The sequence below is a fragment of the Pseudomonas sp. OE 28.3 genome, assembly GCF_014268205.2.
In the GTDB taxonomy this organism is placed as follows: Bacteria; Pseudomonadota; Gammaproteobacteria; order Pseudomonadales; family Pseudomonadaceae; genus Aquipseudomonas; species Aquipseudomonas edaphica.
Genome location: NZ_CP077082.1, coordinates 2,341,519 through 2,456,861 on the forward strand (window position 1 = coordinate 2,341,519; position 115,343 = coordinate 2,456,861).

A 115,343-nucleotide genomic window follows, 5' to 3' on the forward strand; every position below is an offset into this window, starting at 1 on the left:
GGCGATTACCCAGGAATCTTCACACGAGCGCCCGGTAGGAATCAGCACGCCGAAGTAACCGAGGCTGTCAGCCGCTTGCGCCACCTGCTTCAGATAATTGAGGGTGACCGGGCGCGCACCTTGGGTGGAGCCGAGGAAATGGCCGTCGCCATGTGTGGGCAGAAACCAGAAAACATCCATGACAAATCCTTAAGCGATTTTCAGCAGCGAAGGGGAGTGCGCGGCAAACAGCGGCGCTGCGCGTTCTGCGGCCAGTTGAATGCGGGCTTTTAATAACTCGCTGGTTATTTGGTAGTCGGTGAAGTCAGCTTCGGTGGCGTACACACCGATCGGCAGGGTCAAGGCCTGGAAGAAGCTGAACAGCGGACGTAACTGGTGATCGAGGACCAGTGCATGGCGCTCGCTGCCGCCGGTGGCCGCGAGCAACACCGGAGTGTTGATCAAGGCGTTGAGGCCTACCAGGTCAAACAGGTGCTTGAGCAGGCCAGGATAGGAGCCGCGATACACCGGCGCGGCGACGATCAGCAGGTCGGCCTGTTCGATGGCCAACAGTTGCGTTTCGACCTCGGTCGGCAGTTCATCGCGTGAGAGTGCGCCGCCCAAGGGTCGGGCAATGTCACCCAACTCGATCAGGGTGGTCTGGATCGGCAGCAACGTGGCCAGTTCGGCCAGCACGGCCTGGGTCAATACCAAGGTGCGCGATGGGCGCCAGGTTCCGCCAGAGAGGGCAACGACATTCAGGGGACGGGACATAGAACAGTTCCTTTTTCAACAGGGGTGGGTAGCAGGTGAAGTGGAGCGTGTTGAGCAAGAGCTGTACCAATGGCTGCAAGCCTTGATTGGCGAGGGCTGCAGACGAACTGTTGAAAAAGGAGCTGTTGCCTGGTTGCGGTTTTGTTGAATGACTGTTGCCTGGGCAACAGTTGCGTGGCGAACAGTGTCGGTTGCGCGCAGGGCCATTTATAGAAGGTTATGGTTATGCCGTAAACGAACGTATTTCCATATTTATAGATCTTAAATGAATATAAGTGGGCCGCTATCAAGCATGCCGGAACGGTTGATAGCGACTATCACGGCGGATGATTTTTCACTGTGCGAGGGCGGGAGTAGCCTGTGTTCATTGACTACAAACCTCCTTCGCAGGGCCTTCACCATGAACCACTTTCTGGCTGTTTCCTTAATAGTTGTCAGCGCTGTCCTTGCCGGATGTGCGACCCATCCTTCGCCTGAGTCGCGTCCTTACACCGCCGAAGAAACCAGGCAATTGGCCCTTGAAGCCTTGAGCCGTCGCGGCCTGTCGTTTGATGAATATCAACAGCAGCGGGCCGCGTTGACCGGGCAGCCACAGAAGCCGTTCGGCTTCGACCACCAGGGCGAAATGAACGCCGAACGCAGTGTGGTGATGCACGGTCGCCCCAGTTGAGCCGGCGCCAAGTGGCAAAAAGCCCGAGGATTCCCTTAAGGAACCTCGGGCTTTTTGTTTGCCATTGGGATACTTCAGCCTGTTAAGCTGAATTTCAGGAGCGTTCCTACGCACATTTACATAAAGTGGTCCTTCTTTTATGGCATCCGACGGGTTAAACCTGACGACCTCTGTCCCGGTCGATGCCCCCCCGAGGCGCTGTCCTGGGGAATACGCTCTGCGAGTCTTAACGTCATGAATAAACGTCCGTTGTATTTCGACTACGCCGCCACCACGCCGGTGGATGAGCGGGTCATTCAAGTGATGGTCGAGTGTCTGGGCTTCAATGCCAACTTCGGCAACCCCGCGTCCAGCTCCCATGCGTTCGGCCAGGCGGCCCGGCACACGGTCGAGCAGGCACGGCGCCAAGTGGCCGAGCTGGTCGGTGCCCAGCCTGAGCAAATCGTCTGGACCTCCGGTGCCACCGAATCCAACAACCTGGCCATCAAAGGCGTGGCCCAGGCGCGAGGTGTGGCAGGTGGACATATCATCACCAGCCAGATCGAACACAAGGCCACATTGGATACCGCGCGGCAGTTGCAGGACGCCGGCGTGGCCGTGACCTACCTGGTGCCGGACGCTGAAGGCTTGATCAGCGCCGAGGCAGTCAGTGAAGCCTTGCGCGAAGACACCTTCCTGGTGTCGCTGATGCTGGTAAACAACGAGTTGGGCACCCTCAATGACATCCCCGCCATTGGTGCGCGCGTACGTGAGCACGGCGCGCTGCTGCATGTGGATGCGGCGCAAGGCGCGGGCAAGGTCGCGATCGACCTGGCTGAATGGCCGGTGGACCTGATGTCGTTTTCTGCGCACAAGCTGTACGGCCCCAAGGGCATTGGCGCGCTGTATGTTGGCCCGCGCGCGCAGCAGAAGGTACTGGCGCAGATTCACGGTGGCGGCCACGAAGGCGGATTGCGCTCCGGTACCCTGGCGACTCACCAGATTGCCGGTATGGGAACTGCCTTCGCCTTGGCGGCGCAGTCCTTTGCTGAAGAAAAAGCCGCTATCGTCGCGTTGCGTCAGCGCCTGCTCAATCAGTTGGACACGATTGCCGGCGTGCGCCTCAATGGCAGCGCCACCCAGCGCATTCCCCATACACTGAGCCTCACGTTCACCGAGGGTGAATTTAATTCCCAGGCCCTGAGCGCAGGTATCGCGTTTTCGGCCACCTCGGCGTGCAATTCGGCGAGTAATGCGCCGTCACACGTGCTTCTGGCTTTGGGCCATGACGCACGCAGCGCCGGTCGAACTATTCGCTTGAGCCTGGGCCGGTTTACCACCGAGCAGGATATCGACGCGGCCGTGCAGTTGATCAAGGCCGCACTGGTCAATGCGCCGGCGTTCTGGGCGGTCTGATTTTTCAGTCACAACACATAACAATTATGAGTGGTTAGCAGGAGACATGATGAGCACGCAGCCTTTGACCCATGGAACGGTTCCCCAGCGCCTGGCGCATACCCGCGAACTGATGCGCCGCGAGGGCATCCATGCCCTGCTGGTGCCGTCGGCCGACCCGCATCTGTCCGAGTACTTGCCGGGTTACTGGCAGGGGCGGCAATGGCTGTCGGGGTTTTATGGCTCGGTAGGCACGTTGATTGTCACCGCGGATTTTGCCGGCGTGTGGGCCGACAGCCGTTACTGGGAACAGGCGACCAAGGAGCTCAAGGGCAGCGGCATCGAATTGGTGAAGCTGCAACCGGGCCAACCCGGCCCGCTGGAATGGCTGGCCGAGCAAACCCCGGAAGGCGGCGTGGTCGCAGTGGACGGCGCGGTGATGGCCGTGGCCTCGGCACGTACCTTGGGCGACAAGCTGGCCGAGCGCGGCGCTCGCCTGCGTACCGATATCGACCTGTTGAATGAAGTCTGGCAAGACCGCCCGGCCTTGCCGAACCAGCCGATCTACCCACACCTGCCGCCGCAGGCGACGGTCAGCCGTGGCGACAAACTCGCCGCCCTGCGTGCCAGCTTGAAAGAGAAGGGCGCCGATTGGCACTTCATCGCGACCCTGGATGACATCGCCTGGCTGTTCAACCTGCGCGGCGGTGATGTGTCGTTCAACCCGGTGTTTGTGTCCTTTGCCTTGATCAATCAACAGCAGGCCACGCTGTTTGTGGCGCTGAGCAAGGTCGATGCCGAGCTGCGCGCGGTACTGGAGCGGGACGGCGTGACCTTGCGCGACTACAGCGAAGTGACGGATGCGCTGCGTGCAGTTCCGGCGGGTGTCAGCCTGCAAGTTGATCCGGCACGCGTCACCACCGGTTTGCTGGAAAACCTCGATGCCGGCGTGAAGCTGGTCGAGGGCTTGAACCCGACCACGCTGGCCAAGTCGCGCAAAAGCCTGGCGGACGCCGAACATATCCGCCAAGCCATGGAGCAAGACGGCGCGGCGCTGTGTGAATTCTTCGCCTGGCTGGACAGTGCGTTGGGCCGTGAGCGCATCACCGAGCTGACCATCGACGAGCACTTGACCGCCGCGCGTACCCGTCGCCCCGATTATGTGTCGCTGAGTTTCAACACCATCGCAGCGTTCAACGCCAACGGTGCGATGCCGCATTACCACGCCACCGAAGAAGAGCATGCGTTGATCGAAGGCGATGGCCTGTTGCTGATCGACTCCGGCGGCCAGTACCTGGGCGGCACCACGGATATTACGCGCATGGTGCCCATCGGCACGCCAAGCGACGAGCAGAAACGCGACTGCACGCGCGTGCTCAAGGGCGTGATTGCTTTGTCGCGTGCGCATTTCCCCAAGGGCATTCTCTCGCCATTGCTGGATGCCATCGCCCGTGCGCCGATCTGGGCCGAAGGCGTGGACTACGGCCACGGTACAGGTCATGGCGTAGGCTATTTCCTGAATGTGCACGAAGGTCCGCAGGTGATCGCCTACCAGGCCGCCACCGCACCGCAAACCGCAATGCAGCCGGGGATGATTACTTCGATTGAACCAGGTACCTATCGCCCGGGTCGTTGGGGCGTGCGCATCGAGAACCTGGTGTTGAACCGCGAAGCAGGCAAGACCGAGTTCGGTGATTTCCTCAGGTTTGAAACCCTGACCCTGTGCCCGATCGACACCCGTTGCCTGCAGCCGTCGTTGCTGACGGCGGATGAGCGCGAATGGTTCAACGCTTACCACGCCGAGGTGCGTGAACGCCTGAGCCCGCTGCTCAGTGGTGCAGCCTTGGAATGGCTGCAGGTGCGTACCGCCGCTATCTGATCGGTTGCCGTTCAGGGGCCTTGCCCCTGGCCGGCTGGCGTCGATTGGGGGCCGACACCACCTAATTCGCCGATACGCAACGTGACATGGATCCGCACCGCTTCGACCGGCATACGGTAAACGCCGCTTGCGATTTGCTCGCAAGCGGCGCTCAGGGGCGCCTGGCGATCGAGTTTTAGCGGAGCGCTTCGCGCACAAATTCCAGACGGTCCTGACCGAAGAACAGGTCATTGCCTACAAACATACTGGGTGCACCGAATACCCCGCGCTGAACAGCCTGTTCGGTTTTGTCCTTGAGGGCGGCTTTTACCTTTTCATCGTTGGCCAGGTTCAGGACTTCCTCTGGGTCGAAACCGGCCTCACTCAGCACGGCGGCCACGACGGCGGGGTCGCCCAGATGTCGACCTTCGACCCAAATGGCGCGAAACAGGCAGTCGATGAAGGCCTGGAAGCGCTCGGGCTGGCGCATCTGGATACCCATGACGGCACGCATCAGCACCAGGGTATTGATCGGGAAGTGCGGGTTGAACTTGAGCGCCACGTTGTAGCGTTTGGCGTATCGCGCCAAGTCATCAAACATGTAACGACCTTTGGCCTGCACGCTGATGGGGGAGGCGTTGCCGGTGGCTTTGAACACGCCACCCAGCAGCATGGGTTGATACACCAGTTGCGCACCGGTCTCGGCGCAAAGCGCAGGCAATTGCGTATAGGCCAGGTAAGTGGCCGGGCTGCCGAGGTCGAAAAAAAATTCCAGGGTTTTACTCATCGTCGATTCTCGCTGCTTATTGTTGTTCTTGACCGGGGGCGGCGTGCCTACCAGGGTTCACTCCAGGGGCGCAGGTCCAGTTCGAAGGTCCAGGCGTCGCGTGGTTGGCTATGCAGGTACCAATAGTTGTCGGCGATGTGTTCGGGGTTGAGGATGCCGTCCTGATCTTTCTGCGCGTATTTTTGCGGGAAATTGTCGCGAATAAAATCTGTGTCGATAGCGCCGTCGACCACCACGTGGGCCACATGGATGTTCCTGGGCCCCAATTCCCGCGCCATGCTTTGCGCGAGCGCACGGATACCGTGTTTGGCGCCGGCGAATGCGGCAAACCCTGCACCGCCACGCAGCCCGGCAGTGGCGCCGGTGAACACAATAGTGCCGCGTTCGCGGGTGACCATGCGTTTAGCGACTTCGCGGGCATTCAGGAACCCGGAGAAGCAGGCCATCTCCCAGATTTTGAAATATTTGCGCGCGGTTTCTTCGAGGATGCTGCACGGCACGTTAGCGCCGATATTGAAGACGAAAGCTTCGATGGGGCCAAGCTCGGTTTCTATCTGCTCAACCAGCGCGATCACCTCATCTTCTTTGCGCGCATCACAGGCAAAACCGTGGGCTTCTCCGCCCGCCGCCTGAATGCTCTCGACCAAGGGCTGTAGTTTATCGGCACTGCGACGGGTGACGCAGGCTACATAGCCTTCACGGGCAAAGCGTCGGGCAATGGCGCCACCGGTTGCATCACCGGCACCAACCACCAATACGATTTTTTTGTTGGGTGTCATGGGAACTCCGTTGCTCGAGTGTCGGGCAGGAGTGTAGCCGCAGCAGAGCGAAGGGCGTGTAAAGAGAAAGGAGCAGCCGGAAGAGGACTGCTCGGGCGGTCATTTACAGATGACGATCATACTGCGGCTGGTGTAGCCGGCAGGGTTGATACCGAAAGGATAGTCGCCTGGCTCTTCGGAATTGTCACCGGACTTGGCGATAACCCGGTAGCCCTTGGCGCCGCAGGAGTTGGCTGCACTGGTGTAGCACTGGTCCCAGGAGGAGGACAGGCCGGAACAGTTGATGTGCATGCCTTTTTTGCCCCGTTTCACTTCTGTCTTGGTGGTCGCAGCACAGCCAGCAATGCCCACGACCAGTAACAGTATCAAAATTCGTTTCATTACTATCCTTATAGCCGCGTCGCAAAAAGGCTCGATGCAGGCTTAACTCGCTCTCGATTGTAGCGTTCAGCTGTCCCTGTCGAAATTCTCCATGAAAGACATTCGTTTACGGCTTAAACATGGCCTAAATGAGCGGCAAATGCCAGAGCTGCCTGCGATGAGAATCAATCGGCTGGCACCAACGGTTTGGATTCGTTGCGCATCGTCAGTGTGGCACCGACGGAGGCGAAGATAATGCAGGTGATTGCCAGCCATTGCGCGAGGGACAAGTGCTCCTGCAGGAAGAACAGACCGGAGAGCGCGCCGAATGCGGGCTCAATGCTCATCAAGGTGCCGAAGGTGCGAGCGGGCAGGCGAGTAAGCGCGACCATTTCCAGGGTATAGGGCAAAGCGGTGGACAGGATGGCTACACCGATAGCAACGGGAATCAGCGAGGGCGTCAGCAGTGCGGCGCCGGCATGGACGATGCCGATCGGCGCCACGAACAAAGCGGCGATCATCACGCCGAGGGCGGCGGTTTGCACGCCGTTGTCGTTGCCGGCTTTTTGCCCAAACAGGATATAGAGTGCCCAGCAAACGCCAGCGCCCAGTGCATAAGCGGCGCCGATCAAGTCGATGCCGGTGCTGGTTTCTCCGGTGGGGATCAACAACAGCAGGCCCGCGACCGCGAGACCGATCCATACAAAGTCCACCGCCCTGCGCGAGGCATAGATAGCCACGGCAAGCGGGCCGGTGAATTCCAGCGCTACTGCGATGCCCAGGGGGACTGTACGCAAGGACATATAGAAGAGGAAGTTCATGCCGCCCAATGCCATGCCGTAGACGATGACAGTGCGCAGGGACTTGGCCGTGAGCTTGGCGCGCCATGGACGTAAGAGCAGCAGCATGATCACACTGGCGAAAATCAGCCGCAGAGTAGTAGTGCCCTGTGCGCCGACTATGGGGAACATGCTCTTGGCCAGCGAGGCACCCGACTGGATGGAGGCCATGGCGATCAACAGCAGGCCGACCGGGAACAATGCCGAGGCCAGGCTGCGAGGTGGAGTGGTCATTGGGGCGGGTGTCCGAAGTCGTGGTAAAGAAGCAGAGCGGCTATGATGCTTAACTGGCGGCTTTTGAGCAATATATTGCTCAGCTTTGGTTGCTGTCCTCTTTATATAGAAAGGGATAGGGCTTTTTGGGGTTTTTGATAGAGAATCTAAATTAAGTGTTGACGGCGTTTTATATCTGTCTATAATTCGCCCCACTTCCGGCGCAGTCGAAACGGAAAACTCCTTGGTAAACAATGAGTTACGAAGTTTTCGGCAGCAAGTTGCTTCAGTTCATCGAAGCCAAAAGGAAGTTGAAAAAGAGGTGTTGACAGCAGCGTGTAACGCTGTAGAATTCGCCTCCCGCTAACGAGAGATCGTAAGCGCAAGTGGTTGAAGTTGTTGAAGAATTCTTCGAAAGCTTCTGAAAATAATCACTTGACAGTAAATGAGGCTGCTGTAGAATGCGCGCCTCGGTTGAGACGAAAGATCTTAACCAACCGCTCTTTAACAACTGAATCAAGCAATTCGTGTGGGTGCTTGTGGAGTCAGACTGATAGTCAACAAGATTATCAGCATCACAAGTTACTCCGCGAGAAATCAAAGATGTAACCAACGATTGCTGAGCCAAGTTTAGGGTTTCTTAAAAACCCAAAGATGTTTGAACTGAAGAGTTTGATCATGGCTCAGATTGAACGCTGGCGGCAGGCCTAACACATGCAAGTCGAGCGGTAGAGAGAAGCTTGCTTCTCTTGAGAGCGGCGGACGGGTGAGTAATGCCTAGGAATCTGCCTGGTAGTGGGGGATAACGTTCGGAAACGGACGCTAATACCGCATACGTCCTACGGGAGAAAGCAGGGGACCTTCGGGCCTTGCGCTATCAGATGAGCCTAGGTCGGATTAGCTAGTTGGTGAGGTAATGGCTCACCAAGGCGACGATCCGTAACTGGTCTGAGAGGATGATCAGTCACACTGGAACTGAGACACGGTCCAGACTCCTACGGGAGGCAGCAGTGGGGAATATTGGACAATGGGCGAAAGCCTGATCCAGCCATGCCGCGTGTGTGAAGAAGGTCTTCGGATTGTAAAGCACTTTAAGTTGGGAGGAAGGGCAGTAAATTAATACTTTGCTGTTTTGACGTTACCGACAGAATAAGCACCGGCTAACTCTGTGCCAGCAGCCGCGGTAATACAGAGGGTGCAAGCGTTAATCGGAATTACTGGGCGTAAAGCGCGCGTAGGTGGTTTGTTAAGTTGGATGTGAAATCCCCGGGCTCAACCTGGGAACTGCATTCAAAACTGACTGACTAGAGTATGGTAGAGGGTGGTGGAATTTCCTGTGTAGCGGTGAAATGCGTAGATATAGGAAGGAACACCAGTGGCGAAGGCGACCACCTGGACTAATACTGACACTGAGGTGCGAAAGCGTGGGGAGCAAACAGGATTAGATACCCTGGTAGTCCACGCCGTAAACGATGTCAACTAGCCGTTGGAAGCCTTGAGCTTTTAGTGGCGCAGCTAACGCATTAAGTTGACCGCCTGGGGAGTACGGCCGCAAGGTTAAAACTCAAATGAATTGACGGGGGCCCGCACAAGCGGTGGAGCATGTGGTTTAATTCGAAGCAACGCGAAGAACCTTACCAGGCCTTGACATCCAATGAACTTTCTAGAGATAGATTGGTGCCTTCGGGAACATTGAGACAGGTGCTGCATGGCTGTCGTCAGCTCGTGTCGTGAGATGTTGGGTTAAGTCCCGTAACGAGCGCAACCCTTGTCCTTAGTTACCAGCACGTCATGGTGGGCACTCTAAGGAGACTGCCGGTGACAAACCGGAGGAAGGTGGGGATGACGTCAAGTCATCATGGCCCTTACGGCCTGGGCTACACACGTGCTACAATGGTCGGTACAGAGGGTTGCCAAGCCGCGAGGTGGAGCTAATCCCACAAAACCGATCGTAGTCCGGATCGCAGTCTGCAACTCGACTGCGTGAAGTCGGAATCGCTAGTAATCGCGAATCAGAATGTCGCGGTGAATACGTTCCCGGGCCTTGTACACACCGCCCGTCACACCATGGGAGTGGGTTGCACCAGAAGTAGCTAGTCTAACCTTCGGGAGGACGGTTACCACGGTGTGATTCATGACTGGGGTGAAGTCGTAACAAGGTAGCCGTAGGGGAACCTGCGGCTGGATCACCTCCTTAATCGACGACATCAGCTGCTCCATAAGTTCCCACACGAATTGCTTGATTCATTGAAGAAGACGATAAGAAGCAGCCCGAAATTGGGTCTGTAGCTCAGTTGGTTAGAGCGCACCCCTGATAAGGGTGAGGTCGGCAGTTCGAATCTGCCCAGACCCACCAATTTTGTGTGGGAAACGCCTGTAGAAATACGGGGCCATAGCTCAGCTGGGAGAGCGCCTGCCTTGCACGCAGGAGGTCAACGGTTCGATCCCGTTTGGCTCCACCACTACTGCTTCTACGTTAAGAAAGCTTAGAAATGAGCATTCCATCAGGTTGATGATGAATGTTGATTTCTAGTCTTTGATTAGATCGTTCTTTAAAAATTTGGGTATGTGATAGAAAGATAGACTGAACGTTACTTTCACTGGTAACGGATCAGGCTAAGGTAAAATTTGTGAGTTCTCTTAGTTGAGAAATTCGAATTTTCGGCGAATGTTGTCTTCACAGTATAACCAGATTGCTTGGGGTTATATGGTCAAGTGAAGAAGCGCATACGGTGGATGCCTTGGCAGTCAGAGGCGATGAAAGACGTGGTAGCCTGCGAAAAGCTTCGGGGAGTCGGCAAACAGACTTTGATCCGGAGATGTCTGAATGGGGGAACCCAGCCATCATAAGATGGTTATCTTACGCTGAATACATAGGCGTAAGAGGCGAACCAGGGGAACTGAAACATCTAAGTACCCTGAGGAAAAGAAATCAACCGAGATTCCCTTAGTAGTGGCGAGCGAACGGGGACTAGCCCTTAAGTGGCTTTGAGATTAGCGGAACGCTCTGGAAAGTGCGGCCATAGTGGGTGATAGCCCTGTACGCGAAAATCTCTTAGTCATGAAATCGAGTAGGACGGAGCACGAGAAACTTTGTCTGAATATGGGGGGACCATCCTCCAAGGCTAAATACTACTGACTGACCGATAGTGAACTAGTACCGTGAGGGAAAGGCGAAAAGAACCCCGGAGAGGGGAGTGAAATAGATCCTGAAACCGTATGCGTACAAGCAGTGGGAGCAGACTTTGTTCTGTGACTGCGTACCTTTTGTATAATGGGTCAGCGACTTATTTTCAGTGGCGAGCTTAACCGAATAGGGGAGGCGTAGCGAAAGCGAGTCTTAATAGGGCGTCTAGTCGCTGGGAATAGACCCGAAACCGGGCGATCTATCCATGGGCAGGTTGAAGGTTGGGTAACACTAACTGGAGGACCGAACCGACTACCGTTGAAAAGTTAGCGGATGACCTGTGGATCGGAGTGAAAGGCTAATCAAGCTCGGAGATAGCTGGTTCTCCTCGAAAGCTATTTAGGTAGCGCCTCATGTATCACTGTAGGGGGTAGAGCACTGTTTCGGCTAGGGGGTCATCCCGACTTACCAAACCGATGCAAACTCCGAATACCTACAAGTGCCGAGCATGGGAGACACACGGCGGGTGCTAACGTCCGTCGTGAAAAGGGAAACAACCCAGACCGTCAGCTAAGGTCCCAAAGTTATGGTTAAGTGGGAAACGATGTGGGAAGGCTTAGACAGCTAGGAGGTTGGCTTAGAAGCAGCCACCCTTTAAAGAAAGCGTAATAGCTCACTAGTCGAGTCGGCCTGCGCGGAAGATGTAACGGGGCTCAAACCATACACCGAAGCTACGGGTATCACGTAAGTGATGCGGTAGAGGAGCGTTCTGTAAGCCTGTGAAGGTGAGTTGAGAAGCTTGCTGGAGGTATCAGAAGTGCGAATGCTGACATGAGTAACGACAATGGGTGTGAAAAACACCCACGCCGAAAGACCAAGGTTTCCTGCGCAACGTTAATCGACGCAGGGTTAGTCGGTCCCTAAGGCGAGGCTGAAAAGCGTAGTCGATGGAAAACAGGTTAATATTCCTGTACTTCTGGTTATTGCGATGGAGGGACGGAGAAGGCTAGGCCAGCTTGGCGTTGGTTGTCCAAGTTTAAGGTGGTAGGCTGGAATCTTAGGTAAATCCGGGATTCTAAGGCCGAGAGCTGATGACGAGTTAACTTTTAGTTAACGAAGTGGTTGATGCCATGCTTCCAAGAAAAGCTTCTAAGCTTCAGGTAACCAGGAACCGTACCCCAAACCGACACAGGTGGTTGGGTAGAGAATACCAAGGCGCTTGAGAGAACTCGGGTGAAGGAACTAGGCAAAATGGCACCGTAACTTCGGGAGAAGGTGCGCCGGTGAGGGTGAAGGACTTGCTCCGTAAGCTCATGCCGGTCGAAGATACCAGGCCGCTGCGACTGTTTATTAAAAACACAGCACTCTGCAAACACGAAAGTGGACGTATAGGGTGTGACGCCTGCCCGGTGCCGGAAGGTTAATTGATGGGGTTAGCTAACGCGAAGCTCTTGATCGAAGCCCCGGTAAACGGCGGCCGTAACTATAACGGTCCTAAGGTAGCGAAATTCCTTGTCGGGTAAGTTCCGACCTGCACGAATGGCGTAACGATGGCGGCGCTGTCTCCACCCGAGACTCAGTGAAATTGAAATCGCTGTGAAGATGCAGTGTATCCGCGGCTAGACGGAAAGACCCCGTGAACCTTTACTATAGCTTTGCACTGGACTTTGAATTTGCTTGTGTAGGATAGGTGGGAGGCTTTGAAGCGTGGACGCCAGTCTGCGTGGAGCCAACCTTGAAATACCACCCTGGCAACTTTGAGGTTCTAACTCAGGTCCGTTATCCGGATCGAGGACAGTGTATGGTGGGTAGTTTGACTGGGGCGGTCTCCTCCTAAAGAGTAACGGAGGAGTACGAAGGTGCGCTCAGACCGGTCGGAAATCGGTCGTAGAGTATAAAGGCAAAAGCGCGCTTGACTGCGAGACAGACACGTCGAGCAGGTACGAAAGTAGGTCTTAGTGATCCGGTGGTTCTGTATGGAAGGGCCATCGCTCAACGGATAAAAGGTACTCCGGGGATAACAGGCTGATACCGCCCAAGAGTTCATATCGACGGCGGTGTTTGGCACCTCGATGTCGGCTCATCACATCCTGGGGCTGAAGCCGGTCCCAAGGGTATGGCTGTTCGCCATTTAAAGTGGTACGCGAGCTGGGTTTAGAACGTCGTGAGACAGTTCGGTCCCTATCTGCCGTGGACGTTTGAGATTTGAGAGGGGCTGCTCCTAGTACGAGAGGACCGGAGTGGACGAACCTCTGGTGTTCCGGTTGTCACGCCAGTGGCATTGCCGGGTAGCTATGTTCGGAATAGATAACCGCTGAAAGCATCTAAGCGGGAAACTAGCCTCAAGATGAGATCTCACTGGGACCTTGAGTCCCCTGAAGGGCCGTCGAAGACTACGACGTTGATAGGTTGGGTGTGTAAGCGCTGTGAGGCGTTGAGCTAACCAATACTAATTGCCCGTGAGGCTTGACCATATAACACCCAAGCAATTTGACTACTCGAAAGAGCATCAGATTGCGGTGTGTGAAGACGAGATGAACCGAAAGTTCGACGCTCACAAAACACCGAAAGCTGTCACATACCCAATTTGCTGAAGCGAAGCCATCTGGCTACGACTCAGTACCCGAATTTCTTGACGACCATAGAGCATTGGAACCACCTGATCCCATCCCGAACTCAGTAGTGAAACGATGCATCGCCGATGGTAGTGTGGGGTTTCCCCATGTGAGAGTAGGTCATCGTCAAGATTAAATTCCAAAACCCCTGATTGCTAACGCAATCAGGGGTTTTGTTTTGGGCGCTCGAAAAGCGCCAACTTCAAAACCTCTACGCCTTGATCAGCTCAATCGGCATCATCCCGATCGCCATTCTCACACGCGCCCTGCACAAAGCTGGAAGGTCATGTGATTGATCGCACTTGCGTGATTAAGGCCTTTTGCAGCCCAAATCGGTCCGTGTCTGACAAAACAGCATGCCGTTGGGGAAATCGATGCAAAGTGTTTCTGCATTTTTGGTATGGTGCAGCACATTTTCACAAGGATTGATCTTTCAACCGCAGGACGCGGCGTCGAACTTCTTCAACGAGATGCTGTAGAAATGCCTGAACCGATACCGATCAAGGATCACGAAAAAGAAAACCGCCTGGTCAACAAGCGCTTGCTCGCCTGCGCACTCTTGGTGATTGGTATTACCTGCGCCCTGGTCGGGCGCATGTATTTCCTGCAGGTGGTGCAGTACGACTATCACTCGACGATTTCCGAGAACAACCGGGTCCACGTACTGCCGATCACGCCGACGCGCGGGCTGATTTATGACCGCAACGGCGTGGTGCTGGCCGACAACCGTCCCAGCTACAACCTGACCATCACTCGCGAGCGCACCACCGACCTCAAGGGCGAGCTGGACGCTATCGTCAGCCTGTTGCACTTACCCGCGGAAGACCGAGCGGTATTCGACAAGGCATTGAAACAAGCCCGCCATCCTTTTGTGCCGGTAACGCTGTTCTACGAATTGACCGAAGAGCAGATTGCCTTGCTGGCCGTTAACGAGTTCCGCTTGCCGGGCGTCGATGTTGAACCTCAGTTTGTGCGGCATTACCCGTTGGGCGCGCATTTTGCCCACTCGATTGGCTACGTTGGCCGAATCAACGAGAAAGAATCCAAGGCCCTCGACTCGGTGGAATACCGCGGTACCCAGTCCATCGGCAAGACCGGTATCGAGCGTTTCTACGAGTCCGAGCTGCACGGCCATGTCGGCTATGAAGAGGTCGAGACCAATGCCCAGGGCCGCGTGTTGCGCGTGCTCAAGCATACCGACCCGATCCCCGGCAAAAACATCGTGCTGAGCCTCGACGTCAAGCTCCAGGAAGCCGCGGAAGAGGCCTTGGGCGATCGCCGTGGTTCGGTGGTGGCCCTCGACCCGCAGACCGGCGAAGTGCTGGCCATGGTGAGTAAGCCGAGCTTTGACCCGAATCTGTTCGTCACCGGCATCAGTTTCAAGGAATATGCCGCGCTGCACGACTCTATCGACCGACCGCTGTTTAACCGCGTGCTACGCGGGCTTTACGCGCCTGGCTCGACCATCAAGCCGGAAGTGGCCATCGCCGGTCTCGACAGTGGTGTGGTGACCGCGCAAACCCGGGTGTTCGACCCAGGCTACTACCAACTGCCCGATTTTGACCACAAATACCGCAACTGGAACCACAGCGGTGACGGCTGGGTGGACATGGATGCGGCGATCATGCGCTCCAACGACACCTACTTTTACGACTTGGCCCACAAGCTGGGTATTGATCGCCTGCACGACTACCTGGCCGAGTTCGGCCTCGGGCAGAAAGTCTCTCTCGACATGTTCGAAGAATCAGCTGGCCTGATGCCTTCCCAGGCCTGGAAGCGTGCAACCCGTCGCCAGCCCTGGTTCCCGGGCGAAACCGTGATCCTCGGCATTGGCCAGGGCTATATGCAGGTCACGCCATTGCAGTTGGCCCAGGCCACCGCGTTGATCGCCAACAAAGGTGTGTGGAACCGTCCGCACTTGGCCAAGACTATCAATGGCGTGCCGCCGGTGGACGAGAACCCAATGCCTAACGTAGTGCTCAAGGATCCGCGTGATTGGGAGCAGGTCAACCACGGCATGCAGCTGGTGATGCATGACCCTCGCGGTATCGCCCGTGCAGCAGCGGCCGGTGCTCAGTACCGGATCGCCGGCAAGAGTGGTACTGCGCAGGTGGTGGCGATCAAGCAGGGTGAGCGCTATGACCGCAACAAGACGCTGGAACGGCATCGCGACAACGCCTTGTTCGTCGGTTTTGCGCCGGCCGAACATCCGAAAATCGTGATCTCGGTGATGATCGAAAACGGCGAGGCCGGTGGCCGCGTGGCGGGCCCGGTGGTGCGGCAGATCATGGACGCCTGGCTGCTTGACCAGGAAGGCCATCTCAAGCCGCAATATGCGACGCCGGCCAAGGCGCCCGGTGACCCGCACGTCTAGTCAAACCTTCCACTCATCCCAGTGCTCTACGCCTGCGTAAGCAAGCCAGGGCACATCATGGGCCGTCCAGATGTGCGAGGTGGGCCGCACGCCAGGGTCATCATCCAGTGTCGCCACCCGCACAATCACATGGGGCTGATGCCCACGCTCAGCCATCAGGTGTGACCCGCAGCGCGAACAGAAATGCCTGAGCTTGCCCGGTGAAGATTCAAACGACGACAGCAGCGCCTCACCCTGCATCCAGCGAAAGTGCTCGCGCATCACTCCGGCGGTGGCCACGAATGCGGCTGCGTGCACCTTGCGGCAACTGTCGCAATGGCAGTGGCTGATGGGCATGTCCAAGCTGTCGATTTGATAGCGCACGGCTTTGCAGAAGCAACTTCCATTCAGCGGGTCAGTCATACACGTATTGCCTGATTAAGGACGGGGACAATCATCATTGCTTACAACCTGAGGTTGCGCATTGTTTGTTGTCGCCTACTTTCAATGGAGGAGGTGACTTATGCACGTGTTAGATCGCATCGAACGAAAAGTCCTGCTCAACGTACCGCGCAAGCAGATCTGGGAAGCGCTCACCAAAGCCGAGCAATTTGGCGAGTGGTTTGGCATCGCCCTCAAGGGTAAAACCTTTACCGCTGGAAAAAACATCGAGGCGCCGATCACCTACCCAGGCTATGAACATGTGGTGTGGAAGGCCGAAATCGTGCGCATCCTGCCCCAAACCCTGTTCTCATTCAGATGGCACCCTTACGCTGTCGAGAAGGGCGTCGACTACGACCACGAAACTCCGACCCTGGTAGAGTTCACCCTCGAAGACCGCGCGCCGGGCATCCTGCTGCGGGTGGTCGAATCCGGTTTTGACGCAGTGCCCGAACCCCGTCGCCAAAAAGCCTTCAGGATGAATTCCCGAGGCTGGGACGAGCAAATGGGTAACATCGAAAATTATCTGAACCAGGCCCACCGCGCCTGAGCCAGCGATGCGCAAATCCGCTGACTCATGTGGTTACAACGCGTTTAGAAATCCACCGTCGCCGAGAACTTGGCGACCCGCGGATCACCTTGGGTCAGATAACCGCCCAGCGCCGATTCCCAGTACTTGGTATTCGCCACGTTCTCCACCGTGGCACCCAGGCTCACATCGCGCTGGGCCACCTTGAAGTTGTAGCGGGCGCCCACATCGAAGCGATTCCATGCCGGCAGGCTGAGGTTGTTCGCCGCATCGGCGTACTGGCCGCCGGTACGCAGCATACGGCCGTTGACGCTCACGCCTTGCAGACCCGGCACATCCCAATCCACGCCGGCATTAAGTTGGAAGGACGGCACGCCAATGGCGCGGTTGCCGTCGTTGGCGCCGTTTGCCGTGCCGTTGACTTCGGTGTGGATGATGGTCGCGCCGCCCAGCAGGCGCAAGCCGCTGACGGGTTCGCCGAAGACGTTCAGCTCTACACCTTTGTTGACTTGCTCGCCTTCGAAGACAAAGGTCGCGGTGCCGTCCGCATTCAGTTGGGAAAAACCCTGGGTCGGCTGTTCGATTCGGTACACACCCAGCGTTGCGCCGTAGGTGCCCATGTCGAGCTTGACGCCAGCCTCGGTCTGTTTCGAACGCGCGGGTGCAAAGGTCTGGTTGGCGTTGGTTACGATGGCGCTGCTGAAGGTGGAGGGAGCCGTCGGCCCTGACGCCAGGCCTTCGATGTGGTTGGCGTAGAGAGACACATGCTCCCATGGCTTGAACACCAGGCCATACACCGGCGTGGTGATGCCCTTGGCGTAGTTGGCGGTGCGTGTGCCGGTACCGTAGGCGTAGCCCTGAACCACCAGCTCCTGGCGGCGCAGTCCGGCGGTGAACAGCAAACGGTCATCCATAAAGCCGAAGGTGTCCGACACCGCCGCGCTGCGGGCGAAGGTCTTGGCGGTGATGCCGGGGTCGTTCAGGTCGCTGCCGGAGGTGAAGCCGCCTTTGGCTGGAGCGGTCACATCGGCCGGGCTGTAAATATTGGTCGGCTGGCTGCCGGAGGCAAAGTCAAAGGCGTTGCGGGTCTGAGTCCAGATGCCGGTCAAGCCGAGGTTCAATTTGTGGCTGACAGCACCGGTCTGGAACTTGCCGTTCAGGCCGGCCATCAGGCTGGTGTTGTCTTCCTGATGCGCAATGTTCGAGCCGCTGACTGTGGCATTGCCTAGTGTGTCCCTCAGGGTCACCGACGAATAGCGGCCCAGCTCGTTGGTGTGCTTGGCGCCCCCGGCGATGTAGGCGGTCCAGTTATCGTTGAGGTCATACTCGCCGCGCAACATGCCGAAGGTGTCTTCCAGGCTGGTGGTGCCCCAGTTCGGCGCGTAGTTGGTGTCGGCCGACGGCGCATTCGGGATATGGGTCAGCCCGCTGCCAAGCAACACCGTGTTGCGTCCGCCATTGACCTGCTGCTTCTGATAAACAAAGTCGCCTGACACCCGCAGGGCATCGCCGCGATAGTCCAGGCTGACCGAAAACAGCTTCGAACGCTGGCTTTCGTCGTCGATGGCGGTGTCGCCTTCGCGCTGGGAAATATTCACCCGCGCGCCAAAACGGTTGTCTTCGCCGAAGCGCTGGCCGATGTCCAGGTGTTCACCCACCCGGCCGTCACTGCTGATGTCGGTGCTCAAACGGCGCAAAGGCACATCATCAGCGCGCTTGGGTTGCAGGTTAACGCCGCCGCCGATGCCGGAGCCGCTGGGTGTGACGCCGTTGATAAAGGCGTTGGGGCCTTTGAACACTTCAACCCGTTCCAGGGCGTCGGTGGACATGATCTGGCGCGGCAGGATGCCGTACAAACCGTTGAACGAAATATCGTCGCCGTTGAGCGGCAGGCCACGAATCACAAAGGCTTGAGCCTGGTTCGCATAGCCCGATGCCTGGCGCACGGACGAGTCATTGAGCAACACATCGCCGACGGTTTGCGCATGCTGCTCGCGGATCAACTTCTCGGTGTAGGAGGACATGCTGAACGGCGCGTCCATGATGTCCTGGTTGCCCAGCACGCCTAGCTGACCGCCGCGCGCGACCTGGCCGCCAGCGTAAACCGGCGGCAATGCATTCGGTGCAGGTGCGTCGGCGCTGATGTTGGTTGCACCCAATTCCAGTGTGTTGCCGTCTGGACGGTTGTTAGTTTCTGGGGCTGCCGCGTGAGCGGCAAGGCTCAGTGAGCAGCAAAGGGCAAGCAGGGCAGGGCGAAACGGTACAGAAATTTGGTTGCAGGTGGGCATGGTCGATCCGGACGGCGAACCGTCAATGTGAGGAAAAGGGCAACAACGTTGCGCTTCCTCACTGCGCGGATACGACTCCGGCGCGAATGATAGTAATTGTCATTAATATTTCGCAACCAGTTTGTGAAATCGTTGTCCGCGCAGGCGCGAGCTGCCGACCAGCGGCGGCAAAGGTGTGGGCGGCAGGCGCGTCTTCGGGCGCCTGGGCAAGGGCGATGGACCAGGCGCTGAGTACAAACGCAAAGGTAAATGCCATCGCCCATCGCGTTTGCCCGGATGCCGAGTAGAATCACGCCCTGAAAGCGATTCCTGAGGTGCGGTACGGTGGATTTACAGCAGGGTTTTGTCCTGACCCGGCATTGGCGCGACACGGCGGCGGGCACGGAGGTGAGTTTCTGGCTGGCCACCGACCAAGGCCCACGGTGCGTGCGCCTACCCGTGCAAACCTCGGTGATGTTTATTCCGCAAGCCCATCGCAAGCCGCTCGACTGGTTGCTCAAGGGCGAGCGCGAGATTGAACTGCGCCCGTTGCAATTGTGCGACTTCCATCATCGCCCTGTCCTTGGTCTCTACACCCGCCAGCACCGCCAGTTGATGGACCTGGAAAAGCGCCTGCGCGCCGCCGGTGTCGACGTCTACGAAGCCGACGTGCGCCCGCCCGAGCGTTACATGATGGAACGCTTCATCACCGCGCCCGTGTGGTTCGGCGGCACACCGGATGCCAGCGGCACCTTGCTTGAGGCGCAGATGAAACCCGCGCCGGACTATCGCCCGCCGCTCAAACTGGTGTCCCTGGACATCGAGACCACCGCCCAAGGCGACCTGTATTCCATTGCCCTGGAAGGCTGCGGCGAGCGCCAGGTGTACATGCTCGGCCCGCCAAACAAAGCCGATGCGGTGGACTTCAAACTCGACTACTGCGATACCCGCGCCCAACTGCTCGAGTGCCTCAACCAATGGCTGGCTACCCACGACCCCGATGCCATCATCGGCTGGAACCTGGTGCAGTTCGACCTGCGCGTGCTCCACGAACACGCCCAGCGCCTCAACGTGCCGCTGTTGCTCGGGCGTGGCGGCGAGGCGATGGCCTGGCGTGAACATGGCAGCCGCAACCACTACTTCGCCGCTGCCGCCGGGCGGCTGATCATCGATGGCATCGAAGCCTTGCGTTCGGCCACCTGGAGTTTCGAATCCTTCAGCCTGGAAAACGTCGCGCAAACCCTGCTCGGCGAAGGCAAGGACATCTCCACGCCGTACCAGCGCATGGACGAAATCAACCGCATGTTCGCCGAGGACAAGCCCGCATTGGCGCGCTACAACCTCAAGGACTGCGAGCTGGTCACGCGGATTTTCGCCAAGACCGAACTGCTCAAGTTCCTGCTCGAACGCGCCAGCGTCACCGGGCTGCCGGCCGACCGTAATGGCGGCTCCGTGGCGGCGTTCACGCACCTGTATATGCCGCTGATGCACCGCCAGGGCTTCGTCGCGCCGAACCTGGGCGACAAACCGCCCCAGGCCAGCCCCGGCGGGTTCGTGATGGACTCGCGTCCGGGCCTCTACGAGTCGGTGCTGGTGCTCGATTACAAAAGCCTTTACCCGTCGATCATCCGCAGTTTTCTCATCGACCCGGTAGGCCTGATCGAAGGCCTCAAATATCCCGAGGACAGCGAATCGGTAGAGGGCTTTCGCGGTGCGCGTTTTTCCCGCACCCGGCATTGCCTGCCCTCGATTGTCGCGCGGGTTTCCGAAGGCCGCGAAGTGGCCAAGCGTGAACACAACGCGCCGTTGTCCCAAGCCCTTAAAATCATCATGAACGCGTTTTACGGCGTGCTTGGCTCCAGCGGTTGCCGCTTCTTCGACACGCGGCTGGCGTCCTCGATCACGATGCGTGGGCACCAGATCATGCGCCAGACCCGCGAGCTGGTCGAAGCCAAGGGTTATGATGTGATCTACGGCGACACCGACTCCACCTTCGTCTGGCTCGGCAGCGCGCATGCTGCGGAGGACGCCAGCCGCATCGGTCGGGAACTGGTGCAGCACGTCAACGAGTGGTGGCGCGCGCATCTGCACAACGAATTCGGCCTGCAAAGCGCCCTGGAACTGCAATACGAAACCCACTTCAGCCGCTTCCTCATGCCGACCATCCGCGGCGCCGAGGAGGGCAGCAAAAAGCGCTACGCCGGCTTGGTTGTACGCGCCGACGGCAGCGAAGAAATGGTCTACAAAGGCCTGGAAACCGTGCGCAGCGACTGGTCGCCGCTGGCCCGGCAATTCCAGCAGGAACTCTATCAGCGCATCTTCCATCGCCAGCCCCATCAGGACTATGTGCGCGACTATGTGCGGCGTACCTTGAGCGGCGAACTCGACGACCTGCTGATCTACCGCAAACGCCTGCGCCGCCCACTCGACGATTACGAGCGCAACGTGCCGCCGCATGTGCGCGCCGCACGCCTGGCGGATGAATATAACGACCGTCTGGGGCGCCCGCGCCAGTATCAGCGCGGCGGCTGGATCAGCTATGTGATCACGGTCAACGGCCCGCAGCCGCTGGAAGTACGCCAGGCGCCGATCGACTACGACCACTACGTCACCCGGCAATTGCAGCCGGTGGCCGATGCGATCCTGCCGTTCGTAAATGATGATTTCGGCACGCTGGTCGGCGGGCAAATGGGCTTGTTTTAAAACGCTTGCCTGTACGTGGGGCGAGCCTGCACTCTTGGCCGCTGACGACCACTCTCAGACGGCGCAGCTTCCATGACTCAGATCACGTTGACCGGCAGCACGGTCGAACTCCAGCCCCTGCAACGCGAACACAAAACCGCCTTGCTTGAAGCGGCCGCCGACGGCCAATTGTGGAACCTCAAGGTCACCAACGTGCCAGGTCCGGACACCATCGACACCTACATCGACACGGCCTTGGCCGGCCGCGACGCGGGCAGCGTGATCCCCTTCACCCTGGTGCGCGCCGGCACTGGCCAGGTGGTGGGCAGCACGCGGTTCTGGAAGGTCGATCGGGCCAATCGCAAGCTGGAAATCGGTCACACCTGGCTGGCCGAGTCCACGCAAAAAACCGGCATCAACACCGAAGCCAAGCTCTTGCTGCTGACCTACGCTTTTGAAGTGCTCGACTGTGTGCGGGTGCAGTTCACTACCGATGAACTCAACGAAAAATCCCGTGCCGCGATCCTGCGCCTTGGCGCCGTGCAAGAGGGCATTGTGCGCCACGAGCGCATCATGCCCGATGGGCGCAAGCGCAATTCGGTGCGGTTCAGCATCATCGATTCGGAATGGCTGCAGGTGAAGGCCAGCTTGCAGGCCAAACTGCAGCGATAAGGAGACAACCCCCATGTACACGCTCTACGGCATCGACGAATCCGGCTCCTGCATGATCGAAATCGCCCTGCAGCGTTGCGCGGTGGCATGGCGGCGCATCGACGCCCTGGCCCGCATCAACCCACTCAAACAAATTCCCACGTTGGTGACGCCCGAGGGCCAGGTGCTGACCGAAAGCGCCGCGATCCTGATCCACCTGGGCCTGGAGTTTCCCGCCTCCGAGCTGCTCGCCGGCAACCGTGCGCAGATCCTGCGCGGGCTGGTATACATCGCCGCCAATTGCTATTCGGCGGTCGGCATCATCGACTACCCGCAACGCTGGCTCGGTAATGTGGATGACGCCGCACAGGCGCAATTGATCAGCGGCACGCGCCGTTACCTGCACCAGGCCTGGGTGGTGTTTGCCGAGCAGTTTGCCGACCAGTTGTTCGCCCCCGGCAATGTGCCGAACGCGCTGGGCATTATGGCGGCCGCGGTGTCGCGTTGGGACGCGGCGCGGGAGGTGTTGAACAACCTCGCGCCAGGCTTTGCCCAAACGCTGGCGCGAGTGGATGCCGACCCGGTGGTGGCGCCGGTATTTGCGCGGCATTGGCCGCAATAGAACGCCTCGTAATGGTTCCGCAATCTGAAGAAACAATGACGGATAACCCCATTCGAGCCCTTGCGTGGCAGGCTTACTGACCTACGCTTCTTAACGAGGTGTAGGAATCATCCTTGAAATTGACTGTCGCAGACATGAAACTCAAGAACCCTGCATGGAATTCAAAGGAGGTGCGCATGCTCATCCGGTCGCTGACCCTGGCTACCTTGATGGCTTTTACGGGGCCGCTGTTGGCCGCTGATGATATCAACCCGCTCAAGCAGGACTTGGGCAAGGCTCGGCCGCTGGTGGTGGTGGAGCTCGATTCCGGCAACGACACCCTGGCGACCCTCAAGAAACAATTGGATGAGCCTGCTACCAAGCAGTCCTTTGAAGAGCGCAGCATGGTGTTCTACACCGTGAAGTTCGGCAGCATCGGTGCTGAAGGCGAAAAATTCGCCAAGGACCCCAAGGACAACAAGAAGCTCACGCCACCTGAAACCAACGCGCTGATCCGTGCCCTCAAGCTCGGCGCCGGCAGCGGTACAAAGGTGATCCTGATCGGCAAGGATGGCGAGAAGAAACTGGAGAAGACCGTACCGCCGGATCCCCTCGACCTGAAGGTGTTCTTCAGCACCATCGACCAGATGCCGATGGCCGAGAAAGAAGCGGCTGCTCCGGTTGTGCCAGAACCTGCGCCTGCGCCTGGCAAGAACGCTACCAAAGCGGGTAAGGCAGCCAAGCCGGCTGCGCCTCAACAGCTGGATGACTGAGTCCGTGCAGGAGCTGGCTTACCAGCTCCTGCGCAGGCCGTTGCGGTGGTGGTTCCAGTTTACTGTTTCCACGGCTTGAACCACCCAGCCAACCCTCCCAATACCAGGGCTGCCGTCACGGTACTCAAGCCCAGTTGCCAGCCATCGTTTTGCAGTGGATGCAAGATGACGGCTGCAAAACCCAGTAATACCGCACTCAGCCCCCATTGCAGCGGCCAGCCCAGTTGGCCAAGCAATTGTTGGCGTTGCATCAGCAGCAGGTTGGTGACGATAACCCCGCCCAATGCCGCCAAGGCGATACCCGGTAAACCCAGAAAGTACGGCAGCAGCACCAACAGCAAAGCGTTGACCCCGCTGCCCAGCAATTCGCAGCGCAAGGGCAGGCGCGTGTCGCCGCTGGCATAGGCATAGCGGGCGAGCATGGCGTTCCAGGCGCCGAACACCAGTGGCGTCGCGAACCAGGCCAGCAGCGCCGGCAGTGGGCCGTCGGCGCTTTGGGTGGGCATCAGCAGATGAATCAGCACCGGGCTGGCGCCGATCAGTCCGAGGGCGGCCGGCAGGCTGAGCAGGGTCGCAGCATCCAGGCCGCGACGCAGCAGGGCCAGGCGCTGTTGGCCTTGTTCGCCGCTCATCATGCCCAGCAGCACCTGGTTGAGGCTCATCAGGGCGATCAATGGCAGGTTGATCAACTTGCGGGCAAGGTTGACCCACGTAACGGCACCTTCTCCCAGGTAACTGGCGATCAAGCGTTCGAGCAGCGCCAGCCCCTGGCTGGCGACATTGCTGGCCAACAATGGCCCGATGCGCCCCAACAGTTCGCGGCCCGCCAGCTTGTCGCCAGTGACTTGCCACGGTCGCCAGCCGAAAGACCAGACCGGCGCCAGCAGCGGCAGGCACATCAACACACTGCCGGCAAAAAAGCTCATGGCCAGTTCGCCGCTGTCGCTTGCGCTGCCACGGATAAACAGGTACAGCACCGGTGGCAGATTGAACAGTAAAGAGCCCAGGCCCGGCAGCACAAAACGTTGGCGTGCCTGCAAGGGAATACTGAACAACCCATGCATCACCAGGCCCGGCGCACAGGCCGCCAGCCAACGCAAGTTAGCGGCGGCTTCGGCATGGGCCTCGGCGTCCAGGCCGGGGCCGATCAGGCGCACCCACAGCGGCGCGCCCAGCGCCAGTACGGCAAACAGGGCCAGGCCCACGCCCAGCAGGCGTGGGGAAAGACTGGCCAGCCAGGCTTGCTGGCGTTGTGGGTCGCGTTGTTGATAAAGGGGCAGGGCAGCCGCCGCAAGCAAGCCGGCGGCCAGGGTCATGCGCAACGCTTCGGGCAAAAACACCGCCACCAGAAACCCGTCGCTGCGACTGCCCGCGCCCCAGGCCGCCACCAGCAGCCATTCGCGGGCAAAACCGGCGACCAGCCCGGCGAGGGTCGCGACGGTCAGCCAGAGCGTGCTGCCGAACATCAGTGGAACAGGGTGAACAGGCCCTTGCCACCCACCTTATAGTTCAGATCATGGCAGCGTTCGCCCATGATTTTGGCCCCGGAACCGCCAATGATTTTGTAGGGGGCCACAGCCTTGGCCACCACGGTATTGGCGCTGATCACCGAGCCATGCCCCAGGTGCGTGCCGTAGCCGATCAACGCCCGGCTGCCGATCCACACATAGTCGTCGATGTAGATCGGCCCGGAAATCGACCAGAACTCCGGAGCCTGCAAGTCATGACTGCCGGCGATGATCAGCACGTGGGAAGCGATCGCCACGTGGTTGCCGATCACCAGCCCGGCGCGGGCGTCCACCTGGCAATGCCAGGCGATCACCGTATCGTCACCGACTCTCAAGTTGTGGATGCCCAATACTTCGGTGTTACGCCACAAGCTTGTGCCCTTGCCGATCTTCGCGCCGCCCAGGCGCAGCCAGGCAATGCGCACATGGTGGCTGGGGATCTTGTTGATCAAAATGTTGTAGGCCATGTCCCAGGCGTTGCGCCAGCGATCCTTGATAGTTGCCCAGTTTTTGCCATAGCGCGGAAGTAGCTTGCCCGGCAGGTCCTGTTTCATACGACGGAACAAAAGGCGGGCCACCGGGTGCTCAAGGGCGGGTTCCAGGTCGATGGAGTTTATCCAGAAGCGCTTGTTGTCGCCTTCGCCCTCTTCAAACACCACGTCGTTGGCCAGGCACCAGTCCAGCGCCTCTTCCAGGTCCGGCAGGCTCACGCCTATTTCAGCGGCCAGTGTGGGGAGGCGGTCGCGCAAATCGGTGGAGTGAATCATCCGGTGCTTCATGGTTGGTTATCCTTTGGCGCAATAGCAGCAACAGGGGCGGTAATGGAGGGGCGCAGACGCACCTGTTGCAGGCTCATGCCCATCAACAGCCAGAACAGCGCGATCAGTACAAAGGTGAAGCTGAAATAGTGGTCGAAAATCCCCGTCAACAGCGCTGCCATCACGCCGCAGATACACCCCAGCCACAGGGCGTTGTCGGCGGTGACCTTGCGCACCTGGCCCAGGGGCCGCACTTCCCGCCACCACAACACAGTGACGGTGATAAACAACAGCATCCCCGGAATGCCGACCTTGTAGATGAAGTTCAGCCACAGGTTGGAGATGCCCAGCAGGTTGGTGCCGGGTACGGGTGGGTCTATCTTGAAGCCGATCCCCAGGGGATATGTCGACATGGCCTCGGGGAATCTTGCGTACTCGTCGAAGCGGATTTCGGTACTGGCATTGGTGGACGAGAAGATGGTCAGCAAGCGCTCCTGCAACGGCGGATAGAACATCACCAGCGCAACCCCAAACGCCACGCCGATACCGATGATGCGCCCGCTGTTAGGCACGCGCTTATAGGTCAGCCAGATCAGCACCAGCGCCAGGGCCACGATGGCGCCACGGGAAATACTCAGCAGCAGGCCGGCGCAACCCAGCACCGCCACCGCCAGGCCCAGCGCCCGGCGCCAGCCGCTGCGGGTCCAGCCGTAGAACAGCGCCAGGGGGATAAACAGCACCAGCACGCCACCCGTCAGGTTAGGGTGCACCCAGGGCGAGGCCATGCGCGTGTAGTTGGCGGAAAAAATATCCTTCACCGCTTCCGGGTGGGCGTACTTGAGGTCGGTGAGCACCTCGATCATCGACATGGCGTTGCGCGTCTTCAGAAACATGAAAATCGACAGCAACAGCATCGCCAGGTTGCCCAGCAGCAGGGCGACCACCACCTTGTCGCGGTCGGCGTCGGTGCGCAGCAGCAACGGCACGATAAACAGCAACGACAGGTTCATCAGCCAGCGTACCCAGTTCACCGGCCCGTTGCCTTCGGCATGGATGATGACCATGCCCCAGATAAACGGAATAGTGCTGAACAGCATCAGCCACATCAGCGCGCGCTCGGTCGGACGCCACAGGATCAAGCCGCGGGTCTTGCCGATAAACGATTGCCAGAACACCCCGACCCAGGTCAGCCCCAACACCGCTTCGCTGATGGTGGTGCGGATCCCCAGTTCCAACGTGGTGTAGGGAATGCTGGTGGCCAACACCGCGAAAATCAGCAAACCCCACAGGGGAAAGCGGATCAGGGTCAAGGCCACACCCGCGCCGGCCACGACCAGCAAGGTCTTGATCGGCGACAGGGCCAACAGCAAAATGCCGAAGACCAGGCCCAGGAGCAGGCTGATGAATTTTCCTGGCAGCATTAGCGGTCCAATTCCTTGAGCAAAGTATCCAGGCGCGAGCGATAGGCCGGTTCGGCAAATTGCCGGGCCCAGGCGCGCTGCGTTTCGGCGTCTGCCGTGTTGCCTGCGGTTGCCATTTGCTGCATGACGTTCTGCAATTGCCTGGCATCGTGTGGGTCGAAGCGCGGGGCGCCGGGCGGCGCGACTTCATCCAGGGCGGAACCGCGTGCCACCGCCACCGGCGTGCCCACACTCAAGGCTTCCACCACCGGCAGGCCAAAGCCCTCGGCATAAGACGGCTGCCATAGGCAGTCGGTATGACGGTAAAGGGCTTGCAGTTGGCCGTCGGATAAACCGCTGCACCAGTGCAGGCCCGGCAGTTCGCCAAGGGCGGACGGTACATCGCTGGCGTGGCCCACCAGTACCAGGTCCGGCACCTCAGGGTTCGCCGTACGGCAGGCCTGCCATTGGCGCAGGAAAAATGCCATGTTCTTGCGCGGCTCCCGTGTGCCCACCACCAACCAGTAACGCGCCGGCAGGTTGTCTGGCTGCGGTTCTGGCGCTGCATTCAATTCGGGCACCAGGTTGTTCAACACCCGGAACTTGGCCCGGGCCCAGGGGAATACGCGGGCGGCTTCGTTGCAGGAAAACTGCGAAGGGCACCACACCCGGTCAGCCTGCCACACCGACCAGGCAATCGAGGCACCGTCGATCAAGCGATAGGCCAGGGCCTTGAGCCTGGAGCGATGGAAGTTACGCTGAGTCAGCTGAAACAGGTCATGCAGCACCAGGACATAACGGGTGCCGGCGGGTTTGCGGCACAGCGGCAAGCCCATATTGGCCGTGGCGATGTGCAGGTCGATCTGTTGCTCATGCAAGGATCTGGGCAAAAATTTTCGCTCAAACCGCAAGCGTACCTGCGGCCGTTGCAGGCCATCCAGCGGGCTGGCCCACGGTGGGCATATGGCGGTCTGGCGTTGCGGGTGGTCCAGGGGCGCCTCAGTGAACAGCAGCACCTCAGTGTTGTCCCGCGCGCGCAGGGCATCTTCCAGCGCCAGGACCTGGCGGGCGATGCCCGACGAGGGCGCAACCGTGGCGGGGCGATAGTCCAGGGCTACGCGCATGGCTGAAATTCCTTAGAGTCGATCAAGGTGTTGTAGATGTGCTCCAGTTCGTCACCGGCCACCGCCCAGTCGTGGTACTGCCGCGCATACTCGCGTGCCGCATCGGCCAGTTGCCGGGCCAGCAGCGGCTGATCGAGCAGGCGCACGATGGCGTCGGCCAGAGCCTCGGCGCTTTCGCCCGCCAGGTAATGCGCCTGTGGTTGCACCGCCAACCCGGAAACACCCTGGGCCGTGCTGACCAGCGGCAAGCCGGCGGCCATTGCCTCCAACACCTTGAGCTTGGAGCCGCCGCCATGGCGCAACGCGGCGACAAAACCGGCGCAGCGCCGTTGCAGAGCGCACAGATCAGGAACAAACCCCAGCCACTCGACACGTTCATCCGGCCAACGGTCGCGCCAGTGTTCGGGCAAGCCGTAACCGGCCACCGCCAGGCGCGCGTTCGGACACTGCAGCCAGACCCGGGGGAATATCTCCTCAAGCAACCACTGCACAGCGTCCAGGTTCGGTGCGTATTCGTAATTGCCGACAAACAACAAACGCTGGCTCTGCGCATCGGCACTGACCTGGGCGAAGGCACGGCTGTCGACGCCATTGACCACCACGCTTACCGGCGTTGCAGTCAACGGCCGCATGGCCTGGGCGTCCGCCTCGGTCACCGCAATCACATGGGCGGCGGCATCGAAGGCCTTGCGCTCCCATTGTCGGCAGCGCCATTGGTCGTACTGCACGAACGGCGCGGCCCACTTGGGGAAACGGTCATAAGTGGCGCCGCCCAGGCTTGATTCCAGGTTGTGCTCGGTCAGCACAAACTCGCGCTTGCGCTGCTGCAAGGTGCGCAGAAACGGTTGCAGGCTGTAGCTGTGTTCCACTTGAATCACGTCCCAGCGCTCGTTCAACAGTTGCGCAAATTGGGCTTGCAACGGTGCCGACAGGCCATTGACCGTGGTCAGCAGCGGCCACGGTGCGAATACGCCCGCGAGCAGGGTCATCGGGTGTTTCAGTGGCCGGCGCGGCACCACGATCAGTCGCTCGAGCAATGGTTCAAGGGCTGCGTGCGCCGCGTCATCGGCCGGTGTCTTCGATTGCGCCAGCAGCGTGATGCGATGCCCGCGCTCACTCAAGGTGCGCAGCAAATGATACTGCCGGGTCTTGCCGCCGCTGGTGGTCGGCCACGGCAGGTAGGGCACAATCCATAGGATTCTCATGTACAGCTCTCCATGCCCTGGGCTACCACACCAGTATCTGCAAACTCGGCTTCACCACTGGGCGAATACCGTTGTCGTCGCTCAGGGTTTGCCGGGCTCCGGTCAGCGGGTCCAGCAGTTCTGCGCGTTTAATATCCGGCAGGCTGATGCTGCTGCCTTCGGCACTCCAGTACATCAACAGGTGTTTTCCGTCAGGCCGTGTCCAGGCCACGCTGTAGAAACTGCCCGGCACGTCCTTGAGTTGTGGCGTGGTGCCGGGTTTAAGAGAGGGACCGGTGATCTCAAGGAAGCGGGCGAGGGCGGTGTACACCGGCTTGGGTTCGCCGTCCAGGTTCAGCAGGCCGTAATGCTGGTCGCGTGGCGAGGCGCGTTGGTCGAGGTCGGACAGCGCGAACAGGAAAATCTTCTGATAGTCCTGGGACGCCATCAACGCCAGACGGCGCAAGGTGTAGTCGGCCTGCCCGTCGATACCGATCAGGTCCTGCATCTCTTTGGGGCCGGCATAGCTGGACCAGCCCCACTCGGTAGCCCATACGTTCTTGATCCCGGCGCCGTGCAGCATGGTATTGAGTTGATCACCGCGCAGCAGCACTTCGTTCTTGCCCGGTTCATCGGTTTCCGGGGTCATCGAATAAGGGTGATAGGCCGCGACCATGCCCAGGTTTTGCACGCCCAGCGCGCCGAGCGCTTCGAACATCAGGGTTTTGCCACGCGGCGGCATTTGGCTGTAGTACGCCATGCCGCCCATGACCTGCAGTTTGCCGGGCGCGGCAATATTCAACGCCTGGTGACTGGCCAATAACAATTGCCCGTACTCCTTGGCGTTGACTTCGGGGCGCCAGTTGTTCGGCAGGTTCTGCTCGTTCCATACCTGCCAGGCATCAATATTGGGGTAGCGCTTGGCCAGGAGTGCCAGGCGCAGCGCATAGATTTCGGGGTCCCGCGGGCGATACTGGTCCTGGAACTTTGCGCCCTTGGGGGCGGTGGTGATAAAGGGCGCCGAGCCCACCAGGTAAAACACCGAGCGGATTTTTTCAGCGCTCAGGGTGCGTTCCAGTTCATCGAAGGTGCTGAGTTGATAACCGTCTTCTGTGGGCTCCAGGCGATCCCAGTGCAGGTCGACCCGCACCCATTGCAATCCAAGTTTCTTGTATTGCGTGATCTGCTGGCGGTACTGCTCGGGCGTGAACCACAGAAAGTGCGCGTTCACGCCGAGGAAGTCCTTCCATACCACACTGCGCTCCGGGGCCAGGTTCACCGGCTGCGCATCGACTTTTTCACTCGACAGCAGGGCGCCACCCACGGCGATTGCCAGCACCAGCGGCAGATAGCGCCACATCGGGCGAACAGATGAAATATTCATCGCAACGGCTCCTCACAAGCATCCCGAAATAGTTCGGCAAAACGTCGGGCCGTGGTGGCCCACTGGCGTTGGTGGCCGATTTCCGCTGCCCGGGTAGCCCATTGCCGGGCCTGCTGCGGGTCGAGGATCAAGCGGTTTAAGGCGTTGCTCAAGGAATCGATATCGCCCTGCTGATAGGTGATGCCATTGCCGCCGGCCACCTCTTCAGCAAAGGCACGCGCATTGGAGGTGATCACCCCGCGCCCGCAGGCATTGGCCCATGACAGCGCGCCACTGGTGCCACGCATCTGTCCCAGGAAACCGAGTTTTTTCGATTCGCGGTAGGGCAGCACCATCACATGGTGCGCCTGGATCGTAGCGGCGATCTGCGCTGATGGCAGGTCCAACTGCCAGTCCACCACATCCTCCAGGTGCAGCGCGATGATCTGTTGGCGCAGGCCGTCGAGGTAGTTGCCGGCCGGGTCGAAGGTCATTTCCGGGGCGGTGCCGCCGGCCAGGGTCAGGCGCACCTGGCCTCGGCATTGCGGGTGGGTGGCCAGTGACTGGGCCAGGGCCTGGAGCAGGTCCTCAATGCCCTTGCCGCGATAGATAAAGCCGAAATACAACAGACGCAACGGCGCAAGTGGCGGCAAGTCCTGGGCCGCGATGGGTAGGTTGCCGTGAGCAATCACCGCCACTTGCTGCGGACGCAGGCCCATGCGTTGGCGCAGGCAGTCGCCTCCCAGGTGGGTGAGGGTGATCAGCCGGCGCATCCCTTTGGCCAGGCGTCGTTCTTCGTGCAAGGTCAGCGGGTCGGCCAGCAGTGCCGCCGCCTGGGGCAACGGGTGGGGCAGGCGTTCGAGCAGGGTCAAGGGGAAAAACAGCTTGGCCCGGCGCCAGATCAAGCGCTCCGGGTCATGCACCGTAGCGGTCAACGGCAGTTGTGGTTGTGCCCGACGCAGGTAGTCAAGCGCCTGGAACTCACCGAAGCGCCCACCTCCCAGTTCGGCATGGACCAGATCCACACCGTGCCAGTCAAAGGCTTGCAAGCGCCGCAACTGTTCAGCCAGGTCCTGGCAACCCGCGAGGGGGGTCACCACTTCAAGGCCCAGTTCGATCAACGCGTTGCGCAAATGCGCGGCGTAATCGGCGATCCCGGTCTGCTCCGGCGGCAGAGGTGCCAGCAATGCAATACGCATCAGGCCGCACCGCGCCAGCTGTTGATCCGCGCCAGGACCTTGGCCGGTACTTCGAAGCGGCGGCGGTTGAGGATCATGCCGTCGACTTTGCCGAACGCGGTGGTCAGCAGCGACACCGCGTTTTCGATGGTCGGTACGGTACTGGTGCGGGCTTCGATCACCAGCACGATCTGGTCGGCACGGCGCAGCGTCAGGAAGGCCTGCGGGTTGGATGACAAGGCCGAGGCATCCAGCAACAGCACTTCACCCGCCGTGGGCGCGTTCGCCCCGTCGACCGAGACGCGATGGCCACGTTCTTCCAGCAGGCGCTTGAGCTGCTCGATGATAAACGTCACACCCTCGCCATGCCGCGCCGAGGTCAGGCCCAGGGCAAAGCCTTCACTGGCGATGCGCTCCAGGGGCAGCAGGCTGTACAAGCGATAGAGGCTGGCGGTGACGGCGGCCGGCGTGGCGTCTTGCACGTCGGGGATGCTGCTCCACAACGGCACCTGGAACATCTCCTGCAAGCGTGTGCCATCGTGGATGCGTTGGTCCAGCAGGTACAGCACATAAATGGTCAAGAAGCCCACGGCCACGCCGGCGGGAATGGCGAACAACAGAATCAGCAGGCTTTTGGGAAACACACGTGACGGGTTCAGGGTGGCGTGTTCGATCAGGGCGATGTTGCTGATCTGGCTGTTGTCCAGTTCATGATCGATTCGCGCCTGTTCAAGGTTGTCCGAGTACAACGCGTAGCTTTTTTCGGCGGCGCGCAGTTGTTGGCTCAGCTTGTTGAGTTCCGGCTCATCGGTCATCGCCTTGTCACGCTGATCGCGCAGCTCGGCAAGGGTTTTGTCGTAGTTCTCGATTTCGCCGGCCAGTTTGCGCTCTTGTAATTGGGCGTCGATCACTTGCTGCTTGATGTTGATCACCAGGCTGTTGGGCGCGGTGTTTTGCGAGCGTTCCAGGCGCGTGGCTTCCTGAGCGCTGAGGGCTTCGATGTCGCGGATATTCTGCTCGATCTGATTGACCTGCGGCGTGCCCGGCAGGTAGGTGCGCAACAGGCGTGCGCGTTCCACTTGCAGCGCATTGAGCTGGCGCTTGAGGTCCAGTTGGGTGGGGTTGAGGCTGGTTTCGCGCATCGTCACCACGTCTGCCGGCTGGCTCTTGATCTGCTGGCTGGCGTTGGCCAGGAGGCTGCGAATGCCCGAGATCTGGTTTTGTGCGCTGACCTTGGCGTCGGTGACACGGTCGATCTGGCTGGTGAGGTTCTTCAGGCGCGCATCGACACTGATCGAATCGATCTGCTTCAAACGGACTTGCAGTTGGTCCTTCAGGCTCTGGATATTTTCCGCCACCTTGGCGCGTTCGGTTTCATAGAAGGTATGCAGGCTCTTGCGCCCGAGAATCCGCGCACGTTCCTCAAGGTAGGCGTTGACCCATTCTTCGACGACTTTTTGCGCCACCGCCGGGTCGTCCCAGGTGAAGGAAATCTCGATCACCGAAGAGCCTGGCTCGTGAGCGGCTTTGAAGTTCTTCTCCAGCGAGGTCGCCAGGCGCTCCAGCGGGCTTTGTTTCTCGGCAAGGCCTACGAACTGCAGCACGCTGCGCACGCCGTTGACGACTTCGCCAACGCCCTTCTTGACGTAGAACTTGGTGACCTTCCAGAAGCCCTGCGGCGGCTCGGAGGTCATCGCCATATAGCGCTCGGCAACGATATGCACGATGGGCCGGCCCGTGAGCATTTTTTCTTCGTCGACAATCGGGTCGTGCTGGGTGCTCGGGGCAATCAGCGTCTGGCGGTTGGCGGCTTCGATCGGCAAGGTGGTGTTGTCCCGCCCCGGCTTGACCAGCAAGCGCGCGTCGGACTCGTAGCGAGCCGGCAGCAGGAAGGCACCCAGCACCGCGACGACGATCGTGGTGATCACTGCCAGTTTGAATTCGCGGCGGTAGATGAAAAACAGCCGCAGCAGGTCGCGAAGAGAGCGGATTTCGATCACAGGATCACTCCATTGGACAGATGTTGTTCGCCGAATGAAATCGGCGTGCTCAAGTGATACAAAGCCTGCGTCTTAATCATTTTGGAAAGGTGACAAAGGTATCGCCGGACTTGTTGTTGAGCTGATAATTCAAGCCCAGTCCAACCCCTTTGCTAACCGGAAACAGCTTGGTGAAGTACATATCCACGGCCTCCACCGTCGCGCCGATGCCCGACTGCGGCACGAAGATCAAGTCGCCGCGCTGCAACGCCACCCGCGGGTGATTGGGGTTGGTCAACATGCTTTCCAGGCTGATGAAGTACGTCCTGTACTTGCCATCGGGCCCGGTGCGCAGCAAGGCCACGTTGGAGGCATCCGCCGAGGGCAATACACCACCGGAACTGAGCAGCGCCTGCTCGACGCTGACGTTGCCGGCCAAGTCGAAAAACGCCGGGTTGGACACCGCACCGCCGATAAACACCTTGTTGCTCGGCGCGCTGGCGATGTTCACCGTCACCGCCGGTTCGCGGTAGATGCGCTTGTACTTCTCGGTGATTTCCTTGCCCAGGTCTTCGGGCGTGCGCAAGGCGGCCTTGACCCGGCCAATATTGGGCACCGAGATCACGCCGTCGGGGCGCACGACGAATACGGTCATGTCATCGGCCGCCGCCGGCTCCTGGGCATCGCGCACGATCCGCAGCGAGTCGCCGGTCTGGATCAGCACCTGCGGCGGTGGCAGGTCGGCCAGGGTCAGCGCCGCTTGATGGCCGGCCTTGAGCGTATTGTTGTCAGGAAGCGGCACCCGCGCGGGGGTCGAACAGCCCGCCAGCCAGATTGAGGCACTCAAGAGGCTGAGCAGGGTAAGACGGGAACGTCGGTTGGTAGTCTTCATGACGGCTCAAGTCCAGTAGGTGGAAAACATGCCCAGGCGCCGTTTAAGCGCGTTGGGCAAGTGGCGTTCAAGGTGGCCGAGGCGATAACCCAGCAATTTAAAGGCGCTGCGCACCACCACTTCCGGCGCGCGGTGCAGCGCGTTGGCCTCGCGCAATGCGCGCAGTTCGGCCAGCACATAACGTTTACCTTCGCCGCCGGCGTCGCCGAACGCCTGGCGAATCCACGCCTCGCGGCCGTAGAACACACCGATATCGAAGTAGCGCTTGAACTCGTCCAGCAAGCGGTAATCATGGGAGTGATACACCTGCGCGCTGGCGGCGTAGCGCACCTGGTAGCCGGCCAGCAACATGCGTGCGGCGACGTAGGCGTCTTCGCTGCCAATCACATCCTGGGGAAAACCACCCACCGCCTGCAGGGCGCTGCGCCGGTACACCGAAAACGAGTCGGAGCTGAAGCAGGTCTTGATCCCTAGCTGCGGTGCATCGGCCAGGCTTTTGCTGCGGCTGGCCGCCGGGTAATTGAAGTGCCGCGACTGTGCCCCCAGCACCCCTGCACCGGGGTGCGGCAGTTGCCGGCCGTAGGCCACGCCATTGAGCGGCTCCCGTTGCAATTCGGCGATCAGGTTGGTGAAGGTCTCGGCCGTGGCGGGGATCGCGTCCTGGGTCATGACGATCAAAGCGTCGCCGCCCACCTGTTCACTGGCCCAGCGCCGTGTGCCGCCGTGGTTGAAGTCGCGGGCATCAATCACCTCCACACGCGCGCCAAACTCGCGAAAGCGCGCCACGGTGTCATCGCTCGATGCGCTGTCGACCACCAGCATCTCGTCCGGTTGCAAGGTCTGCATGCGCAGCGCTGGCAGCAGGCGGTCCAGATGGCTGGCCGCGTTGCGGGTGGGGATGATCAGGGACGTGCGCATCAGGGTTTCACTTCCACCGGAGCGCGGCCGTAGATGTCGTCATAACGCACGATGTCGTCTTCGCCCAGGTACTCACCGCTCTGTACCTCGATCATCACCAGGTCAATGATGCCGGGGTTGGTCAGGCGGTGTTTGTGGCCGGCGGGAATGTAGGTGGACTCGTTCATGTTGAGCAGGATCTCGCGCTCGCCATTGGTGATCATCGCTGCGCCGCTGACCACTACCCAATGCTCGCTGCGGTGATGGTGCATTTGCAGGGACAGCGAGCCTTTGGGCTTGACCACAATGCGCTTGATTTTGAAGCGCGTGCTTTCTTCCAGCACCGTGTAGGTGCCCCACGGGCGGGTGACCGTGCGATGCAGGCTGAACGCCGGGTGATTCTGGCGCTTGAGTTCGGCGACGATATAGCGCACGTCCTGGCTGCGGTGGGCGTCGGCGATCAACAGTGCGTCCGGGGTGTCGACGATGATCAGGTCGCGCACGCCCACTGCACCGAGTACCCGCTTGGGCGAGTCGATGTAGCAGTTATGCACGTCGTGCAGGATCGCCTCGCCATTGATCTGGTTGCCATTGTCATCACTGGGGGTGAGTTGGCGCAGCGCTTCCCAGGAGCCGATATCGCTCCAGCCAATGTTGCAGGGCACGACCGCGACCTTTGCGGATTTTTCCATCAGGGCCACGTCGATGGAGATGTCCGGCGCGGTACTGAAACCTTCCGGGCTCAGTTCACGCTGGCGACTGCTGCTGTTCTGCAGGCTCTGGCTGTGCTCGAGTGCGGCCTTGGCAGCCTCCAGGACTGCCGGGGCGTGGCTGGCCAATTCTTCCAACAGGCTGGCAGCCTTGAAGCAGAACATGCCGGCATTCCACAGGTGCTTGCCGCCGTCCAAATAGCCTTGGGCGGTGGCCAGGTCGGGCTTCTCGACAAAGCGCCGGACCTGAAACCCGGCCCCTAACGCTGCGCCTTGTTCGATATAGCCAAAGCCGGTTTCGGCACGGTCAGGCTGAATGCCGAAGGTCACCAGGTAACCGGCCTCGGCCAGTGCGCGGGCTTTTTCTACCGCTTGGGCGAAGGCCGCTTCATCAAGGATCAGGTGGTCGGCGGGCATCACCAGCAACTGCGCTTCAGCGCCGAAATGCTCCTGCACATGCAAGGCGGCCACGGCGATGGCGGCGGCGGTGTTACGTCCAAACGGCTCCAGCAGCAGCTCGAGGGCCAATCGCTGGGTGTTCACCGCGCGGTAGTCGTCGAGGGTGCGAAACAGCAGGTCGCGGTTGGTTACCGTCAGGATGCTCTCCACCCCTGGCAAGTGGCTGGCGCGCAGGAAGGTCTTTTGCAGCAGGCTCTGGTCGTCGCGCATGCGCATGAAGGGTTTGGGCATGTTCTGCCGCGAAACCGGCCACAGCCGCGTGCCCGAACCACCGGAGATGATGCACGGGATCAATCCGTTAAGAGGGTTCATCAATAGACTTCCTTGGTGGAAAGGACGGCCGGAACCGTCATGAAAACGATGTACAGATCCAGCCACACCGACCATTTAGCGATGTATTCCAGGTCGTATTCGACTCGCTTCTGGATTTTGAACAGGGTGTCGGTCTCGCCACGGTAGCCATTGATCTGTGCCCAGCCGGTGATGCCTGGCTTGACCCGGTGGCGTGAGCTGTATTCGCTGACCGCTTGCTCGAACGGAACCCCGGCGGCCTTGGTGGCCGTGGCGTGAGGGCGCGGGCCGACCATCGACATATTGCCCAGCAGCACGTTGAACAGTTGTGGCAGCTCATCGATGCTGGTCTTGCGAATGATCCTGCCTACCCGGGTGATGCGCGGGTCCTGGCGTGTGGTCTGGTTCTCGGCGTTCAGGTCGGTCTGTTCGACGTACATCGAGCGGAACTTGAACACCCGGATCAGGTTGTCGTTGTAGCCAAAGCGCTTCTGGCGGAACAGCACCGGGCCCTTGGAATCGAGCTTGATCGCGATGGCCGTCGCCAGCATCACCGGTGACAGCAACAACAGGCCGATGCTGGCCAGCAGCAGGTCTTCGCAACGCTTGATAAAGGGCGACCAGCCGCGCAGCGGCAACTGCGAGGTATTGAACATCAGGATGCCGCCCACATCGGTGATGCGGTTATGCCCATAACGCAAGGCAGCCATGTCGGGCACCAGCATGACGTTCACCGACATCTGCCGCAGGCGCTTGACCAGCCCGTTGATACGCTGCTCGGCGGCCCAGGGCAGGGTGATCATGACCTGGCTGACCTGTTCGGAGCGGATCAGCTTTTCCAGGTCGCGGGTATTGCCCAGCAAGGGCAGGCGGCTCAATTCCTTGGGAATGCGCTCGGTACGGTCGTCGATAAAGCCGATCAGGCCGGAACGGATATCGCTGTTGCGCGACAGGTGTTCAGCCACATGCACCGCCGTCTCGGTAAAGCCCAGGATCACCGTACGTTGCAAGAACTTGCCGTTCTTCATCAAATGGCGATACAGGCGCAGCATCAATATCCGCTCCACGCCAAAAAGCACCAGGCTCATGGAGAACCAGGCCGTCAGGTTGCGTGGGCTCAACTGTGGGAACAGCAGCAGGATCTGGTACATGAACAGCAAGATGCAAAACGCCGAGACCCAGGCCACCAGCATCACGCGAAAACGCAGGCGATTGCTGAACAGATCCTCGGAGTACACCCCCAGGGCCTGGAACAGAATGATGGTCAAGAGCGCAAAGAATACCAGCAGGCCCAGGTAGTGGTTGCGCATGTGCTCGGCGACAGGTTCCGGGTAGAACAACAGGATAATTGCCGGCACCACAGCAGTGAGGCCGTGGATCAGTTTGACGAAGACGACAAAAAACTCAACGAAACCGGGACGAGTCAAAAACAGGCTATCGACCGACGATTTACCGCGCATAGATCAGATCCTCAATACACCACCAGAACGTTCCTGTTCGTTTTGCTCATCCATAAGGCAGGTTTGCTTTACAAGTGGTGCAAATCGAACAACTGCAGTTGCTGGGTAATACGTAATGCCTGTTCAGACGCAGGAATTTACGGAATGATGGCTAAATAGTGGCTTCCTTGAGGTTCCGTGTCAATGTTTTGGCTTTTTTCCGCCGTCGCCCTCAATGGCTCTCATGAGACCCATGGTATGACGATTTATTGACATTAGAGGCCGTGTTTTCAGAAAAATCGAGAATCGATGATGGCTTTTTGGAGTGTAGGAACAAACGTGGGGATTTGCCTGCCAGCGAAAAAAGCTTTTTTTGACATAAGCAGGGCGGGGGAAGGGGGGTTGTCGAACCAGAGCCGGCTTGCCGGCTCTGGTGCAAGGACTGGTGATGTTTAGAAGTTGCCTTTGAGGCTCAGCGTGAGGTTGCGCGGCTCTCCATAAAGATTACCCCAGCCTGAGGTACCCACGGTCTGGTAGTAGTTTTTATCGAACAGGTTGTTGCCGTTGAGCGCCACAGTCCAGGTGTCGTCCACCTGATACGCAATGCGCGCATTCCACAACGCATACCCGGCCTGCTCCAGTTTGATGGTTTGCAGGCGGTAGTTACTGCTCTGGGCGTTGACCCCTGCGCCAACTGTCCATTTTGACAGGGCACCGTCCAACTGGTAGTCGCCCCATAAACGCAGCATATGCCGGGGTACGTAGGTGTTGGACACCGCGCCTTCGGCTGCGCTGTCGATGTTCTTCAGGTTTTTGGTTTGCGTGTAGGTGTAGCCGCCAAACACTTGCAGACGTTCAAGCAATTCGCCGCTCAGCTCGGCCTCGACCCCTTGGGCGCGAACTTTGCCAGTGTCGGTGTAGCAGTAGCCGTCGGAGGAACTGCCGCAGCGGGTGATGAAATCGGTTTGGGCGGCGTTTTTTTCGATGGCGCGAAACAGCGCCAGGGAACTGTTAAGGCGCCCGTCAAACCATTCGCCCTTGATACCCAGCTCATAATTCTCACCCATTTTCGGCTTGAGGGCCGAACCGCTGACCGTGGCGTAGGAGCTTTGTGGCTGGAAGATATCGGCGTAGCTGGCGTACACCGAAAGGTTGTCATTGAGGTCGTAGATCAGCGCGGCAAACGGCGTGACCACCCCGGTTTCCTTGGTGCGCGCATCCTGGTCGGCCCACTCGCCCCAAGCCAGGTTCAAGGACTCACGGCGGTTTTCATACCAACTGACGCGACTGCCGAGAACCAGCATCAACGGTTCGGCCAGGCGCAGGCGCAGGGTGCCGTAGGCGCCGTATTGGGTGGCGGTTTCCTTGACCGTACCGCCCCGGTACATATTCGGCCAGAAGGTGTCGTTGGCCGGCTCCGGGAAGTGGTGGTCGGGTTGATAGATGCTCTGGCGAGTCGGCAGATTCCGGATCGCGTAGACGTCGTCCTGAGTGCCACGGCTGCCGTTGGCGCCGATGATCAGTTCATGCGCCAGGCCGAAGGCTTCGAACTTGCCGTCCAGGTAGGCGTCGAGGCCGAAGTCCTTGTGATCGTAGTCCATCAGCGCGGCGTAGGAATTGGCCGTGGGCGCGGGATCACCATAGGCGATAGTGCCTTCGCTGGCGGCGTACTTGGTGTCTTGCAGGTTGCGGCTATGCACGGCGGCGACCTTGAGTTGCCAGTCGTCGTTGAAGTGGTGGGTGAGGTCGGCGAAGAAGGTGACGCGCTGGCTTTGCCAGTCGTTCCAGGATTGGCCAAGGCAGGTGGAGCGGCTCAATTTGGCGCTCTTGCCATCCTTGTAACGCGGTAGACCGCCCCAGCACGGGCTGGCGTCGATGTCTTCGTAGCTGGCGCCCAGCCCCAGGGTGGTGTCGGGGTTGAGGTCGACATCCAGCGCGGCGTAGAAGGCCTGGTCCTTGCGTTTGGAAATATCCATGTAGGAACCGCGATCCTGCTGGCTGAATGCCGCGCGGCCGCGCACGGTGCCGCTGTCATTCAAGGGGCCGCCGGTGTCGACGTCGGCCCGGTAGTTGTCCCAGGTGCCAGCGGCCAGCGACAGGCTGGAGGTCGGCTTGGCCTGGGGGCGTTTACGCACAAAATTGACGGCACCACTGGCGGTACCGGCACCCTTGAGCATGCCGGCTGCGCCCTTGAGCACTTCCACGCGGTCGTAGATCGCCATGTTGGCGCTGAAACTGTCGGCCTGTACGTAGTCTTTGCCCATGTCCAGCGGTACGCCGTCGTACTGGTATTGGCCGAGCATCTTGAAGCCACGGGAATAGAAATATTTACCGCCCATGGGGGATGCGTAGGCGGTGATTCCCGGGGTGTGTTCCATCACGTCTTCGATGGTGGTGAGGTTCTGGTCGTCCATCAGTTGGCGGGTCATCACACTGACCGATTGCGGTGTTTCCCGCAGGCTGTGTTGACCTTTACCGATGGTGACCGCGCCCGTGGTGTAGGAACCGCTGCCATCGGTGGTGGCACCCAGACGCTCGCCGGTGACGGTGGTGGCGCCCAGGTTCAGCGCGCCGGTCTCGGCGATGTGTGGCAATAGCAGCCAAGTGCTTGCGCCTTGACGTTGTGCCTGCAAGCCGTGGCCACGCAAGAGTTCGCCCAAGGCTTGCTCGCGCTCATAGCGCCCGTTCAAGCCTGGGCTCGACTTGTTGGCGACGCTGGTAGCGTCGTAGGACAGGCTGATGCCGGCCTGGCGGGCGAACTGGTCCAGCACGTTGGCCAGCGCACCTGGGGCAATCTGCCAATCGCGTGCCTGGGTGTCGTTGGCGAGTGTTTCGGCCATCACGGCCAGCGGCAGGGCGCCGTCGCTCAGGCAGGCGCCCAGCAGGGCGGCCTGCACCGCGCGCTTGAGGGGGGAACGTTGGGAAGGGAACGCTTGCATGACCGCGGGATGCTCCTTTAAGGAAGTGAACAGAACCGGCCTGTTGATCGGCCTTTCCTTACAGGTCGAGCGGCAATGAGAAACAACCTCATTTATTTTTTATGCACTAAGCGCGGGACGTAACCGTCACCCAATAACGGCTGCGATAGGTGACGTTGACCGCCAGCGACTGCGCCACCAGGTTGAGCACCTGGTCGGTGTCATCCAACTGGTAAGTGCCCGATACGCGCAACCCGGCCACGGCCTCGCTGCAGCGCACCAAACCGTTGCGGTAGCGGCTCAGCTCGGCGAGGAAATCATCCAGGCGCATGTTGTGGGCGCTGATCACGCCGTCGCTCCAGGCCCAGGGATCCAGGCCGTTGGCGATCGGTGGGCGCAGGTGGGTGCGGTCGAACAGCACCTGTTCTCCGGGGTTGATCAGTTGGCGCGCGCTGCTGTCGTACAGGTCGGCATACACCGCCACGCTGCCTTGTTGCACGGCGAGCAACGTGCCTTGGCCTTCTTCGCGTACCAGAAAGCGCGTGCCGAGGGCACGCAGGTAGCCGTCACGGGTTTGTACCCAGAACGGTCGACTGTCGGCGCCGGTGTTGATCAGCATTTCACCCTGGCGCAGGCGGACCCGGCGCCGTTCGGTACTGAGCGCAACGTCGATCGCACTGGCGCTGTTGAGCTGGATCTGGCTGCCATCGTTGAGTGTCACCCAACGACGCTCACCGGTGGCGGTGCGGTAGTCGGCCATCAACACCGGCAGGGGCGTGTGGTCGCGCCCGAGCCAGGCGAGGCCGGCGGCGCCGGCAAACAGGCCCAGCACCTTCAAGGTGTCACGGCGACTGATGCGTTGGCGTGCGCCGTTGAGGGCATGGCGCCCGGCACCGGCGGGCACGTGGCTGAACTCATCGCTCATGGTGGCCACCCGTTGCCACACCCGTTGGTGCTCGGGGCTGCTCTGCAGCCACTGTTCGAACGCAGCAGTGCTGACGTCATCGGCGATGTTGAAACGCAGCCGGATCATCCACTGGATGGCCTGGTCGACCAGGCGCGGGTCAAAGTTCGGCATAACGTAACCGGTAGCAGGCATGCAGGGCTTTGGCCAGGTCGCGCTCAACCGTGGCCTTGGACACGCCCAAACGCAGGGCAATTTGTGCGCAGGTCAGGCCGTCCAGTTGCGCCAGCAAAAACGCTTCGCGCACTCGTGGCTTGAGCTGGTCGAGCAAGCGGTCGATGCGCTCCAGGCTGTCAAGGATCAACCGGCGGGTTTCTTCCGACGGCACATCCACTTGCGGGAAGTGCGCCAGGCTTTCAAGGTAGGCGCGCTCCAGCTCGCGGCGCCGGTACTGGTCGATCATCAGGCTGCGCGCAATGCTGCTCAGGTAGGCGCGCGGTTGTTGCAAGGTCTGTTGTTTGCGCGCGTTGAGCAGCCGCACAAAGGTTTCCTGCGCCAGGTCAGCGGCATGTTCACGACAGCCCGTACGCCGGCTCAACCAGCCGCGTAACCAGGAAGAATGGGCATGGTAGAGCTGGCCGATAGCGGAAGAGTCCAGAGGATGGTCGCTCAACAGGGGCATCCTGACGCAGGGTATTATTGATAATGTTTCGCATTCTAATCGTTGGTTGTGGCAATGAGCAATCACCCGACATGACCGTTGGCGAAGAATGTATCCAGCACAATTTTTTGTTGCCGCACGGCGCGCCGTTTAATCTGCAGGCTTTCTCTGGTGGAGGGCTTGAGCATGATCGACCTTGCAACCCTTGCGGTGTTTTCCGGCGCTGTTTTGCTGTTGCTGCTGTCGCCGGGGCCGAACATGGCGTTTGTGATCAGCCATGGCGTGAGTTATGGCTGGCGCGGTGGCGTGGCTTCAAGCCTGGGGATCTGCGTGGCGGATTTGCTGTTGACCGCCTTGACGGCCAGTGGGGTCACCGCCTTGGTCGCCAGTTGGCCGCCGGCGTTTGATTTGATTCGTTACGCCGGGGTGATCTACCTGCTGTGGCTGGTGTTCAAGACCTTGCAAAAAAACACCGGCCTGGACATGAGCCAGGTCCGGCGCGTGCGTTTAGGGCATGTGTTTGTGCAGGCCATGCTCAACAGTTTGCTCAACCCTAAGGCGTTGCTGTTTTTCATGGTGTTCCTGCCCCAATTCGTCAGGCCCGAGGCCGGCTCCATCGCCATGCAGCTGTGGGTGCTGGGCGGCGTTCTGACCCTGATCGCCGGGGTTTTCCACGCCTTGCTGGGCATTTTTGGCGGGGCGATAAGCCGAGTGTTTGCGGGCAGCAGCCACAGCGCCAGGCTGCAGAAATGGGGCCTGGCGACCGTGCTGACGCTATTGGCGGCGCGGTTGGCGTTTATGTCCCGGCCTGCCTGACCCACCGCCATTACAGCACTACCGCCACAGAATTTGCTGCGCAGGTGCCATCAGCCCAACCGCGCCGCCGCCCGCGCCACAATTTCACCGCGCACCCGACGCGATTCCGCCGTGCGCTTGTGGGCTTCTTCCAGCACATGTTCAGGCGCGGTGCTCGGGCTGCCCGCGTCAAACGGCGGTGCCGGCGCGTATTCGATCTGCAACTGCACAAGCTGTGCGGCGGCTTCACTGTACAGCTCGGCGGCCAGGGTCAGTGCGAAATCGATCCCCGCAGTGATCCCGCCACCGGTGAACAGGTTGCCGTCACGCACCACGCGCGCTTGCACCGGGATGGCGCCCAGCGGGGCGAGCAGGTCGTGGTAAGCCCAATGGGTGGTGGCTTTACGGCCGCGCAGCAAACCGGCCGCGCCGAGCACCAGTGAGCCGGTGCATACCGAGGTCACGTAGCGGGCGGTCTGCGCCTGGGCTTTGAGGAAGTCGAGTGTTTGCGGGTCTTCCATCAAGGCACCGACGCCGGAGCCGCCGGGCACGCACAGCACATCCAGGCGCGGGCAGTCGGCATACGTCATGGTCGGAGTGAACACCAGTCCGGTGCTGGAGGTGATCGGTGCCAGGTCTTTCCACACCAGATGCAGCTTCACATCCGGCAGCGACCCCAGCACGTCATAGGGGCCGGTAAGGTCAAGCTGCTGGATACCGGGGAACAACAGAAAACCGATCTGCAAGGTCATGAATCAAGCTCCGATAAAGGGGTGGACGGCTTCACTGTAGAGGCCTATGCTTTGGCGAATACGCCATTGAGCCCACAAATCACGCCAATCATGACCCGGATCATCCACGTTCTCGCTTTTGAAAATGCCCAAGTGCTCGACGTGACCGGGCCGTTGCAGGTGTTCGCCTCAACCAATGACCTGGCGCGCCAGCGCGGCCTGCCGTTGCCTTACGCGGTTTCGGTGGTCGCCGCGCAGGATGCGCCGGTGATGACCTCCGCTGGCCTGGCGTTGGTGGCCGAGCCGCTGCCCGCGCTGGATACACCCTGCGACACATTGGTGATCGCAGGCGGCTGGGGCGTGTATGGCGCTGCCGAAGACCCCGCGTTGGTGCAGTGGGTGCGCGAAAAGGCCAGGCACACACGGCGCATGACGTCGGTGTGCACCGGGGCTTTTTTGCTCGCCGCCAGCGGCTTGCTCGACGGCTGCCGCGTGGCCACCCACTGGACGCGCTGTGAAGAGCTGGCGCGCAAGTTTCCCGCGCTGACGGTGGAGTCCAACCCGATCTTTATCCAGCAAGGTGCGGTGTGGACCTCCGCCGGTGTCACCGCCGGCATCGACCTGTGCCTGGCCCTGGTGGAAGAAGACCTGGGCCGCGCCGTCGCCCTTGAAGTGGCGCGGCATTTGGTGGTGTTCCTCAAGCGTCCGGGCGGGCAATCGCAATTCAGCGCGACGTTATCGCTGCAAAAGGGCGACAGCCGTTTTGCCGACTTGCACGCCTGGATGGCCGAAAACCTTACCCTGGATTTGAACATCGCCACGTTGGCCGCTCAGGCTGGCATGAGCGAGCGCAGTTTTGTGCGCCACTACCGCACCGAAACCGGCCAAACCCCGGCACGCGCCGTCGAACTGATCCGCGTGGAAACGGCGCGGCGGCAGTTGGCCGACAGCACGGCGTCCATCAAACGCATTGCCGTGCAGTGCGGGTTCGGCTGCGAAGAAACCTTGCGCCGCAGCTTTCTGCGCGCGTTATCGGTGACGCCCCAGGCTTACCGCGAACGCTTTTCGCCGGTGTCGTGAGCGAGCAGTTCAAACAGCGCCTCAAGGGTCACCTGCGGCGCTTCCTGGAACACATTGTGGCCAACGCCCGGCAACACCTGGCGCCGATACTCGCCGCTGAAGCACGCCACATCGTCGTCCTCGACCGGGGCCGGGCCGACGCCATCATCGGCACCGCACAGCGAAATGCTCGGCACCGAGATCGGCGGTTGCAGCGCCAGTGCCTGTTCGATCGCTTCCAACGCCGGGTCGCCGGGGGCGTACATGAAGCGATGGCGATAGGAGTGAATGACCACCTCGACAAAATCCGGGTTATCAAATGACGGCGCGGTCTTGGCGTAGAGGCTCGGCCCTTCGGCCCAGGTCGGCGACCACAGCTTCCACAGCAGCTCGCACAGCTCGCGGCGATTGGCAGTCAAACCGTCCACACCGCGCTGGGTGTGAAAGTAAAACTGATACCACAAGCGATGCTCTGTCTCGGGCGCACCCGGCTTGAGTGAGTTGGCGATGTCCTGAATGTTATAGCCATCTCCCGTCACCAACCCACGTACGCGCTCGGGCCACAGCGCGGCGACGATACACGCGGCGCGGCCACCCCAGTCATATCCCGCCAAAGTGGCTTGCGGGATGTGAAGGGCATCCATGAAGTCCAGCAAATCCTTGGCCAACGCCGCCTGTTGGCCGGAGCGCATGACCTGCTCATTGATAAACCGCGTCGGGCCATAGCCGCGCAGGTAAGGCACCAGCACGCGGTAGCCACGCTCGGCCAGCACCGGCGCGATGTCATCGTAGCCACGCGGGTCGTAGGGGAAACCGTGCAGCAGGATAATCGGCGCGCCGCCTTCGGGGCCGTGGGCTTCATAGGCCACGTCGAGCATGGAGGTGCGCACGTAGAGCAACTGGGCGAGTGGGTTCATGGTGCAAATACCAAATGATTGATCGAACGATAGATACCTGTAGCGAGCGAGCTTGCTCGCCACAGGTCAGGGTCAGGCCAACGTTGCTGGAACTCTAGCTCAAGCCGATGACGGTGCATTGCACGCTTGAAGTCAGTTGCCTGACTTGTCTAGCCCGTCGGTTGCGGTGCGCCAGTCTGGGACGTGAATGAGGATGGAAATGATGGGATTCAACCGAACACCACCTGTTGCCAGTGGGTTTCGCTGATGATTGCGATGGGAACGCCGCTGTTTCGCAACGCCACTGCTTTCTTGATTTTCGTACCGTAGGAACTGTGGAGCCACTGCTCATTGCCAATGCTGCCCACCACCAGGAAATGGACTTTTTTACTAACAGAGTTTCCGATCACGCCTCCTCGTTCGAGTACGAGCGACTCGCAGTCTTTGCGAGGACCGTATGCCATGACTCCTGTAAACAGGAAAACCCTGCCCTGCCAATCGAGCTCAGGAACCGGGTCGTTCAACGGCAGGCTGCTAACGCCTGTCGTGCGCTGAGGTGCCCCAATTGGAAGGCCCGAGAATTGATGCAGCATTTCCAATAGCTCGTTCGACTCATCTTCATCCAGCACACCGTCGCTCAGCATATTGGCGAGACGTTGATAAAGAATGTTAACGACCGGATCTTCAAGTTGTATCAGATGGGTCTCTATCCAAGTTTTGAGAAACTCGGCTTCCCTTTGGTTGATTTTGCCATCAGCCGTCAAGCCGGCGGTAATCCCGACCAATGCATCGGCAGAGCGTCGGTCAATACGTGCCTGGTGAAAGAAAATGCTTCGCTCGAATTCCTTATGAAGATCCATGCGTCCTGCTCCTTAACCTTCAGATTCCGTGGTCTGATTGATGTACTTCGCTTTGTCGGGCGTGAACGTAACCATCATGTGAGTACGCGAGCACGTTTTAGGGACCTCCTGCGCAGGGTCAATATCCAGTTGCCAGTGCCCGACCAACCTCCCAACATTTGATCAAGCCTTTATCGTAGCTTTCCCACGTTTCGCTGCAGCTCAATATAGGTCGGATCGGTGTGCTTACATCTCTTTCAATACGTAGGATCATATTCATTCCTTGAATATCAGGCGCGTTAAGTGGCATCGGTATCGTTATAGGCCTCTCAGTGGTTGTCTATACACTCTTGCGCCAATAACCCCAGCACCCTCAGGTCATGCCGCTGGCCATTCCAGAACCCTGCGTCTCGTAATGTGCCTTCGGTTTTAAAACCCAGGCGTTTCAATAGCGCTAGAGAAGCAGTGTTCTGCGGGTGCACCAAGGCTTCGACGCGATGCAACTGCATATGCTCAAAGCCCCAATCGAGCATGGCCTGCAAGGCTTCGCTCATCAAGCCCTGCCCACGAGCAGCAGGTGCCAGCTCGCAGGACAAAGCGCAACTGTTCCAGGCGCGGTTCCACTTGAACAGGCCGCAGCTGCCGATCAATTTGCCTTGGTGTTCAAGGCCCCAACGTGTGCCTGGGTTTGGGTGGGTGCGCCACTGGGCGAACGTTTCGATCAGGGCTTCGGCCTGGGGGAGGTCAGTCATCGGGTCGACGCCGAACCAGCGCATGCTCGCGGCATCCGCGTGGATGGCGAACAGCGCGGGGGCGTCGCTCACTTGCAGTTCTCGCAGGTGCAGGCGCGGGGTAGCGAGGGCAGGAAATCCGCTCATGGCGCTAGTGTCGCGAAAACCGGCTCGCGATCAATGATTTTGGCAAAAGCATGCCACCCCACATCTACCTCCAAGTTTTCCGAGCAGTCTAACGACGGGACTGCCCATTGTGCACAGCCCACCTCAGGGTTGCCACACGGTCTTTTCCCCACTGAGCTTACGGTCCAAAAACGTCGCCGCGCTGATCAATGCCAAGTGGCTCAGCGCCTGGGGCGTATTGCCCAGGTGACGGGCCTGGCTGTCGAACTCTTCGGCGTACAGGCCCAGCGGGTTGGCGTAGCGCAGCAGTTGTTCGAATTCCAGGTGGGCTTTCTCCACTTGGCCGGCGCGGGCCAGGCATTCGACATACCAGAATGAGCAGGCAGTAAACGCGCCTTCGGTGCCTTGCAGGCCGTCGATCTGGCTGTCGTCGTTGCGGTAGCGATAGACCATGCCGTCACGCACCAGGCTTTTCTGGATTGCTTGGAGGGTCGACAGCCAGCGCGGGTCGGTGGCCGCGACGAAGCGCACCAGCGGCATCAGCAGCATCGAGCCATCCAGTGCGGTGCTGCCGATATGTTGCACAAAGTGCCCGCGCTCTTCGTTCCAGAAATTGCTCCAGATATCGGCGTAGATGGCCTGACGGGTCTGGTCCCAGCGTGCGAATGGGGCCGGCAGCGAGCGTTTGGAGGCCAGGCGGATTGCGCGGTCCAGCGCCACCCAGCACATCAGCCGCGAATGCAGGAAGTGATGCTGCTCGCCGCGCATCTCCCAAATCCCGACATCTTTCTGGTTCCAGATTTCGCAGACCTGGTCGGCCACTTCCACCGTGTGTTTCCAGCCTTCGTGGGAAATCGCCTCGCCATATTTGTTAACCAGGTACACCGCGTCCATCAGCTCGCCGTAGATATCCAACTGGATCTGGTCGAACGCCTCATTGCCGACGCGCACCGGCTTGGCGCCGCCGTGCCCGGTCAAGTGGTCGAGTGTGGTTTCCGGCAGCTCCTGGCGCCCATCAATGCCGTAGAGGATATTGATTTTGGTCGGCTGGCCGCAGCAATCGCTGACTCGGCCTTTGAGCCAGCGCATGTAGCTGTTGGCTTCCTCGACAAAGCCCAGGCGCATAAACGCGTAAACGGTGAACGAGGCGTCGCGGATCCAGGTGTAGCGGTAATCCCAGTTGCGTTCGCCGCCGGGTGATTCCGGCAGGCCGAAGGTGGCGGCAGCGATGATTGCGCCGTGTTTGCGTGAGGTCAAAAGCTTCAAGGCCAATGCCGAGCGGTTGACCATTTCACGCCAGCGCCCACGGTAATTTGATTGCGCGATCCAGCCGCGCCAGAACTTCAGAGTGCGTTCCAGGTACAGGTCGGTGCAGTCATTGGTGACGCGTGGGTCGTCGGCGCCACCGAGGACAAATTCGGCGCCTTCCTCCTGGCTCAGGCTAAAGCTTGCGACTGCCGCGTGGTCTTCGAGGCTCAGCGGGTGGCTGCCGACCAGGCGCAGGGCGGGCTGGCCGTCAGCCGTAAACAGCACGCCATCGTTATCGGCCTTCGCTTGGGTCGCTGCGCGGGCGTAGTCATGGCGCACGGCGCAGCGCAGGTGAAGGGTCGCTTTGCCACTGACCACACGCACGCGGCGAATCAGCAGCGGCAGTTCATCGACGTCTTCGCTGACGGTCAGCAGGTCGGTGATTTCTACCACCGCTTCATCACTCAGCCAGCGGGTTTGCAGCACATTGGTGTCGGGCAGGTAGATTTGCTCGCGGCGTGCGTTGGGCAGGTCGGGGGTGAGTTGGAAAACACCGGCTTCGGGCGTGTCCAGCAGTGAGCAGAAGATTGATGGACTGTCGAATTCCGGCCAGCAGAAAAAATCGATGCTGCCTGTGTCGTTCACCAGTGCCGCGCTGCGCATATCGCCGATGATGCCATGGGCATCGATGGCGCTTTGGGGTTCGTTCTTGAAATCAACCATTGCCACGAAACTCCGGATAAAGGCTCATGCCGCCATCAATAAACAAGGTGCTGCCCACCACGTAGTCGGAGGCATCACTGGCCAGCCAGACCACCGCATTGGCCACGTCTTCCACGTCGCCTACGCGGCCGTAGGGAATCAACTTGAGCAATTCTTTTTCAGCCGCGCCTTCAGTGGCCGCACGGTTGATTGCCGTGCGAATCGCCCCTGGCGCGATGCCATTGATGCGGATGCGCTGTTCACTGACTTCCTGGGCGAGGGTGCGCATCAGCATCTCCACGCCGCCCTTGGAGGCTGCGTAGTTCACATGCCCGGCCCACGGGATGACCTGGTGCACCGAACTCATATGGATGATTTTGCCGGCCGCCCGCGAGACGCCGTCGCGAATGCCTTGGCGATTGAAGATCCGCACGGCGGCGCGGGCGCACAGGAACTGGCCGGTGAGGTTGACGCCGATCACGGTGTTCCAATCGTCGAGGGTCATGTCGACCAGATTGGCGTCTTTTTGCAGGCCCGAGTTGGCCACCAGAATGTCCAGGTGACCGAAGGCCTCAAGGGTCTGGGCGAACAGGCGCTCCACGTCGGCTTCTTTGGACACGTCACCGCCGATGGCAATTGCCCGCCCGCCGCCTGCGTTGATCTGCGCAGCGAGGGCTTCGGCTGGCGCCGCCTGGGAGTTGTAGTTGAGCACCACGGCCGCGCCGGCTTCGGCCAACGCCTTGGCTGCGCCTGCGCCGATGCCGGAACTGGCGCCGGTGACCAGGGCCACTTGTTGCTGCAAGGAGATCTGCATTGCCCACCCACCGTTCTATGAGAGTCCTTTGTGCTGACTGACACGTGTCGGTAGAAGTTCAGCAGTCGCAAATGGGTTTTTCGATTGAAGCGCTTAGCTTTTAGGAATAAAAAACACAATATAGATAATTAAAAGTAATTAATAAACCGCTAAAAATCGTTTGACAGGATTTTTCTCTAGGCGTCTTATAAGCACACCTAAATGTGCTCCGCTGGTAGTTCAGAAGTCATCGCGGATATACCTATAAGAGATGCCCATGTACCCATTGGCCTTTATAGGGGAACTACCAGTTCAGGAGGCTGCGCCTGTCCGCGTGGGCGTGCCTAAGTTAGTGATCTTCGACTGCGACGGTGTACTTGTACACAGCGAAGAAATCACCCTGTCTGTATTGATCTCCCTGCTGAATGAACAAGCACGTCGTGACGCACCAGAGGCTACGGGCCTTGACTTAGTAGAATTTATTGAGCGCTTTCGTGGGCGCAAGATTGCCGACTGCTTACGTGAAGCTGAACGGGTATTGAGTATTTGCCTGGACAGTCAGTTTGAAGAAGCTTTCCGTCAGCGTGCACGGATCGATTTGACGGCGCAGTTAAAACCTACCGATGGAATAAGAGAAGTACTGGAGGGCCTGACGCGACCTTTTTGCGTAGCCTCCAGTGCGCCCCGTAATAAAATAGAACACTGTTTACGTCTCACGGGACTGTTGTCTTATTTCGAGGGGCACATATTCAGTTGTTATGAGTTTGGGCGTTGGAAACCAGACCCTTTAGTATTTTTAACGGCGTGCGCTGCTTATAACGTCGACCCCCGTGATGCATTGGTTATTGAAGACAGTGTTGCCGGCATTCGCGCGGCGGTTGCGGCGAATATAAGCGTGTTGGGTTTTGGGCCCGTGGGCCGACATTTAATTTTGGCTGATGCCGGGGCGTTGCCTTTTTCCAATATGCGTGAATTACGCACGGCGCTAGCGTGATATGACTACTCAGGGAGGAGGCGTTGTGAAGACTTCAGGTTATACAGAGCGGCTAAAGGGTAATGATCAACGTTCGGAGGTCTGGTGGGATTCGTCGCCTGCCGTCTATGTGCCTTATAAGAAACACTTGCTTGAAAAATACCCGGCAGCGTCCGGCTGCATAGAGCAGTTAATGCCAGACACATTTTCGCAACCCGGTGGGTTCAGCAATGTGACGACAAACCCTCGACTGGTCACTGCGGTGATTCTTGAAAAACGCGAGTATTGGTTGTCGCGGTTTAATCTTGCCAAACTGGCGCCCCAAGAGTTGCGCAGGAAACTGTACGACGAAGTGATCGTGCAGGGGGCTGCGGACCTGAAGCAACGCTGGGTTCAATCCGGGCAGTGTGAAGGCTGGATTAGCGCTCAAGTTGATCCGGTCGATGTGCGCTGCGCTGAACGCATGACTGCCAGGGGAGTGGCGCTGCGTCAGTTGTCTGCGAATGTGATGGTGAAGGTCCCCGCAAGCCAGGAAGGCCTTACGACTGTCGAGCACTTAGTGGCGCAAGGAAGTTCTCTCAACATCACGTTCTGCTTCACTGTTTCGCAATTCAAGGCAGGCATCCAGGCAATAGAGCGTGGAAGGGTGACTGCACGCAGCAAGGGTGTTGACACAAGCCATTGCAAGTACGTGATCACGTTCATGATCGGCCGCTTCGCCTGTCAACCCGAGCTTGCGTTACAAGCGGCGGAGCGTGGCCTGACGCTGAGTCCAGAGGATCTGCGCTGGGCCGAGTTGCTGGTTTATGAGCAGATACAGGCGCTGGTCTCGGCGTCTTCCGTTCCAGTCAAAACCCTGCTTTCCAGTATAAAAGTCGATGTCGACGAGCGTGGAAACAAGCATTGCTGGCACTTGGAGAAGACCGGCTTGTCGGCGACGTGCTACACACTGACGCCGGAGGTGGTTGAGTTTTTGATTGAGCGCGAAAGTCGCGGTAAACCTGTATTTCCTGCAGCGGAACCCTTGAAGCCCCCGGCTTCGACGCTCTCGAAGTTGTTTCGTATTCCGTACTTCTGCGAAGCCTACTGCCTGGACGGCATTGAGCCTTATGACTTTTGCAATCATCAGGCTTTTATCAACACGTGCAATGAGGCCAACAGTGCGCACCGACGCTTGGCCGATTTTTGCACTCGACTCTGCCCCCCTGTGCACGCTTTCAGTCGCTCGCTCAGTGCGATCATGGCGGCCGAATATGGGGTGCTCGTATGAACAAGATGGTCGGGTTATGGGCGCACCCCCGTTCTCGTTCAACGGTGTTGGAGCGCGTGTTTATCGAGCGCAAAGACTTTGAAGTCTTCCACGAGCCGTTTGCTCATATGGCATTTTCTGCAGACTCTGCCATTCCTTCGGATGAATGGGATCATAGTTTTCCAACCACGTATCAGGGCATAAAAGAACGACTGGTCAAGGCCAGGGAGACGGCCAGCGTATTTCACAAAGACATGTGTTATCACTGCCTCGATGACTTAAAAGTAGACGTGGACTTTCTGGCGCAACAAGACAATATCTTTCTTATTCGGGAGCCCGCCAGCAGCATTCTTTCGCATTATCGAATACACCCCAACATGCCGTTGCAAGCCATCGGGCATAAAGCCTTGTATGAGATCTTTTGTGTGGTCACCAAACTCACCGGCAAAGTGCCCTATGTGATTAATGCTGATGACCTGGCGGCAGCGCCGGAGCGCGTGATTGGCAAACTGTGTGACTATTTGGATATTGAATTTCTGCCGCAAGCCATGGTGTGGAAACGCGAGTGCCCTCCGCAATGGAAAACCTGGCGAAGTTGGCACGTCGCCGCAGAAAACAGTGAGTGCATTATTTCGTCGAGTAAGACTCAGCCCGATAAAGAGGTTCTCGATAATACGCCAGCGTTAAAAGCGATGTATGACTATCACCGGGTTTTTTACGCGCGCATGAACGAATTCTGTCAATAGGAAACAGGGCATGAAAAAATTGATTATTACCGGTGCCGCTAATGGAATTGGTAGGGCGACACTGGAACAGGCGATTGTTGATGGTTACTTTGTGATTGCCGTCGATAAGGACGTGGATGCGCTCAACACCTTGCAACAGACTTACAGTGCGAGTGTATTAGAGACACAGGTTGCCGATCTTTCCAGTGACGCTGTGATCAAGGGCTTTATTCCAAGCCTGTATGAGCGTCATGCCACTATCTATGGGTTAATTAATAATGCAGGGCTGTATCACGGCAAAAGCATTTATGCCTATTCCGATAACGAAGTGGATGAAATGCTTAACGTTAACCTTAAAGCCTTGGTTTACCTTTCCAAAGATTTCGCCGAACGCGAAATGAAGCACGAAGCACCGCGCAGCATCGTCAATATCACCTCAGTGGCAGGGGAAGTGGGCAGTTGTGATGCCCTGTACGGCGCCACGAAGGCTGCAGTGATCGGTTTGACCAAGGCCAATGCCTGGAACTTCGCCCCTTTTGTGCGGGTAAACGCGGTGTCTCCGGCACTGATTCACGACACGGCCATCTACGACACTATTCCTGAATATCGGCGGGCTGAATACGCGCGCCAGGAAATTCTTAAAGACCCCATCCTGCCCAGTGGTGTTGCTGAGGTCATTTTGCTGTTGGTCGGTGAAGGTTTTCGTCATATGACCGGCAAGGTTATCCCGGTTGATAACGGAGCCTACCCACGGTGAACCAGCCCATACCGAAGAAAAAGTTGCTGTTGGTGGGCGCAGGTAATTTGTGCCTGCACATTCTCAAGATTCTGGCGCCCAGGAACAGGTTCGAGTTTGTCGTGCTGGGGCGCAACGAAGAAATGACCATCCGGATGTGTAACCTGGTGACGCTGTCGTGCGCACAACTGGAGCAGTATGTTGCTATCTCGCCAGTGATCGCGGACTTGACGGATATCGGCAGCGTTACCCAAGTGCTTCGGGAACATGCGCCGGACATCATCGTGAACTGCGCCTCGTTGCAGTCATGGAGAGTGATCACCGGGTTGCCCAAACACTCGTTCGAACAACTTGACCAGGCACAGTTCGGTCCCTGGTTACCCATGCACCTGACACTGATGCATGACTTGATGCAAGCAGTGAAGGCCTCCGGTATCGCGACCCTGACCGTCAATGCGGCCTTTCCTGACGCCGTCAATCCGATTCTGGCCAGGGTCGGTCTGGCCCCTGACCTCGGGGTGGGTAATGTCGCCAACCTGATTCCGGCCGTGCGTTTCTCCATCGCGCGGTTGCTGAAGTGTTCTCCCGCTGACGTGGAGGTGATGCTGTATGCCCAGCATTATTTCAGCCACTACGTGCCACGGGGCGGACGGCCCCCGCGTGCCAGCTATCGCTTGTTGTATGAGGTTCGCGGCCGGCGCGAAGTCGCTCGTCTGTCCGATGAGGTGATTTTTTCTACGGTGAAATCCGAGTTTCGTCGCTTGGGCGGGGTTGATGGGCAGTTTCTAACCGCGTGTTCTGCGGTCACCGTGATCGAAGGGCTGTTCTCACCGACGCCGGTACTGGTGCACGCGCCCGGTCCGTTGGGGCTTCCGGGCGGCTATCCGGTCTGGCTTCAGGACGGACGCATCAATGTGCAGTTCTCCGACAAATGCCCCTACGACGACGCGGTGCGCCTTAACAGCATTTGCCAAAGCCACGATGGTATCGACGAAATCCATTGTGACGGCTCGGTCACCTTCAACCCCAGGTGCATGGCAATCATGCAGACGATGCTGGGGTACTCCAAGGACATCATGTCGGTTCGGCAGTCCGCGGACTGTGCTCGGGAGTTGGCGGGAAAGTACCTGTCTTTCAAGAATTCAATCGGCTAGGAGCGGTGTGCCATGAGTCAAATCCTGGGGTATGAACACGAGGAAGTAGCCAATTACTCAACTCAATATTCGTCGGACTTTGTCGAGCGCTGGGACGCGTTGATTGATTGGGAAAAAAGAAAGGCCGGCGAGAAGGGGTTCTTTGAGCAGTTGCTGAAAAGTCACGGTGTGAGATCGGTGCTGGATGTATCCACGGGCAGTGGTTTTCATGCCGTGCAACTCAAACAGGCAGGTTTCAAGGTGGTCGCTACGGACGGTAGCGGCACGATGTTGAAAAAAGCCCGGCAGAACTTCCTTGAACGTGAATTGGCTATTGAATCCCACCATATGGAGTGGCTTGACCTCGACCCGGACGTGCTGGGCACGTTCGATGCCGTAGTGTGCCTGGGCAGTTCACTGTGCCATGTGTTTGAGGCGCACGACCGCATGAGCGTGCTGCGCAAGTTCAGGGCATTGCTCAAGCCAGGCGGTGTGTTGATTGTTGATCAGCGTAATTTTTTTGCTATCCGCGCGGGCAACTTCAAATCCAGCGGCAATTATTATTACTGCGGGGCCAGTGCGTCGGTCAGCCTGGGAAGGGTCGATGCACAGGTGTGCGAGTTCATTTACGACTTTGAAGATAAACAACGCTACAGCCTGAAAGTGTATCCGTTATTACCCAAGGAACTGGCCGACGAGATTCAGGCTAGCGGCTTCTCTGCCCATGAAGATTACGGTGATTTTCAGCGTGACTTCGACAGGATGAATTGTGATTTTGTCATCCACACCGCCCGCGCCGTGTGAGGGCGTCATGATGAGCACACTCGTACAGAATAATTCTCGCGCGCTGGACAGCGTGGTGCTGGCAGTCGTACTGACAGGGTTTGTGGCCAGTACCTATGGGTTCGGCGTTTACTTGTTCGCCAACCTGGTCGTTGATATGCGCCGAGATATCGGCTTTGACTACACCACTGTGGGCTTGATCACCGGCGGCGCACAGATCGGCTTTCTGCTGTTTTCTTCGGTCACCAGTTACATCAGCCGTTTTTTCGAAGGTTGGAAAATCAGCCTGGTATCCACCGTGGTGACGTCTCTGGCCCTGCTGGGCTTGAGCGTCAGCGACAGCATTTGGTTGTCGGGTGGGTTGTTGATTTTGCTGGGAGGGTGCTCCGCTTCGGTTTACATCCCGCTGGCAGAAATCGTCACCAAGGGTTTCAGTCCAGGTAATCGCTCCCGGGTCATGGGGCTGATCTCCAGTGGCACCAGCTATGGCGTGTTCATCAACGGGTTACTGGTGTCGTTTCTCACCTTGCAGGGTGGCTGGCGCTCGATCTGGTTGACCGCCGGCCTTGTGTCATTGGGCCTCTGTTTCGTGGCCTGGTTTCTGTTGCGTAACATGGGGGCGGAGCAGGCGGCTGGTTTTTCAGGTGAGCGCTCGCGGTCGCTCGATGGCCACACGCCATGGCTGAGCCGTTCGCTGTACCTGATCTGGGGCATCGCCTTTCTCAATGGGATGGCACTGCTGCCGTTTCAGACTTACCTGGCACCTTACCTGCGCGATGAATTAGGCGTTTCGGTACAGGACGCAGGGTTTATCTGGACGACGATCGGCGCTGTGGGGATGGCGTCGGGCTTTTTGGTGGGGTGGGTTGCGGACAAAGTGGGTGCCAGGGCGGCCTTGGCCATGTGCTTTCTGAGTGCGGGTCTGGCAGCCATGCTGGTGTTCAGTTTTAACGCTATCGCGTTGTTCTATTTGGCGGCTTTTTTGTTTGCGCTGGCGTTCTACCCTATCTTCGGGCTGGTCCCCAGCTATATCGGACAAATCGTTCCGGTCAACCGGCTGACGCAGGCATTTGGCATTGCCAATGTGCTGATTGGCCTGGGTGGCGTGTGCGGTAACTTTCTGGGCGGGCTGTCCAAAGACCTGACAGGGTCGTTCGCGACAGTCTATTGGGTGGTTTCGCTGCTTCTGTTATTGCAATGCGTGATGGTGTTCATGTTGGGCAAACAGCCTGTTTCGCTGACGGAGGGAGAACGGTCATGAGCTATTTTCCACAGGGCCCACAACAGAATTTGCATGAGTTTGCGTTCAGCCACGCGCGTGCCGAACAGTCACTTATGAAGCAAATACCTAGGGTCATTTGGATGACTGGCCTTTCTGCCTCCGGGAAATCGACCATTGCCGATGCGCTGGATATTGCCTTAAGGGCCCAAGGCCGGTTTACCTGCATCATTGACGGCGATTCGGTACGCAGTGGGCTTTGTCGTGACTTGGGGTTTACCGACAGTGATCGGGATGAAAACATTCGGCGGGTCGCTGAGGTGGCGGGTTTGATGGTGGAGGCGGGACTTATCGTCATTGTCGCGCTGATCTCGCCGTCATCGGCCAGTCGGCATTACGCGCGCTCGATTATTGGCAACGACCATTTTGTAGAAGTCCACGTGGATGCCCCACTGGCAACTGTCGAACAGCGGGACCCTAAAGGTTTGTATAAAAAGGCGCGATCCGGGCTGCTCAAGAACTTTACGGGTATTGATTCGAACTACGACACTCCGCTGTTTCCTGAAGTGCATCTGCAGACCCACGTGTTTTCGGTTGAACAATCGGTCGGGATCATTCTTGATTGGATGGCGCGTGCGCAGGCCCCTGCTTAGCCATTGGTCTTCCAGCTACGGGGTGGCGACTTCGACTCCAAGAAACGAGGTATTCTCTGCCAAGGCAGAGCGTGCAGGTTTTTCGGGAGTTGGAATGACACATTTCACGGGCACTGCAAAATCAATCCGGCTGATCGGCGGCGCCCGGGTATTGGATTTTATCAATACCACTAATGGGCGCAGGCCGTATTCCACACTTAAGGTGACGGAAGAGCGGCTCACCAGTTTTAAGTTCTTCATTGAGTGGGCATTACACGCCTCTTTGCTCTCTGAGCAAGAGTACGATGCATACTCGCCTATGGTGTTTGACTCGCCTATATCCTTCCAGCCAGACCTGGACGCTGTCATTGCATTCAGAGAGCGGCTGTACGGCGTCTTCCACAACCTGTCATTACGCCAGAACGTCACCGATGAGGCATTACAGCAGATCAATCTGCACTACCAACAAGGCGCGGCGTGGCGAGTATTGCGCTCCATTGACGGGATGCCCGCATGGGGTTGGCGCACCTGCGCATCTGCGCAGGAGTTGACGTCGATGCTGATCGCACGGCTGGCAACAGACGCGACGCAACTGCTGGTATCGAGTGAACTTCACGCGTTGAGGTGCTGCAGTTGCGCGGATTGCGATTGGATATTTCTCGATCTCTCCAAAAGTAAACAACGTAAGTGGTGCCAGATGAGTGTGTGTGGCAGCCGAGAGAAACTGAGCCGACTCAAACAGGCGGCCAGTCATCTTTAGTTGCAACGCAGTAAGGCGAGCGATGGGAAGCAATTGCTCCGCTTAATAGGAAACATTACTATTCACGCCCCCGCCTCCCAGTGCTCACGCGATGATTCCTCAGCCGCCCCGCAGAACAGGCTTTTTCGAGCATTACGAAGAGTTGATCGGAACCTGGACACGCCGCCTGAGAAACCGTCAGCAGGCCGAAGACCTGGCTCACGACACCTTCGTGCGCGTGCTTGAGTCGCGTTCGAGCGACGTTGAGCAACCGCGCGCCTATCTGCATCAAACGGCGCGCAACATTGCGGTGGACGCTTACCGTCGCGAAGACCGGCGTGAGGCGCGGGCATTGGACGCCTTTGATCAGCGTTCGCCCCACAACGGTGACCCGGAGCATGTCATGCACGCGATCCAATTGGCGGACTCCATCGAGCGGGCCTTGGCCGAGTTGCCGCTTAACTGTCGCAAGATATTTATCTGGCAGAAAATCGAGGGCCTCACCCAGCAAGAAATCGCCGTACGCCTGGGCCTGTCTAAAAACATGGTGGAAAAGTATATGATCCGCACCTTGCGGCATCTGCGCGACCGCCTGGACGCGATGGCCCCATGAACTCTGCCCGTTTTGAAACAGGATCTTCCACGATGGATAGCCGTGCTCGCGACGAAGCCGCGCAATGGTTTGTACGCCTGCAAGACGCCGAGTTGAGCCCCGAAGAACAACAGAGTTTTGATGCGTGGTGTGCCGAGCAGCCTGAGCATCAATACGAATTTGAAGTGCTGCAAGGCCTGTGGAACGCCGCCGACCTTGTGCCCACGGCGCGTTTGCAAGCGCTGTGCGAGGCCCCGGTCGAACGCCCCAAACGTCGCGCTATTGTGCGTTACGCCGTGGCTGCCAGTGTGGTGGCCATCGCCTTGGGGCTTGGCCTGTTCAGCGGGCTTGATCATCCCAAACCCTACAGTGCCGAGTTCAGCACGCGCTTGGGCGAGCATCGCCAAGTGGCATTGCCCGACGGTTCGGTGATGGATCTGAATAGCCGCAGCGTGGTGGCGGTGCACTATGAAAAGGGGCGGCGCGGCGTAGAAATCAAACAGGGCGAAGCCATGTTCAGCGTCGAGCACGACACCCGCCGCCCATTTGTGGTGGCCGCCGGAGCAGGGCAGGTCACGGTCACCGGCACGCGTTTTGATGTTCGCCGTGATGACGACCAGACCCGCGTGGTGGTCGAGGCCGGCACGGTCAAGGTGCAGGGGCGTGCGTCGGATCAGATCGTGATGCTCACGGCAGGGCTGGGCACGCATGTCGATTCTACCGGGCAAGTCGTTACGGCGTATGCCGTGAATGCTGATGAGCTGACAGCCTGGCGCACGGGCAAGTTGGTGTTCAACAACGCCACCCTCGGCGAAGTCGCGCGGGAAGTATCGCGCTATCGCGAGCAGCCGTTGCGGGTCAACACGGCGGCGGTGAGCAACCTGCGGCTGACCAGCGTGTTCAAATCCAGCGACACCGACGCCTTGCTCAAAGCGCTGCCACATATCCTGCCGGTGGCCGTACGAGCCTTGCCGGACGGCAGTCAGGAAATTATTTCACGCTGATATTCAGGTTTTTTTCGAGTTCTTCGTCTTCTTCTGCAACTGCAACTGGTTTGCATTAACAGCCGCACACTCTTGCGATCACAGGACTAGGTTCGACGTGAAAAAACTTGTCGTGAACAACAATAAAGTCTCCCGTTGGGCGCCCCTGGCGCTGGCGCTTGCGGTCAGTTCCGCCCTGCCTGCGGCCTCTGCGGCCGACGGCATCCATATTCGCTCGCAGCCGCTGGGCGCTGCGCTGAGTCAACTGGGCCAGCAGACTTCCCTGCAAGTGTTCTTCAGCCCTGACATGGTCGCGGGCAAGCATGCGCCTGCAGTGGACGGCAATCTGTCTCCCGAGCAGGCTCTGCGCCAATTGCTCCAGGGCAGCGGCCTGGATTACCAGATCGATGCCGGTTCCGTGACCCTTCGCCCACTGCGCAGCGGCACGGGGGAAGCCGGCTCGCCGGTGGAACTGGGCGTCACTGACATCAAAGTGGTCGGCGACTGGCTGGGCGATGCCAATGCCGAAGTGGTGCAGAACCATCCGGGCGCACGTACTGTGATCCGCCGTGAAGCCATGGTGGAGCAGGGGGCGATGAATGTCAGTGACGTGCTGCGCCGCGTCCCTGGCGTGCAGGTGCAAGAGGCCAACGGCACGGGTGGCAGCGATATTTCCCTCAACGTCGGCGTGCGTGGCCTGACCTCGCGCCTGTCGCCGCGCTCCACCGTATTGATCGACGGTGTGCCGGCGGCGTTCGCTCCGTATGGTCAGCCGCAACTGTCGATGGCGCCGATTTCTGCCGGTAACCTGGACAGCATCGACGTGGTGCGCGGCGCAGGTTCTGTCCGTTACGGGCCGCAGAACGTCGGCGGCGTGATCAACTTCGTGACCCGCGCGATTCCTGAGCAAGCCTCGGGCGAAGTCGGCACCACCCTGGAAACCTCTGCCCACGGCGGCTGGAAACACGTCGACAATGCTTTTGTCGGCGGTACTGCCGATAACGGCATGGGCGTGGCGTTGCTGTATACCGGGGTAAATGGCAACGGCTACCGCAACAGCAACAACTCCAACGACATCGACGACGTGATCCTCAAGACCCACTGGGCGCCGACCGATCAAGACGATTTCTCGCTGAACCTTCACTATTACAATGCCAACGCCGATATGCCCGGCGGCCTGACCCAGAAGCAATTTGACGCCAACCCGTATCAGTCGATGCGCGATTGGGACAATTTCAGCGGCCGTCGCAAGGATGTGTCCTTCAAGTACCTCCGCCAGATCGACGACCGTACCCAGGCCGAAGTGCTGACCTATTACATCGACAGCTTCCGTGGCAGCAACATTGCCAACCGCGACCTCAAGACCATCAGTTCCTACCCGCGCAGCTACTACACCTTCGGCATCGAGCCGCGGATCTCCCATGTGTTCGACGTGGGCCCGAGCACCCAGGAAGTCAGCGTCGGTTATCGCTACCTCAAAGAAGGCATGCATGAACAGGCCAGCAGCCTCAATCTGGTCAACAACGTGCCGACGCCGGGTGGGCAAAATGACGGGCATGTTTACCAGGATCGCACTGGCGGCACCGTCGCCAACGCGTTCTACATCGACAACAAAATCGATATCGGCAAGTGGACCGTCACGCCGGGCATTCGCTTTGAACACATTGAAACCAACTGGCATGACCGCCCGGTGGTTGCCTTGAACGGTGTGCGCACCGTGGAAAAGAATCGCAAAATCAATAGTAACGAGCCGTTGCCGGCGTTGAGCGTGATGTACCACATTTCCGATGCCTGGAAAGTCTTCGCCAACTACGAAACCTCATTCGGCAGCCTGCAGTACGCGCAGATCGGGCAGGGCGGTCGCGTCAACCAGGCGGCCGACGGCCTGAACCCGGAAAAAGCCAAGACCTACGAGATCGGCACACGCTACAACGACAGTGTCTGGGGCGGCGAAGTGACGCTGTTCTACATCGACTTCTCGGATGAGCTGCAATATGTGAGCAACGACGTGGGTTGGACCAACCTCGGCGCCACCAGGCACCAGGGTATCGAAACCTCGGCCCACTACGACCTGTCGAACCTGGACCCACGCCTCGATGGCCTGACTGCCAACGCGGGCTTCACCTACACCAAGGCGACTGCCGAGGGTGATGTGCCGTTCAAGGGCCGCGACCTGCCGCTCTACTCCCGTGAAGTGCTGACGGCGGGCCTGCGCTATGACATCAATCACTGGACCCATAACCTGGACGTCTATGCCCAATCCGGTCAACGTGCGCCGGGTACTGGCACCACCTACATCACCCAGGGCACCGCCGATGGGCAGTACGGCGATATCCCCGGCTATGTCTCGGTCAACGTGCGCAGCGGGTATGACTTCGGCGCGCAACTGTCGAACCTGAAACTGGGTGTGGGCGTGAAGAACGTCTTTGACCAACAGCACTACACGCGATCCAGTGACAACAACGCCGGGTTGTACCTCGGTCAGCCGCGTACGTTCTTCGTGCAGGCGAGCGTCGGCTTCTGACCGACCGTTTGTAAGAAAAATCGCAGCTCAAGGGCTGCGATTTTTTTTGACTTGTTTTTCAAGGTGCTCACCAAGCTGCCCGGGCCCGGGCAGGAACTGTTTCCGCGCGTTTGCCACACAGGTTGTAACCAGCGACGTTGATCGTACTGGTCGTTTTCAGACGCTGAACCAGGGGCCAGACATGACTTCACCTTCGTTTCAATCCGGCCAGACCGATGGCCGGTGCACCTTTGATGGCTGGCATGAAGTTGCTTGCTCGACATCGTCAAGTAAGGAAGACACCTGCGCAGCCTTGTCGACGGTATACGCCACCGAAACGCTACGAATGAAAGCATTTGTGGGTCAAAAAAAATTCCAGGCGCCCGTCGCAGATGATTTTGCCCGCGGGCTGCATGCGTCAGGGCCTGCCGACAACGCTAACGCTCACTGCTTGAGGCGCCCCATTTTTCGCTGGGCTGCGCTGATCAATGGCCTCTGCTCCCGGTTGCGTGGGCAAACACCTGGGTGATCCAGTGTTACATGCTGTTATTGGGATGCTCCTGCCGGCCGGAACTATCGCGTGGCGCTAACCACATATCGGTTGCTTGCTGCCCAGAGGGCGAATCGATGATTCGGGCCACTCTGGTACTGACTTTCAGGCAAGCATGGATCTGCAAAAGGCGAGAGATGAAGCATGAAGATTGAGGGTGCAATACTGCGCGCGCAGCCAATCGGCCTGGGCGGGCCAGAGGTAGGTCGGGTTTCATCGTCCCGCGTTTTTCATTCGCCCGACGATGAGTCATTCGCAACGCGGGAGTTGCCGTCGCAGCGACCCATGTTGTGGCGTGGAGGCTTGTCTTCGCTGCGCCAGCAGGCGCTGCAAAATGCACCCACGGCTCGCGCCAACACCACACCGCCAGGTCCGAGTTCCACTGATAGCCAATTGGCGGGCGAGCTGGAAAAACACTTTGGCGAGCTGCACGGTTTTTTAAAAGAAGGCCGCTTGACGCAGGCGTCGTTGCGCCAGATCGCAGCTCAAACCTTGAGTGGAGAGTAAGGTGCGCGACCGTATGATCCTGCTGGTCAGGGAAATTCTCAACCGCCCGCTGCTGAACGACGCGATCATCGACGGCGCGGGATACATCACCCGCGACAGCCTGAGCGCAGCCGCTGCAGCGTTGCTGGGTAACAGCTCCCCTGGCGCCTTCAGCCAGGACCCTTTTCATGATCAGGGCAACGCCGAGGTCGTAATGGCTTTGCAAGGCTATTTCAAACAGTTGCGGGACATACCCAAAGACCGCACGGTATTTTTTGAAGCGCTTGAATACGTGGAAATAACCCAGCTCAAAATCGTGATGAGTGATCCTGACGACCTCGATTCGCAGGGCCGGCCCCTGTTGGAACCCGCTACTGGGCTACCGAGGAAAAAGTACAGTGAACACTGCGTCTACACCGCCAAAAATATCATTGAGCGCCCAGGCCTGCTGCGTTCGCTGGAGCGTGCCAACAACATGCGTTTGCTGGGGCGTCCCAGGCATGAGGGTTGGCTTTGTAACAAAAGCCTGGAACGCTGGCTGGAACAATACGAAGCGCACAAAGCCAGATAGCCCATGGCCTTGTGCGGTGAGCTTGTTACACCTTGAGAATTTTACCGCTGATGGCCACCCCGGCCAGCAGCAGCGCAATCAGCACAAAGGCCGTGCTCAGGCTACTGCCATGGGCGATAAACCCGATAACTGCAGGCCCGGCGAGAATACCGGCATACCCCAGCGTGGTGATGGCCGGCACGGCGATATGTTCCGGCATGACCGTTTGTTTACCTACGGCGGTGTACAGCACCGGTACGATATTCGAGCAGCCGGCGCCCACCAAGGCATACCCCAACAGCGCCGTTTCCCAGGCCGGCAATAATGTCGCGAGCAACATGCCGGCAGTCGCCAGCGCGCCGCCAATGACGATCACGCGGGTGGCGCCCAGGCGGCGGACAATCGAATCACCGGTCAGGCGCCCTGCGGTCATGGTCAAGGCAAACGCCGCGTACCCCAAGCCTGCGTAAGCTTCATCCAGACCGCGTTCTGCATTGAGAAACACCGCGCTCCAATCCAGCACGGCGCCTTCGGCCAGGAACACGATGAAACACAGGCAGCCGATAAACAACACCACACCGTGCGGCACGGCAAACGCCGGGCCTGAGCTTTCGCTGCCGTAGGGCAGTAGATGAGGCCCGGCCTTGAACAATGCAAGCGCCATGATGACGATCACCACCAGGGTCGCCTGCAACGGCGACAAGCCCAGCCCCAGCAGCCCGGCAACCCCTGCTGCGCCGACGATGCCGCCAAGGCTGAACAACCCGTGGAAGCCCGACATCATGGTTTTGCCGCTGGCACGCTCAACGATGACCGCCTGCAGGTTGACCGTCGAATCCACAGTGCCCAGGCCCCCACCGAACAGGAACAGCCCGGCGATCAGCAAGGGGATTGAACTGACCGTGGCGAGCATCGGCAGTGCCAGGCAGATCATGATTGTGCCGGCGGTCAGCACCCGGCGGCAGCCGAAGCGTGAAGCCAGGGCGCCAGCCATCGGCATGGCGATGATCGATCCGACGCCCAGGCACAACAGCAACAGGCCCAGCGTGCCTTCATTGAGGTTTGCCCGTGCCTTGGCGTAGGGCACCAGCGGCGCCCAAGCCGCGATACCGAAGCCGGCGATGAAAAAGGCAATGCGCGTCGACATTTGTTCCAGCCGTCCGGGAACCACGGGCGCTGGGGTGGGGATGGCAGTCATGAAAAATCCTTGGTTTTGCGTTCAACGAACGATGTCCGGCGCGACATCCTTGCACATCAGGCCTTGTCGAGCGAGCCGTGTTCCCTTGAAGAGAGGGGCTGACACGCAGGTGCAGGTTTATTGTTACAGCAGCGGAACGTCATGGACGGTGGCGACCACACAGAGGCTATCGGATTGTTGGGCGGTGGTCTGGAAGGTGCGTAATCTGCGTGAAAACGGATGAACCCCAGGTTTTTGCGTTGGATTACCACCTTCCAGTCCACTTCCCACTGCGCCGGTTTTCTGTAATACGCTGCTACCAAGTGTGTAGGCAATCGGAGAAATTTTCCGGTGAATTTTCTTGGGAAGGTGTCTCGATGACTCTGTTCTATGACGCGCGGGGCAATATTTACGGTGTGGCCAGCCCCGACTACCTACGCAGCAGGGGCATTGCCGTGCCTGAATGTGCCGACCGCGCTGCCAGCACTCGAAAAGAGTGGGCAGCATTGGCTATCGCGTCGGAGTGTGAATGGGGCACGTTACCGCGTGCGGCCACTCCCAAGGCACACCGCTGCGATGGTTTGCTGGTCGGGCCGTTCCAGTCTGCGCCGCCGTTTGACGTGTTGATCGTCAATACTGACGGCACGCTCGCCGAACGCAGTGGTAACGGGTTGACGATTTTTTCCCAGGCGCTGACGGATCAAGGTTTGATGACGCAAGGGTGTGAGTTGCAGGTGCATCACGACAAGCAGGATTCAGTCTCTGTGCTGGTGACCTATTCACAACCGGCGATCTTTGAACAGGTTGCAGGCTTCTGGCTGGCCTTGGGCCGGCCGAGTTTCGGGCCAGCAGCGGTGGCCGCTACCGGTACTGGCGCAGCAACATTGGGGCAATGTGAATTCAGCCATGTGGCTGCACTGGCGGCGATTGACCCGCAATGGGCCGTCAGCCAGTTCGTCCGTGTGGGCAATCCTCATTGTGTGACGCTCGTCGAGCACGCACAGGCCTTGCCGGACAATCAGTCGATGCACCAGCCCGCACTGTTTGAGTCGTTACGGGCCATTGCCTTTGCACCGCCAGGTGGGCGCGGCCAACCTTGTTTGGCGGGGATCAATCTGCAATGGGCCGCACATGCTTCGGGCAATCGGGTCATCGCGCGGGTATTTGAGCGAGGAGAAGGACCCACCGCGTCCTCGGGTACCAGCGCGAGCGCAGTTGCCTGCGCTGCATGGCGCGCGGGTTGGGTTGACGCCGGCGAGGTGGCTGTGGTCATGCCGGGTGGCACAGTGCCGGTGCGTTTACAGTGCCAGGCCGAAACGCTGCTGAGCGTCAGTCTGTTCGGGACTGCATGCGTGCAAGGCTGAAGGCGCAGAAGTGGCTGATATCTTGAATGCGTGTCAGCCGTTTCTTTATCGGTTAGTTGTATGGTTAAAGTTGGCGTAAGAAGTTTCTTGTTGTTGAATGCTACTAAATTCTGCGAATTTATTATTTTGTAAAAGACACGTCCTACCACGTTGTGCGAAACGTCTTTTTTATTTTTAAAGGGTCAAATTCCGCCTGAAATCGCTAAGATTTATTGGGTTCAGGCGCTTTTTCCCGGCAGTTCAATCAATGCCCGATGGGGGGAGGCCTTTCAGTCAAATAATTGATGATGGGTAACTTAGGGATGGTTGAAACATCTGCCGCGCCACGTTTCAAGTTGATACTTCCAGAAATAAACAATGACTTTCAGGTACTCGCTTTCAAAGGCCGAGAAGGCCTTGATCAGCCTTACTTCATTACCGTGCACTTAGTCAGCGAAAATCCCTCTCTGGATCTGGAGGCGCTGCTTCACCAGCCGGCTTATCTGGACTTTGGCGAATCCGGTGCGGGGCTGCATGGGCGCATCTACGCTATCGGCCGTGAGGGGCCCGGCGTTCGGCTCACTCGCTATCGTCTCACCCTGGCACCACGCCTGGCGTGTCTTGCCCATCGACACAACCAGCGGATCTTCCAACAACGCAGTGTGCCGCAGATTATTGCGGCGGTCCTTGAGCACCACGGCATTCTGGCGGACGCCTATGCCTTCGAACTGGGCCCTGTGGCCTACCCATCCCGTCCGTTCTGCGTTCAGTACGCGGAAACCGACCTGCACTTTATCCAGCGGTTGTGCGAGGAGGAGGGTATTCACTACCACTTTCGCCATGGCCCGAATAATCACGTGCTGGTGTTCGGTGATGACCAGACGGTGTTTCGGCGTCTGGCTGCACAGCGATTTTGCGCGACGCACGAGCTGGCAGCCAATACGAGAGCCATCCGGCAGTTCGACGTGCGCCTGCAGACCCGTACCCAGCTGACGGTGCGCCGTGATCATGACTTCGAGCATCCGTCGCTGCGCCTGGAAGACAAGGCCGGGCCTGCATTGACGCAGCGCCTTGAGGATTACCATTACCCTGGTGGTTTCAGCGACCATGCGCGAGGTCGGCAATTGGCGCAAAGGGGCTTGGAGCGGCATCTGCGTGACCGCCATCGTGCCGTGGGCAAAAGTGATCAACCGGCGCTGGGCAGCGGCCATTTTCTTGAGCTGTGTGACCACCCTGATCCCACCTGCAACGATTTGTGGTTGCTCACGTCGGTGCATCACGAAGGCTATCAACCGCAGGTGCTGGAGGAAGCAGCGCCCGTGGCGGGCACATTCCACGGCTACCGAAACCGGTTTACCGCAACACCCTGGCGCGCCGTGCATCGGCCCCCCATCAGACACCCGAAACCTACCCTCAACGGCAGCCAAACCGCCATCGTGACGGGGCCAGCAGACGAGGAGGTGCACTGCGACGCCTACGGTCGAGTAAAGGTACGTTTTCATTGGGACCGCCTGGACCCCACCGATGACAACAGCAGTTGTTGGGTACGGGTAGCATCCGGTTGGGCGGGCGATGGCTTCGGCGCCATGCTGATTCCGCGGGTGGGCATGGAGGTGCTGGTGACCTTTCTGGAAGGCGACCCGGACCAGCCGTTGATCAACGGCTGCCTGCCCAATGCGCTGCACAGGCCGGCTTACCCTTTGCCGCAACACAAGACACGCAGCGTGTTGCGCAGCCGCAGTGTTCCGGGGGGCACGGGGGCCAACGAACTGCACCTTGAGGATCGCCACGGCGAGGAACTCATCTTCCTGCGCGCCCAACGGGACCTGGAACAGCAGGTCGGCCATGACAGTCGTCTTGAGGTGGCGGGAGAGCGGCGTGAAATCATCCGCGGGTTAAGCACGGTTCATTTGGAAAGTGGCGAGCAGCGACACATCACCGGAGACCGCACTGCCATGCTTGGCACGAACGATCGGCTGGATGTGCAGGGAGACAGCCAGACGCATATCGGTCAGTCCATGGTTATCCAGGCCGGGCAGCAGATCGTCCTCAAGGCCGGCGCCAGCCTGATCATCGATGCGGGCGCACAATTGAGCCTCAAGGCTGGAGGCGAGCACCTGATTATCCAGGCGGGCGGCATTTTCAGCAGCCGGCCTGTCACCGTTGGCGGCTTGCCGCCCCTCACTCGGTCCGCGAACCCATTATCGGCCATGGATGCGCCGAACCTCTCGACGGCCCAAGGCACCCTTCTGGACGAGGCCCGGCAGTTGGGCGCGGACTTCTGCCCAGTGTGCGAGGCGTGTCGTGAAGGCCAGTGCACCCTCATGCGGAGGGCTGCCTGATGCCAAACGAGCCAGGCCAGTGGATGGCCGAACAGCATCAGGCGGGGCGCCGACTGTGCTTGATCCTTGATGGTCACCACGGCGCACGTCAACAGCTGTTGGCGGTGCGTAACCTGTCGCAGTATTGCAGCCTGTACGCTGAGACCGCCCTGGTCGAGTTGGCAGCGGCAGGCCCGTTGATTCTGTTGGTGGAGCAGGCGGACGAGCCTGCGCTGGTTGATCTGCTGCAACACCCCGAGACGAACTGGGGCTGGCTGGGCAGCCTGCCCGGTGATGATCTGGCTGGCGTGGTTCGGCATTGGCGCGAACGTCTGCTGGTAGGGCGCCAGGGAAGCCAGGCCGTGTATCGCTTTCACGATAACCGTACCTTGGCACGTGCTTTGACCCATTTACAGGGCGAGCACTGGCCAGTGTTTCTCGGCCCACTGATCGGTGTGTGCTATTGGCACCAAGGCTGTTGGTGTCGGGGTGAAAACCCAATGCCGGGGGAGTATCCCGTGCCTGTGGCTGTGCCCTGGCTGAACACGCCCAATCCTCAGGCCGAAGTGATTCTGCACGCCAATATCCTGCGTTATCTGCTGACTGAACACAGCGAAAAGCTCGCCGGCTTGGTCGAGTTTCAGAACCCCAGAATCTGGCTGGAGCAGGTTCTGGAGCAGGCCCGTGCCTGGCAATGGCGAGCCCCCCAGCAGCTCGAGTTTCTGGTGGTGCGTCGGTTGGAGGAGGCGACGCAAGGCAGCACGATTCGGTGGCAGCCGATAGAGGGCGAGGCGCCGTCGGAACATTTTGAGCGGGTGTTACGGGAGTGGCAAAAGCATGAATAGGTGGACGCGCAGCGTTTTGATAACGCTCGGTGCAGGATGGCTCTCGGGTTGTGCGCTGGCACCGCCGGCTAAGCGTTTTACCCTGGAGGTGGATTTACCCGCACAGTTTCGATTCATCGGTGCCGCTAACTACCGTCCCGCCAGATATGAACTCTGCACCTTGCCGCAGCGTCGAGGCAAAAGGCCGGAACGCAAGATCTTTATTGCCGATTACAAACCCGTGGCCGAACGAGTGAGCTATGAGTTCCCGCTGACTGAAACCATTGAGGGGTGCCCTACGGTGTTGCGTAGCGTGGAGTTCACTCTTTATGCGAAGTGGGGTGAACTCGACACTGATGTCGGTGGCAGTTTCGCGGCAATTTCTTTCGCAGATCCTATCGAGTCTGAACGCGTAGCAGCGATGCCCGAGTCGGGTGTGCAGGAGTTTTTTGGACAATGCATGTGGTTTTTTCGGACGGCCGGCCCCGAGCATGCGATCAGAAAATTGTTGGAATGTAACGCGTTGGACACGAAGGGGAAAAGGCAAGAAACGCGCCCGGGTGGCGTGGCGCAGAGAGAGCTGCTCCCAGGGAAAAAAGTAAGGCTGACGTTGAGCGTTACAGACGAGGAGGCTCCCGCTTTTCAGGACACCTGGCTAGCTGTACCGGGGGGGTGGAGACGGTGCCGGGGTAAAAGCTTTGAAGATCTGTCCGGATACTGTGGCAGTAACACCACGGACTTTAAACCTATAACGATGCCGGATGGACGTGTTTGCGATGTTTACCCAACGTGCAATTAACAAGGAGATGATTCATGAGCCAGGCAGCATGGAAGCAACCTTTTTTCAGCAGCAAGATGCCTGCTTGCCCGTTGAAAGGGCATTGGGCAAGCGTTTGCCTGGTGGATGAAACGGGCAGCGGGAAGGCTTACGGTGGGCTGGTCTACACAATCCAGGACACTACAGGGCGCCGGTACAACGGAAGGTTGAATGGAGAGGGATACGCCAAGGTGGAAGGGTTTTATTGCGGCCCTGTCATTCTTTCTTTGGATGCGCAGTATTCAGGCGACGAAGAGCCATATTCCAAATTGATAAAGCGCAAGACTTACCCGTTACCTATCACCGAACTTCAAGCCCGCGCCGAACACACCCGATTTTCAGCGGCTGATGGCCAACGTATCGAGGGTAACCCTGCACAACGCCAGGCAGACCGGTTTTATCAGGTTGAGGTGCGCGACCTGGTTCGACATATTGCCCACCTGCCGCCGTTTGCCTCCGCAACCTATCACCCTCCAAGGCATGCATTGAAAATGATGGCTGAGCTGGGGTTTGGTCCGCCGCAGCCCGCATTGTCAGGCGTCGTGCTGTTCCCCAACCTGCACACGGTGTTGGAGGTACGGCCTTTGCGGGCCCTGCGCCCGATGTTGTCGACCGATGATCAGTTTTGTGCGTTGAACCTGTATCAATTGGCGTTGATGTCCACATTGAGTTACTGCGATTTTGGCCAGCAACCTCCAAAACCTCCGGTGGAACACGTCAGTTTTCCCCTGGATCCCAGCGCAGGCAATCTGTTCGCGGAAAAACTCTCGGGGTTTCAAGAAGCCTGGAAGGTCGATCGTGATCAGGCTCAGCGCTTCTACCCGCTGTATGAAGAGGTTCCATACTCCCAGCGGTTTGAGATTTTGCCCTTCGATCCTGAGTTGTATCCACAGAATCGTCCGCAGCTTGGTGAGAAACAGGAGCATCCCGCCAGCCTGCACTTTTTTGATGATGAAGCGTTTGGTACGGATACCCAGGCCTTTATCAGTCATCACAACGAAGTAATTCTGATCGCTGTTCGAGGCACCGCCAGTGGTGCCGATGCACTACGCGACGCGAATGCCCACCAAGTGCCATTTACCGAAGGTGTTGGCAAAGCCCATGAGGGCTTTTATCAGGCATATCGAGCGATGCGCGATTTTGTTCTGTACTACCTTGATCAATTCCACAGCGGCCAGCGCATTGTGATTTGTGGCCACAGCCTTGGCGGCGCCATCGCGTTGCTCTTGGCAGAGGGGTTACGCCGAGTTACACGCGTGAAGTACAACATCCTCCTCTACACCTACGGCGCTCCCCGCGCCGCAGACTCCGAGTTTACCGACGGCGCCTCAGCCCTTATCCATCACCGCATCGTCAACCACAACGACCCGGTTCCCAGTGTCCCTGCCACGTGGATGAACACCACCGCCAAACTCTGGGTGCCGGGCGCCGTCACGCTTTTTGCCGCGCCCGGTGCGGGTGGCCTGCTGTTCGCCGCTGGCCTTGTGCGCGTCGGCGGCAATCCTTACCAGCATCACGGCGAACAACAGCACTTCATGCCCATTAAGCTGCCGGACGGCACGCACTCCTCAGTGTTATGGACGCCCGGTTGTGAGTCCATCCTTGAGGCGGGATGCAACCGTATGCTGCAACTGCATGGCGATATGCCCGAGCGTGCCAACCTGTTGAAACAACTGTTCCAGGCCAGCCAGCATTTCATGACCGCCAGCTACATTCCAGCCGCGTGGGCCACTCTGCGCCGCTGGCAGCAAACCGTGGAGTGCCAGGGGCCTTTGATCACCGCCAGAGAGTTCGAGTTGATAGACCTGGCGCTCGACACCATGACCCAACAACTGCGCGACAAGAACCGCGAGCTCGAGCGTCGTCGCCCACCGAACCAACGCGATTATGGGCATGCGCATAACCAGGCACTGAACGCTGAAGTCGACCGCTTGCGCAGCAGTCGGCGCCGATTGGAGTCGTTACGCTGGCGCCGTCTGGACGTGCGTGACGTGTATGGCAGCCACGCCGATTCCACCGGCTTGCAGCCCAGCGTGAAACGCTGGTTGCGCCACCGTGAAAACCGCAAGTTGGCGCAAATCGCCAGTATTCCTGCGCCACTTCAGGACGGCGCCGGCCGGGTGCAGCCACTGGATATTGATTCAATCGTCTGACCCCGGGGCTTACAAAAACTCCACCTGTGCCGGTCTGCGTTGCATCAGCACCTTGCCATTGCGGATCGAATATAACGGCAGGCCTTGGCTGCGGATCACCTCGTAGTCACTGTCTGCCGAAAGCACCAGCAGGTTGGCCGGGCGACCGGCTTCCAGGCCGTAACGGTCACCCAGGGCCATGGCCTTGGCGCTGTTGTCGGTGACCAGGTCCAGGGCGCTTTGCAGGTTGCGGTAGCCCAGCATATGGCAGATGTGCAGACCGGCTTCCAGCACGCGCAGGATGTTGCCGTTGCCCAGCGGGTACCATGGGTCGACGATGGAGTCCTGGCCGAAGCAGACGTTCATGCCGGCCTCGAGCAGTTCATTGACGCGGGTGACGCCTCGGCGTTTCGGGAAACTGTCGAAGCGGCCCTGCAGGTGGATGCTTTCGGTAGGGCATGAAACGAAGCTGATGCCCGAGTGGCCCAGCAGGCGAAACAGTTTGGCGCAGTAGGCATTGTCGTAGGAACCCATCGCCGTGGTGTGGCTGGCGGTGACGCGCTCGCCCATGCCGCGGCTGCGGGCTTCTTCGGCGAGTACTTCGAGAAAGCGCGAGTGCGGGTCATCGGTTTCGTCGCAGTGCACGTCCACCAGGCAGCCGGTGCGTTCGGCCAGGTCCATCAGGAACTTCACCGAGCTAACCCCTTGGTCGCGGGTGTATTCAAAGTGCGGGATGCCTCCGACCACATCAGCGCCCAGCCGAATGGCTTCCTGCATCAGTTCGCGGCCGTTGCGGTAAGACTCGATGCCTTCCTGCGGGAAGGCGACGATTTGCAGGTCGATCAGGTGCGTGCTTTCTTCGCGCACCTCCAACATGGCTTTGAGCGCGGTGAGGTCAGGGTCGGTGACATCAACGTGGGTGCGCACATGCTGGATGCCATGGGCGGCCAGGGCCTGGATGGTTTTCTTGGCGCGAGCCTTGGTGTCTTCCTGGGTGATGGTGGCTTTGCGTTCGCCCCAGCACTCAATGCCCTCGAACAGGGTACCGCTCATGTTCCAACGTGGCTCGCCAGCGGTCAGCGTCGCATCCAGGTGGATATGGGGTTCCACGAACGGAGGTATGACCAGGTTGCCAGCGGCGTCGAGATCGTCAGCTGTTAATGTCGGCGCCACGGTTTGTGCAGTAATGCGGGCGATCCGGCCGTGTTCCAGGTGCAGATCATGCAGGCCTTCACGGTTGCGCAGGCGGGCATTGATGATATGCATGGGCAAGTTCCTCTTGGCTTTGGATAATCAGGCAGTCAGCCGCCAGGTCATCAGGGTTATCAGCCACAAGGTTACCATCCTCATGGCAACAGTCGGGTTCATGCCTGTACGTCAGCCAAAGGTGCGCGCACGCGCAGGGCCGCGGTGAGTGCGATGTAGGCCAGGGACGCGGCCACAATCCCCACCAACGGCGCCACCCACGGTGAGTGAAACGCCAGCACGGTGCCCACGGCATACGCCGCCAGCCCTGGCCAATTGAACGCCGGCAGGCGTACATCGGCCAGACGCGGGTACTGGCCGCGATAGCGGTAGAAGAAGTCCGCCATGATGACCCCGCCAATCGGCGGGATCACGGTGCCCAACAGAATCAGATAAGGCACCAGCAAGTCGTACATGCCAAGCAGTGCCAGCAGGGTGCCGATCACCGCGCCGGCCAGGGTTACGGTTTTGCGCCGCCGGGTACGCAGCAGATTGCAGCCGGCCACAGCGAAGTTGTAGATGGTGTTGTCCTGCGTGCTCCAGATGTTGAGCAGCAACATGACCATCGCCGCCATGGCGAAACCTTGCAGCAACAGTACTTCGACCACATCGGGTTGCTGATAGACGATGGCGCCATAGGCACCGATCAACACCATCAAGCCATTGCCGATAAAAAAGCCGATCAGGCTGGCCAGCACCGCGACCTTGGCCGAACGAGAAAAACGCGTCCAGTTGGTCGCCTGGGTGGCGCCGCTGACAAAAGTGCCGAATACCAGCGTGATGGCGGTGGACAAGTCCAGCTCCGCCGTCGGCACCACTGCCAGCAAGCCCTTCAGTCCGCCGACTTTGACGGTGGCGACCCACATCGACAGCAACAGCAGGATGCCCATGGCCGGCACCGCGATATAGGACAGAATCTCCAGCCCGCGATAGCCGATATACGCGGTGGCGCAGAACAGCAGGCCAAACAGCACCATCAGTGCCAGCACCGTGCCTTGGTTCAATTCGAAATATTTGCCCAGCACCACGGCCGCGGTGGCGGTGCCCCAGGCGTACCAGCCGATCTGGGTGAAGCCGAGGATCAAGTCGCTGAGTTTGCTGCCCACCTCGCCAAAGCAGAAGCGCCCCATCAGGACCGAATTCAAGCCGCTCTTGAAGGCGATGTAGCCCAGGCCTGCGGCGTAAATACCCAGCAACAGGTTACCCAGGGCCACGACGCCGAGCATGTCGGTAAAACTGAACGCCACGCCCAGCTTGCCGCCGGCGAACATGGTCGCGGTGAAGAAGGTGAAGCCCAGCAACACCATGGCGGTGGACGCAAGGCCCTTGCGCGCATGCATCGGCACTTCGCTGAGGGGGTAATCGTTACCCGGTTCTTGCTGCGTCATGGCCTTGCTCCCTGGATGACTGACGCAGCGCTGTTGCACTGCGCGTGCCAAACCGGCAGCGCGGCGTATTTGTCGCCAGGCAGCTGTGTCGAGCGCGCCCAAGCAGGCACGAAAGCAGTGCAGCGGTGAGACAAAATGGATCAGTCGAACAGCGTCTGGGTGGTATCGCCACGATGAAACGCAAACGCCGCTTCAAGGTCGCTTTCGATGGTGCGCCCACGGGACAGGGGCGGCAGGTCGTCGAGGGTAAAAAAGCCCACTTCAGTGGTTTCAAAACCCGCCATCGGCGCCCGTTGGTCGACCCGCTCGCACAGGAAATACAGCTTGTAGAAGTCCCGCACATCCGGGCGATACAAGCCCTTGGCCTTGTGCGTGACGCTGTACAGCGCGCGTGCCGTGACGCTCAGCCCGGCTTCCTCACGGATCTCCTTGACGATGTTTTCCGCCGCCGACAGGCCGATATCGGCGTACCCACCGGGCAGGGCCCAGCAGCCGTCGGTCAATTCGCGCACCAGCAGTATCCGGTCGCCCTCGATCACCGCGCCGCGTACGTCAATCATCGGGGTTGAATAACGCTTGGCAAAATCCGGCACCAGCCCGGTGATGCGCGCAAGCGGCACATCCGCCAGTTGCGCGAGCATGCTGTGGGCAATCTCGGCAATTTCCTCAAGGCGCTCACGCTCAAAGTCGTCAGTGCAAAAATGCAGCCCCGTGGACGCCAGTGCCTGCAAGCGTTTGGCCTGGGCCAGCCAGAGGTTTTCCATGGGGTGCTCCTATAGATGTTTGATCATAAATACGCGGCGCAGGCCGTGTTCCTCGGCGCGATGGGTTTGCACATAGCCACGGCGACTGTACAGCGCGAGGTTCTCGGTCATCACCTCATTGGTGTAGAGGCGGATGGCACTGTAGCCGGCATCAAGTGCCTGCTGTTCGGCAAAATCCATCAGTTGTCGGCCGAAACCAAGGCCCGGGCTTGCGGCCGATGCGCTCAATGTAGGGCGCATAGGCAGCCTGGACGATGGCCTCGATAGCGGCACTATCGTCGGCAGTGGCGGGGCGTATCAATTCAGCGTGCTCCTGTCATAACGGCTCAGTCCACTGGCGCTTCGAAGATCGCTTCGATGGGCCGTTCGAACACCTTGGCGATCTTGAACGCCAGCGGCAAGCTCGGGTCGTAGCGGCCGGTCTAGATGGCGTTGATGGTCTGGCGCGACACGCCCAGGCGCTGCGCCAGATCGGCCTGGGACCAACCCAGTTCTGCGCGTAACTGGCGCAACTGATTATTCATTGATAGCGCCTTGTGCCAATGATTGTGGCCACACACCAGACGCCGCCCATGATCGGCCAGACCATGAAGGCCGACAGGCGCGGCAGGCCCGCGGTTTCCAGGAAACCGTCGCTGAAGTTTAAGCAAAGGATGCTTTACGTTGGGTGTGCAGGTTTTTCATGTCAAGCACGCTTTACAACTGCAGTGGCCAGGCATAAAAAAACCACCCGCAGGTGGTTTTAAACACTCAAGCGCTTACTCGCCGCGATAGATGCAACCGCTGGTGCAGGTCTCGTGGATGCGAATCGCGCTGAGTTCCGGCAACAGGGGCTTGAGTTCGGTCCAGATCCACTTGGCCAGCACTTCGCTGGTCGGATTCTCCAGGCCAGGGATGTCATTGAGGTAGTTATGGTCGAGGCGCTCGTAGAGCGGCTTGAAAATCGCCTTGATTTCCGAGAAATCGCGGATCCAGCCGGTATGGGGATCCAGGTCGCCGCTCAGGTGGATAGCCACCTTGAACGAATGCCCGTGCAGGCGTCCGCATTTGTGGCCTTCCGGTACATGGGGCAGGCGGTGGGCGGACTCGAAGGTAAACTCTTTGAAGATTTCCACAGTATTTTCAGCTCGGTCAGGTATCTGGCAGGCGGCGAGTTTAACAGTTTGATCCTCTGCCGCGCATACCGCTGGGTTACAGCGCTTGCAGCCGCTCGCCCAGCCCACCATTGTCCGCCAGTTGCAGGAACTCATCCCCCAGCCGTCGGCTTTCGCTCATCGCGGTTTGCCAGTATTTGTTGCGGCTAGAGTCATCGCCCATAAAGCGCTTGAAGTCGCTGCGGTCCGGCAATTTCCCATGGGGCAGACGGGCCAGGTAGTCTTTGGAGGGCGCCAGTAGCAGCACATCCTGCAAGCCTTGTGGATTACTGCGTCGCCACGGCAGGCCCTTGTCGAACCAGCCGGGGATCACCCGGTCGGTGAAATGCGGGTACAGCACAATGTCGTCGCCGTGATAGGGCAGGTCGAGGTGATAGTCCAGCAGGCCACCGTCGCGGTAAGTGCCCGTGCCTGCGCCGGGCAGGTCGCGCACGCCTTGCATCACCATGGGGATGGAACCGGAGGCCAGCAGCGCCTGGCGCAGGTTGCCCACCTGCAGGTCGAGGAAGCGCGAGGGAAAGTCCGTCAGCGCATGCACCGGTGGTGCCTGGCGCGGGTCGTGGATGATCAACCGCTCAAAATGCCGCGACAGCCGCGCACGGCCACGCAGATTGTCGGCAATCACCGACGACAGGCCCAGCCCCAGTCGCCCACGGTGGTCATCGGCGAGCAGGCCGTGGCTCTTGACCACCATGATATTCAGGCGATAGTCGGGGTTGTCCAGCACCCGCGCATCGCGGCCGGCCAACAGGTCGTCGAGCATGCGCTGGCAGCTGTGGCTGACTTCGGCCATGGTCACGCCCTTGGCAAAGCGTTGTTCGTTGTACAAGCGGCCGAGGTCCAGCAGGCCTTGCACCGGGTCGGGCAGGCACGCACTGGCGAACCGCCAGGAGCCGATGGACGCGCCGATCAGTGCACGCTCACGCGGCGCGCGTGGCAGCCAATCGCCGAACAGCGCCAGGTCCAGGCCTTGAATGCCCAACGCCTTGGGGCCACCGGCCGCACCGGGTAGGATACCGACATCCGCCGGCGCAAGGCCTTGCTCGCGAATGCGTGTGAAAGCGCGTTTGCCGGCCTTGAGGGTCAGCGCGGGAAACTTGATGTGGATGGCAGTCATACAGGTCTCGGTTGCAGCGAACAGGCAATATAAGAGAATTCTTGCAGCGATGGGTAAGGTTGCCGATTGAAAATTGCCATGGTGGCAATTCAGTTTCAGTTAAGTTGTCACGGGTACCGTGGTGGCCCATGTCCCGCATCGGGCCGCCCTCAAGGAACATCAGGATACGTAATGAAGGTAAATCTACGCGCGGGCAGTCAGGTGGCGCTGGTATTGCTACTGAGCAGCGCCAGCCTGTCGGCCCATGACCTTGGTCAGGATGAAGCCCTGCGATTGCGTCAGGAGGGCGTCATCGCGCCGCTGGAACAGTTGCTGGGGCCGGCGCTGGAGCGCTACCCGGGTGCCAAGCTGCTGGACGCCGAGCTTGAGGAGCACAAGGATCGCTCGGTGCGCTATATCTACGAAATCGAACTGTTGACCGTCGAAGGCGTGGTGCGCGAAATCGAGCTCGACGCCAGTACCGGTAAGCTGCTCAAAGATAAGGAAGACGACTGATGCGCCTGCTTCTGGTGGAAGACAACGTACCGCTGGCTGATGAACTGTTGGCCGGTCTGCAGCGCCAGGGCTACGCGGTCGACTGGCTGGCCGATGGGCGCGACGCCGCGTATCAAGGCCGCAGCGAACCCTATGACCTGATCATCCTCGACCTCGGCTTGCCGGGCCTGCCGGGCCTGGAGGTGCTCGCGCAATGGCGCGCCGCGGCCTTGGCCACGCCCGTGCTGGTGCTGACCGCGCGCGATTCCTGGGCCGAACGTATCGAAGGGCTCAAGGCCGGCGCCGACGATTACCTGAGCAAACCCTTTCACCCCGAAGAACTCTACCTGCGCATCCAGGCATTGTTGCGCCGTTCCCACGGCCAGGCCAACCAGCCGACGCTGCAAGCCGCCGGCCTGCACCTGGATGAAGGGCGTCAGTGTGTGCTGCGCGATGGCGACGAGATCCAGCTGACCGCCGCTGAATTCCGCCTGCTGCGCTACTTCATGCTGCACCCGGAGCAGATTCTGTCGAAAAGCCATCTGGCCGAACATTTGTATGACGGCGAAACCGAGCGCGACTCCAATGTGCTGGAAGTGCACGTCAACCACCTGCGCCGCAAATTGGGGCGCAGTGTGATTGAAACCCGGCGTGGCCAGGGTTACCGGTTTGGCGCCGCCCCGGCATGAGGTCGATTCAACGGCGTTTGAGCCTGGGTCTGATCAGCGTCATGGTGGTGGTGGGCGTGGTGCTGGCGCAGACCAGTTTGTGGTTGTTCGAGGCCGGTTTGCAGCGCTACCTGGAAGCCGGGCTGCGCAACGACAGCGAGAACCTGCTGGCAGCACTGGTGCGTGGGCCGGAGGGTGTTCATTTGGATGAGCAGCGTCTGTCACCGGCCTATCAGCGACCGTTTTCCGGGCATTATTTCCGCATTGATTTTGCCGACGTTCACTGGCGCTCCCGCTCGCTGTGGGACCAGGAACTGCCGCGCCTGACCGAGCCGGGGCTCAAGGGCAACCTGCAACTGGGGCCGGAACGCCAGCAACTGCTGGTGTTGCGTTCGGACTACAAGCGTTTCGGCCAGTCAATTTCCATCAGCGTGGCCCAGGACTACACGCCCGTGCGCGAAAGCTTTCGCCTGATGCGCCAGATCGGCCTGATCATCGGCTTGGCGGCGCTGTTACTGGTGCTGATCCTGCAACGGGTCACCGTGCGCCGCGCCTTGCGCCCGCTGGAGACGGCACGCAACCAGATTGCCCAACTGCAACAGGGCCGGCGCTCGCAACTTGATACCCAAGTGCCGCTGGAACTGGAGCCGTTGGTGGCGCAGATCAACCATCTGCTGGCCCATACCGAAGACAGCCTCAAGCGCTCACGCAATGCTTTGGGCAACCTCGGCCATGCGCTGAAAACCCCATTGGCGGTGCTACTGAGTGCAGCCTCCAGTGAAGCGCTCAAGGACCACCCCGAAATCGGCAAGCTGCTGCGCGAGCAGCTTGACCAGGTGCAACAACGCCTCAACCGCGAACTTAACCGCGCCCGCCTGGCCGGTGAAACCCTGCCCGGCGCGCTGTTTGACTGTGAAAAAGAACTGCCCGGCCTGCTGGCCACCTTAAGCATGATCCACGGTGAACACCTGGACTTGAGCTACCACGTCGACCCCGGCCTGCAATTGCCCTGGGACCGCGAAGACCTGCTGGAACTGCTCGGCAACCTGCTGGATAACGCCTGCAAATGGGCGGATGCCGACGTGCGCTTGACGGTCAGCGAAACCCCGCGCAGCTTTCTGCTGGCAGTCGAAGACGACGGCCCCGGCATCCCGCCGGCTCAGCGTGAGCAAGTGCTCAGCCGGGGCGCGCGTCTGGATGAGCAGATTGACGGCCATGGCCTGGGGCTGGGGATCGTGCGGGATATTGTCGAGGTGTGGGGTGGTACGTTGCGGTTGCAGGACAGCGAGCTGGGCGGGCTCAAGGTGCTGATCGAATTACCCAAACGTTGAGATCGTTCCCACGCTCTGCGTGGTAACGCCGCCTTGGACGCTCGGCGTCCCGCTGTCGACGGGCAACGCGGAGCGTCACAGGAGGCGCGCCCACGCGGAGCGTGGGAACGATCATTACACCCGAAACTGATCCATCAACCCCTGCTGCTGATTCGCCAGGCTGTTCAACGCCTGGCTCACCCGCGCCGATTCATTCGCCTGCTCCGACAGCGATTCAGTCACATCCCGTATCGTCGCCACATTGCTGTTGATCTCTTCGGCCACGGCGCTTTGCTGTTCGGCGGCGCTGGCGATTTGCAGGTTCATGTCGCTGATCACCGTGACCGCCTCACCAATCTGACGCAGGGCGGTGACCGCCTGGCCGACCTGTTCGACACTGCCTTGGGCCTGCCGATAGCTATTGCCCATGGAGCCAACCACGTCGGTGGTGCCGCTTTGCAGGTGCTCGATCACCAGGCGGGTTTCTTCTACCGACTCCTGGGTGCGCTGCGCCAGGTTGCGTACTTCGTCGGCGACCACCGCAAAACCACGCCCAGCCTCACCGGCGCGGGCGGCTTCGATCGCGGCGTTGAGTGCCAGCAGGTTGGTTTGCTCGGCGATGCCGCGAATCACTTCCAGCACCGAACCGATCTTCTCGCTATTGGCCGCCAAGCCTTCGACCTGGGCCATGGCGGTGCTCATATCCGCCGCCAGGTTGCCGATATTGGTGGTGGTGCGGTCGATCACACTCAAGCCGTCGCGTGTGGCCTGGTCGGCATCGCGTGCGGCGTGTGCCGCCTGGGCAGCACTGCGGGCGACGTCCTGGGCGGTGGCGCTCATTTCGTGGGAGGCGGTGGCCACTTGGTCGACCTGACGGTATTGCTGCTCCATGCCGGCGCTGGTTTGCGTGGCGATTTCGGCGGACTGGTCGGCAGTGCCACGGGCGTCCTGCACCGAGCGTTTCACTTGGGCAATGATCGGTTGCAGCTTGTCGAGGAAGCGGTTGAACCAGCCGGCCAGTTGGCCCAGTTCATCCTGTTTGTCGTAGGCCAGGCGGCGGGTGAGGTCGCCTTCGCCGCTGGCGATGTCTTCGAGCATGCGTGCCACGCCGAGGATCGGCCGGGTCACGCTGCGGGCCATCAGCCACACAAGCACTAAGCCAACCACGGCCGCCAGCAGGCCCAGGCTCAATTCCAGCAGCGTGCCACGGGCGTTGTCCGCGTCCAACTGCGCCTTGAGTGTTTCGGCGGGGCCGACCAGGACTTTTTCCGGCACATCCAGCAACACGCCCCACGGCTTGCCGCCGGGAATCGGCGCGAAGGGCGCCAGCACCTTGAGTTGATGGTCGGTACGCAGGCTGCTGGTCTGGGGGTTACTGGCCAGTACGCTGATCAGTTGCGCGCCGCTGGCGCTGTCGACCTGATCCAGACGCTGGCTGAGTTTGCCGGCGTCCGGGCTGTAGCCGGCGAGCAAACCGGTGGGGCTGAGGATGCTGACCTGGGTCTGGCCGTCATACAGCTTCTGGCTGGCCTGTTGGCTCACGGCCTGCAGGCTGTTGAGGTTGATGTCCACCGACAGCGAGGCAATAACTTTGCCGTTGACCATCAACGGGAAGACGATGCTGGTCATCAGCACGTTTTGCCCGTCGATCACATAAAAGTACGGTTCGATCACGCAGGGTTTCAGCGTAGTGCGTGGGCAGGTGAACCAGGCGTTAGCCTTTTCGCCGCTGGGGCCGACGCTGATGTCGGCCATGTCGCTTTCGGGTAGTGACATGGAGGTGAGTTTGCCGGGTGTGGGCTGCGACCAGTAGAGGGCGAAGCGGCCTTTGTCGTTGCTGCCCAGTTCTGCCTGATTGGCGAACAACTCGTCCTTGCCGTCCAGCGCATTGGCCTCAAACACCAACGACAGGCCGAGCAGATCGGGGTTGGCTTGCAGGGCGGCCTTGACTTGGCGGGTCAGGTCTTCGCGGGTATCGAAGGCGTCGAGGAAGCGTTTTTCCGCCTGCTCACGCAAAAACAACACTTGGCGCGAAAAACCATGGCCGTACTGATAGGCGTCCATGAATTGCTGGCGAATGCCCAGCGCCTGCACTTCACCTTGGGCCTCGATGCGCGCCTGGGCGGACGCGTCGAGCATCTGCATGCTGGACGCTTTGACCTGTTGCGAACTCTGCTCCATGCGAAAAAGCGACAGACCCACCAGCAGGGTCACGATCCCCAGCAGGCACAGGCCCGCGAGCAGGGTGATTTTCCATTGAATGGAGAGCTGTCTAAGCGACATCGAGGAGCATCCTTAACCTGAAAACACAGAGAGCCTTTGTATCGGCTGCCTTTCACGCTTCTTTATTCTGTGGCGAGGGAGCTTGCTCCCGCTGGCGCTCCAGTGCGCAGCGCTCCTGTTTTTTTGGGGCTGCTGCGCAGCCCAGCGGAAGCAAGCTCCCTCGCCACAGTTTTTGACATGACGGCCCGCCTGCGGCAAAGTGCGCGCCCTCTAATAAGACCTCTTAAAGCCTGCACACGGACGCCACTTGATGGCCGCCCGGTCGCGGGCCTGTCTGTTTTTTATGTTTTTTGCTTGAGGTAACCATGATTAACGCAGTCATCGCCGCGGTCGGCACCATGCTGGTGCTCAGTTTGTCCCGTGTGCATGTGGTCATCGCCATCATCGTCGGCGCCCTGGTCGGTGGCTTGACCGGCGGGTTGGGCATCGAGGCCACGCTCAAGGCCTTTAACGGCGGCTTGGGCGGCGGCGCGACCGTGGCGTTGTCCTACGCCTTGCTCGGCGCTTTCGCGGTGGCGATTGCCAAGTCCGGCCTGGCGCATGCCTTGGCGGACAAGGCGCTGCTGTTGGTCGATCGCCAGGAAGCCACCGGCGGAAGTCATGTCAAATGGCTGCTGATTGGTCTGTTGTGGGTGGTGGCGATTGCTTCGCAGAATATTCTGCCGATCCATATTGCGTTTATCCCGCTGCTGGTGCCGCCACTGCTTTACGTGCTGACCAAGCTGCAACTGGACCGCCGGCTGATCGCCTGCGTGATGACCTTCGGCCTGATCACGCCCTACATGTTCCTGCCGGTGGGCTTCGGCAATATCTTCCTTAATCAGATCCTGTTGGCCAACGTGGCCAAGAGCGGCGTGGACATCAGCCAAGTCAACGTCACTCACGCGATGGGTTTGCCGGCGTTGGGCATGGTGGTGGGCCTGCTGGTGGCGGTGTTTATCAGCTACCGCAAAAAGCGTGTGTATGACCTGGAAAAAATCGAGCGCGTCGAGCAAGTAGCCGTGCAGTACAACCCGCTGACCCTGCTGGTGGCCGGGCTGGCAATTGCCTCGGCGTTTATCATTCAGCTGTGGCTGGATTCGATGATCATCGGCGCCCTGGCTGGGTTTCTGATCTTTTCGGTGTCGGGCATTGTGCGCTGGCGCGAGACCGACGACCTGTTCACCGAAGGCATGAAGATGATGGCGATGATCGGCTTCATCATGATCGCCTCATCGGGGTTTGCCGAAGTGCTCAAGGCTACCGGTGACGTGCGCTCACTGGTGGAAGCCTCGGCGGCATTCATTGGTCACAGCCGTGGTGTGGGCGCGCTGCTGATGTTGCTGGTGGGGCTGTTGGTGACCATGGGCATTGGTTCGTCCTTTTCTACGGTGCCGATTCTGGCGGCGATTTTTGTGCCGTTGTGTGTGCAGCTGGGCTTCAGTCCGTTGGCGATTGTGTGCATCGTGGGTACGGCGGGGGCGCTGGGCGATGCCGGTTCGCCAGCGTCGGACTCCACGCTCGGCCCGACTTCCGGCCTGAATATTGACGGCCAGCATCACCATATCTGGGACACCGTGGTGCCGACCTTCCTGCACTACAACATTCCGTTGCTGGCGTTTGGCTGGTTTGCCGCGATGACCCTCTAGTATCTGGAACAGGTTCAATTGTGGCGAGCAGGCTTGCCCTGCGTTGGAGCGCGAAGCGGTCCTGAATCCAGACACCTCGATCTACCTGGCGTGTTACGGCGCCTGAAAAGGGGGCTGCTACGCAGCCCAACGCAGGGCAAGCCTGTTCGCCACAACAGTCCAGTCGCCACTCAGCCAAGGTGTCCTACAGATATTTCGCCACTGGCCGTTAACCTCTCAAGTCGCCACGAATAAGAGAGAAAAGCCATGCGTCTGAGTTTGAAGGCCAAAGTCCTGTCCCTGGCCGTCGTGCCTGTGTTGTTGTTTGCCGTGGTCATCAGCCTGACCACGGTGTGGATCCTGCAGGGCCAGGCGCGCAATGAGGTGGATGAAACCCGCCAGCGCCTGCTCAATGACGCCAAGGTCACGCTGCAAAGTTATGTGGAAGTGGCGATGACCACCATCAAGCCGCTCTACGACGCGGCCGCCCCCGGCGACACGGCGGCGCGGGCGCAGGTAGTCAAACTGTTGTCCAACACCACCTACGGCAAGGACGGCTACTTCTTCGGCTACGACTCCGAGACCATCCGCCTGTTCAAGGGCAACAGCCCGGACGGCGTAGGCAAGAGCTTCAAGGACAACCGTGACCCCAACGGTGTCTACGTCAACCGCGACCTGGTCAAGGTCGGCAAGGACGGCACCCACTACCTGCAATACAGCTCGACCCAGCCCGGCCAGACCGAACTGGTGCCCAAGCTTGGCTACACCGAATACCTGCCCAAGTGGGACATGGTGATTGGTACGTCGGTGAACCTCGATGGCATCGAAGCCCAGGTGGCGGTGGTCGAGGCCAAGGTCGAAAAACGCATGGAAGGCGTGCTGCTGAGCATCCTTGGCGTGGCGGTGGTGGTGCTGCTGGTGATTGCTGCAGTGGGCATGTTGGTGGCCAATACCATCTTGCGCCCACTGAGCCTGATGAAAGCCAACCTCGACGATATCGCCGCGGGCGAGGGCGACTTGACCCGCCGCCTGGCCATCACCAGCCAGGATGAGTTGGGGGACTTGGCCGGCGCGTTCAACCGCTTTGTCGACAAGATCCACGGCCTGGTGCGCCAGATCACCGAGATGACCGCGCAACTCACCGGGCTGGTCAGCCAGGTGTCCGATCAGGCCCAGCGCTCGGAAACCGCCATGGAACGCCAGCGCCACGAGACCGATCAGGTGGCCACCGCAATCAACCAAATGTCCTCGGCGGCCCACGAAGTGGCGCGCAGTGCCCAGGGCGCTGCGGTGGCCGCGCAACAGACCGACGCTGAAGGCCAGGCCGCCAAGCGGGTAGTGGATGGCAGCATCGCGCAGATCCATGCGCTGGTGAACGACATCCGCAGCAGCGGCGTGTCCCTCGACAGCTTGCAGCAGGACGTGTCGTCGATCGTCAGCGTGCTCGGCGTGATCCGCTCGATTGCCGAGCAGACCAACCTGCTGGCGCTCAACGCCGCCATCGAAGCCGCACGGGCAGGCGAGGCTGGTCGCGGGTTTGCCGTGGTCGCCGACGAGGTGCGTGCGCTGGCCAGTCGCACGCAAACCAGCACCCAGGAAATCCAGGGCATGATCGACCGCCTGCAAAAAGGCACCGTCGCCGCCGTGGATGCCATGCGCCGCTCCAGCGATGCCGGTGATGGCACTTCGGCCCAGGCCAACCAAGCCGGCGCGTCGCTGGATACCATGGCGCAGTTGATTGGCACCATCAACTCGATGAACGCGCAAATCGCCAGCGCCGCCGAAGAGCAGACCGCCGTGGCCGAAGAGATCAACCGCAGCGTGCATCAGATTGCCGTGGCGGTGGACAGCGTGGCGGATGAAACCCAATTGGGCGCGCAAACCTCGCGCAGCCTGGCGGACCTGGGCCAGCGCCTGGGGCAGTTGGTGGGGCAGTTCAGGATCTGATCAACCCTGGCCTCAGCGTATGTTTGCCTGGCGCTGATACAAATAGGCCTGTCACCGCCCCTGCGTTAGACGTCACGCATCAGCAGGCCGAAGCGCAGGTCCATGTCGCTCGGCAGTGGCACATACACCGTGTGCCCATCCCCCGGCGCCACGTCTATGACCTCGCCCTTGGCGTTGTGCAGGTTGGTCAGGTCAAAGTGAAAGTTGCCGGCCGGTGTCATCAATTCCAGATGATTACCCACGGCAAAGCGGTTTTTCACCTTGACCTCGGCCAGCTCGCCCCGGCGCTCGCCGGTCAATTCGCCGATAAACTGCTGGCGCTCCGACACCGAGCTGCCGTTCTGGTAGTTCTGGTATTCGTCGTGCACATGGCGACGCAGGAAACCTTCGGTGTAGCCGCGTTGGGCCAGGGACTCAAGATCAGTCATCAGGTTGCGGTCAAACGCACGGCCAGCCACCGCATCGTCAATGGCCTGGCGATACACCTGGGTGGTGCGCGCGCAATAGAAGTGGGACTTGGTGCGCCCTTCGATCTTCAGCGAATGCACGCCCATGTGCGCCAGGCGCTCCACGTGCTGCACGGCGCGCAGGTCCTTGGCGTTCATGATGTAGGTGCCGTGTTCGTCTTCGAAGGCGGGCATCTGCTCATCCGGGCGGTTGGCTTCCTGCAGCAGGAACACCTGATCGGTCGGCGCGCCGATACCCAAGGTCGGTTCACACTGCTGGACGATATCGCCCGTGGCGTTCTCCACCGCCGGCGTGGCCTGGTATTTCCAGCGGCACGCGTTGGTGCAGGTGCCTTGGTTGGCATCGCGCTTGTTCATATAGCCGGACAACAAACAGCGCCCGGAATAGGCCATGCACAGGGCACCGTGCACAAACACTTCCAGCTCCATGGCCGGCACCTGTTGGCGGATTTCGCCGATTTCTTCCAGTGACAATTCCCGCGACAGGATTACCCGGCAGATACCTTGCTGTTGCCAGAACTCGACGCTGGCCCAATTCACCGTATTGGCCTGTACCGACAAGTGAATCGGCATGCACGGGAAGTGACGGCGTACCAGCATGATCAAGCCTGGGTCGGACATGATCAACGCGTCCGGCCCCATGGCGATCACCGGGGCCAAATCCTTGAGGAAGGTCTTGAGCTTGGCGTTGTGCGGGGCAATGTTGACCACCACGTAGAAACGCTTGCCCAGTGCATGCGCCTCCTGGATGCCAAGCGCGAGGTTGGCGTGGTCGAACTCGTTATTGCGCACCCGCAGGCTGTAGCGCGGCTGGCCGGCGTAGACCGCATCGGCGCCGTAGGCGAAGGCATAGCGCATGTTTTTCAGGGTGCCGGCGGGGGCGAGTAGTTCGGGGGCAATCACGGGGGGCATGGGCTCGGGTCGCAAAAGGTCGCGAGCGTAAAGGAGCTGGCACACGCATTTATTGATCCAGGTCGGGCTTTTGCGGGTTTTGTATCGCTGTGTATCGGCGGGTGCCGTTCGACACAGGCGTGATACCTCAGAGGGTTTCAATAGGCACTCTGCGACTCGACAAGGTAATCACCATGCGACCTATCACATTCCTGTTTACCAGCCTGCTGCTGGCTTTCGCTCTGACCGCAAGCTGGATGGCCAGTGGCGAGAGCAAGCAACCTGCGGGCGCCACGCCGTCGCTGGCGGGAGCGGTCGAATGGCTAAACTCACCGCCTCTGAGCCTTGAAGCGCTCAAAGGCAAAGTGGTACTGGTAGATTTCTGGACCTATGACTGCATCAACTGCCGGCGTGCGCTGCCCTACGTCAATACCTGGGCCAAACGCTACGAAAAAGACGGTTTGGTGGTGATTGGCGTACACACGCCCGAATACGCGTTTGAGCACATCCCGGCCAACGTCAAGGAACAGGTGCGCAAGCTGGGCATCGGTTACCCGGTGGCCATCGACAATAACTACGCGATCTGGCGCAGCTTCGATAACCAATATTGGCCGGCCCACTACCTGATCGATGCCAAGGGGCACGTGCGTTACAGCCATTTCGGTGAGGGAAGCTACGAGGCTCAGGAACAGGTGATTGAAGCACTGTTGAATGAGGCCAGGGCGATTCAATGAGGCGGTCTACGCTTGAAGGGCACTCCCAGGTTCTGCCGCGGACTAAGCAACAGGGCCGCTGAAGGCCCTCTGCTTTTCTGACATGGACCGGACATGAACCAAACCAACCTTCAATTCAAAACCCTGCTGTTATTGCTGGCCCTGGTGACCATCGCCTTTATCTGGATATTGCTGCCGTTCTACGGCGCGGTGTTCTGGGCGGTCATCCTTGGCATCATCTTCGCCCCGATGCAGCGGCGCCTGCAGCAACGCTTCAGCTGGAACCGCAACCTGACGTCCCTGGCCACCCTTACGGTATGCCTGGTGATCGCAATTTTGCCGGTGATCATCACCAGCGTGCTGCTGGTGCAAGAGGGCGCCACCCTCTATAAAAATATCGAAAGCGGCAAATTGGACGTGGCGGGGTATATCGAACAGTTCAAGAACATCCTGCCGCCTTATTTCCAGCATCTGCTCGACCGCTTCGGCATGGGTAACCTGGAGGGGCTGCGGGAAAAGATCGTCAAGAGCGCCATGCAAGGCAGCCAGTTCTTTGCCACCCAGGCGTTCAGCTTCGGCCAGGGCACGTTTGATTTCCTGGTGAGCTTTTTCATCATGCTGTACCTGCTGTTTTTCCTGCTGCGTGACGGCCCGGAACTGGTGCGCAAAGTACGTACGGCGGTGCCGTTGGCCGAGCCGCAAAAGCGTCGGCTGCAACTCAAGTTCAATCGGGTGGTACGTGCGACCGTCAAGGGCAACGTATTGGTCGCCGTGACCCAGGGTGCGCTGGGCGGTTTGATCTTCTGGTTTCTGGACATTCCCAGCGCGTTGCTCTGGGCGGTGTTGATGGCGTTTCTGTCGTTGCTGCCAGCCGTCGGCGCTGGGATCGTGTGGGGGCCGGTGGCCGCCTACTTCCTGTTGAGCGGTTCGATCTGGCAGGGCGTGGTACTGGGCTTGTTCGGCGTGTTCGTGATCGGGCTGGTGGACAATGTATTGCGCCCGATCCTGGTGGGCAAAGACACCAAGATGCCGGATTACCTGATCCTGATCTCGACCTTGGGCGGCCTGTCGGTGTTTGGCTTGAATGGCTTTGTGATCGGGCCGTTGGTGGCGGCGCTGTTTATGTCCAGTTGGGCGTTGTTTGTCGAAAGCAAGCCGCGGGTCAAACTGCCATTGCCCTAGTTCTCAGGCGTGAGGCTTCAGGCATGGAGCCTGAAGTTCGACACCTGTTGTTGCTGTTGTTGCGCAGCGGACAGCGAGGTGAGCGGGCCGCTGATGGTTTCGCCATCGCGTACCACATACCAGCAGGCCAGCAACCCGAGCTCCCGGAGTGGGGCGGGGACGGCACTGCCGACAACGGACATGATTTGAACAGTAGGCATAGGCACCTCCAAAGGTATGGGGGTCACCTTACGGGCTGATGGCGCGTAGGAAAAATCACCCTTCTCGATAGTCAACATTAACGCCAGGCGTCAATCCACTACTTGATCGAGCATGTTCACCACTTCCTGCTCGCTGAGCAGGCCTTTGCGCACCAGGTTTTCTGCCAGCAGCGCGAGAAATTTTGCGCTGCGGTGGCCCTCAAGGTGCTTGAGTTCGGTAAGTGCGCTGTAAACCTTGCTGGACGTGCACAGGCCAGCGGTGCGGTGCGGGTTTTGCGTGGGCATGGTCAGTCGTCCTTAATTGTTATTGGGTGGACCGCTCGATAGTGAGACCGTTGAGTGACGTAAACATGACAGCGCAGGCCCAGGTCAAGCAAGTGGACATTTGACCGTCATGATGTGGGATTGCGGCTCGGGCATTGTCCTCATAGCGACCTTGGCATGATAAAACCGGGCTTTTCAGGCAAAACCCAGGCAAAACGCAGGTAAAAAAAGACCCCGCGTGTGGGCGAGGCCTGTTCATTTCTAACCTGACTGCGTGTTACCAGCCGCGGCCATAATAACCGTAGGGAGGGCCATAGTAGCCGCGTGGTGGGCCGTAATAGACCGGCGCCGGGCGGTAGTAAACCCGCTGTTGCACATACACCGGCGGTGGCGGTGCGTAGTAGACCGGCGGCGGTGCGGCATACACCGGTTGAGGCTGGACATACACCGGTTGCTGCACGTAAACCGGCTGGGATTGGCTGGCAACTACGGAGCCGACAACGGCTGCGCCGATCAAACCACCCAATATGGCCGGGCCACCCCAACCACCACCGTGGGCGGAGGCTTGGCCTGCCATAGCGAGTGCGCCGATAAGCAAGGCGATTTTGGGGATTTTACGAATCATGGTCATTCCTCGGTTAGCCCCTGCGCTTGTGGTCTGCAATCAATAGACTCAAGGATTGTCGCGGGGATACTTTTAAGACAACGTATTTCTGAAAAACAGCACCGCCGCTAGGTAAAGGTTGTGTAAGGTCTGTACCGATTTGCTTACTCAAAGGAGTTTTCCATGCAGATGCACCCCAACAAGGACACCCAACTGTGCATGTCATTGTCGGCGCGTCCCGGGAATTTTGGCTTGCGATTTCACAACCATCTGTACGAACAGCTGGGGCTGAACTTCTACTATAAAGCCTTCAGCAGCCAGGATTTGCCCGGCGCGATCGGCGGTATTCGGGCGCTGGGCATCCGTGGTTGCGGGGTGTCCATGCCGTTCAAGGAAGCTGCCATTGCCCTGGTCGATGAGTTGGATGCCTCGGTCAAGGCCATTACTTCGCTCAACACCATCGTTAACACCGACGGCCATCTCAAGGCCTACAACACCGACTACATTGCCGTGGAACAATTGCTGAAAAAGCACGCGGTGCCCAAGGATTCGACCTTCGCGCTGCGTGGCAGCGGCGGCATGGGCAAGGCGGTGGCCAGTGCCCTGCGTGACGGCGGTTATGCCAACGGCGTGATTGTGGCGCGCAACGAAGCGGCGGGCCGGGCGTTGGCGCAGAGCCTGGGGTATGAGTGGCAAGCAGAGCTGGGCGAGTTGCGCCCACAGATGCTGGTCAACGTGACGCCGATCGGCATGACCGGCGGTGCAGAAGCGGACCAGTTGGCCTTCGAGGCGGACGCTGTGGACGCTGCTGACACTGTATTCGATGTGGTGGCGATCCCCGCCGAAACGCCGTTGATCGTGCGCGGGCGTGCCCAGGGCAAACGAGTGATTACCGGGTTGGAAGTGATCGCAATCCAGGCGTTGGAGCAGTTTGTGCTGTACACCGGTGTGCGGCCGACGCAAGAGCAGTTTGAGGCGGCGGTGGCCTTTGCCCGAACCTAAAGTACTGCGCAGATCCAAATGTGGGAGCGGGCTTGCCCGCGATGAGGGCGTGTCAGCCGCCTTATACATCACTGACCCACCGCAATCGCGGGCAAGCCCGCTCCCACATTTTTAATCGAGTTAAGTCTGTTCCAGTTGGGCCAAACGCTCTTCCAGCGCTGCAATCCTGGCTTCAAGTTCTTCGATTCGCTCCACCGAAACCCCACCCGCCGAGCGCTCCACCGGGCTCCCGCGTGCCGCGATGATCGCCTCAATATCCGCCGGATCCCCCAACGCATGGGTATAACGATCTTCCCGTTGCCCTGCCTGGCGCGGCACCAATACTGCCAGCCCGCGCGCAATCAGGCGTTCAAGCTGGTGCACGACCTGTTCGGCATCTTCAAAGTCATGCATGCGCCCGCTGCGGGTCAGCAGTTCGTTGACGGTCTGCGGCCCGCGCAGAAACAGCAGCCCGATCAGGATTACCTGGGCCGGCACCAGCTCCAGTGCCTTGTCCACCCGATGCTCCCAGCGGTCGGCGCGGCTGCCCATCACCAGGCGGGTAAAGCCTTGGCCCTCGAGCACCCGCAGGCTCTGGCCGACCTGGCCCTGGCTCAAGTTGGTCACCGGTTCCCGGCTGGTCTTCTGGTTGCAGGCCAACACCAGCGCATTGAGTGTGAGCGGGTAGGTCTCCGGGTTGGTCGCCTGTTTTTCGATCAGGCAGCCCAGGATGCGGATTTCCGTGCTGTTCAGGCGCGGCTCAGGGGTGTCGGTGTCGTGCTCGGCGGTCATCGCGCTTTCCCTATGCAGTGAAGCTCACTAGCCTAATCCTGAAAAAATAAAAGACAAGCCGCAGGCATGGCTATAATCGCCGCTGGTTCCAAACCCTGCCATCACCGTGAGACTGTCATGACTATTTCCCTGTACGCCGCCTCCATCCCGGTCTTCAAGCAAATGCTCAACGCGCTGAGCGACGTGCTGAACAAAGCCGAAGCCCACGCCACCGCCAAGAACATCGAACCCAATGCCTTGCTGCAAGCGCGTCTGTTCCCGGACATGTTCCCGCTGGTGCGCCAAGTGCAGATCGCCGTCGACTTCGCCAAGGGCGTTTCCGCGCGCCTGGCCGAGATCGAAGTGCCGAAGTACGAAGACAGCGAAGTGACCTTCGCCGATCTGCAAGCACTGATCGCCAAGGTGCTGGCATTTGTCGACACCATCAAGCCTGAGCAAATCGACGGCAAGGAAGGCATCGAGATCATCACCCGCCCAGGCACGCCGAAAGAGAAGCGCTTCAGCGGTCAGTCTTACCTGCTGACCTATGGCCTGCCGCAGTTCTTCTTCCACGTCACCACCGCTTACGCTTTGCTGCGTCACAACGGTGTGGAAGTGGGCAAACGCGATTACATGGGCGCTTTCTAAGCATCCAGATACAAAAAAGCCCGGGATCGTTGCTGTCGAACGCCCCGGGCTTTTTTACGCCTGGATAGTTAAGCCGTTTGCTCTTCCTTGCCCAGGCAGGCGGCTGCCGTGAACAGCACATCGGTGGACGAGTTGAGCGCGGTTTCCGCCGAGTCCTGCAGCACACCGATGATGAAGCCTACGGCCACCACCTGCATGGCGATCTCGCTGGGAATGCCGAACAGGCTGCACGCCAGGGGAATCAGCAGCAACGAGCCACCGGCCACACCCGACGCGCCGCAGGCACATACCGCCGCGACCACGCTGAGCAGCACGGCGGTTGGCAGGTCCACGGCAATACCGAGCGTGTGCACGGCGGCCAGGGTCAACACGGTGATGGTAATCGCCGCGCCGGCCATATTGATGGTGGCGCCCAGCGGGATCGACACCGAGTAAGTGTCTTCATGCAGGCCCAGGCGTTTGCTCAGCGCCAGGTTCACCGGAATATTCGCCGCCGAACTGCGCGTGAAGAACGCGGTGATGCCGCTTTCGCGCAAGCACATCAGCACCAGCGGATAAGGGTTGCGGCGCAGTTTCCAGAACACGATGGCGGGGTTGATCACCAGTGCGACAAACAGCATGCAGCCGATCAGCACCACCAGCAGGTGGGCATAGCCGAGCAGGGCGCCGAAACCGGAGGTGGCCAGGGTCGAGGCCACCAGGCCGAAGATACCCAGCGGCGCAAAGCGGATGACGACGCGCACGATCAGGGTGACGCCATTGGACAGGTCATCGAGCACCGTGCGGGTGGTAACACCTGCATGGCGAATCGCGATGCCCATGCCGATGGCCCAGGCCAGGATGCCGATAAAGTTGGCATTCATCAGCGCGCTCACCGGGTTATCTACCACGCTCAGCAGCAGGCTTTGCAGCACTTCGCCGATGCCGCCGGGGGCGCTGACGGTGGCGTCATGGGTAGCCAGCACCAAAGGCGATGGGAACAGCATGCTGGCAACCACTGCGACGACCGCAGCGGCAAAGGTGCCGAGCAGGTACAGGAACAGGATTGGCTTGATATGGGTTTCCTGGCCATGTTTATGGTTGGCGATAGACGCCATGACCAAGACAAACACCAGAATCGGCGCAACGGCCTTCAGCGCGGTGACAAACACCTTGCCGATAAAACCAGTGGCTCGCGCAGCCTCGGGCAACAGCAAGGCCAGTAAGATACCGGCCACCAGGCCGATGACAATTTGGGTGACCAGGCTGACGCGCATCAGTCGTTGCAGCAGGGAAGGGGCAGCAGTCATAAACAGTTGTCTCTAGTTTTTTTAGTAGGACGCAGCATTGCAGGCACATAGCGACGTAGGAAGCAGGCCCAAAGTCTAACATGCTGTAGGAAGCGTCCCGTTTCGGTGCGGCATTCCGTCACCCTCAACTGTAGGGTTTGGCCAGGCCAAGACCTATTCTGTTAAGATTGCGGCCTCTCATCTTTCCTCTCCGTCAGCGAGCCCTTCGGGCTGTCGTTGATGTCGTCGTTTCTGGAGTTTTCATGTTGTTCCCTATCCTGCTGCTGTCGGCCGCCGGTTTTACCGTGCTGACCACAGAATTCATCATTGTCGGGCTGCTGCCGTCGATCGCCCGCGACCTGAACGTCAGCGTGTCCCAGGCCGGGCTGCTGGTGACGTTGTTCGCGTTTACCGTGGCGGCGTTCGGGCCGTTCCTGACCGCGTACTTCGCGCGGTTCCAGCGCAAGCGGCTGTTTATCTGCATCCTGATCATGTTTGCGCTGGCTAATACCGTGGCGGCATTGGCGCCGAACATCTGGGTCATGGCCTTGGCGCGCTTGATTCCGGCGTTGGGTTTGCCAGTGTTTTGGGCCTTGGCGAGTGAAACGGCGGTGGATATCGTCGGGCCGGAGTTTGCCGGCCGGGCCATTGAAAAGATCGGTTTCGGGATTGTCTGCGCCACGGTGTTCGGCATTCCGGTTGGCACCTTGATCTCCGATATGTTCGGCTGGCGCACAGCGTTTGCGATTCTCGCCGTGGTGGCGTTGGCCAAGGCCTTGCTGCTGTTTATCTACCTGCCGGTGACCACACCCAAGAACGATCAGGTGAGCCTGCGCTCGCAGTTCAAGCTCCTGCGCAACCCGTTGATGCAGGGCCATATCCTGCTGTCGATCCTGGTCTTCAGCGGCATGTTTACCGCTTACACCTACCTGGCAGACATCCTTGAGCGCCTGGCCGGCTTCGACGGCACGCTGGTGGGCTGGTGCTTGATGGGTTTTGGCGCGGTGGGCCTGATCGGCAACGCCCTCGGCGGGCGTGCGGTGGATCGTCACCCGCTGATTGCGTCCATGGTGTTTTGCGGGTTCATGATCGCCGGCATGGTCGCGGTGGTCCCGGCGATTCACTCCACCCTCGGCCTGGCAGCGGCGATGGCGGTGTGGGGCGTGACCCAGGCGGCGATGTTTCTGGTCAGCCATGTGCGCCTGATGAAAGCCGCGCCCCACGCCCCGGCGTTTGCGGCGTCGCTGAATATCGCTGGCGCCAACTTGGGTATTGGCCTGGGGGCAATGGTGGGTGGGCATGTGATCGACACCCTTGGCCTTGCCAGCCTGGGGTTTGCGGCGTCCGGATTTATCCTCGTATCGATCCTGCTGGCGCTGTGGTTGATGACCGCCGAGCAGCCGATGGCGTCCAGCGCCTGAGTCAGCCTGGCTGGGACGGGATCAGGCTTATGTGGGAGCCGGGCTTGCCCGCGATGCAGGCACCTCGGTGTATCAGTAAGACCGAGGTGATGCTATCGCAGGCAAGCCAGCTCCCACACCTTGCCGTCAGGGCAGGGCGGTAAACAGCTCGCGCCGCGCGCCTTCGGTAATCGCCACGATGCCAGGGTGCTTGATCTTGCGCTCCACCGAGATCGCGTAGAACGACTCGGTGACCGCATCGGTCTGGCCGATCAGCGCCACGCCATATTGGCGCACCACCTCATCGGCGATCACGCTGGGAGCGATAAAAATCCCGCTGCCGGATTGGCCAAACGCCTGCATCAACGCGCTGTCGTCGAACTCGCCGATGATCTTCGGCTGGATCTGCTGCTCGGCGAACCAGCGTTGCAAGCGGCTGCGTACTACCGTTTCTGCGCCCGGAATCAATAACGGCGCGCCCTGCAGGCAGTGTGGGAAATCGCCGCCATACTGGTCCGCCAATGCCTGGGTGGCGAAAAAGCTGATGCCGCACTCCCCCAGTTTCTGACTGTAGCCTTTGATGTCCAGATGCGTGGGCATAGGGCTGTCGGAGATCACCAGGTCCAGGCGCTGGATCGCCAGGTCGGCCAATAACCGTTCGAGTTTGTCTTCGCGGCAGGTGATGCGCATCGGCTCGCTCAACTCCATGGTCGGCGCGATCAGCCGATAAACGATGGATTTTGGCACCACATCCGCGACCCCGACCCGAAACAGGATCTGCTGTTCGTCGGGTGCTGCGCGCAACATGGCTTCCAGCTCGTTACCGGTCTGGAACATCTGCTCGGCATAGGGCAAGGCCCGTCGCCCGGCTTCGGTGAGTTCCAATTGGCGACCGACACGCTGAAACAGGGCGATACCAAAGGTCTGCTCCAGCAGGCTGATCTGGCCGCTGATGGTCTGCGGCGTGAGGTTCAGTTGCTCACAGGCGCGCACAATACTGCCGGTCTTGGCCACCACCCAGAAGTAATGCAATTGTCGATAATTGAGCATGGCGGTCTACACTTCGTAAAAACCGAAGTATACGTGAGAAAAATACGAATTTTACTGAACTGTTCAGCTGCATAGAATGCCTCGCTATCGAGGGGCCACTATTTGGACCCAATGGTTCTAACGAGGAATACATGATGAAACTCAATTCCCTGGGCGCGGCGTCCGTCCTTGCGCTTTCATTGGTGATGATCAGCGGCTGTGATCAAGTCGAAAAGAGCGCGCAGCAGGTGCTGGGCAAAGCCACCGAATCGGCCAAACAAGCCATCGATGACACCCACAAGGCCGCCGAGCAGGCATTGAGTGAAGCGACCCAAGGTTTGATCAAACCTGAAAAAGACGCTGAGCAGGCCGAAAAAGAATCTGAAACCCAGCGTAAAGAAGCTTAATTTCCCAGCACAACGTCAGGACTGACCTATGGACTACCTTTTACAACTGGCCGCCAGCCCGACCGCCTGGGTGGCACTGGCCACCTTGATCGTCATGGAAATCGTGCTGGGCATCGACAACCTGATCTTCATCTCGATCCTCACCAACAAGCTGCCCGAAAAACACCGGGCCAAAGCGCGGCGTATAGGCATCAGCATGGCGTTGATCCTGCGTCTGGGCCTGTTGAGTACCATCGCGTTTATCGTGCAACTGACCGCGCCGGTGTTCGAAATTTTCGGCCAGGCGTTTTCCTGGAAGGACATGATCCTGATCGCCGGTGGCCTGTTCCTGGTGTGGAAGGCCACCACCGAGATCCACCACAGCATGGACCCGGAGCCCGAGGAGAAAGCCAGCGTCAGCAACACCGTGGCCATCGGCTTTGCCGCCGCGATTGGGCAGATCCTGTTGCTCGACCTGGTGTTCTCCATCGACAGCATCATTACCGCCGTGGGCATGACTGAGCACTTGCCGATCATGATCATCGCCGTGGTGGTCTCGGTGATCGTGATGCTGGTGGCGGCCGAGCCGTTGGCCAAGTTCATCAACGACAACCCGACTGTGGTGATGCTGGCCCTGGGCTTCTTGATCATGATCGGCATGACGCTGATCGCCGAAGGTTTCGGCGCCCATGTGCCAAAAGGCTATGTGTATGCGGCCATGGCGTTCTCGGCGGTGATCGAATGCCTGAACATTGCCCGGCGTAACCGTCACAAACGCTTGCTCGCAGCCCGCCCGTAAGCGCTGAAGCAAAAAGCCGGCTGTGCTCACAAGAGCCCAGCCGGCTTTTTGCTGTCTGTTAGAATCGGCCCACTTGTTACCTTGAGGTCCACCATGAACGAGCCGATTCGCCTCACCCAGTACAGCCACGGCGCGGGTTGCGGCTGCAAGATTTCGCCCCAGGTGCTGGAAGTGATCCTCGCCGGCAGCGGCGCACAGAACCTCGACCCCAACCTGTGGGTGGGCAACGCCTCGCGTGACGATGCGGCGGTGTACGCCATCGACGACGAACGCGGCGTGGTCTCCACCACCGACTTTTTCATGCCGATTGTCGATGATCCGTTCGACTTCGGCCGTATTGCCGCCACCAACGCGATCAGCGATATCTACGCCATGGGCGGCGACCCGCTGATGGCCATTGCGATTCTGGGCTGGCCAGTGAATGTGCTGGCGCCGGAAGTAGCCCGCGAAGTGATCCGTGGCGGCCGCTCGGTGTGCGACGCCGCCGGTATTCCGCTGGCCGGCGGGCACTCTATCGACGCGCCGGAGCCGATCTTCGGCCTGGCCGTGACCGGCATCGTGCAAAAGCGCCATATGAAGCGCAACGACACCGCCACCGCGGGTTGCAAGCTGTACCTGACCAAACCGCTGGGCATCGGCATCCTTACCACCGCCGAGAAGAAGGGCAAATTGCGCGAGGCGGACATCGGCCTGGCCCGTGACTGGATGTGCACGCTCAACAAGCCTGGCAGCCGTTTTGGCAAGTTGGCCGGCGTAACGGCAATGACCGATGTCACCGGTTTCGGCCTGTTGGGTCATCTGGTGGAAATGGCCGACGGCAGTGGTCTCACCGCCCGCATCGAATATGCCAAAGTCCCACGCCTGGCCGGAATCGAGGACTACCTGGACCAAGGCTGCATGCCCGGTGGCACCTTGCGTAATTTCGACAGCTATTCAAGCAAGCTGGGGCGTCTGCAGGAACTGCACAAGCGCGTGCTGTGCGACCCACAGACCAGCGGCGGCCTGCTGATCGCCGTTACCCCGGAGGGCGACGCCGAGTTTCACACTGTGGCCGCAGAGCTGGGCCTGAGCCTTGAGCCAATCGGCGCACTGGTTGAGCGACAGACCCACGCGGTAGAGGTGTTTTGATGGCAACTGACATCACCAACTACCGCGACATCTTCCTCAACGACCGGCCGATGATGGATACCCGCGCGCCGATCGAGTTCACCAAGGGCGCGTTTCCCGGCGTGGTCAACCTGCCGCTGATGACCGACGACGAACGCCAGCGGGTCGGCACCTGCTACAAACAGCAGGGCCAGCAAGCGGCCATCGTGCTGGGGCATGAGTTGGTGTCCGGGGCAATCAAGGCCGAGCGCATCGAGCATTGGGCGCAATTCGCCCAGGCCAACCCCGACGGTTACCTGTACTGCTTTCGCGGTGGGCTGCGCTCGCAAATTGTGCAGCAGTGGCTGAAAACCGAGGCCGGCATCGACTATCCGCGCGTCGGCGGTGGTTACAAGGCCATGCGCACCTTTCTGCTGGAAACCCTGGAGCAAGCGACGGCCGAGTGTGATTTCGTCTTGCTCGGCGGCATGACCGGGACCGGCAAGACCGAGGTGTTGAGCCAGTTGCGCAATGCCTTGGACCTTGAAGGGCACGCCAACCATCGCGGCTCCAGCTTCGGCAAGCGCGCGACGGCGCAACCGTCCAACATCGACTTTGAGAACCGCCTGGCGGTGGACCTGCTGAAGAAACGCGCGGGCGGTATCGAACAGTTTGTGGTCGAGGACGAAAGCCGCATGATCGGCAGCTGTGCACTGCCGTTGCCGTTGCATAAGGGCATGCAGACCTTCCCGATGGTGTGGCTGCAAGACAGTGTTGAAGGCCGCGTCGAACGGATTCTGCGCGATTACGTGGTTGATCTTTGCGCCGAATTTATCGCGGTGTTTGGCGAAGGCGGGCAGGCGTTGTTTGCCGAGCGCTTGACCCAGAGCCTGGCCAACATCCACAAGCGCCTGGGTGGCGAACGCTTCCAGCGCTTGCAGGCCATTTTGCAAGATGCCCTGGCAGAGCAGGCGCGCAGCGGTGCTGTGGATTTACACCGGGTGTGGATCGAAGGCCTGTTGCGCGAGTATTACGACCCGATGTATGCGTTCCAGCGTGAAAGCAAAGGTGCGCGAATCGAGTTTGGAGGGGAGCAGGGCGCGGTGGTGGAGTACTTGCGCGAGCGGGGTGCCAGGCGGGGGTGATGCGGTGGGTTTGAGGGCCTCATCGCAGGCAAGCCAGCTCCCACATTTGACTGCATTCACAGATCAACATGTGGGAGCTGGCTTGCCTGCGATTAGGCCCTAAGCCCCACAACAAAGCCTAAAGAATCACCGCCCCGATCAGCCCACACACCACCCCCACCAGCATGGTCAGCCCGGCCACCGTCACCAGCACCCGCGCGTCGAAGTCCTTGCGCAGCATCAACAGCGACGGCAGGCTCACGCTGGGCAAGGTCATCAGCAACGCCACGGCCGGGCCGGTGCCCATGCCCAATGTCATCATGGTTTGTACGATAGGAATCTCGGCTGCCGTAGGAATGACGAACAGCGTGCCGACGATGGCCAGCGGTATCAGCCACACCAGGCTATTGGCCATGGCCCCGTCGACATGGGGAAACAGCCACACCCGCGCGGCGCCCAGAATCAGCACGGCGACGATATAGATCGGGATCGTGCTCCAGAACAGCTGCCACAGGGTCCGCAGCCACCGGCTCAAAAATGGCTGCGACTCGGTCTGACTCACGTCAGCCACTGCGTCCAGTGCCGCTTCCGGCACATGGTCGGGACGGGCAATGCGTTGTGCGACCAGCGACACGCCCACCACCAGCACAATCCCCGCCACCAGGCGTAACGCGGTAAAGCCCCAACCCAGCACAAAGCCCATGAACACTAAGGTTGCCGGGTTCAGCACCGGGTTGGCGATCCAGAAGGCCAGCGCCGCGCCCACCGACACCTGCTGACGGCGCATGCCCGCTGCCACCGGGGCCGCGCAGCAACTGCACATCATCCCCGGCAAGGCGAACAGCCCGCCACGCAGGGTCGAACCCAGCCCGGCGCGGCCAAACAGGCGCAATAGCCAGTCGCGGGGGATCAACACTTGCAGCAGTGACCCCAGAATCACCGCCAATACGGCAGCTTTCCAGATCGCCAGGAAATACACCTGGGCATAGGCCAATGCCGCGGCCAAAGGCGCGCTTTGCTGATCGTTGAGAATCGAGGCGCCGATGCTGTGGTTATCCGCAGCGACAAAGGCCTTGAGGTAGTAGGGCGACCACTTCACGTAATAGAGGCCGATGCAGGCCACCAATATGAACAGCGCTGGTTTCCACCAGAACGACCAGCCCCGGTTGGGCTGGGTGGAGATGAGGTTGGGCATGGTGCAGGTCCGCAGATGATTCAATAGCGGGGCATCATACGCGCCTACTACCGATCGTTCCCACGCTCCTGCGTGGGAATGCAGGCTGAGACGCTCTGCGTCGCGACGCTGGCCCCAGCACCTGAACCTCGCGCAGGGTGAAAGTTGAGCGTTACGGAGTGAATTCCTACGCGGGAGCGTGGGCTCTATCTGCAGGGCTTCAGATATCCGCGCTCACTTGGGTTGCATCCGGGCATGTCTGCTGGCCGTTATCCAGGCCTTGCTTGTAGTTGCGGCTCAGCAGCGAAGCCTTGCCGTTGTGCCAGGTCAGTGTCAGTACATAGAGCGTGTCGTAATCGCCGCCCGACCAATCGTCCGTGATGGTGTGTTTTTCACCCGAGGCTTCACTGGCCACCCGGTTGATCAGCTCCGGCAAATAACCGTGTGACCAGGCGGTGTAGATGATGGAATTGTGGTACTTGTCTTCAACCAGCTCATCGGCGAGGTCGTGGGTGTCATTGGCGGAGAACTTGATGTTCACCGGCAGGCCAAGCTTGATGGCGCTGGGGCTGATGGTCATCAGGGGCCGAATGTAGCTGTAGGAATTATCGTGCTCGCCTTCCTCGACATTGCGCGTCGGGTCGGGCGCAAACACGTAGTTGGCCTTGCCGAATTTTTCCGGCAGCACGGTGGCCAGGTTCATCGCGCGGTTCAAACCCTGGCAATTGAGCTGGCCGAGGCCGCCGACGGGTTTTTCGCCGTGGCGCAGGAACACCAGGGTTTGCACACCGTCCACCGGCGCGGCGCGGCTGATTCGCGACTCCAGGGTCAGGCCGATGGCGCCGCCCACCAGCAATAGCGGCAACATGATGTAGGCATAACGTTTAATACGTTGCGCAAGGCACAGAGGCTTGATTGTCATTGTAGGTTCGAGTCTTCAGTGCGGCGATTAAGGCGGGCAAGCCTGGCCCCAGCGACGCATCCGGCGTGCTGCGGTTTAACCTGTGATTGTTACGGCGTATCTCCTTTCACCGTCATGGCGCAGTTAAGAGTGTGAATCGGCTCTTTGGTTCGCCTGTGCGCACCATAGCGCGGCTATGTTGCGCAATGATGACCCATGCAGGACGGCGTGCAGGTGGCTATTATGGGGACTTTGAGCCTGGGGACTTCCCGATGAACGCACTTGCCGCTTTCCCGATCAACAGCAAATGGCCCGCCCAGCACCCGGAGCGCTTGCAGCTGTATTCGCTGCCCACGCCCAATGGGGTCAAAGTGTCGATCATGCTGGAGGAACTGGGCCTGCCTTATGAAGCACATAAGGTCAGTTTCGAGACCCAGGACCAGTTGTCGCCAGAGTTCATGTCCCTGAACCCCAACAATAAAATCCCGGCGATCATCGACCCCAATGGCCCGAGCGGTCAGCCGCTGGCGTTGTTCGAATCCGGCGCAATCCTGATTTACCTGGCGGAAAAAACCAGCCAGTTGCTCTCCGAAGACCCGGCCACCCGTTACGAAACCCTGCAGTGGCTGATGTTCCAGATGGCCGGTATCGGCCCGATGTTTGGTCAGGTCGGGTTCTTCAACAAGTTTGCCGGCAAAGCATACGAAGACAAACGCCCACGTGATCGCTACGCCGCCGAATCTCGGCGTTTGCTCGGCGTGCTGGAAAAACACTTGCTGGGCCGCACCTGGATCATGGGTGATGAATACAGCATCGCCGACATTGCCACCCTCCCATGGATCCGCAACTTGATCGGTTTCTACGAGTCCGGCGACCTGGTTGGCATCGCTGATTTCCCTAATGTGCTGCGCGCGCTGGACGGTTTTGTCGCCCGCCCGGCGGTGATTCGTGGCCTGAGTATTCCGAGCTAAGACATGCCGACTTTCGATTTCAAGCAACTGGATGTGTTCAGCCGGGTTTCGCTCAAGGGCAACCCCTTGGCGGTCGTGCTCGGCGCCGATAGCCTCACCGACCAGCAAATGGCCGACTTCGCCAACTGGACCAACCTCAGCGAGACCACGTTTTTGCTGACGCCGCGGGATCCACGGGCGGATTATCGGGTAAGAATTTTTACCACGCTTAAAGAGCTGCCGTTCGCCGGGCACCCGACCCTGGGCAGTTGCCATGCGTGGCTGCAGGCAGGCGGCGTGCCCAAGGGTGAGGAGATTATCCAGGAGTGCGAAATCGGCCTGGTGCGTGTCCGTCGCCAAGGCGATGAACTGGCGTTTATTGCACCGCCGTTGTTGCGCACAGGGCCGGTGGAAACGCCCCTGCTGGAGCGCGTGCGCCTGGGGTTGGGCCTGGCACCTGAGGCCATTGTGCGCAGCCAGTGGGTGGATAACGGCGCGGACTGGCTGGCGGTGATGCTGGCCGACCGCGAGCAGGTGTTGGCCTTGCAGCCCGATTACGCGCAATTGCACGGCCTGGCCATTGGCGTCATCGCGCCCTGTGACCCGGCGCGTGACGAGGTGGACAGCCACTTTGAAGTGCGCGCTTTTATCGCCGGTGACGGCGCCCAGGAAGACCCGGCCACCGGCAGTTTGAATGCCGGTGTTGCCCAATGGTTGCTGGCCGAAGGCCTCGCGCCCGAGCGGTATGTGGTCAGCCAGGGCACCGCGATTGGGCGTGCCGGGCGAATTCACGTGGAGCGCCAAGGTGATGAAATCTGGGTGGGCGGCGCAGTGGCGGCGTGCATCGAAGGGCGAGTCCAGCTCTAGATCAATATATTGTTACGGCCCACGCAATACACTATTGGCCCCTGGGCGTTTGTGCTGCGGGGGCCAAGGGGCATAAGCTTTTGCCCCAACTATTCTGCCGCTATCCAGGAAAGCCATGACCAGCCAGTTCCCCCAAGCCCGTCCTCGCCGCCTGCGCCGCTCCCCGGAGCTGCGTGGCCTGTTCCAGGAAACCGAATTCACCCTCAACGACCTGGTACTGCCGATTTTTGTCGAAGAAGAAATCGACGACTTTGTGCCGATTACCAGCATGCCGGGCGTGGTGCGTATTCCTGAGAAAAAACTGGCCGGTGAAATCGAGCGTTATGCCCGTGCCGGGATCAAGTCGGTGATGACCTTCGGCGTGTCCCACCACCTGGACGCCAACGGCAGCGACACCTGGAAAGAGCGCGGCCTGGTCTCGCGCATGTCCTCGATCATCAAGGACGCCGTGCCGGACATGATCGTGATGTCTGACACCTGCTTCTGCGAATACACCGACCACGGCCACTGCGGCGTGATGCACGGTGCCCACGTCGACAACGACGCGACCCTGGTCAACCTCGGCAAACAAGCCGTGGCCGCCGCCCGTGCCGGTGCCGATGTCATCGCACCGTCGGCCGCCATGGACGGCCAGGTCCAGGCCATTCGCCGTGCCTTGGACGACGCGGGCTTCACCCATATCCCGATCATGGCCTACTCCACCAAATTTGCCTCGGCCCTCTACGGCCCATTCCGCGAAGCCGGCGGCAGCGCCCTCAAGGGCGACCGCAAAAGCTACCAGATGAACCCAATGAACCGCCGCGAAGCCGTACGCGAGTCCCTGCTCGACGAACAGGAAGGCGCCGATGCGCTGATGGTCAAACCGGCTGGCGCCTACCTCGACATCATCCGCGACATTCGCGAAACCTCACGCTTGCCGGTGGCGGCGTATCAAGTGAGTGGCGAATACGCGATGATCAAGTTTGGCGCCCAGGCAGGCGCAATTGATGAGGCCCGGGTGGTGCGCGAGACGTTGGGGTCGATCAAGCGGGCTGGCGCGGATTTGATTTTTACGTATTTTGCGATGGATTTGGCGTTGGCTGGGATTTGATTTTGGGTTGTGGGCCTGTGGCGAGCGAGGTTGCTCGTCACAGGTGCAGTGCTCTGTGATGTTTTGCGATCACGCTCAGTTGAATTTTTCATAGTCTTGGGCACCCAATGATGCCAGCCATTTTTTAAAGAAGTCGATTTGTTCTTTTGGGTCGTTCGTTAGATTCTCTTCTTCATAATCAAAGATGTGAACTATATCTTTTCTAGTTGCTTGTTTGCCTAAGGTTATTTCGTAAGCAACAAGTCCTGCACTCATTTGAGATGCCATTCTTGAAGGCATTACATTTAATTTTGCGCCTTTGCATAAGAAGGTCATATGGGGGAAGTCGGCTCTGACTTTTGCGAGGCAAACGTAAATGTCCCTTCCTTCATAAATTTTCTTGAAGTTTTCTGCTTCTGAAAATTTCATGATGAGTTTTCTTTTGTCAAACTTTACTGTTGTTTCTATTTTTTTATCGTTTACTAGTATTTTTATTTTTTTCGTTTCCATGTTTTTTCTGCTTGGAAGTTGGGTTTAATGGCCTGCATGGCTTTCGTTGGGTTTTATTGGCGTGGTAACTAGAGTGTCGCTGTGTATATTTTGTGGTGAATGGAAGGTTCTTTTTATTTTGGGGAGGGGATCTGATCCTAAAATTCCGAGGTGAGGTCGCTGGCCTGTGGCGAGAGAGGTTGCTCTTCACAGATGCAGCGAACTACGTCTACACCGACTCAGCCCAGCGTTGGCAGAAATCATGTTGCTCCTGTATGTCGTTGGTGAGATCGTCTTCTTCATAAGAGAAAATATGCACCATCTCACCCTCCGGAACTCCCATGGTCGTTTCATAAGCAACTAGACCATTAGACATGTGCGAAGACATTCCTGATGGGTGGACATTGATTTTTGCACCCTTGCATAGAAATTTTATATCTCTCAAATCGCTCCTTAATAAACCGAAACATTCATATAGGTCTAATGCGGTGTAGCTTTTCCGTGCTTCATTCTTCAGCAGTATATAAAGAGTGGGCCTGCCCCCCTCATATTCGATTATTGCGGTTTCACGTATGCCGTTTCTGATGATTGTGATTTCACGTGATTTCATGGAAATTTCCTATTAGGGTTCAATATGGTGTACCCCTTGTAGGTGCCATCTTCATACACTGGCGAGGCACCTAAAATGTCTTGGGTATCTATACGTCCCGGGATTGCGATTTCTGACTCATTACTGTGTTTGGATCGCATGCCCAATTCTTTGTTTACGTCTCGTCCAGGGATTCTTTTTAGTGTGTAAAGGAACCCTTCCTCGAAGCCAAAATTTGAAGCAAATGCCAGAGCTTGTTTACTGTATATCGACGTAGGAACAAAGTTGCTAGGGGGGCTAAGGTTGTTCAATGAGTGCAGGAAAAGGTCTGTACTCGATCCTCTGCTCTCAAAGCCTTTTTCGAATATTTCATCGGGCTCTCTCAAATCTCCACGATATAGATATCTTCTCTTATTAAGTGGGGTCGGTGGTGATGACGATTGATCATCAACCTTTGTTTTTTCAGTTGGGCTCTCTATTTTCGACTGCGGTATACATCCATTGTCACCTGGACAAGTGTTCAAACCTAACGGATCCACCCAACCAGTAGGATTGAGCACATACCGGTACGCGTTAATCCCACCCGCCAGCTTCACCGGATCCGGCGTCAGGTAGCGACCAATATCTGGATTGTAGTAGCGATGCCGGTTGTAGTGCAGTCCACTTTCCGCATCGAAATATTGGCCCTGAAAACGCAACGGGTTGTCGATTTTTCTGATGTCTAGGCGGGCGATTTCACCGTAGGCGCGGTAGTGCGCGGACCAGACGATTTCGCCTTCGGGGTTTGTCAGTTCCTGTGGCGTGCCGAGGTGGTCGAGTTGGTAGTGAAAGGGCTTTGTTTCTTGTGGGCCAAAGCCTTCCAGCAGTACCAACGGGCGAAAACTATCTGGCTCGTAGATATAGCTGCGATGGCAGTCCGCGTGGTGTTCAGCTACCAGCTTGTCGCCTTGCCAGAAAAACTCCGTGGTTATGTCGTTAACGGTTTTGCTGACCCGCCGTCCAAATGGGTCATAGCGATAGCTGGCGGTTTGCCCGTTTGGTTGAGTAATACCCACCAGCCGATGCTGGCAGTCGTAGCGGTACTCGGTGACGAGCTGATGACCCTTGCCGCGCCGCTGGCGGATCAAATTACCGAAGGCGTCATAGTCATAATGATGATCGCCTTGGATCATCAACCTGTTCCCCGCCACGATGTCCGGGCCGGGGCGGTCTTGCATCAGCAGGTTGCCGGCCGGGTCGTGGCCGAAGCGTTCCTGCACGTCTTGCGAGTGGTCGGCGCGGGTCAGGCGGGCGAGGGGGTCGTAGTGGTAGTGGTGTTCGCCTTTGCGGGTATCTAGCAGGCGGGTGAGGTTGCCGGTTTTGTCGTAGTCGTATTGGCGTTGGTATAGCGTGTGTTGCTGTTGGCTGACCGCGTGGGCGTGCAGGCGGTTTTGGTCGTCGTAGTGGTAGTGGCTGAGGAGTTGGCCTTGTTGGCGTTGGTGTTCGCGGCCGGTTTTGAACAGGTGCGAGGTGAGGGTTTCGCCGTTCAGTTCGACGGTGGAAAGGTGGCCGCCTTTGTCGTGGTTGAACACCAGCCGGTTATTGTCCGGGAGGCGCAGGTTTTTAAGTTGGCCGCAGGCGTCGTAGCCGTAACGCAAGGTGCCCCAGCCCTGGTGTTCGGCGTTGAGGCGGTTTTGTGGATCGTACTCGTAGGCCAGCGCCCAGTGGCCGTCGTCGACGCTGAGGAGGTTGCCTTGGCGGTCGTAGGCATAGTCGACAACATTGCCGTCTGGCAGGGTTTTTCTTACGAGGCGCCCGGCGTGGTCTCGCTTGTAACGGGTAACGAGCTGACTGCCGTCGTCGCCGTGTTCGGTTTTTTCCGCCAGGTTGCCGTTGAGGTCATACACGTAAGCCGTGCGCTGGCCGTCAAAGCCGATTTCCTGCTGGATCAGGCCGTTGGGGTGGTAAGCGAGTCGGTAGGTTTCGCCCACCTCGTTTTCGATCGAGGTCAGCAGCAGGCGCGCATTGTCGTAGCGGTACTTGACGTGGGTGCCATCGGCGTTGATACGGCGGCTGATCAGGTGCAGGCCGTCGGCGTATTCGTAGCGGGTGACGTGGGTAAGTTCGTCGTGTTCGGCGGTGATTTTTCCGTAGGCGTTGTAGCTGTATTCGCGTGTTGCACCGCCTGGCAATACGACACGAATCAACCGACCCACGCTGTCCCACTGAAACTGGGTCAGCGCTCCCTGTTCATCCTCGCGGGCAACCTGCCGACCAAGGTCGTCATAGCGATAACGCTTGATACCCCCATTGGGCAGCAGCTCCTCAAGCAACTGCCCACGCTCATTCCAAACCAGCCGATGGCAACTGTTATCGGGAAACCAAACCCCCGTCAGCTGCCCATATTTGTTGTAGCTGTAGTCCGTAATATTGCCGTCAGGATCGGTCTTGCGAATGACGTCGCCCTGATCGTTACGCTCATACTTCCAAACGGCCTCACCACGGCGTACAACCCGCACGAAACCGTTGTCATGCTCGTAGGACGTCGGCTCATCGTCCCCCGGAAACAACGCCACCAAGCGTCCGGCTTCGTCGTACTGATACGCCGTCACCGCCCCAAGCGGATCCTGCTCTACGGTCAGCCGGCCCTTGTCGTCATAGGATTTGAAGTGTTCAGCGCCGTCCGGATCAATGCGCTGCACCAGCCGCGCACGGTCATCGTGGACATACACTTCCCGGCTGCCATCAGCGTTATGCACCGTGACACGGCCGTCATCCCCCCAGGCATACCGCGTATCCATCTGCGAGAAGCTGGCCCAGTGCCGAACACACCGCGCCGCCTTGCCAGCCCGTTCCCATGCCCAAAAGAAGCTCGCCCCACCGGCCAACCCACGCTCAAGAATGACGTGCTGCTCGTCGTAGCGATAAACCTCGCTTTCACCCACGGCATTGGTCGCAGAAACCAGTCGGCCAAGGTCGTCATAGGCGTAGGAAACAACCTTCTGCTCCGTCACCCATTCAAACGGTTCGTGCCCCTTGGCCCGATGAACCTGATAGTCCACCGCCACAATGCGGCCCAGCTCATAACGCAGAAACAGCGAGCGACCCACACCGTTATCCAGCCGCTCAACCCGCCCCAAACGATCGCGGAAAACCCGCAACCGGTTGTCATACGCATCGCTGATGGCTGTCAGCACACCCTCTTGAAAGTGGTAGAACCGCGACGCCTGGGCCAGCACCAGTTCATCGGGCAGATCACCCAAAAAGATCGCCGCTTCAGCCAAGCTATTGGTAATCGCCGGTCGAGCAGCGGAGGGCAGCACAAACTCAGTACGGCGATTCTCATGATCCGTCCACACCACCGAATCACCGGAAACAGAAAGCCGCTGCGCCAGCGAATGACTCCAACCAAACCCCAACCCGCAATCGACTTCCACCGCACTGGTGCGATACAACCGCGTCCACTCAAACGGCAAAACCCCATCCAGCGTGCCGTCTGTGAGCGTCAGCAATTCCTCGCCGGTGACCATCGAAACGGGGCAACCGTGGGTGACGGTTTTGTCCGCAGGGGCCGCCGCATCGCCATTGAGGTTCTTGCCCGAAGCCGGCACATCATCCACAGGTTCCTGGCGCACCAACGCGGTCTGCTGCGTCTTGCCGCGCACCGCCGGCACCGGGTTGGCAACCAACTGGTCCCCAGCCTTCAGCGGCGCAACCGGCACGGTCTTGATCGGCGTCGGGGCACTGCTCAGCAACAAGGGTTTAACCGCCGCTACATGTGGCTCCAACGTCGGCCCCACATGCTGTTTTGCCAGCAACTCGAGCAAACTCCGCGCCCGTCCGGACTTGATGTGCCCGAGGACTTGAGTGCCCAGGCGTACTGCCACGCCCATGCCCGCCGTCGCCCGAATCAACAGCAAGTTGATCAACACCTCGCCGGTGATTTCGCCCATCAGCTCCTGCAAGTCTTGCGGCGGCAGCAGGCGCATCCAGCTGACCATTGCCGACACGTAAATGAACAACAGCGGCTCATCGCTGAGTACCAGCAGGCCGTTGGCGATCGCGTCATTGCTGAGTGTCAGCAGCTCATCAAGCTCGGCCTGGGAGATGTACTTGAGCAACTTTTCGCTGTTGGGCTTGATGTCCGCCAACATGTCAAACAGCTGCGTCAAGTTGTCCCAAAGGGTGTAGAGCGCCGTGCCCATGCCATTGAGAGCCGCTTTCTCCAGCATCCTGCGTTGATCAAGCGGTTTGGCGTCGGTATAAATTCTCCACTGCGCTTGGAAGGTGTCGTTCCACTCTTTACGCAGGCGCTCTTCCAACCCCGCAATCACTGACTGATAAGACGCGTACAGTGCCTTGACGTGATCTTTGGAAACATCGGGGTAAAAACTGATTCGGTACGATTGATTACGATCACACTCGGTGATTTCGAGAATGCCGCTGGGGCCGATGGTGTGGTGGATCGGCTCGCCCAATGAGCCGCCGTTGGGATCGACGCGTTGCAGCACCACCGGCGTATTGCCGATGGGCACAAAACGCGTGCTTTGGAACATATGCACCAGGGTCAACGTGCCATTGGCCTGGCACGTGGCAACGGTGCTACTGGGAATGATGGAGCGGTTGATCGGGGCGACCAGCGCCACCTCATCCCCGACCTTGAACACCTGCTCGACATCCAGCGCCGAGAAGCTCCAGAAGCTCGACGCCCATTCGTCAAAGGTATTCAGGCATTCGCGAAAATCACGGAAGACGCTTTCAACGTCGACCGTCTTCACGTCCATTGGGGTCAGGGTCAGCCTGCCAATGGCCGGGTTCAAGCGCTAGCCCCTTTGGCCCGGGCTCTAACTAACAAAACCATCTGCAATCCCTCGCACTGTGTGATCAGGCGAAGGACTTTGCAGCGGTTTTCAGGAAGGATCTGTAGAGCTTATCCGGGTGTTGGGTAGGAGGTTTCGCTAGTTCTTGTCAGCGCTGCGCAAACGCCAGGTTCAACCCCAACCCCGCAAAGGCTGCGGCAAAACTGCGGCGCAACCAATTCTGTACCCGTGGTGACTCGATCACGGCACGGCGAAACACATTGGCCAGCAGGCCGTACACCACAAACACCGCAAACGTCATCGCCATGAAAACGCCACTTAGTACCAGCATCTGCACAGCGGGCGCCGTGCTGCCGGGGGTGACGAATTGCGGCAGGAAGGCCAGGAAGAAAATCGTCAGCTTGGGGTTCAGGATATTCAGCAGAAAGCCGCGCAGCATCAGGCTGCGTGCAGTTGCGACCGCTGGTGTGTCGCTCATGGCGAAGGCCGAGCGGTCACGCCAGGTGGCATAGGCAAGATACAAAAGGTAGGCCGCCCCAGCGAATTTCAACGCCTCAAAGGCCAGGGCGCTGGTATGCAGCAGGGCGGAAAGGCCCAATATCGATGCGAGCAAGTGGGGAATGATCCCGGCAGTACAGCCCAACGCGGCGAACAGGCTGGCACGCTTGCCGGCAGTGAGGCCGGTGGACACGGTAAAGATCACCCCAGTGCCGGGGATCAGCACGACGATCAGGCAGGTGACGAAAAAGTTCAGGCTGAGCATGGCATTCAAACTCCTTGTACGAATGGTCGATGACCGATCCTGTCACGTTCAGTGATAACTGGCGAGTGCAACAGGTCGGCGAACCCCGGTTAGACTTACCTGTCGATATCCGCACAACCGGCCCGTCGTTATTCAAGGAAACCCCATGTATTCAAGCCGCCTGATCCTGTGCCTCACCACCTTGCTGGTGCTGGCCGGCTGCTCCACTCCACGCGGCCCGCAGCAGCCTGAGCGCAGCGAGGCCGAGGTGAAGGCGCAGATTGTGCGGCTGTTACCGGCCACGGTGGCGGACCGCAACGGCTGGGCCAAAGACATCTACACCGCCTTCGACACCCAGAAAATCTACCCCAGCAGCGAAAATATCTGCGCTGTGCTGGCGGTGACCGAGCAAGAGTCCACCTATCAGGTAGACCCGCCGGTGCCGAACATGGGCAAGATCGCCCAGGATGAAATCCTGCGCCGCGCCGGCAAGGTCCATGTGCCGGCCTTTGTAGTGCGTACCACGCTGCAACTGCGTTCGCCGACCGGCAAGACTTACGCCGAGCGCTTGAATGCCGCGCGCACAGAGAAGGACTTGAGCAGCATTTTTGACGATTTCATCAGCATGGTGCCCCTGGGTAATACCTTGTTCGGCGGCTTTAACCCGGTGCACACCGCCGGCCCCATGCAGGTCAGCATCGATTTTGCGCAGCAACACGCCCGCGATTATCCCTACACCGTGGATGGCACAATTCGTCGCGAAGTCTTCACCCGTCGTGGCGGCATGTACTTCGGTATCACGCATCTTCTCGGTTACCCGGTGAGCTACGACCAGCCGCTGTACCGCTTTGCCGATTTCAACGCGGGGTGGTATGCCAGCCGCAATGCCGCGTTCCAGGCTGCTGTCAGCCGAGTCAGCGGCACCGAGCTGGCGCTGGATGGGGACCTGATTCGTTATGGCTCACTGCTGCCCGGCACCACCGAGTTGGCGGTGCGTTCCCTGGGCGCGAAGCTGGATATGCGCAACCCCAGCATCCGCAGCCAGCTGGAAAAGGGCGAGCAGCTCGATTTCGAAGAAACCACCCTCTACAAACGCGTATTTGCCCTGGCCGACAAAGCTGCCGGCAAGCCTGTGCCGCGCGCGATTTTGCCGGGCATCGTGCTCAAGAGTCCGAAGATCACCCGCAACCTCACCACCGCGTGGTTTGCCAAGCGTGTGGATGAGCGCTATCAGCGTTGCATGAAGCGTTAGCTGATTGTTGATCATTGGCTTGGCTGATCTTGATGGTGAACTTGGGGAGGCTGGGGTACACCTCGTGTTTTGGCCAAGGAAGAGCTCGCCATGATCACTTACACCGTGCCCGAAGGCTTTGTCTCGCTGCCACGCAGCAGCCCGTTGCTCGACCTGTTAGGTCCGGCGTATTGCCGGGGTGAAGGGTTGCAACTGGAAATCGGCCTGCGTGCCGACAACCGCCACGCCAATGGGCGCGGCACGGTGCACGGTGGGGTGTTGGCAACGCTGGCGGATGTCGGCATGGGCTATGCGATGGCGTTTTCCAGCGAACCGCCGTTACCGCTGATAACCGCTAGCATGACCCTGGACTACCTGGGTGTCGTGCAGGTGGGGGAGTGGATTGTGGTGCGGCTGGAGCACCACAAGCGTGGCAGGCAGATGGCGTTTGCCACCGTGAGCCTGCAAGTGGGGGACAAGGTGGTGGCACGGGCGAATGCGGTGTTTGCGGTACCTCACTCTGACGATGAAGATTAAATGTGGGAGCTGGCTTGCCTGCGATAGCGGTGTGTCAGCCAAGCAGTTGTTACCTGATACACCGCTATCGCAGGCAAGCCAGCTCCCACATGAGTATTGTTTTTTTTCAGGAAAACCGGGCAAAGAAAAGGCCCGATTTTTCGTGGAATCGAGCCTTTTCTCATGTTGCTCTTGTCGACAGGGGCTGCTGCGCAGCCCAACGGGAGCAAGCTCCCTCGCCACAATTAGCCTGTTGCTCTTTAGATCAACTGCGCTCGAGGGCCAGCGCTACCCCTTGGCCGCCGCCGATGCACAAGGTGGCCAGGCCTTTCTTGGCGTCGCGCTTGATCATTTCATGCAGCAGGGTCACCAGCACGCGGCAGCCTGAGGCACCGATCGGGTGGCCGATGGCGATGGCGCCGCCGTTGACGTTGACCTTGTTCGCATCCCACTCCAGCTCTTTGCCCACCGCCAGAGATTGCGCGGCGAAGGCTTCGTTGGCTTCGATCAGGTCCAGGTCAC

Annotated in this window: 98 protein-coding genes, 2 tRNA genes, 3 rRNA genes and 4 pseudogenes (2 of these 107 only partly in view); 54 read left to right on the forward strand and 53 right to left on the reverse strand. The window is 59.5% G+C overall.

The window, feature by feature from the left end:
- Positions 1-180: the 5' end (the start) of an FMNH2-dependent alkanesulfonate monooxygenase gene (gene ssuD, locus HU759_RS10700; protein WP_186618337.1), read on the reverse strand. 963 nt of this gene lie to the left of the window's left edge; the window shows 180 of its 1,143 coding nt (coding positions 1-180); its start codon is at positions 178-180; the stop codon falls past the left edge of the window.
- Between the two features lie 9 nt (positions 181-189).
- Positions 190-753 carry an FMN reductase gene (gene msuE, locus HU759_RS10705; RefSeq protein WP_186618336.1) on the reverse strand — a complete coding sequence of 188 codons (564 nt, stop codon included), beginning with the start codon at positions 751-753 and terminating at the stop codon, positions 190-192.
- Positions 754-1,153: 400 nt separating this feature from the next.
- Between msuE and HU759_RS10710 the strand changes: the two genes are divergently transcribed.
- From HU759_RS10710 to HU759_RS10720, 3 genes are all read left to right on the forward strand, one after another.
- A complete protein-coding gene (locus HU759_RS10710; RefSeq protein WP_138453707.1) occupies positions 1,154-1,423 on the forward strand; it encodes a hypothetical protein in 270 nt (89 codons plus the stop codon).
- A gap of 234 nt (positions 1,424-1,657) precedes the next feature.
- Positions 1,658-2,818, forward strand: coding sequence for an aminotransferase class V-fold PLP-dependent enzyme (locus tag HU759_RS10715; protein WP_186618335.1), 1,161 nt, complete (start codon positions 1,658-1,660; stop codon positions 2,816-2,818).
- Positions 2,819-2,867: 49 nt separating this feature from the next.
- The gene (locus HU759_RS10720) at positions 2,868-4,676 is read left to right on the forward strand and encodes an aminopeptidase P family protein (protein ID WP_186618334.1); all 1,809 of its coding nucleotides are present in this window, start codon (positions 2,868-2,870) and stop codon (positions 4,674-4,676) included.
- 175 nt (positions 4,677-4,851) lie between these two features.
- On the opposite strand, the gene HU759_RS10725 is transcribed toward HU759_RS10720, so the two are convergent.
- The 4 genes from HU759_RS10725 to rhtA all read right to left on the reverse strand — a co-directional run bounded on the left by HU759_RS10725 (position 4,852) and on the right by rhtA (position 7,654).
- Positions 4,852-5,442, reverse strand: a complete 591-nt coding sequence (locus tag HU759_RS10725) for a 2-hydroxychromene-2-carboxylate isomerase (RefSeq protein ID WP_186618333.1) — start codon at positions 5,440-5,442, stop codon at positions 4,852-4,854.
- Positions 5,443-5,489: 47 nt separating this feature from the next.
- Positions 5,490-6,221: an SDR family oxidoreductase gene (locus tag HU759_RS10730; protein WP_099547899.1), complete on the reverse strand. Its 732-nt coding sequence runs from the start codon at positions 6,219-6,221 to the stop codon at positions 5,490-5,492.
- A gap of 99 nt (positions 6,222-6,320) precedes the next feature.
- Complete coding sequence (locus HU759_RS10735; protein WP_017136337.1) at positions 6,321-6,602, reverse strand: hypothetical protein; 282 nt, start codon at positions 6,600-6,602, stop codon at positions 6,321-6,323.
- A gap of 164 nt (positions 6,603-6,766) precedes the next feature.
- A complete protein-coding gene (gene rhtA / locus HU759_RS10740) occupies positions 6,767-7,654 on the reverse strand; it encodes a threonine/homoserine exporter RhtA (protein WP_017136336.1) in 888 nt (295 codons plus the stop codon).
- A 639-nt stretch (positions 7,655-8,293) separates the two neighbouring features.
- Between rhtA and HU759_RS10745 the strand changes: the two genes are divergently transcribed.
- From HU759_RS10745 to mrdA, 6 genes are all read left to right on the forward strand, one after another.
- Positions 8,294-9,830, forward strand: a 16S ribosomal RNA gene (locus tag HU759_RS10745).
- Positions 9,831-9,912: 82 nt separating this feature from the next.
- A tRNA-Ile gene (locus HU759_RS10750) sits at positions 9,913-9,989 on the forward strand.
- 30 nt (positions 9,990-10,019) lie between these two features.
- Positions 10,020-10,095, forward strand: a tRNA-Ala gene (locus HU759_RS10755).
- Positions 10,096-10,342: 247 nt separating this feature from the next.
- Positions 10,343-13,234 (forward strand): 23S ribosomal RNA (locus HU759_RS10760).
- A gap of 157 nt (positions 13,235-13,391) precedes the next feature.
- A 5S ribosomal RNA gene (gene rrf / locus HU759_RS10765) occupies positions 13,392-13,507 on the forward strand.
- The 16S, 23S and 5S rRNA genes sit together here with 2 tRNA genes alongside, the layout of an rRNA operon.
- Positions 13,508-13,856: 349 nt before the next feature.
- Entirely contained in the window at positions 13,857-15,749 is a 1,893-nt protein-coding gene (mrdA, locus tag HU759_RS10770; RefSeq protein ID WP_099550099.1) for a penicillin-binding protein 2, read from the forward strand.
- Here mrdA and HU759_RS10775 read toward each other — a convergent pair whose 3' ends face one another.
- A complete protein-coding gene (locus tag HU759_RS10775) occupies positions 15,750-16,151 on the reverse strand; it encodes a GFA family protein (RefSeq protein WP_017135350.1) in 402 nt (133 codons plus the stop codon).
- Between the two features lie 100 nt (positions 16,152-16,251).
- Here HU759_RS10775 and HU759_RS10780 point away from each other — a divergent pair, with 100 nt between their 5' ends.
- On the forward strand, positions 16,252-16,719 hold the full coding sequence (locus tag HU759_RS10780) for an SRPBCC family protein (protein ID WP_170040655.1): 468 nt from the start codon (positions 16,252-16,254) through the stop codon (positions 16,717-16,719).
- 44 nt (positions 16,720-16,763) lie between these two features.
- On the opposite strand, the gene HU759_RS10785 is transcribed toward HU759_RS10780, so the two are convergent.
- Complete coding sequence (locus tag HU759_RS10785) at positions 16,764-18,986, reverse strand: TonB-dependent siderophore receptor (RefSeq protein WP_170040656.1); 2,223 nt, start codon at positions 18,984-18,986, stop codon at positions 16,764-16,766.
- A 324-nt stretch (positions 18,987-19,310) separates the two neighbouring features.
- Here HU759_RS10785 and HU759_RS10790 point away from each other — a divergent pair, with 324 nt between their 5' ends.
- From HU759_RS10790 to HU759_RS10805, 4 genes are all read left to right on the forward strand, one after another.
- Positions 19,311-21,668, forward strand: coding sequence for a DNA polymerase II (locus HU759_RS10790; RefSeq protein WP_186618180.1), 2,358 nt, complete (start codon positions 19,311-19,313; stop codon positions 21,666-21,668).
- 72 nt (positions 21,669-21,740) lie between these two features.
- Entirely contained in the window at positions 21,741-22,319 is a 579-nt protein-coding gene (locus tag HU759_RS10795) for a GNAT family protein (protein ID WP_099550095.1), read from the forward strand.
- Positions 22,320-22,332: 13 nt separating this feature from the next.
- Positions 22,333-22,920 (forward strand): glutathione S-transferase N-terminal domain-containing protein, encoded by a 588-nt coding sequence (locus tag HU759_RS10800; RefSeq protein WP_170040658.1) that lies wholly within the window; start codon positions 22,333-22,335, stop codon positions 22,918-22,920.
- A 176-nt stretch (positions 22,921-23,096) separates the two neighbouring features.
- Positions 23,097-23,672 (forward strand): DUF4174 domain-containing protein, encoded by a 576-nt coding sequence (locus tag HU759_RS10805; RefSeq protein ID WP_017135343.1) that lies wholly within the window; start codon positions 23,097-23,099, stop codon positions 23,670-23,672.
- 59 nt (positions 23,673-23,731) lie between these two features.
- Here HU759_RS10805 and HU759_RS10810 read toward each other — a convergent pair whose 3' ends face one another.
- From HU759_RS10810 to HU759_RS10880, 15 genes are all read right to left on the reverse strand, one after another.
- On the reverse strand, positions 23,732-25,138 hold the full coding sequence (locus tag HU759_RS10810) for a lipid II flippase MurJ (RefSeq protein ID WP_017135342.1): 1,407 nt from the start codon (positions 25,136-25,138) through the stop codon (positions 23,732-23,734).
- Positions 25,138-25,959, reverse strand: coding sequence for an acyltransferase (locus HU759_RS10815; RefSeq protein ID WP_017135341.1), 822 nt, complete (start codon positions 25,957-25,959; stop codon positions 25,138-25,140). The genes HU759_RS10810 and HU759_RS10815 overlap by 1 nt, the downstream gene beginning before the upstream one ends.
- Positions 25,956-27,359: an O-antigen ligase family protein gene (locus tag HU759_RS10820; RefSeq protein WP_017135340.1), complete on the reverse strand. Its 1,404-nt coding sequence runs from the start codon at positions 27,357-27,359 to the stop codon at positions 25,956-25,958. Before HU759_RS10820 ends, HU759_RS10815 begins: the two co-directional genes overlap by 4 nt.
- A complete protein-coding gene (locus HU759_RS10825; RefSeq protein WP_138449856.1) occupies positions 27,359-28,462 on the reverse strand; it encodes a glycosyltransferase family 1 protein in 1,104 nt (367 codons plus the stop codon). Before HU759_RS10825 ends, HU759_RS10820 begins: the two co-directional genes overlap by 1 nt.
- Positions 28,453-29,667: a glycosyltransferase family 4 protein gene (locus HU759_RS10830; RefSeq protein WP_017135338.1), complete on the reverse strand. Its 1,215-nt coding sequence runs from the start codon at positions 29,665-29,667 to the stop codon at positions 28,453-28,455. Before HU759_RS10830 ends, HU759_RS10825 begins: the two co-directional genes overlap by 10 nt.
- A 22-nt stretch (positions 29,668-29,689) precedes the next feature.
- Positions 29,690-31,030: a beta-xylosidase gene (locus HU759_RS10835; RefSeq protein ID WP_170040660.1), complete on the reverse strand. Its 1,341-nt coding sequence runs from the start codon at positions 31,028-31,030 to the stop codon at positions 29,690-29,692.
- Positions 31,027-32,208: a glycosyltransferase gene (locus tag HU759_RS10840; protein WP_017135336.1), complete on the reverse strand. Its 1,182-nt coding sequence runs from the start codon at positions 32,206-32,208 to the stop codon at positions 31,027-31,029. The genes HU759_RS10835 and HU759_RS10840 overlap by 4 nt, the downstream gene beginning before the upstream one ends.
- Positions 32,208-34,187 (reverse strand): exopolysaccharide transport family protein, encoded by a 1,980-nt coding sequence (locus HU759_RS10845; RefSeq protein WP_169987008.1) that lies wholly within the window; start codon positions 34,185-34,187, stop codon positions 32,208-32,210. Before HU759_RS10845 ends, HU759_RS10840 begins: the two co-directional genes overlap by 1 nt.
- Before the next feature lie 76 nt (positions 34,188-34,263).
- Positions 34,264-35,058: a polysaccharide biosynthesis/export family protein gene (locus tag HU759_RS10850; RefSeq protein ID WP_170040661.1), complete on the reverse strand. Its 795-nt coding sequence runs from the start codon at positions 35,056-35,058 to the stop codon at positions 34,264-34,266.
- A gap of 6 nt (positions 35,059-35,064) precedes the next feature.
- On the reverse strand, positions 35,065-35,976 hold the full coding sequence (locus tag HU759_RS10855) for a glycosyltransferase (protein WP_017135333.1): 912 nt from the start codon (positions 35,974-35,976) through the stop codon (positions 35,065-35,067).
- A complete protein-coding gene (locus HU759_RS10860) occupies positions 35,976-37,436 on the reverse strand; it encodes a mannose-1-phosphate guanylyltransferase/mannose-6-phosphate isomerase (RefSeq protein WP_017135332.1) in 1,461 nt (486 codons plus the stop codon). Before HU759_RS10860 ends, HU759_RS10855 begins: the two co-directional genes overlap by 1 nt.
- A complete protein-coding gene (locus HU759_RS10865) occupies positions 37,436-38,875 on the reverse strand; it encodes an undecaprenyl-phosphate glucose phosphotransferase (protein WP_017135331.1) in 1,440 nt (479 codons plus the stop codon). Before HU759_RS10865 ends, HU759_RS10860 begins: the two co-directional genes overlap by 1 nt.
- Before the next feature lie 431 nt (positions 38,876-39,306).
- Positions 39,307-41,793 (reverse strand): TonB-dependent receptor, encoded by a 2,487-nt coding sequence (locus tag HU759_RS10870; protein ID WP_170040662.1) that lies wholly within the window; start codon positions 41,791-41,793, stop codon positions 39,307-39,309.
- A gap of 106 nt (positions 41,794-41,899) precedes the next feature.
- Entirely contained in the window at positions 41,900-42,850 is a 951-nt protein-coding gene (locus HU759_RS10875) for a FecR domain-containing protein (RefSeq protein WP_170040663.1), read from the reverse strand.
- On the reverse strand, positions 42,837-43,352 hold the full coding sequence (locus tag HU759_RS10880) for a sigma-70 family RNA polymerase sigma factor (protein ID WP_170040689.1): 516 nt from the start codon (positions 43,350-43,352) through the stop codon (positions 42,837-42,839). The genes HU759_RS10875 and HU759_RS10880 overlap by 14 nt, the downstream gene beginning before the upstream one ends.
- Positions 43,353-43,523: 171 nt before the next feature.
- Here HU759_RS10880 and HU759_RS10885 point away from each other — a divergent pair, with 171 nt between their 5' ends.
- Entirely contained in the window at positions 43,524-44,153 is a 630-nt protein-coding gene (locus tag HU759_RS10885; protein WP_170040664.1) for a LysE family translocator, read from the forward strand.
- Between the two features lie 50 nt (positions 44,154-44,203).
- Here the strand turns inward: HU759_RS10885 and inhA are convergent, their stop codons facing one another.
- The gene (inhA, locus tag HU759_RS10890; protein WP_170040665.1) at positions 44,204-44,884 is read right to left on the reverse strand and encodes an isonitrile hydratase; all 681 of its coding nucleotides are present in this window, start codon (positions 44,882-44,884) and stop codon (positions 44,204-44,206) included.
- 90 nt (positions 44,885-44,974) lie between these two features.
- On the opposite strand from inhA, the gene HU759_RS10895 reads away from it, so the two are divergent.
- Complete coding sequence (locus HU759_RS10895; RefSeq protein ID WP_017135325.1) at positions 44,975-45,943, forward strand: GlxA family transcriptional regulator; 969 nt, start codon at positions 44,975-44,977, stop codon at positions 45,941-45,943.
- On the opposite strand, the gene HU759_RS10900 is transcribed toward HU759_RS10895, so the two are convergent.
- From HU759_RS10900 to HU759_RS10920, 6 genes and pseudogenes are all read right to left on the reverse strand, one after another.
- Positions 45,913-46,839 (reverse strand): alpha/beta hydrolase, encoded by a 927-nt coding sequence (locus tag HU759_RS10900; protein WP_099550087.1) that lies wholly within the window; start codon positions 46,837-46,839, stop codon positions 45,913-45,915. The two genes, HU759_RS10895 and HU759_RS10900, sit on opposite strands and share 31 nt — an antisense overlap.
- Before the next feature lie 209 nt (positions 46,840-47,048).
- The gene (locus HU759_RS10905) at positions 47,049-47,678 is read right to left on the reverse strand and encodes a BRCT domain-containing protein (protein WP_169987014.1); all 630 of its coding nucleotides are present in this window, start codon (positions 47,676-47,678) and stop codon (positions 47,049-47,051) included.
- Between the two features lie 12 nt (positions 47,679-47,690).
- A pseudogene (locus tag HU759_RS29825) lies at positions 47,691-47,931 on the reverse strand (hypothetical protein).
- Between the two features lie 55 nt (positions 47,932-47,986).
- On the reverse strand, positions 47,987-48,535 hold the full coding sequence (locus HU759_RS10910; RefSeq protein WP_186618181.1) for a GNAT family protein: 549 nt from the start codon (positions 48,533-48,535) through the stop codon (positions 47,987-47,989).
- Positions 48,536-48,658: 123 nt separating this feature from the next.
- Positions 48,659-50,485, reverse strand: a complete 1,827-nt coding sequence (locus tag HU759_RS10915) for a glycoside hydrolase family 15 protein (protein ID WP_186618182.1) — start codon at positions 50,483-50,485, stop codon at positions 48,659-48,661.
- A complete protein-coding gene (locus tag HU759_RS10920; protein ID WP_017135320.1) occupies positions 50,478-51,278 on the reverse strand; it encodes a glucose 1-dehydrogenase in 801 nt (266 codons plus the stop codon). The genes HU759_RS10915 and HU759_RS10920 overlap by 8 nt, the downstream gene beginning before the upstream one ends.
- Before the next feature lie 256 nt (positions 51,279-51,534).
- On the opposite strand from HU759_RS10920, the gene HU759_RS10925 reads away from it, so the two are divergent.
- The 14 genes from HU759_RS10925 (at position 51,535) to HU759_RS10990 (ending at position 65,131) form a co-directional block, all read left to right on the forward strand.
- The gene (locus HU759_RS10925) at positions 51,535-52,251 is read left to right on the forward strand and encodes an HAD-IA family hydrolase (protein WP_186618183.1); all 717 of its coding nucleotides are present in this window, start codon (positions 51,535-51,537) and stop codon (positions 52,249-52,251) included.
- A 25-nt stretch (positions 52,252-52,276) separates the two neighbouring features.
- The gene (locus HU759_RS10930; protein ID WP_186618184.1) at positions 52,277-53,500 is read left to right on the forward strand and encodes a transaldolase family protein; all 1,224 of its coding nucleotides are present in this window, start codon (positions 52,277-52,279) and stop codon (positions 53,498-53,500) included.
- Positions 53,497-54,225: a sulfotransferase family protein gene (locus HU759_RS10935; protein ID WP_099550082.1), complete on the forward strand. Its 729-nt coding sequence runs from the start codon at positions 53,497-53,499 to the stop codon at positions 54,223-54,225. The genes HU759_RS10930 and HU759_RS10935 overlap by 4 nt, the downstream gene beginning before the upstream one ends.
- A 10-nt stretch (positions 54,226-54,235) precedes the next feature.
- Positions 54,236-54,961: an SDR family oxidoreductase gene (locus tag HU759_RS10940; protein WP_017135316.1), complete on the forward strand. Its 726-nt coding sequence runs from the start codon at positions 54,236-54,238 to the stop codon at positions 54,959-54,961.
- Positions 54,958-56,094, forward strand: a complete 1,137-nt coding sequence (locus HU759_RS10945; RefSeq protein ID WP_186618186.1) for a hypothetical protein — start codon at positions 54,958-54,960, stop codon at positions 56,092-56,094. The genes HU759_RS10940 and HU759_RS10945 overlap by 4 nt, the downstream gene beginning before the upstream one ends.
- Positions 56,095-56,106: 12 nt before the next feature.
- Positions 56,107-56,877 carry a class I SAM-dependent methyltransferase gene (locus HU759_RS10950; RefSeq protein WP_170040672.1) on the forward strand — a complete coding sequence of 257 codons (771 nt, stop codon included), beginning with the start codon at positions 56,107-56,109 and terminating at the stop codon, positions 56,875-56,877.
- 10 nt (positions 56,878-56,887) lie between these two features.
- On the forward strand, positions 56,888-58,117 hold the full coding sequence (locus tag HU759_RS10955; protein WP_186618187.1) for an MFS transporter: 1,230 nt from the start codon (positions 56,888-56,890) through the stop codon (positions 58,115-58,117).
- Positions 58,114-58,728: an adenylyl-sulfate kinase gene (gene cysC / locus HU759_RS10960; RefSeq protein ID WP_186618189.1), complete on the forward strand. Its 615-nt coding sequence runs from the start codon at positions 58,114-58,116 to the stop codon at positions 58,726-58,728. The genes HU759_RS10955 and cysC overlap by 4 nt, the downstream gene beginning before the upstream one ends.
- 94 nt (positions 58,729-58,822) lie before the next feature.
- Positions 58,823-59,467 carry an ABATE domain-containing protein gene (locus HU759_RS10965; protein WP_170040675.1) on the forward strand — a complete coding sequence of 215 codons (645 nt, stop codon included), beginning with the start codon at positions 58,823-58,825 and terminating at the stop codon, positions 59,465-59,467.
- A 91-nt stretch (positions 59,468-59,558) separates the two neighbouring features.
- Positions 59,559-60,059 carry a sigma-70 family RNA polymerase sigma factor gene (locus tag HU759_RS10970; protein WP_170040676.1) on the forward strand — a complete coding sequence of 167 codons (501 nt, stop codon included), beginning with the start codon at positions 59,559-59,561 and terminating at the stop codon, positions 60,057-60,059.
- 32 nt (positions 60,060-60,091) lie between these two features.
- Positions 60,092-61,042, forward strand: coding sequence for a FecR family protein (locus HU759_RS10975; RefSeq protein ID WP_170040677.1), 951 nt, complete (start codon positions 60,092-60,094; stop codon positions 61,040-61,042).
- A 97-nt stretch (positions 61,043-61,139) separates the two neighbouring features.
- Positions 61,140-63,545 (forward strand): TonB-dependent receptor, encoded by a 2,406-nt coding sequence (locus HU759_RS10980; protein ID WP_099550077.1) that lies wholly within the window; start codon positions 61,140-61,142, stop codon positions 63,543-63,545.
- Positions 63,546-64,359: 814 nt separating this feature from the next.
- Positions 64,360-64,581: a hypothetical protein gene (locus tag HU759_RS10985; protein WP_099550076.1), complete on the forward strand. Its 222-nt coding sequence runs from the start codon at positions 64,360-64,362 to the stop codon at positions 64,579-64,581.
- Between the two features lie 13 nt (positions 64,582-64,594).
- Complete coding sequence (locus HU759_RS10990; RefSeq protein WP_178110951.1) at positions 64,595-65,131, forward strand: type III secretion effector protein; 537 nt, start codon at positions 64,595-64,597, stop codon at positions 65,129-65,131.
- 25 nt (positions 65,132-65,156) lie between these two features.
- On the opposite strand, the gene HU759_RS10995 is transcribed toward HU759_RS10990, so the two are convergent.
- On the reverse strand, positions 65,157-66,308 hold the full coding sequence (locus HU759_RS10995; RefSeq protein ID WP_017135306.1) for an MFS transporter: 1,152 nt from the start codon (positions 66,306-66,308) through the stop codon (positions 65,157-65,159).
- Between the two features lie 356 nt (positions 66,309-66,664).
- On the opposite strand from HU759_RS10995, the gene HU759_RS11000 reads away from it, so the two are divergent.
- The 5 genes from HU759_RS11000 (at position 66,665) to HU759_RS11020 (ending at position 73,745) form a co-directional block, all read left to right on the forward strand.
- The gene (locus HU759_RS11000) at positions 66,665-67,651 is read left to right on the forward strand and encodes a diaminopimelate epimerase (RefSeq protein WP_186618208.1); all 987 of its coding nucleotides are present in this window, start codon (positions 66,665-66,667) and stop codon (positions 67,649-67,651) included.
- 302 nt (positions 67,652-67,953) lie between these two features.
- Positions 67,954-69,972: a type VI secretion system tip protein TssI/VgrG gene (gene tssI / locus HU759_RS11005; protein ID WP_186618210.1), complete on the forward strand. Its 2,019-nt coding sequence runs from the start codon at positions 67,954-67,956 to the stop codon at positions 69,970-69,972.
- A complete protein-coding gene (locus tag HU759_RS11010) occupies positions 69,972-70,796 on the forward strand; it encodes a DUF4123 domain-containing protein (RefSeq protein ID WP_186618191.1) in 825 nt (274 codons plus the stop codon). Before tssI ends, HU759_RS11010 begins: the two co-directional genes overlap by 1 nt.
- On the forward strand, positions 70,789-71,574 hold the full coding sequence (locus tag HU759_RS11015) for a hypothetical protein (RefSeq protein WP_138449295.1): 786 nt from the start codon (positions 70,789-70,791) through the stop codon (positions 71,572-71,574). The genes HU759_RS11010 and HU759_RS11015 overlap by 8 nt, the downstream gene beginning before the upstream one ends.
- Before the next feature lie 14 nt (positions 71,575-71,588).
- Positions 71,589-73,745, forward strand: coding sequence for a lipase family protein (locus tag HU759_RS11020; RefSeq protein ID WP_186618193.1), 2,157 nt, complete (start codon positions 71,589-71,591; stop codon positions 73,743-73,745).
- A gap of 9 nt (positions 73,746-73,754) precedes the next feature.
- Here the strand turns inward: HU759_RS11020 and codA are convergent, their stop codons facing one another.
- The 7 genes and pseudogenes from codA to HU759_RS11055 form a co-directional block, all read right to left on the reverse strand.
- The gene (codA, locus tag HU759_RS11025; RefSeq protein ID WP_017135300.1) at positions 73,755-74,990 is read right to left on the reverse strand and encodes a cytosine deaminase; all 1,236 of its coding nucleotides are present in this window, start codon (positions 74,988-74,990) and stop codon (positions 73,755-73,757) included.
- 98 nt (positions 74,991-75,088) lie between these two features.
- Positions 75,089-76,357: a cytosine permease gene (gene codB / locus HU759_RS11030; RefSeq protein ID WP_017135299.1), complete on the reverse strand. Its 1,269-nt coding sequence runs from the start codon at positions 76,355-76,357 to the stop codon at positions 75,089-75,091.
- 140 nt (positions 76,358-76,497) lie between these two features.
- Positions 76,498-77,121 (reverse strand): NUDIX hydrolase, encoded by a 624-nt coding sequence (locus tag HU759_RS11035; RefSeq protein WP_186618195.1) that lies wholly within the window; start codon positions 77,119-77,121, stop codon positions 76,498-76,500.
- A 9-nt stretch (positions 77,122-77,130) separates the two neighbouring features.
- Positions 77,131-77,422 (reverse strand): annotated as a pseudogene (locus HU759_RS11040) (hypothetical protein).
- A gap of 25 nt (positions 77,423-77,447) precedes the next feature.
- Positions 77,448-77,645 (reverse strand): annotated as a pseudogene (locus tag HU759_RS11045) (helix-turn-helix transcriptional regulator).
- A 234-nt stretch (positions 77,646-77,879) separates the two neighbouring features.
- Positions 77,880-78,236 carry a 6-carboxytetrahydropterin synthase QueD gene (queD, locus tag HU759_RS11050; RefSeq protein ID WP_003237990.1) on the reverse strand — a complete coding sequence of 119 codons (357 nt, stop codon included), beginning with the start codon at positions 78,234-78,236 and terminating at the stop codon, positions 77,880-77,882.
- A 76-nt stretch (positions 78,237-78,312) separates the two neighbouring features.
- Positions 78,313-79,392 (reverse strand): patatin-like phospholipase family protein, encoded by a 1,080-nt coding sequence (locus HU759_RS11055; protein WP_017135295.1) that lies wholly within the window; start codon positions 79,390-79,392, stop codon positions 78,313-78,315.
- Between the two features lie 171 nt (positions 79,393-79,563).
- Between HU759_RS11055 and HU759_RS11060 the strand changes: the two genes are divergently transcribed.
- The 3 genes from HU759_RS11060 to HU759_RS11070 are packed head-to-tail and all read left to right on the forward strand — an operon-like array spanning position 79,564 to position 81,865.
- Complete coding sequence (locus HU759_RS11060) at positions 79,564-79,887, forward strand: PepSY domain-containing protein (protein ID WP_017135294.1); 324 nt, start codon at positions 79,564-79,566, stop codon at positions 79,885-79,887.
- Positions 79,887-80,555 carry a response regulator transcription factor gene (locus HU759_RS11065; RefSeq protein WP_017135293.1) on the forward strand — a complete coding sequence of 223 codons (669 nt, stop codon included), beginning with the start codon at positions 79,887-79,889 and terminating at the stop codon, positions 80,553-80,555. Before HU759_RS11060 ends, HU759_RS11065 begins: the two co-directional genes overlap by 1 nt.
- Positions 80,552-81,865 (forward strand): sensor histidine kinase, encoded by a 1,314-nt coding sequence (locus HU759_RS11070; RefSeq protein WP_017135292.1) that lies wholly within the window; start codon positions 80,552-80,554, stop codon positions 81,863-81,865. Before HU759_RS11065 ends, HU759_RS11070 begins: the two co-directional genes overlap by 4 nt.
- A gap of 114 nt (positions 81,866-81,979) precedes the next feature.
- Here the strand turns inward: HU759_RS11070 and HU759_RS11075 are convergent, their stop codons facing one another.
- Entirely contained in the window at positions 81,980-84,127 is a 2,148-nt protein-coding gene (locus HU759_RS11075) for a methyl-accepting chemotaxis protein (protein ID WP_017135291.1), read from the reverse strand.
- A gap of 308 nt (positions 84,128-84,435) precedes the next feature.
- Between HU759_RS11075 and HU759_RS11080 the strand changes: the two genes are divergently transcribed.
- Together HU759_RS11080 and HU759_RS11085 are read left to right on the forward strand one after the other, a co-directional pair.
- Positions 84,436-85,755 carry a Na+/H+ antiporter NhaC family protein gene (locus tag HU759_RS11080; protein ID WP_169987274.1) on the forward strand — a complete coding sequence of 440 codons (1,320 nt, stop codon included), beginning with the start codon at positions 84,436-84,438 and terminating at the stop codon, positions 85,753-85,755.
- Positions 85,756-86,001: 246 nt separating this feature from the next.
- Complete coding sequence (locus tag HU759_RS11085; protein ID WP_170040684.1) at positions 86,002-87,681, forward strand: methyl-accepting chemotaxis protein; 1,680 nt, start codon at positions 86,002-86,004, stop codon at positions 87,679-87,681.
- A gap of 65 nt (positions 87,682-87,746) precedes the next feature.
- On the opposite strand, the gene yegQ is transcribed toward HU759_RS11085, so the two are convergent.
- Positions 87,747-89,060 carry a tRNA 5-hydroxyuridine modification protein YegQ gene (yegQ, locus tag HU759_RS11090; RefSeq protein WP_186618197.1) on the reverse strand — a complete coding sequence of 438 codons (1,314 nt, stop codon included), beginning with the start codon at positions 89,058-89,060 and terminating at the stop codon, positions 87,747-87,749.
- 266 nt (positions 89,061-89,326) lie between these two features.
- Here yegQ and HU759_RS11095 point away from each other — a divergent pair.
- Together HU759_RS11095 and HU759_RS11100 are read left to right on the forward strand one after the other, a co-directional pair.
- Positions 89,327-89,773, forward strand: a pseudogene (locus HU759_RS11095) (thioredoxin family protein); the annotation flags it as partial.
- 93 nt (positions 89,774-89,866) lie between these two features.
- On the forward strand, positions 89,867-90,934 hold the full coding sequence (locus HU759_RS11100) for an AI-2E family transporter (RefSeq protein WP_017135286.1): 1,068 nt from the start codon (positions 89,867-89,869) through the stop codon (positions 90,932-90,934).
- 17 nt (positions 90,935-90,951) lie between these two features.
- On the opposite strand, the gene HU759_RS11105 is transcribed toward HU759_RS11100, so the two are convergent.
- The 3 genes from HU759_RS11105 to HU759_RS11115 form a co-directional block, all read right to left on the reverse strand.
- Complete coding sequence (locus tag HU759_RS11105) at positions 90,952-91,134, reverse strand: hypothetical protein (protein ID WP_017135285.1); 183 nt, start codon at positions 91,132-91,134, stop codon at positions 90,952-90,954.
- A 90-nt stretch (positions 91,135-91,224) separates the two neighbouring features.
- Positions 91,225-91,419, reverse strand: a complete 195-nt coding sequence (locus tag HU759_RS11110; RefSeq protein WP_010211349.1) for a hypothetical protein — start codon at positions 91,417-91,419, stop codon at positions 91,225-91,227.
- A 256-nt stretch (positions 91,420-91,675) separates the two neighbouring features.
- Entirely contained in the window at positions 91,676-92,029 is a 354-nt protein-coding gene (locus tag HU759_RS11115) for a hypothetical protein (protein WP_170040687.1), read from the reverse strand.
- Positions 92,030-92,185: 156 nt separating this feature from the next.
- Here HU759_RS11115 and HU759_RS11120 point away from each other — a divergent pair, with 156 nt between their 5' ends.
- A complete protein-coding gene (locus HU759_RS11120) occupies positions 92,186-93,004 on the forward strand; it encodes a shikimate 5-dehydrogenase (protein ID WP_170040688.1) in 819 nt (272 codons plus the stop codon).
- A gap of 120 nt (positions 93,005-93,124) precedes the next feature.
- Here HU759_RS11120 and HU759_RS11125 read toward each other — a convergent pair whose 3' ends face one another.
- On the reverse strand, positions 93,125-93,775 hold the full coding sequence (locus tag HU759_RS11125; RefSeq protein WP_186618200.1) for a DUF480 domain-containing protein: 651 nt from the start codon (positions 93,773-93,775) through the stop codon (positions 93,125-93,127).
- Between the two features lie 117 nt (positions 93,776-93,892).
- Here HU759_RS11125 and HU759_RS11130 point away from each other — a divergent pair, with 117 nt between their 5' ends.
- Entirely contained in the window at positions 93,893-94,402 is a 510-nt protein-coding gene (locus HU759_RS11130; protein WP_017134564.1) for a DUF1993 domain-containing protein, read from the forward strand.
- A gap of 68 nt (positions 94,403-94,470) precedes the next feature.
- Here HU759_RS11130 and sstT read toward each other — a convergent pair whose 3' ends face one another.
- Positions 94,471-95,691, reverse strand: coding sequence for a serine/threonine transporter SstT (gene sstT, locus HU759_RS11135; protein ID WP_017134563.1), 1,221 nt, complete (start codon positions 95,689-95,691; stop codon positions 94,471-94,473).
- A 242-nt stretch (positions 95,692-95,933) separates the two neighbouring features.
- Here sstT and HU759_RS11140 point away from each other — a divergent pair, with 242 nt between their 5' ends.
- Positions 95,934-97,091, forward strand: a complete 1,158-nt coding sequence (locus HU759_RS11140) for an MFS transporter (RefSeq protein ID WP_017134562.1) — start codon at positions 95,934-95,936, stop codon at positions 97,089-97,091.
- Positions 97,092-97,217: 126 nt separating this feature from the next.
- Here HU759_RS11140 and nhaR read toward each other — a convergent pair whose 3' ends face one another.
- The gene (nhaR, locus tag HU759_RS11145) at positions 97,218-98,120 is read right to left on the reverse strand and encodes a transcriptional activator NhaR (protein WP_017134561.1); all 903 of its coding nucleotides are present in this window, start codon (positions 98,118-98,120) and stop codon (positions 97,218-97,220) included.
- 134 nt (positions 98,121-98,254) lie between these two features.
- On the opposite strand from nhaR, the gene HU759_RS11150 reads away from it, so the two are divergent.
- The 4 genes from HU759_RS11150 to mnmH all read left to right on the forward strand — a co-directional run bounded on the left by HU759_RS11150 (position 98,255) and on the right by mnmH (position 101,515).
- A complete protein-coding gene (locus HU759_RS11150; protein ID WP_017134560.1) occupies positions 98,255-98,506 on the forward strand; it encodes a hypothetical protein in 252 nt (83 codons plus the stop codon).
- 28 nt (positions 98,507-98,534) lie between these two features.
- The gene (locus tag HU759_RS11155) at positions 98,535-99,284 is read left to right on the forward strand and encodes a TerC family protein (protein WP_017134559.1); all 750 of its coding nucleotides are present in this window, start codon (positions 98,535-98,537) and stop codon (positions 99,282-99,284) included.
- A 93-nt stretch (positions 99,285-99,377) separates the two neighbouring features.
- Positions 99,378-100,412, forward strand: coding sequence for a selenide, water dikinase SelD (gene selD, locus HU759_RS11160; RefSeq protein ID WP_186618202.1), 1,035 nt, complete (start codon positions 99,378-99,380; stop codon positions 100,410-100,412).
- Entirely contained in the window at positions 100,412-101,515 is a 1,104-nt protein-coding gene (gene mnmH / locus HU759_RS11165; RefSeq protein WP_186618203.1) for a tRNA 2-selenouridine(34) synthase MnmH, read from the forward strand. The genes selD and mnmH overlap by 1 nt, the downstream gene beginning before the upstream one ends.
- Positions 101,516-101,633: 118 nt before the next feature.
- Here mnmH and HU759_RS11170 read toward each other — a convergent pair whose 3' ends face one another.
- On the reverse strand, positions 101,634-102,689 hold the full coding sequence (locus HU759_RS11170; protein ID WP_186618204.1) for a permease: 1,056 nt from the start codon (positions 102,687-102,689) through the stop codon (positions 101,634-101,636).
- Between the two features lie 199 nt (positions 102,690-102,888).
- Positions 102,889-103,590 (reverse strand): histidine phosphatase family protein, encoded by a 702-nt coding sequence (locus HU759_RS11175; RefSeq protein ID WP_177034974.1) that lies wholly within the window; start codon positions 103,588-103,590, stop codon positions 102,889-102,891.
- Between the two features lie 251 nt (positions 103,591-103,841).
- Here HU759_RS11175 and HU759_RS11180 point away from each other — a divergent pair, with 251 nt between their 5' ends.
- The 3 genes from HU759_RS11180 (at position 103,842) to hemB (ending at position 106,476) form a co-directional block, all read left to right on the forward strand.
- Positions 103,842-104,540 (forward strand): glutathione S-transferase N-terminal domain-containing protein, encoded by a 699-nt coding sequence (locus HU759_RS11180; RefSeq protein WP_186618205.1) that lies wholly within the window; start codon positions 103,842-103,844, stop codon positions 104,538-104,540.
- Positions 104,541-104,543: 3 nt separating this feature from the next.
- The gene (locus HU759_RS11185) at positions 104,544-105,386 is read left to right on the forward strand and encodes a PhzF family phenazine biosynthesis protein (RefSeq protein WP_186618206.1); all 843 of its coding nucleotides are present in this window, start codon (positions 104,544-104,546) and stop codon (positions 105,384-105,386) included.
- Positions 105,387-105,501: 115 nt separating this feature from the next.
- Entirely contained in the window at positions 105,502-106,476 is a 975-nt protein-coding gene (hemB, locus tag HU759_RS11190) for a porphobilinogen synthase (RefSeq protein ID WP_017137781.1), read from the forward strand.
- Between the two features lie 75 nt (positions 106,477-106,551).
- On the opposite strand, the gene HU759_RS11195 is transcribed toward hemB, so the two are convergent.
- The 4 genes from HU759_RS11195 to HU759_RS11210 form a co-directional block, all read right to left on the reverse strand.
- Positions 106,552-106,965 (reverse strand): hypothetical protein, encoded by a 414-nt coding sequence (locus HU759_RS11195; RefSeq protein WP_176992423.1) that lies wholly within the window; start codon positions 106,963-106,965, stop codon positions 106,552-106,554.
- Between the two features lie 208 nt (positions 106,966-107,173).
- Positions 107,174-107,554, reverse strand: a complete 381-nt coding sequence (locus HU759_RS11200; protein WP_177034976.1) for a hypothetical protein — start codon at positions 107,552-107,554, stop codon at positions 107,174-107,176.
- Entirely contained in the window at positions 107,551-112,296 is a 4,746-nt protein-coding gene (locus HU759_RS11205; RefSeq protein WP_217858160.1) for an RHS repeat-associated core domain-containing protein, read from the reverse strand. Before HU759_RS11205 ends, HU759_RS11200 begins: the two co-directional genes overlap by 4 nt.
- A 184-nt stretch (positions 112,297-112,480) precedes the next feature.
- Positions 112,481-113,095 carry a LysE family translocator gene (locus tag HU759_RS11210; protein WP_017134642.1) on the reverse strand — a complete coding sequence of 205 codons (615 nt, stop codon included), beginning with the start codon at positions 113,093-113,095 and terminating at the stop codon, positions 112,481-112,483.
- Positions 113,096-113,240: 145 nt separating this feature from the next.
- On the opposite strand from HU759_RS11210, the gene HU759_RS11215 reads away from it, so the two are divergent.
- Positions 113,241-114,326 (forward strand): DUF1615 domain-containing protein, encoded by a 1,086-nt coding sequence (locus HU759_RS11215; protein ID WP_186617355.1) that lies wholly within the window; start codon positions 113,241-113,243, stop codon positions 114,324-114,326.
- A 90-nt stretch (positions 114,327-114,416) separates the two neighbouring features.
- Positions 114,417-114,842, forward strand: coding sequence for a PaaI family thioesterase (locus HU759_RS11220; protein WP_017134644.1), 426 nt, complete (start codon positions 114,417-114,419; stop codon positions 114,840-114,842).
- Positions 114,843-115,086: 244 nt separating this feature from the next.
- Here HU759_RS11220 and HU759_RS11225 read toward each other — a convergent pair whose 3' ends face one another.
- On the reverse strand, positions 115,087-115,343 hold the 3' end of the coding sequence (locus HU759_RS11225) for an acetyl-CoA C-acetyltransferase (RefSeq protein WP_138454037.1). Its footprint extends 925 nt past the window's final position; the window shows 257 of its 1,182 coding nt (coding positions 926-1,182); its start codon lies beyond the right edge, outside the window — the gene reads right to left on this strand; it ends in the stop codon at positions 115,087-115,089.

Coding starts and splice junctions, on each gene's coding strand:
- HU759_RS11100 (WP_017135286.1), top strand. CDS start 89,867: ATGAACCAAACCAACCTTCAATTCAAAACCCTGCTGTTATTGCTGGCC.
- mrdA (WP_099550099.1), top strand. CDS start 13,857: ATGCCTGAACCGATACCGATCAAGGATCACGAAAAAGAAAACCGCCTG.
- inhA (WP_170040665.1), bottom strand. CDS start 44,884: ATGACCTTGCAGATCGGTTTTCTGTTGTTCCCCGGTATCCAGCAGCTT.
- HU759_RS11085 (WP_170040684.1), top strand. CDS start 86,002: ATGCGTCTGAGTTTGAAGGCCAAAGTCCTGTCCCTGGCCGTCGTGCCT.
- HU759_RS11205 (WP_217858160.1), bottom strand. CDS start 112,296: ATGGACGTGAAGACGGTCGACGTTGAAAGCGTCTTCCGTGATTTTCGC.
- HU759_RS11170 (WP_186618204.1), bottom strand. CDS start 102,689: ATGCCCAACCTCATCTCCACCCAGCCCAACCGGGGCTGGTCGTTCTGG.
- HU759_RS10970 (WP_170040676.1), top strand. CDS start 59,559: ATGATTCCTCAGCCGCCCCGCAGAACAGGCTTTTTCGAGCATTACGAA.
- HU759_RS10780 (WP_170040655.1), top strand. CDS start 16,252: ATGCACGTGTTAGATCGCATCGAACGAAAAGTCCTGCTCAACGTACCG.
- HU759_RS10830 (WP_017135338.1), bottom strand. CDS start 29,667: ATGAGAATCCTATGGATTGTGCCCTACCTGCCGTGGCCGACCACCAGC.
- HU759_RS10730 (WP_099547899.1), bottom strand. CDS start 6,221: ATGACACCCAACAAAAAAATCGTATTGGTGGTTGGTGCCGGTGATGCA.
- HU759_RS10870 (WP_170040662.1), bottom strand. CDS start 41,793: ATGCAAGCGTTCCCTTCCCAACGTTCCCCCCTCAAGCGCGCGGTGCAG.
- HU759_RS11155 (WP_017134559.1), top strand. CDS start 98,535: ATGGACTACCTTTTACAACTGGCCGCCAGCCCGACCGCCTGGGTGGCA.
- codA (WP_017135300.1), bottom strand. CDS start 74,990: ATGCATATCATCAATGCCCGCCTGCGCAACCGTGAAGGCCTGCATGAT.
- HU759_RS11055 (WP_017135295.1), bottom strand. CDS start 79,392: ATGACTGCCATCCACATCAAGTTTCCCGCGCTGACCCTCAAGGCCGGC.
- HU759_RS10805 (WP_017135343.1), top strand. CDS start 23,097: ATGCTCATCCGGTCGCTGACCCTGGCTACCTTGATGGCTTTTACGGGG.
- msuE (WP_186618336.1), bottom strand. CDS start 753: ATGTCCCGTCCCCTGAATGTCGTTGCCCTCTCTGGCGGAACCTGGCGC.
- HU759_RS10735 (WP_017136337.1), bottom strand. CDS start 6,602: ATGAAACGAATTTTGATACTGTTACTGGTCGTGGGCATTGCTGGCTGT.
- HU759_RS10725 (WP_186618333.1), bottom strand. CDS start 5,442: ATGAGTAAAACCCTGGAATTTTTTTTCGACCTCGGCAGCCCGGCCACT.
- HU759_RS10855 (WP_017135333.1), bottom strand. CDS start 35,976: ATGCGCACGTCCCTGATCATCCCCACCCGCAACGCGGCCAGCCATCTG.
- HU759_RS11015 (WP_138449295.1), top strand. CDS start 70,789: ATGAATAGGTGGACGCGCAGCGTTTTGATAACGCTCGGTGCAGGATGG.
- cysC (WP_186618189.1), top strand. CDS start 58,114: ATGAGCTATTTTCCACAGGGCCCACAACAGAATTTGCATGAGTTTGCG.
- HU759_RS10785 (WP_170040656.1), bottom strand. CDS start 18,986: ATGCCCACCTGCAACCAAATTTCTGTACCGTTTCGCCCTGCCCTGCTT.
- HU759_RS11075 (WP_017135291.1), bottom strand. CDS start 84,127: ATGTCGCTTAGACAGCTCTCCATTCAATGGAAAATCACCCTGCTCGCG.
- HU759_RS11060 (WP_017135294.1), top strand. CDS start 79,564: ATGAAGGTAAATCTACGCGCGGGCAGTCAGGTGGCGCTGGTATTGCTA.
- HU759_RS11185 (WP_186618206.1), top strand. CDS start 104,544: ATGCCGACTTTCGATTTCAAGCAACTGGATGTGTTCAGCCGGGTTTCG.
- HU759_RS10910 (WP_186618181.1), bottom strand. CDS start 48,535: ATGAGCGGATTTCCTGCCCTCGCTACCCCGCGCCTGCACCTGCGAGAA.
- HU759_RS11180 (WP_186618205.1), top strand. CDS start 103,842: ATGAACGCACTTGCCGCTTTCCCGATCAACAGCAAATGGCCCGCCCAG.
- HU759_RS11220 (WP_017134644.1), top strand. CDS start 114,417: ATGATCACTTACACCGTGCCCGAAGGCTTTGTCTCGCTGCCACGCAGC.
- HU759_RS11070 (WP_017135292.1), top strand. CDS start 80,552: ATGAGGTCGATTCAACGGCGTTTGAGCCTGGGTCTGATCAGCGTCATG.
- HU759_RS10800 (WP_170040658.1), top strand. CDS start 22,333: ATGTACACGCTCTACGGCATCGACGAATCCGGCTCCTGCATGATCGAA.
- HU759_RS10965 (WP_170040675.1), top strand. CDS start 58,823: ATGACACATTTCACGGGCACTGCAAAATCAATCCGGCTGATCGGCGGC.
- HU759_RS11125 (WP_186618200.1), bottom strand. CDS start 93,775: ATGACCGCCGAGCACGACACCGACACCCCTGAGCCGCGCCTGAACAGC.
- HU759_RS11210 (WP_017134642.1), bottom strand. CDS start 113,095: ATGCTCAGCCTGAACTTTTTCGTCACCTGCCTGATCGTCGTGCTGATC.
- rhtA (WP_017136336.1), bottom strand. CDS start 7,654: ATGACCACTCCACCTCGCAGCCTGGCCTCGGCATTGTTCCCGGTCGGC.
- HU759_RS11065 (WP_017135293.1), top strand. CDS start 79,887: ATGCGCCTGCTTCTGGTGGAAGACAACGTACCGCTGGCTGATGAACTG.
- HU759_RS10995 (WP_017135306.1), bottom strand. CDS start 66,308: ATGACTGCCATCCCCACCCCAGCGCCCGTGGTTCCCGGACGGCTGGAA.
- HU759_RS10875 (WP_170040663.1), bottom strand. CDS start 42,850: ATGCCGAACTTTGACCCGCGCCTGGTCGACCAGGCCATCCAGTGGATG.
- HU759_RS10710 (WP_138453707.1), top strand. CDS start 1,154: ATGAACCACTTTCTGGCTGTTTCCTTAATAGTTGTCAGCGCTGTCCTT.
- HU759_RS11110 (WP_010211349.1), bottom strand. CDS start 91,419: ATGCCCACGCAAAACCCGCACCGCACCGCTGGCCTGTGCACGTCCAGC.
- mnmH (WP_186618203.1), top strand. CDS start 100,412: ATGGCAACTGACATCACCAACTACCGCGACATCTTCCTCAACGACCGG.
- HU759_RS11000 (WP_186618208.1), top strand. CDS start 66,665: ATGACTCTGTTCTATGACGCGCGGGGCAATATTTACGGTGTGGCCAGC.
- yegQ (WP_186618197.1), bottom strand. CDS start 89,060: ATGCCCCCCGTGATTGCCCCCGAACTACTCGCCCCCGCCGGCACCCTG.
- HU759_RS10950 (WP_170040672.1), top strand. CDS start 56,107: ATGAGTCAAATCCTGGGGTATGAACACGAGGAAGTAGCCAATTACTCA.
- HU759_RS11150 (WP_017134560.1), top strand. CDS start 98,255: ATGAAACTCAATTCCCTGGGCGCGGCGTCCGTCCTTGCGCTTTCATTG.
- HU759_RS10905 (WP_169987014.1), bottom strand. CDS start 47,678: ATGGATCTTCATAAGGAATTCGAGCGAAGCATTTTCTTTCACCAGGCA.
- HU759_RS10820 (WP_017135340.1), bottom strand. CDS start 27,359: ATGCTGCCAGGAAAATTCATCAGCCTGCTCCTGGGCCTGGTCTTCGGC.
- HU759_RS10935 (WP_099550082.1), top strand. CDS start 53,497: ATGAACAAGATGGTCGGGTTATGGGCGCACCCCCGTTCTCGTTCAACG.
- HU759_RS11140 (WP_017134562.1), top strand. CDS start 95,934: ATGTTGTTCCCTATCCTGCTGCTGTCGGCCGCCGGTTTTACCGTGCTG.
- HU759_RS11200 (WP_177034976.1), bottom strand. CDS start 107,554: ATGAAATCACGTGAAATCACAATCATCAGAAACGGCATACGTGAAACC.
- HU759_RS10860 (WP_017135332.1), bottom strand. CDS start 37,436: ATGAACCCTCTTAACGGATTGATCCCGTGCATCATCTCCGGTGGTTCG.
- HU759_RS10795 (WP_099550095.1), top strand. CDS start 21,741: ATGACTCAGATCACGTTGACCGGCAGCACGGTCGAACTCCAGCCCCTG.
- HU759_RS10850 (WP_170040661.1), bottom strand. CDS start 35,058: ATGAAGACTACCAACCGACGTTCCCGTCTTACCCTGCTCAGCCTCTTG.
- HU759_RS11120 (WP_170040688.1), top strand. CDS start 92,186: ATGCAGATGCACCCCAACAAGGACACCCAACTGTGCATGTCATTGTCG.
- HU759_RS10865 (WP_017135331.1), bottom strand. CDS start 38,875: ATGCGCGGTAAATCGTCGGTCGATAGCCTGTTTTTGACTCGTCCCGGT.
- HU759_RS10920 (WP_017135320.1), bottom strand. CDS start 51,278: ATGCAGATCTCCTTGCAGCAACAAGTGGCCCTGGTCACCGGCGCCAGT.
- HU759_RS10940 (WP_017135316.1), top strand. CDS start 54,236: ATGAAAAAATTGATTATTACCGGTGCCGCTAATGGAATTGGTAGGGCG.
- HU759_RS11175 (WP_177034974.1), bottom strand. CDS start 103,590: ATGACAATCAAGCCTCTGTGCCTTGCGCAACGTATTAAACGTTATGCC.
- sstT (WP_017134563.1), bottom strand. CDS start 95,691: ATGACTGCTGCCCCTTCCCTGCTGCAACGACTGATGCGCGTCAGCCTG.
- selD (WP_186618202.1), top strand. CDS start 99,378: ATGAACGAGCCGATTCGCCTCACCCAGTACAGCCACGGCGCGGGTTGC.
- HU759_RS10720 (WP_186618334.1), top strand. CDS start 2,868: ATGAGCACGCAGCCTTTGACCCATGGAACGGTTCCCCAGCGCCTGGCG.
- HU759_RS10895 (WP_017135325.1), top strand. CDS start 44,975: ATGACCCGGATCATCCACGTTCTCGCTTTTGAAAATGCCCAAGTGCTC.
- HU759_RS10835 (WP_170040660.1), bottom strand. CDS start 31,030: ATGAATATTTCATCTGTTCGCCCGATGTGGCGCTATCTGCCGCTGGTG.
- HU759_RS10775 (WP_017135350.1), bottom strand. CDS start 16,151: ATGACTGACCCGCTGAATGGAAGTTGCTTCTGCAAAGCCGTGCGCTAT.
- HU759_RS10975 (WP_170040677.1), top strand. CDS start 60,092: ATGGATAGCCGTGCTCGCGACGAAGCCGCGCAATGGTTTGTACGCCTG.
- HU759_RS10810 (WP_017135342.1), bottom strand. CDS start 25,138: ATGTTCGGCAGCACGCTCTGGCTGACCGTCGCGACCCTCGCCGGGCTG.
- HU759_RS10955 (WP_186618187.1), top strand. CDS start 56,888: ATGAGCACACTCGTACAGAATAATTCTCGCGCGCTGGACAGCGTGGTG.
- HU759_RS11105 (WP_017135285.1), bottom strand. CDS start 91,134: ATGCCTACTGTTCAAATCATGTCCGTTGTCGGCAGTGCCGTCCCCGCC.
- HU759_RS11020 (WP_186618193.1), top strand. CDS start 71,589: ATGAGCCAGGCAGCATGGAAGCAACCTTTTTTCAGCAGCAAGATGCCT.
- HU759_RS11195 (WP_176992423.1), bottom strand. CDS start 106,965: ATGGAAACGAAAAAAATAAAAATACTAGTAAACGATAAAAAAATAGAA.
- HU759_RS10815 (WP_017135341.1), bottom strand. CDS start 25,959: ATGAAGCACCGGATGATTCACTCCACCGATTTGCGCGACCGCCTCCCC.
- hemB (WP_017137781.1), top strand. CDS start 105,502: ATGACCAGCCAGTTCCCCCAAGCCCGTCCTCGCCGCCTGCGCCGCTCC.
- HU759_RS11215 (WP_186617355.1), top strand. CDS start 113,241: ATGTATTCAAGCCGCCTGATCCTGTGCCTCACCACCTTGCTGGTGCTG.
- codB (WP_017135299.1), bottom strand. CDS start 76,357: ATGACGCAGCAAGAACCGGGTAACGATTACCCCCTCAGCGAAGTGCCG.
- HU759_RS10825 (WP_138449856.1), bottom strand. CDS start 28,462: ATGCGCGTAGCCCTGGACTATCGCCCCGCCACGGTTGCGCCCTCGTCG.
- HU759_RS10915 (WP_186618182.1), bottom strand. CDS start 50,485: ATGGTTGATTTCAAGAACGAACCCCAAAGCGCCATCGATGCCCATGGC.
- HU759_RS10990 (WP_178110951.1), top strand. CDS start 64,595: ATGATCCTGCTGGTCAGGGAAATTCTCAACCGCCCGCTGCTGAACGAC.
- nhaR (WP_017134561.1), bottom strand. CDS start 98,120: ATGCTCAATTATCGACAATTGCATTACTTCTGGGTGGTGGCCAAGACC.
- HU759_RS10925 (WP_186618183.1), top strand. CDS start 51,535: ATGTACCCATTGGCCTTTATAGGGGAACTACCAGTTCAGGAGGCTGCG.
- HU759_RS10900 (WP_099550087.1), bottom strand. CDS start 46,839: ATGAACCCACTCGCCCAGTTGCTCTACGTGCGCACCTCCATGCTCGAC.
- tssI (WP_186618210.1), top strand. CDS start 67,954: ATGGTTGAAACATCTGCCGCGCCACGTTTCAAGTTGATACTTCCAGAA.
- HU759_RS11035 (WP_186618195.1), bottom strand. CDS start 77,121: ATGGAAAACCTCTGGCTGGCCCAGGCCAAACGCTTGCAGGCACTGGCG.
- HU759_RS11010 (WP_186618191.1), top strand. CDS start 69,972: ATGCCAAACGAGCCAGGCCAGTGGATGGCCGAACAGCATCAGGCGGGG.
- HU759_RS11130 (WP_017134564.1), top strand. CDS start 93,893: ATGACTATTTCCCTGTACGCCGCCTCCATCCCGGTCTTCAAGCAAATG.
- HU759_RS10985 (WP_099550076.1), top strand. CDS start 64,360: ATGTTGTGGCGTGGAGGCTTGTCTTCGCTGCGCCAGCAGGCGCTGCAA.
- HU759_RS10840 (WP_017135336.1), bottom strand. CDS start 32,208: ATGCGTATTGCATTGCTGGCACCTCTGCCGCCGGAGCAGACCGGGATC.
- HU759_RS11115 (WP_170040687.1), bottom strand. CDS start 92,029: ATGACCATGATTCGTAAAATCCCCAAAATCGCCTTGCTTATCGGCGCA.
- HU759_RS10885 (WP_170040664.1), top strand. CDS start 43,524: ATGATCGACCTTGCAACCCTTGCGGTGTTTTCCGGCGCTGTTTTGCTG.
- HU759_RS10715 (WP_186618335.1), top strand. CDS start 1,658: ATGAATAAACGTCCGTTGTATTTCGACTACGCCGCCACCACGCCGGTG.